Annotated in this window: 97 protein-coding genes, 3 tRNA genes and 1 pseudogene (2 of these 101 only partly in view); 54 read left to right on the forward strand and 47 right to left on the reverse strand. The window is 70.9% G+C overall.

What is annotated here, in order from left to right:
* Positions 1 to 1,164 carry the 5' portion of a replicative DNA helicase gene (gene dnaB / locus OG753_RS21750; protein WP_030713894.1) on the reverse strand. Its footprint begins 303 nt before the window's first position, so 1,164 of the gene's 1,467 nt are visible here — the first part of the coding sequence; the start codon lies at positions 1,162 to 1,164; its stop codon lies off the left edge, out of view.
* 452 nt (positions 1,165 to 1,616) lie between these two features.
* Between dnaB and OG753_RS21755 the strand changes: the two genes are divergently transcribed.
* Positions 1,617 to 2,954 carry an MATE family efflux transporter gene (locus tag OG753_RS21755; protein WP_405789738.1) on the forward strand — a complete coding sequence of 446 codons (1,338 nt, stop codon included), beginning with the start codon at positions 1,617 to 1,619 and terminating at the stop codon, positions 2,952 to 2,954.
* 153 nt (positions 2,955 to 3,107) lie between these two features.
* On the opposite strand, the gene rplI is transcribed toward OG753_RS21755, so the two are convergent.
* From rplI to rpsF, 4 genes are all read right to left on the reverse strand, one after another.
* A complete protein-coding gene (rplI, locus tag OG753_RS21760; RefSeq protein WP_327263362.1) occupies positions 3,108 to 3,554 on the reverse strand; it encodes a 50S ribosomal protein L9 in 447 nt (148 codons plus the stop codon).
* Positions 3,555 to 3,572: 18 nt separating this feature from the next.
* Positions 3,573 to 3,809 (reverse strand): 30S ribosomal protein S18, encoded by a 237-nt coding sequence (gene rpsR, locus OG753_RS21765; RefSeq protein ID WP_005315025.1) that lies wholly within the window; start codon positions 3,807 to 3,809, stop codon positions 3,573 to 3,575.
* A gap of 43 nt (positions 3,810 to 3,852) precedes the next feature.
* Positions 3,853 to 4,458: a single-stranded DNA-binding protein gene (locus tag OG753_RS21770; protein WP_327263363.1), complete on the reverse strand. Its 606-nt coding sequence runs from the start codon at positions 4,456 to 4,458 to the stop codon at positions 3,853 to 3,855.
* A gap of 72 nt (positions 4,459 to 4,530) precedes the next feature.
* The gene (gene rpsF, locus OG753_RS21775; protein WP_004950685.1) at positions 4,531 to 4,821 is read right to left on the reverse strand and encodes a 30S ribosomal protein S6; all 291 of its coding nucleotides are present in this window, start codon (positions 4,819 to 4,821) and stop codon (positions 4,531 to 4,533) included.
* Positions 4,822 to 5,071: 250 nt separating this feature from the next.
* Here rpsF and OG753_RS21780 point away from each other — a divergent pair, with 250 nt between their 5' ends.
* From OG753_RS21780 to OG753_RS21790, 3 genes are all read left to right on the forward strand, one after another.
* Complete coding sequence (locus OG753_RS21780) at positions 5,072 to 5,374, forward strand: hypothetical protein (protein ID WP_030008388.1); 303 nt, start codon at positions 5,072 to 5,074, stop codon at positions 5,372 to 5,374.
* 142 nt (positions 5,375 to 5,516) lie between these two features.
* Entirely contained in the window at positions 5,517 to 6,635 is a 1,119-nt protein-coding gene (locus OG753_RS21785) for a peptidoglycan bridge formation glycyltransferase FemA/FemB family protein (RefSeq protein WP_327263364.1), read from the forward strand.
* A gap of 76 nt (positions 6,636 to 6,711) precedes the next feature.
* A complete protein-coding gene (locus OG753_RS21790) occupies positions 6,712 to 7,743 on the forward strand; it encodes an alanine racemase (protein WP_327263365.1) in 1,032 nt (343 codons plus the stop codon).
* An 8-nt stretch (positions 7,744 to 7,751) separates the two neighbouring features.
* On the opposite strand, the gene OG753_RS21795 is transcribed toward OG753_RS21790, so the two are convergent.
* Positions 7,752 to 9,212 (reverse strand): glycosyltransferase family 87 protein, encoded by a 1,461-nt coding sequence (locus tag OG753_RS21795; protein WP_405789741.1) that lies wholly within the window; start codon positions 9,210 to 9,212, stop codon positions 7,752 to 7,754.
* A 93-nt stretch (positions 9,213 to 9,305) separates the two neighbouring features.
* The gene (locus tag OG753_RS21800) at positions 9,306 to 11,897 is read right to left on the reverse strand and encodes a transglycosylase domain-containing protein (protein ID WP_405789743.1); all 2,592 of its coding nucleotides are present in this window, start codon (positions 11,895 to 11,897) and stop codon (positions 9,306 to 9,308) included.
* A 276-nt stretch (positions 11,898 to 12,173) separates the two neighbouring features.
* On the opposite strand from OG753_RS21800, the gene OG753_RS21805 reads away from it, so the two are divergent.
* From OG753_RS21805 to OG753_RS21815, 3 genes are all read left to right on the forward strand, one after another.
* The gene (locus OG753_RS21805; RefSeq protein ID WP_030008393.1) at positions 12,174 to 12,776 is read left to right on the forward strand and encodes a PadR family transcriptional regulator; all 603 of its coding nucleotides are present in this window, start codon (positions 12,174 to 12,176) and stop codon (positions 12,774 to 12,776) included.
* Positions 12,777 to 12,825: 49 nt separating this feature from the next.
* The gene (locus OG753_RS21810) at positions 12,826 to 13,908 is read left to right on the forward strand and encodes an inositol-3-phosphate synthase (protein WP_327263368.1); all 1,083 of its coding nucleotides are present in this window, start codon (positions 12,826 to 12,828) and stop codon (positions 13,906 to 13,908) included.
* Between the two features lie 104 nt (positions 13,909 to 14,012).
* Positions 14,013 to 15,281, forward strand: a complete 1,269-nt coding sequence (locus OG753_RS21815) for an MFS transporter (protein ID WP_327263369.1) — start codon at positions 14,013 to 14,015, stop codon at positions 15,279 to 15,281.
* Positions 15,282 to 15,379: 98 nt separating this feature from the next.
* Here OG753_RS21815 and OG753_RS21820 read toward each other — a convergent pair whose 3' ends face one another.
* A complete protein-coding gene (locus tag OG753_RS21820) occupies positions 15,380 to 16,846 on the reverse strand; it encodes a CCA tRNA nucleotidyltransferase (protein ID WP_405789746.1) in 1,467 nt (488 codons plus the stop codon).
* 186 nt (positions 16,847 to 17,032) lie between these two features.
* Here OG753_RS21820 and OG753_RS21825 point away from each other — a divergent pair, with 186 nt between their 5' ends.
* The 7 genes from OG753_RS21825 to trxA all read left to right on the forward strand — a co-directional run bounded on the left by OG753_RS21825 (position 17,033) and on the right by trxA (position 26,580).
* Positions 17,033 to 19,291, forward strand: a complete 2,259-nt coding sequence (locus OG753_RS21825) for a DUF6049 family protein (RefSeq protein ID WP_327263371.1) — start codon at positions 17,033 to 17,035, stop codon at positions 19,289 to 19,291.
* Between the two features lie 46 nt (positions 19,292 to 19,337).
* Complete coding sequence (gene murJ / locus OG753_RS21830) at positions 19,338 to 21,512, forward strand: murein biosynthesis integral membrane protein MurJ (RefSeq protein ID WP_327263372.1); 2,175 nt, start codon at positions 19,338 to 19,340, stop codon at positions 21,510 to 21,512.
* Positions 21,513 to 21,629: 117 nt separating this feature from the next.
* Positions 21,630 to 23,366, forward strand: a complete 1,737-nt coding sequence (locus tag OG753_RS21835; protein ID WP_405789748.1) for a protein kinase family protein — start codon at positions 21,630 to 21,632, stop codon at positions 23,364 to 23,366.
* A gap of 105 nt (positions 23,367 to 23,471) precedes the next feature.
* On the forward strand, positions 23,472 to 24,167 hold the full coding sequence (gene sigM, locus OG753_RS21840; RefSeq protein ID WP_327263374.1) for an RNA polymerase sigma factor SigM: 696 nt from the start codon (positions 23,472 to 23,474) through the stop codon (positions 24,165 to 24,167).
* Entirely contained in the window at positions 24,164 to 25,090 is a 927-nt protein-coding gene (locus tag OG753_RS21845; RefSeq protein ID WP_405789749.1) for an anti-sigma factor family protein, read from the forward strand. The genes sigM and OG753_RS21845 overlap by 4 nt, the downstream gene beginning before the upstream one ends.
* Before the next feature lie 128 nt (positions 25,091 to 25,218).
* Complete coding sequence (gene trxB, locus OG753_RS21850; RefSeq protein ID WP_327263376.1) at positions 25,219 to 26,178, forward strand: thioredoxin-disulfide reductase; 960 nt, start codon at positions 25,219 to 25,221, stop codon at positions 26,176 to 26,178.
* A gap of 60 nt (positions 26,179 to 26,238) precedes the next feature.
* Positions 26,239 to 26,580 carry a thioredoxin gene (gene trxA / locus OG753_RS21855; RefSeq protein ID WP_327263377.1) on the forward strand — a complete coding sequence of 114 codons (342 nt, stop codon included), beginning with the start codon at positions 26,239 to 26,241 and terminating at the stop codon, positions 26,578 to 26,580.
* 69 nt (positions 26,581 to 26,649) lie between these two features.
* Here the strand turns inward: trxA and OG753_RS21860 are convergent, their stop codons facing one another.
* The 9 genes from OG753_RS21860 to rpmH form a co-directional block, all read right to left on the reverse strand.
* Positions 26,650 to 27,267 carry a GNAT family N-acetyltransferase gene (locus tag OG753_RS21860; protein ID WP_327263378.1) on the reverse strand — a complete coding sequence of 206 codons (618 nt, stop codon included), beginning with the start codon at positions 27,265 to 27,267 and terminating at the stop codon, positions 26,650 to 26,652.
* A gap of 102 nt (positions 27,268 to 27,369) precedes the next feature.
* A complete protein-coding gene (locus tag OG753_RS21865) occupies positions 27,370 to 28,458 on the reverse strand; it encodes a ParB/RepB/Spo0J family partition protein (protein WP_327263379.1) in 1,089 nt (362 codons plus the stop codon).
* A complete protein-coding gene (locus tag OG753_RS21870; protein ID WP_327266860.1) occupies positions 28,455 to 29,543 on the reverse strand; it encodes a ParA family protein in 1,089 nt (362 codons plus the stop codon). The genes OG753_RS21865 and OG753_RS21870 overlap by 4 nt, the downstream gene beginning before the upstream one ends.
* A gap of 276 nt (positions 29,544 to 29,819) precedes the next feature.
* On the reverse strand, positions 29,820 to 30,536 hold the full coding sequence (gene rsmG, locus OG753_RS21875) for a 16S rRNA (guanine(527)-N(7))-methyltransferase RsmG (RefSeq protein WP_327263380.1): 717 nt from the start codon (positions 30,534 to 30,536) through the stop codon (positions 29,820 to 29,822).
* Positions 30,537 to 30,671: 135 nt separating this feature from the next.
* Positions 30,672 to 31,184 carry a R3H domain-containing nucleic acid-binding protein gene (locus tag OG753_RS21880; RefSeq protein WP_327263381.1) on the reverse strand — a complete coding sequence of 171 codons (513 nt, stop codon included), beginning with the start codon at positions 31,182 to 31,184 and terminating at the stop codon, positions 30,672 to 30,674.
* 15 nt (positions 31,185 to 31,199) lie between these two features.
* Complete coding sequence (gene yidC, locus OG753_RS21885; protein WP_327263382.1) at positions 31,200 to 32,303, reverse strand: membrane protein insertase YidC; 1,104 nt, start codon at positions 32,301 to 32,303, stop codon at positions 31,200 to 31,202.
* Between the two features lie 3 nt (positions 32,304 to 32,306).
* Positions 32,307 to 32,588, reverse strand: a complete 282-nt coding sequence (gene yidD, locus OG753_RS21890; RefSeq protein ID WP_075970728.1) for a membrane protein insertion efficiency factor YidD — start codon at positions 32,586 to 32,588, stop codon at positions 32,307 to 32,309.
* Positions 32,585 to 32,959, reverse strand: a complete 375-nt coding sequence (gene rnpA, locus OG753_RS21895) for a ribonuclease P protein component (RefSeq protein WP_078848045.1) — start codon at positions 32,957 to 32,959, stop codon at positions 32,585 to 32,587. Before rnpA ends, yidD begins: the two co-directional genes overlap by 4 nt.
* A 20-nt stretch (positions 32,960 to 32,979) precedes the next feature.
* A complete protein-coding gene (gene rpmH, locus OG753_RS21900; protein ID WP_008741645.1) occupies positions 32,980 to 33,117 on the reverse strand; it encodes a 50S ribosomal protein L34 in 138 nt (45 codons plus the stop codon).
* Positions 33,118 to 33,217: 100 nt separating this feature from the next.
* On the opposite strand from rpmH, the gene dnaA reads away from it, so the two are divergent.
* From dnaA to OG753_RS21955, 11 genes are all read left to right on the forward strand, one after another.
* A complete protein-coding gene (dnaA, locus tag OG753_RS21905; RefSeq protein WP_405789752.1) occupies positions 33,218 to 35,263 on the forward strand; it encodes a chromosomal replication initiator protein DnaA in 2,046 nt (681 codons plus the stop codon).
* An 876-nt stretch (positions 35,264 to 36,139) separates the two neighbouring features.
* Positions 36,140 to 37,270, forward strand: a complete 1,131-nt coding sequence (gene dnaN, locus OG753_RS21910) for a DNA polymerase III subunit beta (RefSeq protein ID WP_327263384.1) — start codon at positions 36,140 to 36,142, stop codon at positions 37,268 to 37,270.
* A gap of 191 nt (positions 37,271 to 37,461) precedes the next feature.
* On the forward strand, positions 37,462 to 38,337 hold the full coding sequence (gnd, locus tag OG753_RS21915) for a phosphogluconate dehydrogenase (NAD(+)-dependent, decarboxylating) (protein ID WP_327263385.1): 876 nt from the start codon (positions 37,462 to 37,464) through the stop codon (positions 38,335 to 38,337).
* Positions 38,338 to 38,404: 67 nt separating this feature from the next.
* The gene (gene recF / locus OG753_RS21920) at positions 38,405 to 39,541 is read left to right on the forward strand and encodes a DNA replication/repair protein RecF (RefSeq protein ID WP_405789755.1); all 1,137 of its coding nucleotides are present in this window, start codon (positions 38,405 to 38,407) and stop codon (positions 39,539 to 39,541) included.
* A complete protein-coding gene (locus OG753_RS21925) occupies positions 39,538 to 40,071 on the forward strand; it encodes a DUF721 domain-containing protein (RefSeq protein WP_405789757.1) in 534 nt (177 codons plus the stop codon). The genes recF and OG753_RS21925 overlap by 4 nt, the downstream gene beginning before the upstream one ends.
* Before the next feature lie 417 nt (positions 40,072 to 40,488).
* On the forward strand, positions 40,489 to 42,510 hold the full coding sequence (gene gyrB, locus OG753_RS21930; protein WP_405792760.1) for a DNA topoisomerase (ATP-hydrolyzing) subunit B: 2,022 nt from the start codon (positions 40,489 to 40,491) through the stop codon (positions 42,508 to 42,510).
* Positions 42,511 to 42,553: 43 nt separating this feature from the next.
* A complete protein-coding gene (gene gyrA / locus OG753_RS21935) occupies positions 42,554 to 45,169 on the forward strand; it encodes a DNA gyrase subunit A (RefSeq protein ID WP_327263388.1) in 2,616 nt (871 codons plus the stop codon).
* 87 nt (positions 45,170 to 45,256) lie between these two features.
* Positions 45,257 to 45,805, forward strand: coding sequence for a DUF3566 domain-containing protein (locus tag OG753_RS21940; protein ID WP_327263389.1), 549 nt, complete (start codon positions 45,257 to 45,259; stop codon positions 45,803 to 45,805).
* 118 nt (positions 45,806 to 45,923) lie between these two features.
* Positions 45,924 to 45,997, forward strand: a tRNA-Ile gene (locus OG753_RS21945).
* A 144-nt stretch (positions 45,998 to 46,141) separates the two neighbouring features.
* Positions 46,142 to 46,276, forward strand: coding sequence for a DLW-39 family protein (locus OG753_RS21950; RefSeq protein ID WP_208809277.1), 135 nt, complete (start codon positions 46,142 to 46,144; stop codon positions 46,274 to 46,276).
* A gap of 122 nt (positions 46,277 to 46,398) precedes the next feature.
* Positions 46,399 to 47,709: a hypothetical protein gene (locus OG753_RS21955; RefSeq protein ID WP_405792762.1), complete on the forward strand. Its 1,311-nt coding sequence runs from the start codon at positions 46,399 to 46,401 to the stop codon at positions 47,707 to 47,709.
* On the opposite strand, the gene OG753_RS21960 is transcribed toward OG753_RS21955, so the two are convergent.
* Both OG753_RS21960 and OG753_RS21965 read right to left on the reverse strand, forming a co-directional pair.
* Positions 47,696 to 48,958, reverse strand: coding sequence for a protein kinase domain-containing protein (locus tag OG753_RS21960; RefSeq protein ID WP_405789760.1), 1,263 nt, complete (start codon positions 48,956 to 48,958; stop codon positions 47,696 to 47,698). The two genes, OG753_RS21955 and OG753_RS21960, sit on opposite strands and share 14 nt — an antisense overlap.
* Before the next feature lie 44 nt (positions 48,959 to 49,002).
* Entirely contained in the window at positions 49,003 to 49,551 is a 549-nt protein-coding gene (locus OG753_RS21965; protein ID WP_030383913.1) for a transcriptional regulator, read from the reverse strand.
* Positions 49,552 to 49,713: 162 nt separating this feature from the next.
* Here OG753_RS21965 and OG753_RS21970 point away from each other — a divergent pair.
* Positions 49,714 to 49,786, forward strand: a tRNA-Ala gene (locus OG753_RS21970).
* A gap of 113 nt (positions 49,787 to 49,899) precedes the next feature.
* On the opposite strand, the gene OG753_RS21975 is transcribed toward OG753_RS21970, so the two are convergent.
* Positions 49,900 to 51,504, reverse strand: coding sequence for an MFS transporter (locus OG753_RS21975; protein WP_405789762.1), 1,605 nt, complete (start codon positions 51,502 to 51,504; stop codon positions 49,900 to 49,902).
* Between the two features lie 119 nt (positions 51,505 to 51,623).
* Here OG753_RS21975 and OG753_RS21980 point away from each other — a divergent pair, with 119 nt between their 5' ends.
* On the forward strand, positions 51,624 to 51,935 hold the full coding sequence (locus OG753_RS21980; RefSeq protein ID WP_327263392.1) for a helix-turn-helix domain-containing protein: 312 nt from the start codon (positions 51,624 to 51,626) through the stop codon (positions 51,933 to 51,935).
* 130 nt (positions 51,936 to 52,065) lie between these two features.
* Here the strand turns inward: OG753_RS21980 and ddaH (OG753_RS21985) are convergent, their stop codons facing one another.
* Positions 52,066 to 52,932 carry a dimethylargininase gene (gene ddaH, locus OG753_RS21985; RefSeq protein ID WP_383198152.1) on the reverse strand — a complete coding sequence of 289 codons (867 nt, stop codon included), beginning with the start codon at positions 52,930 to 52,932 and terminating at the stop codon, positions 52,066 to 52,068.
* Positions 52,933 to 53,251: 319 nt separating this feature from the next.
* Here ddaH (OG753_RS21985) and OG753_RS21990 point away from each other — a divergent pair, with 319 nt between their 5' ends.
* From OG753_RS21990 to OG753_RS22045, 12 genes are read left to right on the forward strand one after another with little or no spacing between them, the layout of a single operon-like run.
* On the forward strand, positions 53,252 to 54,562 hold the full coding sequence (locus OG753_RS21990; RefSeq protein WP_327263393.1) for a SidA/IucD/PvdA family monooxygenase: 1,311 nt from the start codon (positions 53,252 to 53,254) through the stop codon (positions 54,560 to 54,562).
* 53 nt (positions 54,563 to 54,615) lie between these two features.
* Positions 54,616 to 54,984, forward strand: coding sequence for a cupin domain-containing protein (locus OG753_RS21995; protein ID WP_327263394.1), 369 nt, complete (start codon positions 54,616 to 54,618; stop codon positions 54,982 to 54,984).
* Entirely contained in the window at positions 54,981 to 56,600 is a 1,620-nt protein-coding gene (locus OG753_RS22000) for a class I tRNA ligase family protein (RefSeq protein WP_405789765.1), read from the forward strand. Before OG753_RS21995 ends, OG753_RS22000 begins: the two co-directional genes overlap by 4 nt.
* A gap of 15 nt (positions 56,601 to 56,615) precedes the next feature.
* Positions 56,616 to 57,938 (forward strand): MFS transporter, encoded by a 1,323-nt coding sequence (locus OG753_RS22005; protein ID WP_405789767.1) that lies wholly within the window; start codon positions 56,616 to 56,618, stop codon positions 57,936 to 57,938.
* Positions 57,939 to 57,953: 15 nt separating this feature from the next.
* The gene (locus OG753_RS22010) at positions 57,954 to 59,207 is read left to right on the forward strand and encodes an ATP-grasp domain-containing protein (RefSeq protein ID WP_327263397.1); all 1,254 of its coding nucleotides are present in this window, start codon (positions 57,954 to 57,956) and stop codon (positions 59,205 to 59,207) included.
* Positions 59,200 to 60,024 (forward strand): dimethylargininase, encoded by an 825-nt coding sequence (gene ddaH, locus OG753_RS22015; RefSeq protein WP_405789769.1) that lies wholly within the window; start codon positions 59,200 to 59,202, stop codon positions 60,022 to 60,024. The genes OG753_RS22010 and ddaH (OG753_RS22015) overlap by 8 nt, the downstream gene beginning before the upstream one ends.
* Positions 60,021 to 60,356: a hypothetical protein gene (locus OG753_RS22020; RefSeq protein WP_327263399.1), complete on the forward strand. Its 336-nt coding sequence runs from the start codon at positions 60,021 to 60,023 to the stop codon at positions 60,354 to 60,356. The genes ddaH (OG753_RS22015) and OG753_RS22020 overlap by 4 nt, the downstream gene beginning before the upstream one ends.
* Positions 60,353 to 62,131, forward strand: a complete 1,779-nt coding sequence (locus OG753_RS22025; protein WP_327263400.1) for an ABC transporter substrate-binding protein — start codon at positions 60,353 to 60,355, stop codon at positions 62,129 to 62,131. Before OG753_RS22020 ends, OG753_RS22025 begins: the two co-directional genes overlap by 4 nt.
* Positions 62,131 to 62,634 carry a YbaK/EbsC family protein gene (locus OG753_RS22030; protein WP_327263401.1) on the forward strand — a complete coding sequence of 168 codons (504 nt, stop codon included), beginning with the start codon at positions 62,131 to 62,133 and terminating at the stop codon, positions 62,632 to 62,634. The genes OG753_RS22025 and OG753_RS22030 overlap by 1 nt, the downstream gene beginning before the upstream one ends.
* 5 nt (positions 62,635 to 62,639) lie before the next feature.
* The gene (locus tag OG753_RS22035; RefSeq protein WP_327263402.1) at positions 62,640 to 63,902 is read left to right on the forward strand and encodes an ATP-grasp domain-containing protein; all 1,263 of its coding nucleotides are present in this window, start codon (positions 62,640 to 62,642) and stop codon (positions 63,900 to 63,902) included.
* A gap of 36 nt (positions 63,903 to 63,938) precedes the next feature.
* Positions 63,939 to 65,084, forward strand: coding sequence for an NAD(P)/FAD-dependent oxidoreductase (locus tag OG753_RS22040; protein WP_405789772.1), 1,146 nt, complete (start codon positions 63,939 to 63,941; stop codon positions 65,082 to 65,084).
* Between the two features lie 29 nt (positions 65,085 to 65,113).
* Positions 65,114 to 66,154 (forward strand): MmcQ/YjbR family DNA-binding protein, encoded by a 1,041-nt coding sequence (locus OG753_RS22045; protein WP_405789774.1) that lies wholly within the window; start codon positions 65,114 to 65,116, stop codon positions 66,152 to 66,154.
* Positions 66,155 to 66,182: 28 nt separating this feature from the next.
* On the opposite strand, the gene OG753_RS22050 is transcribed toward OG753_RS22045, so the two are convergent.
* Positions 66,183 to 67,664: an NB-ARC domain-containing protein gene (locus OG753_RS22050; RefSeq protein ID WP_405789776.1), complete on the reverse strand. Its 1,482-nt coding sequence runs from the start codon at positions 67,662 to 67,664 to the stop codon at positions 66,183 to 66,185.
* 323 nt (positions 67,665 to 67,987) lie between these two features.
* On the opposite strand from OG753_RS22050, the gene OG753_RS22055 reads away from it, so the two are divergent.
* Positions 67,988 to 71,041 (forward strand): AfsR/SARP family transcriptional regulator, encoded by a 3,054-nt coding sequence (locus OG753_RS22055; RefSeq protein WP_405789778.1) that lies wholly within the window; start codon positions 67,988 to 67,990, stop codon positions 71,039 to 71,041.
* Positions 71,042 to 71,116: 75 nt separating this feature from the next.
* Here OG753_RS22055 and OG753_RS22060 read toward each other — a convergent pair whose 3' ends face one another.
* Together OG753_RS22060 and OG753_RS22065 are read right to left on the reverse strand one after the other, a co-directional pair.
* On the reverse strand, positions 71,117 to 71,293 hold the full coding sequence (locus OG753_RS22060) for a hypothetical protein (RefSeq protein ID WP_327263407.1): 177 nt from the start codon (positions 71,291 to 71,293) through the stop codon (positions 71,117 to 71,119).
* A gap of 86 nt (positions 71,294 to 71,379) precedes the next feature.
* The gene (locus OG753_RS22065; protein ID WP_327263408.1) at positions 71,380 to 72,228 is read right to left on the reverse strand and encodes a hypothetical protein; all 849 of its coding nucleotides are present in this window, start codon (positions 72,226 to 72,228) and stop codon (positions 71,380 to 71,382) included.
* A 257-nt stretch (positions 72,229 to 72,485) separates the two neighbouring features.
* Here OG753_RS22065 and OG753_RS22070 point away from each other — a divergent pair, with 257 nt between their 5' ends.
* On the forward strand, positions 72,486 to 73,055 hold the full coding sequence (locus OG753_RS22070; protein ID WP_401277389.1) for a LysM peptidoglycan-binding domain-containing protein: 570 nt from the start codon (positions 72,486 to 72,488) through the stop codon (positions 73,053 to 73,055).
* 68 nt (positions 73,056 to 73,123) lie between these two features.
* Here OG753_RS22070 and OG753_RS22075 read toward each other — a convergent pair whose 3' ends face one another.
* On the reverse strand, positions 73,124 to 73,843 hold the full coding sequence (locus tag OG753_RS22075) for a DUF5324 family protein (RefSeq protein WP_327263410.1): 720 nt from the start codon (positions 73,841 to 73,843) through the stop codon (positions 73,124 to 73,126).
* Between the two features lie 147 nt (positions 73,844 to 73,990).
* Between OG753_RS22075 and OG753_RS22080 the strand changes: the two genes are divergently transcribed.
* Both OG753_RS22080 and OG753_RS22085 read left to right on the forward strand, forming a co-directional pair.
* Positions 73,991 to 74,518, forward strand: coding sequence for a peptidylprolyl isomerase (locus OG753_RS22080; RefSeq protein WP_327266864.1), 528 nt, complete (start codon positions 73,991 to 73,993; stop codon positions 74,516 to 74,518).
* A 115-nt stretch (positions 74,519 to 74,633) separates the two neighbouring features.
* On the forward strand, positions 74,634 to 75,509 hold the full coding sequence (locus tag OG753_RS22085; protein ID WP_405789781.1) for a rhomboid family intramembrane serine protease: 876 nt from the start codon (positions 74,634 to 74,636) through the stop codon (positions 75,507 to 75,509).
* 115 nt (positions 75,510 to 75,624) lie between these two features.
* On the opposite strand, the gene crgA is transcribed toward OG753_RS22085, so the two are convergent.
* Positions 75,625 to 75,879, reverse strand: coding sequence for a cell division protein CrgA (gene crgA / locus OG753_RS22090; protein WP_030383881.1), 255 nt, complete (start codon positions 75,877 to 75,879; stop codon positions 75,625 to 75,627).
* Positions 75,880 to 75,970: 91 nt separating this feature from the next.
* Here crgA and OG753_RS22095 point away from each other — a divergent pair, with 91 nt between their 5' ends.
* The 6 genes and pseudogenes from OG753_RS22095 to OG753_RS22120 all read left to right on the forward strand — a co-directional run bounded on the left by OG753_RS22095 (position 75,971) and on the right by OG753_RS22120 (position 79,947).
* Positions 75,971 to 76,744 (forward strand): DUF881 domain-containing protein, encoded by a 774-nt coding sequence (locus OG753_RS22095; protein ID WP_327263412.1) that lies wholly within the window; start codon positions 75,971 to 75,973, stop codon positions 76,742 to 76,744.
* Complete coding sequence (locus tag OG753_RS22100; RefSeq protein ID WP_327263413.1) at positions 76,716 to 77,480, forward strand: class E sortase; 765 nt, start codon at positions 76,716 to 76,718, stop codon at positions 77,478 to 77,480. The genes OG753_RS22095 and OG753_RS22100 overlap by 29 nt, the downstream gene beginning before the upstream one ends.
* 89 nt (positions 77,481 to 77,569) lie before the next feature.
* Positions 77,570 to 77,746 (forward strand): hypothetical protein, encoded by a 177-nt coding sequence (locus OG753_RS22105; protein ID WP_327263414.1) that lies wholly within the window; start codon positions 77,570 to 77,572, stop codon positions 77,744 to 77,746.
* Positions 77,743 to 78,381 carry an aminodeoxychorismate/anthranilate synthase component II gene (locus tag OG753_RS22110; RefSeq protein WP_327263415.1) on the forward strand — a complete coding sequence of 213 codons (639 nt, stop codon included), beginning with the start codon at positions 77,743 to 77,745 and terminating at the stop codon, positions 78,379 to 78,381. Before OG753_RS22105 ends, OG753_RS22110 begins: the two co-directional genes overlap by 4 nt.
* 140 nt (positions 78,382 to 78,521) lie before the next feature.
* Positions 78,522 to 79,208 (forward strand): annotated as a pseudogene (locus tag OG753_RS22115) (class E sortase); the annotation flags it as partial.
* A 13-nt stretch (positions 79,209 to 79,221) separates the two neighbouring features.
* Positions 79,222 to 79,947 (forward strand): class E sortase, encoded by a 726-nt coding sequence (locus OG753_RS22120; RefSeq protein ID WP_327263416.1) that lies wholly within the window; start codon positions 79,222 to 79,224, stop codon positions 79,945 to 79,947.
* Positions 79,948 to 80,122: 175 nt separating this feature from the next.
* On the opposite strand, the gene pknB is transcribed toward OG753_RS22120, so the two are convergent.
* The 6 genes from pknB to OG753_RS22150 all read right to left on the reverse strand — a co-directional run bounded on the left by pknB (position 80,123) and on the right by OG753_RS22150 (position 88,271).
* On the reverse strand, positions 80,123 to 82,153 hold the full coding sequence (gene pknB, locus OG753_RS22125; RefSeq protein ID WP_405789783.1) for a Stk1 family PASTA domain-containing Ser/Thr kinase: 2,031 nt from the start codon (positions 82,151 to 82,153) through the stop codon (positions 80,123 to 80,125).
* Between the two features lie 195 nt (positions 82,154 to 82,348).
* Entirely contained in the window at positions 82,349 to 83,812 is a 1,464-nt protein-coding gene (locus OG753_RS22130; protein ID WP_327263418.1) for a penicillin-binding protein 2, read from the reverse strand.
* Complete coding sequence (locus tag OG753_RS22135) at positions 83,809 to 85,245, reverse strand: FtsW/RodA/SpoVE family cell cycle protein (protein ID WP_327263419.1); 1,437 nt, start codon at positions 85,243 to 85,245, stop codon at positions 83,809 to 83,811. Before OG753_RS22135 ends, OG753_RS22130 begins: the two co-directional genes overlap by 4 nt.
* Positions 85,246 to 85,279: 34 nt before the next feature.
* Positions 85,280 to 86,794, reverse strand: coding sequence for a PP2C family serine/threonine-protein phosphatase (locus OG753_RS22140; RefSeq protein WP_327263420.1), 1,515 nt, complete (start codon positions 86,792 to 86,794; stop codon positions 85,280 to 85,282).
* Between the two features lie 93 nt (positions 86,795 to 86,887).
* Positions 86,888 to 87,391 (reverse strand): FHA domain-containing protein, encoded by a 504-nt coding sequence (locus tag OG753_RS22145; protein WP_327263421.1) that lies wholly within the window; start codon positions 87,389 to 87,391, stop codon positions 86,888 to 86,890.
* Between the two features lie 10 nt (positions 87,392 to 87,401).
* Positions 87,402 to 88,271: a DUF3662 and FHA domain-containing protein gene (locus OG753_RS22150; RefSeq protein ID WP_327263422.1), complete on the reverse strand. Its 870-nt coding sequence runs from the start codon at positions 88,269 to 88,271 to the stop codon at positions 87,402 to 87,404.
* Between the two features lie 293 nt (positions 88,272 to 88,564).
* Between OG753_RS22150 and OG753_RS22155 the strand changes: the two genes are divergently transcribed.
* A tRNA-Leu gene (locus OG753_RS22155) sits at positions 88,565 to 88,647 on the forward strand.
* Between the two features lie 103 nt (positions 88,648 to 88,750).
* On the opposite strand, the gene OG753_RS22160 is transcribed toward OG753_RS22155, so the two are convergent.
* The 8 genes from OG753_RS22160 to OG753_RS22195 form a co-directional block, all read right to left on the reverse strand.
* A complete protein-coding gene (locus OG753_RS22160; protein ID WP_327263423.1) occupies positions 88,751 to 89,419 on the reverse strand; it encodes a response regulator transcription factor in 669 nt (222 codons plus the stop codon).
* A gap of 1 nt (position 89,420) precedes the next feature.
* Positions 89,421 to 90,596 (reverse strand): sensor histidine kinase, encoded by a 1,176-nt coding sequence (locus OG753_RS22165; RefSeq protein WP_327263424.1) that lies wholly within the window; start codon positions 90,594 to 90,596, stop codon positions 89,421 to 89,423.
* A gap of 4 nt (positions 90,597 to 90,600) precedes the next feature.
* Positions 90,601 to 92,814, reverse strand: coding sequence for an MMPL family transporter (locus OG753_RS22170; RefSeq protein WP_405789785.1), 2,214 nt, complete (start codon positions 92,812 to 92,814; stop codon positions 90,601 to 90,603).
* A 257-nt stretch (positions 92,815 to 93,071) separates the two neighbouring features.
* Complete coding sequence (locus tag OG753_RS22175; RefSeq protein ID WP_327263426.1) at positions 93,072 to 94,007, reverse strand: kinase; 936 nt, start codon at positions 94,005 to 94,007, stop codon at positions 93,072 to 93,074.
* Positions 94,004 to 97,354: an amino acid adenylation domain-containing protein gene (locus tag OG753_RS22180; protein WP_405789787.1), complete on the reverse strand. Its 3,351-nt coding sequence runs from the start codon at positions 97,352 to 97,354 to the stop codon at positions 94,004 to 94,006. Before OG753_RS22180 ends, OG753_RS22175 begins: the two co-directional genes overlap by 4 nt.
* Complete coding sequence (locus OG753_RS22185) at positions 97,351 to 98,550, reverse strand: ATP-grasp domain-containing protein (protein WP_405789789.1); 1,200 nt, start codon at positions 98,548 to 98,550, stop codon at positions 97,351 to 97,353. Before OG753_RS22185 ends, OG753_RS22180 begins: the two co-directional genes overlap by 4 nt.
* Positions 98,547 to 100,031 carry an argininosuccinate lyase gene (gene argH / locus OG753_RS22190; RefSeq protein ID WP_327263429.1) on the reverse strand — a complete coding sequence of 495 codons (1,485 nt, stop codon included), beginning with the start codon at positions 100,029 to 100,031 and terminating at the stop codon, positions 98,547 to 98,549. Before argH ends, OG753_RS22185 begins: the two co-directional genes overlap by 4 nt.
* Positions 100,028 to 101,110: a cysteine synthase family protein gene (locus OG753_RS22195; protein WP_327263430.1), complete on the reverse strand. Its 1,083-nt coding sequence runs from the start codon at positions 101,108 to 101,110 to the stop codon at positions 100,028 to 100,030. The genes argH and OG753_RS22195 overlap by 4 nt, the downstream gene beginning before the upstream one ends.
* A 178-nt stretch (positions 101,111 to 101,288) precedes the next feature.
* On the opposite strand from OG753_RS22195, the gene OG753_RS22200 reads away from it, so the two are divergent.
* Positions 101,289 to 102,032: an alpha/beta fold hydrolase gene (locus OG753_RS22200; protein ID WP_327263431.1), complete on the forward strand. Its 744-nt coding sequence runs from the start codon at positions 101,289 to 101,291 to the stop codon at positions 102,030 to 102,032.
* Here OG753_RS22200 and OG753_RS22205 read toward each other — a convergent pair.
* Positions 101,998 to 103,374 (reverse strand): class II 3-deoxy-7-phosphoheptulonate synthase, encoded by a 1,377-nt coding sequence (locus OG753_RS22205; protein WP_327263432.1) that lies wholly within the window; start codon positions 103,372 to 103,374, stop codon positions 101,998 to 102,000. The two genes, OG753_RS22200 and OG753_RS22205, sit on opposite strands and share 35 nt — an antisense overlap.
* Positions 103,375 to 103,514: 140 nt before the next feature.
* On the opposite strand from OG753_RS22205, the gene OG753_RS22210 reads away from it, so the two are divergent.
* Complete coding sequence (locus OG753_RS22210) at positions 103,515 to 105,077, forward strand: anthranilate synthase component I family protein (RefSeq protein ID WP_327263433.1); 1,563 nt, start codon at positions 103,515 to 103,517, stop codon at positions 105,075 to 105,077.
* A complete protein-coding gene (locus OG753_RS22215) occupies positions 105,074 to 105,661 on the forward strand; it encodes an anthranilate synthase component II (RefSeq protein ID WP_401685395.1) in 588 nt (195 codons plus the stop codon). Before OG753_RS22210 ends, OG753_RS22215 begins: the two co-directional genes overlap by 4 nt.
* 14 nt (positions 105,662 to 105,675) lie before the next feature.
* Here OG753_RS22215 and OG753_RS22220 read toward each other — a convergent pair whose 3' ends face one another.
* Positions 105,676 to 107,094: a PLP-dependent aminotransferase family protein gene (locus OG753_RS22220; RefSeq protein WP_405789793.1), complete on the reverse strand. Its 1,419-nt coding sequence runs from the start codon at positions 107,092 to 107,094 to the stop codon at positions 105,676 to 105,678.
* Between the two features lie 143 nt (positions 107,095 to 107,237).
* Between OG753_RS22220 and trpD the strand changes: the two genes are divergently transcribed.
* Positions 107,238 to 108,338, forward strand: coding sequence for an anthranilate phosphoribosyltransferase (gene trpD / locus OG753_RS22225; RefSeq protein ID WP_405792764.1), 1,101 nt, complete (start codon positions 107,238 to 107,240; stop codon positions 108,336 to 108,338).
* Here the strand turns inward: trpD and trpC are convergent.
* The 5 genes from trpC to OG753_RS22250 all read right to left on the reverse strand — a co-directional run.
* Positions 108,268 to 109,125 carry an indole-3-glycerol phosphate synthase TrpC gene (trpC, locus tag OG753_RS22230; RefSeq protein WP_405789795.1) on the reverse strand — a complete coding sequence of 286 codons (858 nt, stop codon included), beginning with the start codon at positions 109,123 to 109,125 and terminating at the stop codon, positions 108,268 to 108,270. The two genes, trpD and trpC, sit on opposite strands and share 71 nt — an antisense overlap.
* A gap of 197 nt (positions 109,126 to 109,322) precedes the next feature.
* Positions 109,323 to 110,249 (reverse strand): TauD/TfdA family dioxygenase, encoded by a 927-nt coding sequence (locus tag OG753_RS22235; protein ID WP_327263438.1) that lies wholly within the window; start codon positions 110,247 to 110,249, stop codon positions 109,323 to 109,325.
* Between the two features lies 1 nt (position 110,250).
* Complete coding sequence (locus OG753_RS22240; protein ID WP_327263439.1) at positions 110,251 to 111,567, reverse strand: cytochrome P450; 1,317 nt, start codon at positions 111,565 to 111,567, stop codon at positions 110,251 to 110,253.
* A 27-nt stretch (positions 111,568 to 111,594) separates the two neighbouring features.
* Entirely contained in the window at positions 111,595 to 112,494 is a 900-nt protein-coding gene (locus OG753_RS22245; protein ID WP_405789797.1) for an ABC transporter permease, read from the reverse strand.
* A protein-coding gene (locus OG753_RS22250; protein ID WP_405789799.1) for an amino acid adenylation domain-containing protein crosses the window boundary here: on the reverse strand, positions 112,491 to 115,343 show its 3' end. It continues 8,226 nt past the right edge of the window; the window shows 2,853 of its 11,079 coding nt (coding positions 8,227-11,079); the start codon falls outside the window, past its right edge; the stop codon is at positions 112,491 to 112,493. The genes OG753_RS22245 and OG753_RS22250 overlap by 4 nt, the downstream gene beginning before the upstream one ends.

Consider the following 115,343-nt stretch of genomic DNA (forward strand, 5'->3'; position numbering starts at 1 on the left):
TCGGGACATGTCCGAGACTTCCTGCTGACGGCTCTCGGGACGGCGCGATCCGCCCGACTGCATCAGCTGGAGGTAGTCGATGACCACGAGCGAGAGGTCGTTGCGCTGCTTGAGCCGGCGGCACTTGGCCCGGATCTCCATCATCGACAGGTTGGGGGAGTCGTCGATGTAGAGCGGGGCGGCGGAGACGTCCGGCATCCGGCGGGCCAGCCGGGTCCAGTCGTCGTCCGTCATCGTGCCCGAGCGCATGTGGTGGAGCGCCACCCGGGCCTCCGCCGAGAGCAGGCGCATGGCGATCTCGTTGCGTCCCATTTCGAGGGAGAAGATCACGCTCGGCAGGTTGCTCTTGATGGAGCAGGCCCGGGCGAAGTCCAGTGCGAGGGTGGACTTACCCATGGCGGGTCGGGCGGCGATGACGATCATCTGGCCCGGGTGCAGGCCGTTGGTCAGCGAGTCGAGGTCGGTGAAACCGGTGGGAACGCCGGACATCTGGCCGCTGCGGGAGCCGATCGCCTCGATCTCGTCGAGGGCGCCTTCCATGATGTCGCCGAGCGGCAGGTAGTCCTCGGAGGTCCGCTGCTCGGTGACGGCGTAGATCTCGGCCTGGGCGCTGTTGACGATCTCGTCGACGTCGCCGTCGGCCGCGTAGCCCATCTGCGTGATCTTCGTACCGGCGGCGACGAGACGGCGCAGGACGGCCCGCTCGTGGACGATCTCCGCGTAGTACTCGGCGTTCGCCGCGGTGGGCACGGACTGGACCAGGGTGTGCAGGTACGAGGCCCCGCCCACCTTGCTGATCTCGCCGCGCCGGGTCAGCTCTGCGCCGACGGTGATCGGGTCGGCCGGCTCGCCCTTGGCGTACAGGTCGAGGATGGCCTGGTAGATCGTCTCGTGGGAGGGCCGGTAGAAGTCGTGGCCCTTGAGGACCTCGACGACGTCCGCGATGGCGTCCTTCGAGAGCAGCATGCCGCCGAGCACCGACTGCTCGGCGTCGAGGTCCTGCGGAGGAACGCGCTCGAAGCCGCCGCCACCGCCGGAGTCCCAGGAGCCGCCCTCGCGGCCCCGGTCGTGCTGTTCGTCCCCGCGGCCACGGCCTTCGCTGTTACGGCGCGGACGGGCGGGCAGACGGTCTCCCGGACCACTGTCGGCCCAGGGGTCGTCCATGGGCTCGGGCATGTTCACCGGGCCGCCTCCTCCCGTCCGCTGCGCGGACCTCGCCGTGTCACTCTTTCTACGACACGGCTCTGACATTTGGGGCACCCGAATCCGCCGTCGGCGAGTCGGGCAACGAACCACGGTAGGCCCGCGAGCGGCGTCAGCCAATCTTGTTATCCACAGGCTGTGTGGATGACATGTGGATGACGGCACCAATGCTGTGGGTAACTCCCCGGAAGCTGTGTACGGACCGGGGGACGACGCTGTGGACAAAATCACCCGCGCCACCCCGTTACCGCATCTGACCTGCACTTTTCTCCTCCGGGGCCAGCGGTGGAGAAAATTCTTGGCCACTGTCTCAAGATCGCCTCCAACGAGGTGCGGGGAACGCCCAAGTCAGCGCGCCAGTAAGGATCCAAAGGTAGTTGCATCCATTACCTGTGGAAGATTAGATTGAGCGCATGACACAGGCCATCACAGCACCCGAGGCGGGGCCGCGACGGCACGACCGGGAGATCTTCGCACTCGCCGTCCCCGCCTTCGGCGCACTCGTCGCGGAGCCCCTCTTCGTGATGGCCGACAGTGCCATCGTGGGGCACCTCGGCACCCCCCAGCTGGCCGGTCTCGGCATCGCCGCAGCGGTGCTCACCACCGCTGTGAGCGTGTTCGTCTTCCTCGCCTACGCCACCACCGCGGCCGTCGCGCGCCGCGTCGGCGCGGGAGACCTCCAGGCGGCCATCCGGCAGGGGATGGACGGCATCTGGCTCGCCCTCCTGCTGGGCGCGGCCGTCATCGCCGTCGTACTGCCCACGGCCCCCTCGCTGATCTCGCTCCTCGGGGCGTCCGACACCGTCGCCCCGTACGCGATCACCTACCTGCGGATCTCCGCCCTCGGCATCCCGGCCATGCTCATGGTCCTGGCGGCCACCGGGGTCATCCGCGGCCTCCAGGACACCCGTACACCGCTCTACGTCGCCATCGGAGGGTTCGCCCTCAACGGAGCCCTGAACGTCGCCCTCGTCTACGGTGCGGGCCTCGGCATCGCCGGCTCCGCCTGGGGCACGGTCATCGCCCAGTGCGCCATGGCCGCCGCGTACCTCTTCGTGGTCGTACGCGGAGCCCGGCGGCACGGCGCCTCCCTGCGCCCCGACACCGCGGGAATCCGGGCCTGCGCCCAGGCGGGCGCTCCCCTGCTGGTCCGCACCCTGTCACTGCGCGCCATCCTGATGATCGCGACCGCCGTGGCCGCCCGGCTGGGCGACGCCGATGTCGCCGCCCATCAGATCGTGCTCGCCCTGTGGAGCCTGCTCGCCTTCGCGCTGGACGCCATCGCGATCGCCGGGCAGGCGATCATCGGGCGCTACCTGGGCGCAGGAGACACCGAGGGCGCCAAGGCCGTCTGCCGCCGCATGGTGCAGTGGGGAATCGCCTCGGGCGTCGTCCTCGGCCTGCTGGTGGTCCTGGCCCGCCCGGTCTTCATTCCACTGTTCACCAGTGACCCGGCCGTCGAGGCGGCGTTGCTGCCGGCCCTGCTGGTCGTGGCCCTCTCCCAGCCCGTCTCCGGCATCGTCTTCGTGCTCGACGGGGTCCTGATGGGTGCCGGCGACGGCCCCTACCTGGCCCGGGCCATGCTGGTGACGCTCGCCGTGTTCACCCCGGCCGCGCTGCTCGTGCCGGTCGTGGGCGGCGGCCTGACGGCCCTCTGGTGGACCATGACACTGATGATGGTGGTCCGGATGGTCACCCTCCGGCTGCGCGCCCGCTCGGGCCGGTGGCTGATCGCGGGAGCCAGCCGCTAGGAGCGTCCCTTCCGAGCCCCGCCGGCTCCGGAAGCAGACGGTGTTTCACGTGAAACACCGTCTCCCCGCACCCGGATGTTTCACGTGAAACAGCGCCCGGCAACGACGAAGGGCCGCACCCCGATGGGGTGCGGCCCTTCGCGTACGCAGCCCTTAGGCGGCGACGACCTCGACGCCCACGTTCGCGGCCACGTCAGCGTGCAGACGCACGGAGACCTGGTACGAACCGAGGGTCTTGATCGGGGAGCCGAGCTCGACGCGGCGCTTGTCGACCTTCGGGCCGCCCGAGGACTCGATCGCCGTGGCGATGTCGGCCGGGGTCACGGAACCGAAGAGACGACCGGCGTCACCCGCGCGGGTGGCCAGACGGACCTTCACACCCTCGAGCTTGGCCTTGACCTCGTTGGCCTGCTCGATGGTCGCGATCTCGTGGATCTTGCGGGCGCGGCGGATCTGCGCCACGTCCTTCTCGCCGCCCTTGGTCCAGCGGATCGCGAAACCACGCGGGACCAGGTAGTTGCGAGCGTAGCCGTCCTTGACGTCGACGACATCGCCGGCGGCACCGAGGCCAGTAACCTCGTGGGTCAGGATGATCTTCATTAGTCGGTCACCCTTTCCTTATCGCGCGGTGGACGTGTAGGGCAGCAGCGCCATCTCACGGCTGTTCTTGACGGCCGTGGCGACGTCACGCTGGTGCTGCGTGCAGTTGCCGGTAACGCGGCGGGCACGGATCTTGCCGCGGTCGGAAATGAACTTCCGCAGCATGTTCGTGTCCTTGTAGTCCACGTACGCGGTCTTGTCCTTGCAGAATGCGCAGACCTTCTTCTTAGGCTTGCGCACAGGCGGCTTCGCCATTGTGTCTCTCCTGTGTGATCAAGAAGTGGGGATACGAGCTGCCCTAGAAGGGAGGCTCGTCCGAGTAGCCACCGCCGGAGCCGCCGGAGCCGCCGGAGCTTCCGCCCCAACCGCCCCCGCCGCCGCCCTGCTGCTGGCCACCGGCCGGCGCGCTGGACGCCCACGGGTCGTCGGAGGGAGCTCCGCCGCCCGGCTGCTGCTGGCCACCGGGGGCTCCGCCCCAGTTGCCACCGCCGCCGCCCTGCTGCTGACCGCCGCCGCCGTATCCACCCTGGCCACCGCGACCGGTGGTCTTGGCGACCTTGGCCGTGGCGTTCTTCAGGCTGGGGCCGACTTCCTCGACGTCCAGCTCGTAGACCGTGCGCTTGACACCCTCACGGTCCTCGTACGACCGCTGCCTCAGCCGGCCCTGCACGATGACGCGCATGCCCCGCTGGAGGGACTCGGCGACGTTCTCAGCCGCCTGCCGCCACACCGAGCAGGTCAGGAACAGGCTCTCGCCGTCCTTCCACTCATTGGTCTGACGGTCGAAGGTGCGGGGGGTGGACGCGACACGGAACTTCGCGACCGCCGCACCCGAGGGGGTGAAGCGCAGCTCGGGGTCGTCGACGAGATTGCCGACGACCGTGATGACGGTCTCGCCTGCCATGGATGAACCTCTCGGCGGGGATTGCTGCTGGGCTGCTGTGCTACTCGATCCCGATTACCGCTGAACCGAAGTTCAGTGGGTCTCGGGACGAAGGACCTTGGTCCGGAGAACCGACTCGTTCAGGTTCATCTGTCGGTCAAGCTCCTTGACGACCGCAGGCTCGGCCTGAAGGTCGATGACCGAGTAGATGCCCTCGGGCTTCTTCTTGATCTCGTAAGCGAGACGACGACGGCCCCAGGTGTCGACCTTCTCGACCTTTCCGTTGCCCTCACGGACGACAGAAAGGAAGTTCTCGATCAGCGGGGAGACAGCGCGCTCCTCGAGATCGGGGTCGAGGATGACCATCACTTCGTAGTGACGCATGTGGAACCCACCTCCTTTGGACTCAGCGGCCACGGTCGTTCCGTGGCAGGAGGGTCGTGATGCGTAAGCACGGCGTCCGCAGAGCAGACACCGCGCAGCTGTACAGACTACCTGCTCGACTCCTTCCGGTTGAAATCCGGCGGGAGAGGGCCACAATCTGTATCCATCGGGTGTGCTCGGTGCTAGGCCTGCGGCCCCATGCCGGAGGCAGCCCGCAGCACCGCCAGCTTCAGCCAGGAGGTGCCTTCCGATGGCACAGGCAATGCGGCCCCCTCAGATCTCCCTGCTCTCCACCGACGGCAAGCCCCATCCGCTGCAGGACACCCTGATGGCGGTCACCCTGACCCTCGGCGCCGTGGCGTTCGTCACGGCCTTCTTCCACAACCTGCACCTGATCAGCTCGTGGGCCGGGCTGATCGGAATCCTGACGGGTGCGTACGGACAGTTCGTCTCCGTCACGACACGCGAGCGCTTCGCGCTGATCATCGGCCTTGGCGCGTCTGCCATCGGCTTCTACCTCGGCATGTTCCACGGCGGCCTCTTCGGCGGCTGACCGGCCGCACCGGGACTCCTCGGCGGCAGGGCGCCGGCCAGGCACCGGCCCGGGCCCACGGCCCGTCCCCCAGAAGGGTGGCGCCCCTGTCGCAGTAGGCTTCGCGCCATAGCCAGCGAAGCCGCCGGAGGAGACGCCCCGCATGAGCCTGTCCCTGAGGACCATCAGCCGAGAGCAGCATCTGGGTTACCTCCAGAGCCTGCCCTCGGCTAGCCACTGCCAGGTCCCGGCGTGGGCCGACGTGAAGAACGAGTGGCGTTCCGAGAACCTCGGATGGTTCAACGAGTCCGATGAACTCGTCGGCGCGGCCCTCGTGTTGTACCGGCAGCTGCCCAAGGTGAAGCGGTACCTCGCGTACCTGCCCGAGGGCCCGGTCATCAACTGGTACGCCCCGAATCTGGAGGAGTGGCTCCAGCCGATGCTGGCCCACCTCAAGCAGCAGGGCGCCTTCACGGTGAAGATGGGTCCGCCCGTCGTCATCCGCCGCTGGAACTCGACCGCCATCAAGGCCGGCATCCAGGACCCGAACGTGAAGCGCCTGCGCGACGTGGAGGCCTCGGTCATCGAGCCCCGCGCGTTCGAGGTGTCGGACAAGCTGCGCCGCATGGGCTGGCAGCAGGCCGAGGACGGCGGCGCCGGCTTCGGTGACGTCCAGCCGCGCTACGTCTTCCAGGTACCGCTGGCCAACCGCTCGCTGGACGACGTCCTCAAGGGCTTCAACCAGCTGTGGCGCCGCAACATCAAGAAGGCCGAGAAGGCCGGCGTCGAGGTCGTCCAGGGCGGCTACGAGGACCTGCCGACCTGGCAGCACCTGTACGAGATCACGGCCGAGCGCGACAAGTTCCGCCCGCGCCCGCTCAGCTACTTCCAGCGCCAGTGGACGGCCCTCAACTCCGAGGACCCCAACCGGATGCGCCTCTACATCGCCACGCACGAGGGAGAGCCGCTGGCCGCCGCCACGATGCTCACCGTCGGCCAGCACGTCTGGTACTCGTACGGCGCCTCCGCCAACCACAAGCGCGAGGTCCGCCCCTCGAACGCGATGCAGTGGCGCATGCTGCGCGACTCCTACGCGCTCGGCGCCAGCGTCTACGACCTGCGCGGCATCTCTGACACGCTGGACGAGAACGACCACTTGTTCGGTCTGATCCAGTTCAAGGTCGGCACGGGCGGCGAGGCCGTGGAGTACGTCGGCGAGTGGGACTTCCCGCTCAACAAGGTGCTGCACAAGGCCCTCGACATCTACATGTCGCGCCGCTGACCCGGCACCCACCCCGCCCCACACACAGACAGCACCGCTGCACCACGCAGCTTCTCAGGAGAGGTTCCGGACGGGCATGGCGCTCACGCTCTACGTCGACACCGCGCGCTGGCGTGCGCACCAGAAGCAGATCCAGGACCAATTCCCCGGGCTGATCCCGGTCTGCAAGGGCAACGGCTACGGCTTCGGCCACGAGCGGCTCTGCGAGGAGGCGACCCGCATGGGCGCCGACATCCTGGCCGTGGGCACCACGTACGAGGCCGCCAGCATCAAGGACTGGTTCGGCGGCGACCTCCTCGTCCTCACCCCGTTCCGGCGGGGCGAGGACCCGGTGCCGCTGCCCGACCGGGTCATCCGCTCGGTCGCCTCGCTCGACGGCGTGCGCGGTCTGGTGGGGGCCCGGGTGGTCATCGAGTGCATGAGCTCGATGCGCCGCCACGGCATCTCCGAGCAGGACCTCGGACAGCTGCACTCCGCGATCGAGGACGTCCGCCTGGAGGGCTTCGCCCTGCACCTGCCCCTGGACCGCCCGGACGGCTCGGACGCCGTCGAGGAGGTCATCGGCTGGATGGACCGGCTGCGCGCGGCCCGGCTGCCGCTGCACACCATGTTCGTGAGCCATCTGCGGGCCACGGAGCTCGCGCGGCTGCAGCAGCAGTTCCCGCAGACCCGCTTCCGGGCGCGCATCGGCACCCGGCTGTGGCTGGGCGACCACGAGGCCACCGAGTACCGGGGCGCGGTCCTGGACGTCACGCGTGTGGCCAAGGGCGACCGGTTCGGCTACCGCCAGCAGAAGGCCGCTTCCGACGGCTGGCTGGTCGTGGTCGCCGGCGGTACCTCGCACGGGGTGGGCCTGGAGGCCCCCAAGGCGCTCCACGGTGTGATGCCGCGCGCCAAGGGAGTCGCCCGGGCGGGCCTCGCCACCGTCAACCGGAACCTTTCGCCCTTCGTGTGGGCGGGCAAGCAGCGCTGGTTCGCGGAGCCGCCGCACATGCAGGTGTCGATCCTGTTCGTGCCGTCGGACGCCGCCGAGCCGAAGGTCGGCGACGAGCTGGTGGCGCACCTGCGCCACACCACCACGCAGTTCGACCGGGTGCTCGACGCCTGAGTCCGCGGTCAGTCCTTGGGGCCCGCGCCCCAGTCGACCCGCTGTCCGTCCGAGGGCGCCGCGTACTGCGGCGCCCTCGCCGCGTTCGCCAGCACGAACACGTCCTCGGCCCCGTCCAGGACGCCGCCCGAGGGGTCGTCCGAGCCGTCCCGCCGTACGACGTCCCGCTCGGGCATCAGGATGTCCCGGACGATGACCGCGCACAGGTACAGGGTGGTCAGCAGGTGGGCGGCGATCGCCAGCTGGTAGCCCTCCACGGGCAGGCCCTGGTGCTTGTCACCGCTGCTCGTGTAGGCGAGGTAGAACCAGATGCCGAGGAAGTAGACGACCTCGCCGGCCTGCCAGATCAGGAAGTCCCGCCAGCGCGGCCGGGCCAGCGCGGCCAGCGGGATGAGCCACAGCACGTACTGCGGCGAGTAGACCTTGTTGCACAGGATGAAGGCGGCGACGACGAGGAAGGCCAGCTGCGCGAACCGCGGACGGCGCGGGGCGGTCAGGGTGAGCAGGGCGATGGCCCCGCACAGCAGGAGCGTCAGCCCGGTCGCGTACGTGTTGGCATCGACCAGGGGGTTGCCCGAGCGCTGGGAGATCAGCAGCCACACGGAGCCGAAGTCGATGGGCCTCTCCTGGCTGAAGGTGTAGAACTTCGTCCAGCCGTCCCAGGCGAAGAGCATGACGGGCAGGTTCACGGTGAACCAGGCCAGGGCCGCGCCGAAGGCGGCCAGGCCGAATTCTCGCCACTTCCCGGCCCGCCAGCAGAGCACGAACAGCACGCCGAGCAGCAGGACGGGATAGAGCTTGGCCGCGGTGGCCAGGCCGATGAAGACGCCGAAGAGGACCGTCCGCCCGCGGGACCACATGAGCATGCCGGCGGCGGTCAACGCGATGGCCAGCAGGTCCCAGTTGATCGTCGCCGTCAGGGCGAAGGCGGGCGCCAGGGCGAAGAGCAGGGCGTCCCAGGGGCGTCGGCGGTGGGTGCGGGCGACGCACACGGCGATGACGGCCGCGCAGGCCATCAGCATGCCCGCGTTGACCATCCAGTACATCTGCTCGCGGTGCTGCATGGAGCCGCCGGTCGGGGTCAGCCAGGAGGCGATCTCCATGAAGAGCCCGGTGAGCACCGGGTACTCCAGGTACTCCATGTCACCGGGGAGCCGGTCGAAGTAGGGCGTGAGGTTGTCCGCGAAGCCGCGTACCGCGTACAGGTGCGGGATGTCCGAGTAGCAGGCGTGGGTGTACTGGGAGCCCGCCCCCCGGAACCAGGCCCATTCGTAGCAGGGCAGCTTCTGGACCATGCCCAGCGCGAACATGCCGATGGCGATGAGGGCCACGACGCGGACCGGCCCCAGCCAGTGGCCGCCGAGCCTGGCGTAGCGGCCCAGGGGGCCGCCGATGAGCTCACTGCCGGCTGCGGCGACCTCGTCCTGCTGCGTGGGCAGTACGGGGCGGTCCTCGTGCACCTTCGTCATGCGCTCATCCTGCCGTACGGCACCGGACATGGGGGAAGGCCGTCGCACGGCGGGTGCGGCGGCCTTCCCGGGTTCACGGAGCGGCGGTACGGGTCACTCGGGGTTGAAGTCGTCGATCCCGCCGGTGGTGCCGCCCGGGCGGCCCGGTCTGCCGGACTGCGACGGAGACGGTGATCCGCTGGGACCGCCGATGACTCCGGAGGTGGTGCCGGAGTTGGTGCCGGTGTTCGTGCCTCCGTTGGTGGTGCCGCGCGTGGTCTCCGGGTCGCAGTACAGCTCCCACGGCCGGCACGGCCGGCCGCTCTTGGACGGGGAGGGCGACGGCGACGGGGAGGCCGGCGGGACGGTCGACGGGGACGGCGACGGCGGGGCGACGACCGAGGGCGAGGGGGAGGGGGCGCCGGCGGAGTCGGCGGTGACGCCGATGTCCTCGGCCTCCGGGAACTCCTTGACCGGGACGCCCTTGAGGGCATCGCGCATGTACTCGGTCCAGATCTCGGCCGGGATGTCACCACCGTGGAGGGAGGGGATGTCACCCACGCCCTTCATGGAGATCAGCTTCTTGTCCGCCGAGTTGGGGTCGGTGCGGAAGAGGGCCACCGAGGTGGACAGCTCCGGGGTGTAGCCGACGAACCACGCCGACTTGTTCTCGTCGGTGGTACCGGTCTTGCCGGCGGCCGGCCGGCCGAGCTTCTTGACCTTGGTCGCGGTGCCGTTCTGGACCACGTTCTCCAGGACCTTGGTGATGTTGTCGGCGATGTCGCTGTCCATGGCCCGCTGGTCCTTGGGCGGCTCGAAGCCGGACAGTTCCTCGCCGTTCTTGTCGACCTTGCTCACCGAGAACGGCTCGCGGTGCGTACCGGAGGCGGCGAAGGTCGCGTACGAGTCGGCCATCCGGATCGCGCTGGGGGTGGAGGTGCCGAGGGCGAAGGAGGCGTCGGTGTTCGGGTTCATCGACTCCTCCAGGATGCCCGTGGACTTGGCCACGGCCCTGACCTTGTCGTGACCGACATCGAAGACGAGCTGCGCGAACGGGACGTTGATGGACTTCTCCATCGCCTCGTTCAGGGTCACGTAACCGAAGGGGGTGGGGCTCTCGTTCTTCTGCTTGAACGGGTTGCCCGACGCGTCGCGCAGGGGCCTGCCCTCACGGTTGTTGATCACGGTGAGGTCGTTGGCCTGGTACTTGCTGTCGACCGAGATGCCCTTGCCCTTGGAGTTCTGGGTGCCGTACTCCATCGCGGCCGCCAGCACGTACGGCTTCCAGGTCGAGCCGACCGGGACACCGCTGGTGTTGGCGTTGTTGCTGAAGTACTTGTGGTCCCAGCCCGGGCCGCCGTACAGGGCGACGATGGCTCCGGTCTTCACGTCCACGGAGGCCGCGCCGAACTGCACGAAGGTGTCGGTCTCGGGGCGTTCCTTCTCGTTGATCAGCCCGTTGCGGGTGTCCTCGACCGCCTTGACCAGGGCGTCCACCCTGGGCTTCTCGAAGGTGGTCTTGATCCGGTAGCCGCCCAGAGCCATCTGCTCGGGGGTGATGCCCTTGACCTTCATCACGTAGGCCTTGGCCGTGTCGACCAGGTATCCGATCTGGCCGGTCATGCCGCGGGCCTGCTCGGAGTCGACGCGCGGGGGGAAGTCGGCGTCGGTGTACTTCGCCCGCTCGGCCTTGTCCATCCGGCCGACCTCGACCTCGCGGTCCAGCACCCAGGACCAGCGCTCCCGGGCCCGCTTCTCGTTGAGCTCGGGGGTTGCCGCGGCGCCGATGCCGCCGTCCGGGTTGTAGAGGTTGGGGCCCTTCAGCATGGCGGCCAGGAACGCGCATTCGGAGGGGTTGAGGTCCTGGCTGTCCTTGCCGAAGTAGGCACGGGCGGCTGCCTGGATCCCGTAGGCGTCCCGGCCGTAGTAGGCGGTGTTCAGGTAGCCCGCGAGGACCGTGTCCTTGCGCTCGGACACACCCAGCCTTATCGCGATGAAGAGCTCGGTGGCCTTGCGCTTGAGCGTCTGGTCGGAGTCCAGGTAGGTGTTCTTCACGTACTGCTGGGTGATGGTCGAGCCGCCCTGGGTGGAGCCGCCCGTGCCCATGTTCCACACGGCGCGGGCGATGCCCATCGGGTCCACGCCCTTGTCGGTCTCGAAGGACTCGTTCTCCGCCGCGATCACGGCGTCCCGCATCGACCGGGGGATGCTGGAGATGGGCACGATCTGCCGGTTCATCGAACCGCCCGTCGCGACCATCTGGCTGCCGTCGGCCCAGTAGAAGACGTTGTTCTGCGCCTGGGCGGCCTTGTTCGGGTCCGGCGTGCTCACCATGGCGATGCCGATGCCGGCACCCGCGATGATCACCGCGAAGACGCCCAGGGCGGTGCCGGAGACGAACTTCCAGGACGGAACGAAGCGCTTCCAGCCGTCCCGGTCGGACCGTGGGTAGTTGATGAGGCGCTTGTCCGGGCGCCCGGTACCGCGCGTGGTGGCCCTACCGCGGCCGGCGGTCCCTCTCTGGGAGGCCCTGCGGGCCTCTGCACGGCTGCCCTGGGCGGACTGCGGTGCGTACGGACCGCTGTGTGACGCCGTGGGGACGTCACGTCCGGCCCCGCCCCTTGCGGGGCGCTGCTGGGCGGCGCGGCGGGCCGAGGCTCGCCCACCACCCTCGGGCTGCGGCGTTTTGCGGCGGTGCTCGCTCATCGAACGACTACTCCTCGGGCAGGCGAGTGGCCTGGAAGCGGCAGATTAGTTCCGGTGTCCCCCCGGTGTCATCGCCCACAGACTACGCACGCTCAAAACGCGCCCAGTGCCGAAGTTCACCCCAAATCAGGCAACCTGCCTGGTGCGAATTGGTGATGTGACACCGGTCACCATGTCTCCCCTTGTCGATCAGGGCGCCCCGTTCTATCGTCTGGATGTATCGAGTCGATACATCAGCTCGGTATAAAGACTCAGGGGCGGAGGAGAGGAAGGCGGATGAGCAGACGCTCAGGCATCCTCGAGTTCGCCGTCCTCGGCCTGCTCCGCGAATCCCCCATGCACGGTTACGAGCTGCGCAAGCGGCTCAACACCTCGCTGGGGGTGTTCAGAGCCTTCAGCTACGGGACGCTCTACCCCTGCCTGAAGACGCTGGTCGCCAACGGCTGGTTGATCGAAGAACCGGGCAACGCTCCGGAGGACGCTCTCGCCGCTTCACTCGCAGGGCGCCGCGCCAAGATCGTCTACCGGTTGACGGCCGCGGGTAAGGAGCACTTCGAGGAGCTCCTCTCCCACACGGGCCCGGACACCTGGGAAGACGAGTCCTTCGCCGCCCGCTTCGCCTTCTTCGGCCAGACCGAACGAGACGTGCGCATGCGGGTACTGGAGGGCCGCCGCAGCCGGCTTGAGGAGCGTCTGGAGAAGATGCGCGCCTCGATCGCCCGGACGCGGGAGCGTCTCGACGACTACACGCTTGAGCTGCAGCGGCACGGCATGGAGTCCGTGGAGCGCGAAGTGCGCTGGCTGAACGAGCTCATCGAGAGTGAGCGGGCGGGACGGGATCGGAGACGATCCGGTCCGTCCGACGAAACTGAAAAATGAGGCCTGCACCTCGCAGACCTCGTCCGAGAACAAACAGGGAGCAACCGGAATGGGTTCGGTTCGCGTAGCCATCGTCGGCGTAGGCAACTGCGCCGCCTCGCTGGTGCAGGGCGTCGAGTACTACAAGGACGCCGACCCGGCGGCCAAGGTCCCCGGTCTGATGCACGTCCAGTTCGGCGACTACCACGTGCGTGACATCGAGTTCGTCGCCGCGTTCGACGTCGACGCGAAGAAGGTCGGCCTCGACCTTTCGGACGCCATCGGCGCCAGCGAGAACAACACCATCAAGATCTGCGACGTCCCGAACGCCGGTGTGACCGTTCAGCGCGGCCACACCTACGACGGTCTGGGCAAGTACTACCGCATGACGATCGAGGAGTCCGCCGAGGCTCCGGTCGACGTGGTCCAGATCCTCAAGGACCGCCAGGTCGACGTCCTGATCTGCTACCTGCCGGTCGGCTCCGAGGCCGCGGCGAAGTTCTACGCCCAGTGCGCCATCGACGCCAAGGTCGCCTTCGTCAACGCCCTCCCGGTCTTCATCGCCGGCACCAAGGAGTGGGCCGACAAGTTCACCGAGGCCGGTGTCCCGATCGTCGGCGACGACATCAAGTCGCAGGTCGGCGCCACCATCACGCACCGCGTGATGGCGAAGCTGTTCGAGGACCGCGGTGTCCGTCTTGAGCGCACCATGCAGCTCAACGTCGGCGGCAACATGGACTTCAAGAACATGCTCGAGCGCGACCGCCTCGAGTCGAAGAAGATCTCCAAGACGCAGGCCGTCACCTCGCAGATCCCCGACCGTGAGCTCGGCGAGAAGAACGTCCACATCGGCCCGTCCGACTACGTCGCGTGGCTCGACGACCGCAAGTGGGCCTACGTCCGCCTCGAAGGCCGCGCCTTCGGCGACGTCCCGCTGAACCTCGAGTACAAGCTCGAGGTGTGGGACTCCCCGAACTCCGCCGGTGTCATCATCGACGCCCTGCGCGCCGCGAAGATCGCCAAGGACCGCGGTATCGGTGGCCCGATCCTGTCGGCGTCCAGCTACTTCATGAAGTCCCCGCCGGTGCAGTACTTCGACGACGAGGCCCTGGCCAACGTCGAGAAGTTCATCAAGGGCGAGGTCGAGCGCTAACCGAACCCAAGGGTCGCACCGACACCTGGACTTCGGCTGTTCTTCCGCGGAGGGTCCCCGGGCAATGTGCCCGGGGACCCTCCGCGTATGTGACCCTTGCCCTCATGCCTGTCGTACGTGATCTGCGCGTACTCCTGCGCCTGAGGGATTTCCGCAACCTGCTCGCCGTACGGCTGCTCTCCCAGGCCGCGGACGGCGTCTACCAGGTCGCACTCGCCACCTACGTCGTCTTCTCCCCGGAGAAGCAGACCTCACCGGCAGCCATCGCCTCCGCCATGGCGGTCCTGCTGCTGCCTTATTCGGCGATCGGACCCTTCGCCGGGGTGCTCCTCGACCGCTGGCGCCGCCGCCAGGTCTTCCTCTACGGCAATCTCCTGCGGGCCTTCCTCGCCTGCGTCACCGGGATGCTGATCGTCGCGCAGGTGCCCGACTGGCTGTTCTACGCCTCGGCGCTGTCCGTGACCGCAGTCAACCGCTTCGTGCTGTCCGGGCTCGCCGCGTCACTGCCCCACGTCGTCGGACCCGGCCAGCTGGTCACCGCCAACGCGCTCTCCCCCACCGCAGGGACCCTCGCTGCGGTGGCCGGCGGAGGGCTGGCCTTCCTCGTCCGGCTGCTGGCATCGGACTCCAATGCCCTCGTCGTCCTCCTCGGAGCCGGGCTGTACCTCTGCGCGGCCCTCGTCTCCCTGCAGCTGGCCATCGGCCTCCTCGGGCCGGACCACCCCGTCGGCCGGGCCCACCCGTCGGTCACCGAAGGGGTGGCCCTCACGGTGCGAGGGATGGCCGAGGGCCTGCGGCATCTCGCCACACGGCCCCGGGCGGCCCGGGCGCTCACCGCGATGACCATGATGCGGTTCTGCTACGGGGCCCTGTTCGTCATGCTGCTGATGCTCTGCCGCTACTCCTGGTCCGACAACGAGGCCGACGGCCTGGCCCTGCTGGGAGTCGCCGTCGGCGCCTCCGGGGCCGGATTCTTCGCCGCCGCCGTCGTGACGCCCTGGATGGTGGGCAGGCTGGGCACCCTCGGCTGGATCACCGCCTGCTCCGCGGGGGCCGCGGTCCTCGTACCGGCACTCGGCCTGTCCTTCACCCCGGGACCGATGCTGGTCGCCGCGTTCGTACTCGGCCTCGCCACGCAGGGCGCCAAGATCGCCACGGACACGGAGATCCAGTCCCAGGTGAACGACGACTACCGCGGCCGCGTCTTCTCCGTCTACGACGTGCTCTTCAACGTCGCCTTCGTCGGCGCGGCGGCGGTGGCCTCCCTGATGCTCCCGACCGACGGGCGGTCCGTTCTCCTGGTGCTCATCGTGGCCGTGCTCTACGCCGCGACCGCGGTGCTGCTGGCCCGGCACGAGCGACGTTTCACGTGAAACATCTCCCGCGCCCGGCCGACCGGTGTCCACGACGACCATCCCTGAAGCACCCGGGGCGATGTTTCACGTGAAACATCGCCCCGGGTGCTTCAGGCTCAGGCCTGCGAGGCCCACCACTCCTTCAGCGCGACGACAGCGGCCTCACGCCCCATCGGGCCGTTTTCCAGCCGCAGCTCCAGGAGGAAGGCGTAGGCCTTGCCGATCACCGGGCCCGGGCCCACGTCGAGTACCTGCATGATCTCGTTGCCGTCCAGGTCGGGCCGGATCGCGTCCAGCTCCTCCTGCTCCTGCAGCTGCTCGATGCGCTCCTCCAGCCCGTCGTAGGTGCGGGAGAGGGCATTGGCCTTGCGCTTGTTGCGCGTGGTGCAGTCGGACCGGGTCAGCTTGTGCAGACGCTCCAGCAGCGGACCGGCGTCGCGGACGTAGCGCCGCACCGCGGAGTCGGTCCACTCCCCGTCGCCGTAGCCGTGGAAGCGAAGGTGCAGCTCCACCAGCCGGGACACGTCCTTGATCATGTCGTTGGAGTACTTCAGAGCGGTGAGCCGCTTCTTGGTCATCTTCGCGCCCACCACCTCATGGTGGTGGAAGGAGACCCGGCCGTCGCTCTCGAAGCGGCGGGTGCGGGGCTTGCCGATGTCGTGCAGCAGAGCCGCGAGCCGCAGGACGAGGTCCGGGCCGTCCTTCTCGAGTGCGATCGCCTGCTCCAGCACGATCAGCGAGTGGTCGTAGACGTCCTTGTGCCGGTGGTGTTCATCACGCTCCAGCCGCAGCGCGGGCAGCTCGGGAAGCACCCGGTCGGCCAGCCCCGTGTCCACCAGCAGTCCCAGACCCTTGCGCGGGTGGGCGGACAGGATGAGCTTGTTCAGCTCGCCCTGGACCCGCTCCGCGGACACGATCTCGATCCGCTCGGACATCGCCTTCATGGCCGCCACGACCTCCGGGGCGACCTCGAAGTCCAGCTGCGCGGCGAACCGCGCCGCCCGCAGCATCCGCAGCGGATCGTCGGAGAAGGAGTCCTCCGGGGTTCCGGGAGTGCGCAGCACCCCGGCCGCCAGATCCTCCAGGCCACCGTGCGGGTCGATGAACTCCTGCTCGGGCAGGGCCAGGGCCATCGCGTTGACCGTGAAGTCACGCCGGACCAGGTCCTCGTCGATCGAGTCGCCGTAGGAGACCTCGGGCTTGCGCGACGTACGGTCGTAGGCCTCCGAGCGGTACGTCGTGACCTCGATCTGGAAATTCCGTACGACGTCCCCGACGAGCGCGTTCTTCTGCGCCCCGACGGTGCCGAAGGCGATGCCGACGTCCCACACCGAGTCCGCCCACGGCCGGACGATCTTCAGAACGTCCTCGGGGCGGGCATCGGTGGTGAAGTCGAGATCGTTGCCGAGACGCCCCAGCAGCGCGTCGCGGACGGACCCACCGACCAGGGCGAGGCGGAAGCCCGCCTCCTGAAATCGGCGGCCGAGCTCGTCGGCGACAGGGGCGACCCGCAGCAGTTCACTGACCGCGCGGAGCTGCACCTGACTCAGGGCACTGGGGTTGTCTTCGTTGGCGTTCGGCACAACTGAAAAGGGTACGTGCCCGGCCCACCGGGGGCCGCCCCGTTTTGTGGCCACCCCGGTACGCTCCCGACCCGGCCCTGAGCCGATCATGTGGAGCAAGGCGCGGCACTCGCACACAGCGGGCCTCGTTACCATGCGTGGACGCAGAAAAGACGACCACTGACACTTCGAGGGACGGGCTAGCGCGTGGCCGAGGCGGCAGACATCCAGGGGGCGTCCCCCGCTCCTGCCCGGCGCCGGTGGCTGCGGCGCGCGATCGTTCTGCTCGCCGGGACGCCCGTGCTGGCCGCGCTGATCTACTCTCCCGCGCCCCGGGCCGAGGCGGCTCAGGCCTCGTCCGTGGACGTCCAGCTGGTCTCCATGGCCCCCGCGGCGCCGGTCAAGGGCGACACCTTGACCATCGAGGGGACCGTCCTGAACACCGGCTCCGAGACGATCACCGACGCACACGTCGGGCTGCGCGTCGGGTCCGCGCTCACGGACCGCTCGTCCATCGACGAGGCGGCGGAGCGCACCGGCTTCCGGGCCGGCGCCGACCCGGGCGAGATCGACCCGGCCCACGCGGTGAAGATCGCCTCGCTGCCGTCGAAGGTCAGCCAGTCCTTCACGCTCACCATCCCGGTGAACAAGCTCGAGCTCGACAAGGACGGCGTCTATCCGCTCGGTGTCTCCCTGTCCGGAGTGACCGACAGCCGGCCTTCCGAGCAGGTGCTGGGCATCAAGCGGACCTTCCTCCCCTGGCAGCCGGAAGCCGCCGCGAAGCGTTCCCAGCTGACCTACGCCTGGCCGCTGATCTCCACCACCCGCGTGACGGCGGAGACCGGCTCCGACGAGCTCCAGACCCCCGTCTTCCTCGACGACTCCCTCGTCGAGGAGCTCAAGCCGGGCGGCCGCCTGGAGCAGATGGTCACCCTCGGCAAGGACCTGCCGATCACCTGGGTCATCGACCCCGACCTGCTCTACACGGTCGACGCGATGACCAAGGGCTACCGGGTTCGCGGCCCCGGCGGCGGCAAGCCCGTCCAGGGCAAGAACCGGGCCGTCGCCGAGCAGTGGCTCAGCTCACTCGAGGCCGCCGTCCAGGGCAAGAAGGTCGTCGCCCTGCCGTTCGCCGACCCCGACCTCGCCTCCCTCGCCCACCGCGGCAAGGACGTCTCGGGCACCCTGGGCCAGCTGCGCCCCGCCACCGACAAGGCGAAGCAGGCCGTCGAGACGGTCCTGCACGTCCCCGCGTCCACCGACTTCTCCTGGCCCGTGAACGGCGCCATCGACCCCTCGATCGTGAATGTCGCCACCTCGGCAGGCGCCCACAACGTCCTCACCCGCAGCGACAGCCTCGTGGAGAGCGGAGCCCTCGGCTACACGCCCTCGGCCGCCCGCCCCATCGGCGCCGGCACGACCGCCGTGGTGGCCGACGCCGATCTGTCCACCGCCTTCGAGGGCGACATGCTGAACGCCGGGGCCTCCACGCTCGCCGTGCAGCGGTTCCTCGCCCACAGCCTCGCCCTGAACCTGCAGAAGACCGAGGAGCAGCGCAGCTTCGTCGTCGCCCCGCAGCGGATGCCCGGCGTCAGCCAGGTGCAGACGATGGCGGCCGCCCTGCGCGGCCTCCAGGCGGGCCGCTGGACCCAGCCCGGGGACCTCGAGGCCGCGGCCGCCGCCAAGCCCGATCCCGGCGCCACCACCCAGGTGCCCGGCGCCGGCCAGTACCCCGAGGACCTGCGCAAGCAGGAGCTCCCGGTTTCGGCCTTCGAGAAGATCCGCGCCACGCAGAACACCCTCGATCGCTTCAAGGTGATCCTCGCCGCGCCGGACCGCGTGGAGATCCCCTTCGGCAACACCACCAACCGGGAGATGTCCACCTCCTGGCGCGGACGGCCCGACGAGGCCCGCCTCTACCGGGACCAGGTGCAGGACTACCTGATCGGTCTCACCGAGAAGGTCAAGGTCGTCCCCAAGTCCGACGCCACCCTGTCCGGACACAGCGCCACCATCCCGGTCAGCGTGCAGAACAGCCTGGTCCAGGATGTCCACGGCCTCGTGCTGCGGGTGAAGTCCGCCAACCCGACCCGCCTGATGTTCAGCGACAGCGAGCAGCCGGTCACCGTCCAGGGCGACCACACCCAGACGGTCAAGTTCACCGCCAACGCCACGGCGAGCGGACCCGTCGAGGTCACGGCCCAGCTGTTCACCAAGGACGGCATCCCCTACGGCAAGGCACGCACGTTCACCGTGGAAGCCACCGAGATCACCCCCACCGTCATGCTCGTGATCGCCGGCGGTGTGCTCCTCCTGGTCCTGGCAGGCATCAAGATGTACGCCAGCCGCAAGCGCGTCGCGGCACGCGCGGCCGCCGAGGAGAGCACGCAGCCGAGTGACGAGTCCCCGGACACCGGAGCGCAAAGCACCGACGGGTCCGGCACGAGTGAGACAGTGGACCGTTGATTGACGCCGTGGCCGGTCGGCCTGGGGACGATGAGGTGGGGTTTCGATGAACGCGCCGTACGACGGTGACCGCGCGCAGGGCACTGGTGGGCCCGCGCCCGCCCAGGGCACTGCCCCGGGCACCCCGGTGCCCGGGCAGGTTCCCGTGCCTGCGCCCGCGCCGGACCGTGACCCGTATGTCCAGGACGCCTACGACCACGACCCGTACCGGTCCCAGGACCTGTCGGCCCAGGACCCCGTCGCCGAGGTGCTCTACGACCGGGCCTCGCACCCTCCGCCGCCCCCGGGTACCTACCAGGAGCCCGGGCCGCTCTACGCGGCTCCGGCCGCGCCCTCGTACGCTCCCGACCCGCACGTGTGGGCCCAGACCCCGGCGCCCGAGCCGGACGGCCCCTCGCGCCACCTGCCGTACGGCGACCACGCGACCACGACGCAGTTCGTCGGGGTGGACTCCCTCGTCACCAGCGCATCGGAGGAGCAGCCGGAGCCCGACGCCTTCGCGCACCTGTACCGGGACCAGGAGGCGGCGCCCCGTACCCCCGCCGAGGACGCTCCCGTGGCCGCGCCGGCACCGAGCAAGCCGGCCGGACGCGCCTCCAGCCTGCTGAAGTCCAGCGCCCTGATGGCCGCGGGCACGATCGTCTCCCGCATCACCGGCTTCCTGCGGACCCTGGTCATCGCAGGCGCCATCGGCGTCGGCACCTTCAACGACACGTACCAGATCGCCAACACGCTGCCCACGATGATCTACGTGCTGGTCGGCGGTGGCGCCCTGAACGCCGTCTTCATCCCGCAGCTGGTCCGGGCCATGAAGAACGACAGCGACGGGGGACAGGCGTACGCCAACCGGCTGCTGACCCTCGTCGTGGTGCTGTTGGCCGGCATCACCACCATCTGCGTCCTGGCCGCACCGGTGTTCATCACGATGATGTCGCCGAAGATCGCCTCGGACCCCCAGCAGATGGACGTCGCGGTCGCCTTCGCCCGCTACTGCCTGCCCACGATGTTCTTCATGGGCGTCCACGTGGTCCTGGGTCAGATCCTCAACGCCCGCGGCCGCTTCGGCGCGATGATGTGGACCCCGGTCCTCAACAACATCGTGGTCATCGCCACCTTCGGTGCCTTCATCTGGGCCTTCGGGGGCTTCACCACCTCCGGCGTCAACGCCACCACCGTCACCGCCGAAGGCGTGCGCCTGCTGGGTCTGGGCACCCTGCTCGGCCTCACCGTCCAGGCCCTCGCCATGCTTCCCTACCTGCGCGACGCGGGCTTCAAGCCGCGCCTGCGCTTCGACTGGCGGGGCCACGGCCTCGGCAAGGCCGCCCGCCTGGCCAAGTGGACGTTCTTCTTCGTCCTCGCCAACCAGGTCGGCCTCGTCGTCGTCACCCAGCTCGCCACCTGGGCCGGATCCGTCGCCGAGAAGCAGGGCCACCCCGGCACCGGCATCACCGCCTACAACTACGCGCTGCTGCTCTGGCAGATGCCGCAGGCGATCATCACCGTCTCCGTCATGACGGCCGTCCTGCCCCGCATCTCCCGCTCCGCCCACGACGGGGACGCCGCCGCCGTCCGCGACGACATCTCCTACGGGCTGCGCACCTCGGCCGTCGCGATCGTGCCCTGCGCCTTCGCGTTCCTCGCCCTCGGTGTCCCGATGGCCACCCTGCTCTACGCAGGCTCGGGTTCGGGCGCCCAGAACATCGGCTACATCCTGATGGCTTTCGGGCTCGGGCTGATCCCGTACTCCATCCAGTACGTCGTCCTGCGCGGCTTCTACGCCTACGAGGACACCCGCACGCCCTTCTACAACACCGTCATCGTCGCCGCCGTCAACGCGGCTGTCTCCGCGCTCTCCTTCTTCGTGCTCCCCGCCCGGTGGGCGGTCGTCGGCATGGCCGCCGCCTACGGCCTCGGCTACGCCGTCGGCGTGGGCGTCGCCTGGCGCCGGCTGCGCACCCGCCTCGGCGGCGACCTCGACGGCGCGCACGTGATGCGCACCTACACCCGCCTCACCGGCGCCTGCGTCCCGGCCGCCGCCGTGGCCGGCGCGGCCGCGTACGGGGTCACCCAGTGGCTGGGCAGCGGAGTGACCGGCTCCGCCGCCGCCCTCCTCGTCGGCGGGATCGCACTGGCCGCGGTGTTCCTCATCGCCGCCAAGCGCATGCGGATCGAAGAGCTCAACGCGATGGTCGGAATGGTCCGCGGACGTTTGGGGCGCTGATGCGCACAACCGTCGCCCCCTTTCGTGTGTCGTGCTTAGCGTCGGACTGTGGGCACAATTGGCTTGGCTTCGCAGACTGACCTACAGCGCGCAACGGATGGGGAGGCAGGAACGACGGTGGCGGAACGTAGCACGGCTGCCGTCGACGTGGCCGACAACAGCGGCAATGAGCCGCTGACCGCTCAGGCGGCACAGGCCACGTCCGACGGGGTGGACACCCAGAACGGACGAGCCGCGGACGGACCCATGCCCGACAAGGACGGCGAACGCACCAACCCGGCCCCTGCGGCCGCACCCGAACTCCACAGCGGGCACAAACTCGCCAGACGCTACCGGCTGGAAGAGTGCGTCACCCGTGTGGACGGATTCAGCAGTTGGCGCGCGATGGACGAGAAACTGCGCCGGGCCGTGGGTGTGCACCTGATGCCCGCAGACCACGCGCGGGCACGCTCCGTCCTGGCCGCCGCCCGGTCCTCCGCCCTGCTCGGTGACCCACGGTTCGTCCAGGTCCTCGATGCCGTGGAAGAGAACGACGTCGTCTACGTCGTCCACGAATGGCTGCCCGACGCCACCGAACTCACCGCGATCCTCGCCGCGGGCCCGCTGGAGGCCCACGACGCCTACCAGCTCGTGAGCCAGGTCTCCCAGGCGATGGCCGCCGCCCACCGTGAAGGTCTCGCCCACCTGCGGCTGACGCCCAGCGCGATACTGCGCACCTCCACGGGCCAGTACCGCATCCGCGGCCTCGCCGTGAACGCCGCCCTGCGCGGCATCACCAGCGAGACCCCGCAGCGCGCCGACACCGAAGCCATCGGCGCACTCCTGTACGCCGCCCTCACCCAGCGCTGGCCTTACGAGAGCGACGCGTACGGCCTCACCGGCCTGCCCAAGGGCGTGGGTCTGATCGCCCCCGACCAGGTACGCGCCGGTGTCCACCGGGGCCTGGGCGAGCTCGCCATGCGCGCGCTCGCCAACGACGGAGCCACCGCCTCCCGGCAGGAGCCCGCCTGCACCACCCCGGACGAACTGGCCAAGGCCGTGGCCGCGATGCCCCGTATCCGGCCGCCGGAGCCCGCCTTCACCGCCCCGCCCGAGTACCAGCACACCACCTACCAGCAGGGCAACTACGGCCGTCCCACGCCGCCCGGCGTGAACACGGTCCAGAGCCGCCCCGTCGCGCCCCCGCCGCCCCCGCTGCAGAGCCGCACCGGCCGGGCCCTCAAATGGGGCGTGGCCGCCCTGCTCATCGCCGCCCTCGGCCTGGGCAGCTGGCAACTGGCCGACCGCCTCCTGGGCCGCGGAAACCAGACGGGCAACAGCGGCACCACCAACAACAACCCCAACCCGGGCACCGACGACAACCCGAAGGATCCCGCACCCGGTACGCCGCTGCAGATCACGGAGGCGTCCGAGTTCTCGCCGAACGCGGACGCGACCAAGCCGAAGGACGCCGGCAAGGCCGCCGACGGCAATCCGGGAACCGCCTGGGTCACGCTCCAGTACAAGGGCTATGCCAATTTCGGCAACCTGGACGAACGCAAGGACGGCAGCGGCATCGTCGTCGACCTCGGCAAGGTCCAGAACGTGTCCGAACTCGACATCGACCTGTACGTGGCCGGCCAGCAGGTCGAAGTCCGCGCCGCGCAGCCGTCGGCCGGCCACCCCGGTTCGCTGGCCGACTTCAACCAGTCGATCAGCAAGCTGGAACGCACCGACAAAAAGCTCCACGTCACGCTCAAGGAGCCGGTCCAGACCCGCTACGTGCTGGTCCGCATCGCCGAACTGCCCGCCGACGGGGAAGGCGGCTACCGGGGCGGCATCAGCGAGATCAAGGTGCTCGGCCCGTCGTCCTGAGCGCAGCAGCCTCGATCACGCGGCCCGGCCACCGGGCGGGCCGCGTGATTCTTTACGTGCCCGGCCGACGCCCCTAGTCTCCGTCCGGGGAGGAAGCAGGGTGTGATGCAAGAAGGAACCACGGAAGGCCGCAGCGATCAGGAGCTCCTGGCGCTTCACGTCGCCGGTGATCCCGATGCCTTCGGCGAGATCGTGCGGCGGCACCGCGACCGGCTGTGGGCCGTGGCGCTACGGACCCTCGGCGACCGGGAGGAGGCCGCGGACGCCGTGCAGGACGCCCTGGTATCCGCCTACCGGGCCGCCCACACCTTCCGCGGGGATTCCGCCGTCACCACCTGGCTGCACCGCATCACCGTCAATGCCTGCCTGGACCGCGCCCGCAAGGCGGCTTCCCGCAGGACCGCGCCCCTCGACGACACGGACCGCCTGGAGCGCCTTCTGGAGCCCCACGAGTCCGCCGAGGCACCCGCGGAGCGCCAGGACCTCCATCGTCAGCTCCTGGCCGCTCTGAGCACCCTCCCGGCCGATCAGCGTGCCGCGCTGGTCCTCGTCGACATGCAGGGATACCCCGTCGCCGAGGCCGCCCGGCTCCTCGACGTCCCCACCGGCACGGTGAAGAGCCGGTGCGCGCGCGGCCGCGCGAAACTCGTCCCGCTCCTCACTCATCTGCGCACGAATGCCGGGGATAACACCGCCGCCGAGCGGGGAAGGAACCGGACGCCGGGCCCACCCGTCCCACCAGCGGCAGAACCCAGGCATCCAGACCCAGACGCTGTGAAGGGCGGAGGTGGACGACCGTGAGCCCCACAACCGGCACGACTGGCACGACCGGCGCGATCCGGCACCCGGACGTCGCGGAGATCTCCGACCTCACCGAAGGTCTGCTCTCCCCGTCCCGTACCGCCGAGATCCGCCGCCACCTCGACGGCTGCGCCCTGTGCGCCGACGTCCGCGCCTCCTTGGAGGAGATCCGCTCCCTCCTGGGCACCCTCCCCGGTCCGGCCCGGATGCCCTCAGACATCGCCGGGCGCATCGACGCGGCCCTCGCCGCCGAGGCCCTCCTCGACGCCACACAGCCCAAGGTCCAGGCCGTCCCGGGCGACCGGCCCCGCACACCGAGCCGCGATGTTTCACGTGAAACATCGCCCGGCGGTCACCCGACCGGCCCAACCGGCCCCGGGCGGCGGCGCGCCCGCCGCCGGGTCGCCGTCCTCGCGGGTCTGACCACAGCCGCCGCCTGTGCCCTCGGCATCTTCCTGTTCGGCGACTTCGCCGGTACGCCCAGCCACGACGCCGCCACCAGCGGCGAGGCATCGAGCTCGGCCCAGCGGCCGTCCGTCGCCTCCGGCGGCGCCTACACCGCGCAGGGCCTCCAGGAGAGCGTCCAGCAGCTCGTCGCATCCGGCCGGGGCGCCGCAACCGTTCCCGGGGAGCAGAACAAGACCCTCGGACTGGAGAACAACAGCCCCGCCTCCGAGGTCCCACCGGGCGACAAGCAGGCAACGCGGTCCGTCCCCGCCTGCGTGCAGGACGCGACCGGCCGCCCCGACAACCCGCTCGCCGCCGAACGCGGCACCTACGAGGGCAGCGCCGTCTTCCTCCTCGTCCTGCCGCACCCGGGCGACTCCGCACGCGTGGACGCCTACCTCGTCGACTCCTCGTGCGAGCAGACCGCACCGGAAGCCCCCGGAAAGGTCCTCCTGACGCGCACCTATCCCCGATAGACGGGGCGTTCAGGGCCGTAGTGGGGCGGGTGGGGAATGCATGCGCCGTAGGATCCGTTGGGTGGGGTGAGAGTCCGCACCGGCCCCCGGTAGGCAGTACGCAGTCCGCAGAAACGAGGAAGAAACCCGTGAGCGACGTCCGAAACGTGATCATCATCGGCTCCGGGCCGGCCGGTTACACCGCCGCCCTGTACACCGCACGCGCTTCGCTCAAGCCGCTGGTCTTCGAAGGTGCCGTCACCGCGGGTGGGGCCCTGATGAACACCACCGAGGTGGAGAACTTCCCGGGCTTCCAGGACGGCATCATGGGCCCGGACCTCATGGACAACATGCGTGGCCAGGCCGAGCGCTTCGGCGCCGAGCTGGTCCCGGACGATGTCGTGTCCGTGGACCTCAGCGGTGAGATCAAGACCGTCACCGACACCGCCGGCACCGTGCACCGCGCCAAGGCCGTCATCGTCACCACCGGTTCCCAGCACCGCAAGCTCGGCCTGCCCAACGAGGACGCCCTCTCCGGCCGCGGTGTCTCCTGGTGCGCCACCTGCGACGGGTTCTTCTTCAAGGAGCACGACATCGCCGTCGTCGGCGGCGGCGACACCGCGATCGAGGAAGCCACCTTCCTCTCCCGGTTCGCCAAGTCCGTCACGATCGTCCACCGCCGTGACAGCCTGCGTGCCTCGAAGGCCATGCAGGACCGCGCCTTCGCCGACCCGAAGATCAAGTTCGCCTGGGACAGCGAGGTCGCCGAGATCCACGGCGAGCAGAAGCTCTCCGGCCTCACCCTGCGCAACACCAAGACCGGCGAGACCTCGGAGCTCCCCGTGACCGGCCTGTTCATCGCCGTCGGCCACGACCCCCGCACCGAACTGTTCAAGGACCAGCTCGACCTCGACGACGAGGGCTACCTCAAGGTCGAAGCCCCCTCCACCCGGACCAGCGCCACCGGCGTGTTCGGCGCCGGCGACGTCGTGGACCACACGTACCGTCAGGCCATCACCGCTGCGGGCACCGGCTGCTCCGCCGCCCTCGACGCCGAGCGCTTCCTCGCCGCGCTCGCGGACGCCGAGAAGGCCCACGCCGCGGTCTGACCGGTCTGACCCAGCAACCGCCCCACCCCACACCCCGCAGGAAAGAAGAAGGAGGCCGCTGTGGCCGGCACCCTCAAGAATGTGACCGACGCTGACTTCGATGCCGAGGTCCTCAAGAGCGACAAGCCCGTACTGGTGGACTTCTGGGCCGCCTGGTGCGGACCGTGCCGCCAGATCGCGCCGTCCCTCGAGGCCATCGCCGCCGAGTACGGCGACCAGATCGAGATCGTCAAGCTCAACATCGACGAGAACCCGGCCACGGCTGCCAAGTACGGCGTCATGTCCATCCCGACGCTGAACGTCTACCAGGGCGGCGAGGTCGCCAAGACCATCGTCGGCGCGAAGCCGAAGGCCGCCATCCTGCGCGACCTCGCGGACTTCGTTGAGGTCAAGACCGCCTGACCCGATCGATGTTTCACGTGAAACGGGGCCGCCCCCTGCATGGGGGCGGCCCCGTTCCGCGTTTCGTGCTCACAGCGGCCGCAGCGCCGGCTCCTTGCGTGCCGCGCCGAGCAGCCGGTCCAGCGCCAGCTCCACGTCTTCCTTCCAGGACAGCGTCGACCTCAGCTCCAGGCGCAACCGCGGATGCACCGGATGCGGCCGTACGGTCTTGAAGCCCACCGCCAGGAGATGGTCCGCGGGCAGCAGACACGCCGGGCCCTCCCAGTGCGCATCCCCGAAGGCCTCGATCGCCCGGAACCCCCGTCGCAGCAGGTCTTTCGCGACCGTCTGGACCATGACCCGCCCCAGCCCCTGCCCCTGATACCCCGGCATGATCCACGCGGTGATCAGCTGGACGGCATCGGGCGAGACCGGGCTGGTCGGGAAGGCGGTGGCCCGCGGTACGTAGGCGGCCGGCGCGTACAGGACGAAGCCCACCGGAACGTCGTCCACATAGACCACTCGGCCGCAGGATCCCCACTCCAGCAGGACGGCGGAGATCCACGCCTCCTTCTCCTGCGCGGGATTACCGGCCTTCACGGCGGCCTCACCGCTGACCGGATCCAGCTCCCAGAACACACAGGACCGGCAACGACGTGGCAGGTCCTGGAGGTTGTCCAGCGTGAGCGGTACCAGCCGACGACCCATGAACGCATCGTATCCACTGGTCCATCGTTCTTCGACAGCAAAGCGAAGGGGCGGACCGCGCCGGTTCACACCCGCGCGATCCGCCCCTCGGCGGCCCAGGAATCACTCCCCGGGGAGACCCTGCTCCAGCACCCGGCCCTCGCCCGGTGCCAGCGTCCCCAGAATCCGTTCCAGATCCTCCATCGAGGCGAACTCAACGGTGATCTTGCCCTTCTTCTGGCCCAGATCCACCTTCACCCGCGTCTCGAACCGGTCCGACAGCCGCGTCGCCAGCTCACTGAGCGCCGGAGCCACCCGGGCACCCGCACGCGGACCCTTCGGCTTCACCGCACTCGAAGGCTCCGAGGCCATCAGCGTGACGATCTCCTCGACCGCCCGCACCGACAGACCCTCGGCCACGATCCGGTGGGCCAGCCGGTCCTGCTCCTCGGAGTCCTCCACCGAGAGCAGGGCCCGCGCATGGCCGGCCGACAGCACACCCGCGGCGACCCGGCGCTGCACCGACGGGGACAGCTTCAGCAGCCGCAGCGTGTTCGACACCTGAGGACGCGAACGCCCGATCCGGTCGGCCAGCTGATCGTGGGTGCAGTTGAAGTCCTTGAGCAGCTGGTCGTAGGCCGCGGCCTCTTCCAGCGGGTTCAGCTGGGCCCGGTGCAGGTTCTCCAGGAGCGCGTCCAGCAGCAGCTTCTCGTCGTCCGTCGCCCGGATGATCGCCGGAATGGCCTCCAGCCCGGCCTCCCGGCAGGCACGCCAGCGCCGCTCACCCATGATCAGCTCATAGCGACCGGGGGCCGACTGGCGCACCACCACCGGCTGGAGCAGACCCACCTCCTGGATGGAGGTCACCAGCTCGGCGAGCGCGTCCTCGTCGAACACATCGCGCGGCTGGCGCGGGTTCGGCGTGATCGCGTCCATCGGGAGCTCCGCGAACGTCGCTCCCGCCACCCCATTGGCCTCGGCCTCGGGCTCCGGCTCGGCCACCGGTACGACTGCGAGCGATGTTTCACGTGAAACATCGGCTTGTACGAGCGCAGCGAGCTTCGCCGCCGCAACACCCCGCTCCGAAGCCAGCGTCGGCACCGCCGACGGAGACGTCGAACCGGCACTGATCACCGGGGGCGTCTTCTCCTGCGGAGCCGCGGGGATCAGCGCACCGAGCCCCCGCCCAAGACCCCTACGTCGCTCACTCACTGGATCCCCTCCGCCACACTCTGCGTGCTGTTCATGCCCGGGCCCAGATGGGCGTGCCGAGCTTCGTACTGCATTCCGACCCCCCGATACGCGATCTCTCGCGCCGCCTCCAGGTAGGAGAGGGAACCGCTGGAACCCGGGTCGTACGTGAGCACCGTCTGCCCGTAGCTCGGCGCCTCGGAAATGCGCACCGATCGGGGGATGCTCGTCCGCAGCACCTCCTTGCCGAAGTGGCTGCGCACCTCCTCCGCCACCTGCGAGGCCAGCCTGGTCCTGCCGTCGTACATCGTCAGCAGGATGGTCGACACATGCAGCGTCGGGTTGAGGTGGGCCCGCACCAGATCGACATTGCGGAGCAGCTGGCCCAGACCCTCCAGTGCGTAGTACTCGCACTGGATCGGGATCAGCACCTCCGCGCCGGCCACCAGCGCGTTCACCGTCAGCAGCCCGAGCGAGGGCGGGCAGTCGATCAGGATGTAATCGAGAGGCTGGTCGTAGGCCTGGATCGCCCGCTGGAGGCGGCTCTCCCGCGCCACGAGCGACACCAGCTCGATCTCCGCACCCGCCAGGTCGATCGTGGCCGGAGCACAGAAGAGCCCCTCCACGTCCACCACCGGCTGGACGACCTCCAGCAGGGGCCGGCTGTCCACGAGCACGTCGTAGATGGACGGCACGTCGGCATGGTGGTCGATACCCAGCGCCGTGGACGCATTGCCCTGCGGGTCGAGGTCGACCACCAGGACCCGTGCACCGTGGAGGGCCAGCGAGGCCGCCAGGTTCACGGTCGTCGTGGTCTTGCCCACGCCGCCCTTCTGGTTGGCAACCACGATGATCCGGGTCTGATTCGGCCTGGGCAGCCGCTCTCCGGTACGCCCCAGTGCGTCGACCGCCTGCTGGGCGGCTCGGCCGATGGGGGTGTCGTTGTCTACAAGAGGCGGAGGCGATGTTTCACGTGAAACATCGTCTCCCCCCGATTCACAGCGGGGACCGGGGACCGGATCGGCCATCGGCCCCGCGAGGTTGGCGTCGGACCGCACGGTGTCACTCTCCTCGACATCAGGCTCGCGATGCACAGAGCCTGCCATGTCACCCGGGTCGCGAACCAGCGGGGCCTGTACTCCTGTGGATGAATCCACCGATGTGGACAACTCCGTCCCCCTTGCGTCCTTGCGGTGGAGGGGGGACGCGGCCGCACGGCCGCGGCTGATGATTCCGTGCAGCAGAGAGCGACGTTTCACGTGAAACACGATGCCCGGACGGAGTCTCCAGGCCTCTACGACACTCCGAAATCCATACCTATAGGGCCCAACACGGATGAAATCTCCGCGTGGGCCCTGGGCATCAGCGAAATCAGCTGAGCGTCACCGACGCCGACGGGTGCGTCCCACCCGGGCCGCCTTAGCCCGCTTGGCCGCGAACCTCACCCCACCGGGGCTCTCTCCGACCTCGACCCGCACCACCGTCGACAGCGGATCCACCAGACCCTCGCCCACGTGCAGCACCGAGGTCTTCACCACACCCAGCTTCGCCAGCGCCGTCTTCGCCGACACCAGTTCCTCGTCCGCGGTGTCGCCCTTCAGCGCCAGCATCTCGCCGTACGGACGCAGCAGGGGCACGCCCCAGCCGGCCAGCCGGTCCAGGGGAGCCACCGCCCGCGCCGTCACCACGTGCACCGGCTGGAGCTTGCCCAGGACCTCCTCGGCCCGCCCGCGCATTACCGTGACGTGGTCCAGGCCCAGCAGCTCCACGGCCTCCTGGAGGAAGGTCGTCCGCCGCAGCAGGGGCTCGAGCAGCGTGATCTTGAGATCGCGTCGCACCAGAGCGAGCGGGATACCGGGCAGACCTGCGCCCGAGCCCACGTCGCACACGGTGACGCCCTTGGGCACCACCTCCGACAGCACAGCGCAGTTCAGCAGGTGCCGCTCCCACAGGCGCGGCACCTCACGCGGCCCGATCAGGCCGCGCTTGACTCCCGCGTCGGCCAGCAGCTCCGCGTACCGCACAGCTTCCGGGAAAAACTCACCGAACACCGCGCGCGCCTCTTCAGGCGCCGGGGGAAGCTCAGCTGCCTCCGTCACGGGGACCGTCCTTCCGTACCGCATGGTTCTGAAAAACCACGTCTTCAAGGTGAAGCGTCATTCACTTGCCATGCCAGGCTGACAAACTTCGGCCCCGCCTGCGACACAGACGGGGCCGAACACTCGCTCTGGCGATCAGGCCGGGAGCACAACGACGAAGCGCTGCGGCTCCTCGCCCTCGGACTCGCTCTTCAGGCCGGCGGCCGCCACGGCGTCGTGGACGACCTTCCGCTCGAACGGGGTCATCGGGGCCAGCTTCATCGGCTCGCCGGACGCCTTCACGTCCGCCGCCGCCTGGGCGCCCAGCGCCGCCAGCTCCTCGCGCTTCTTCGCGCGGAACCCGGCGATGTCCAGCATCAGCCGGCTGCGGTCCCCGGTCTCCCGGTGCACGGCGAGGCGGGTCAGCTCCTGCAGAGCCTCCAGGACCTCGCCGTCGCGGCCCACGAGCTTCTGCAGGTCGCGGCTGGCGGAGTCACTGACGATCGACACCGCGGCCCGGTCGGCCTCGACGTCCATGTCGATGTCGCCGTCCAGGTCGGCGATGTCCAGCAGACCCTCGAGGTAGTCGGCCGCGATCTCACCCTCCTGCTCGAGGCGGGTCAGGGTGTCGCCACTCTCAGCGGCGGCGGTGGTGGTGCCTTCCGTCACGGGAGGGACTCCTTCTTACTTCTTGGGAGAGGGCTTGCTGGGGGTCTGACGCTGCGACTTCGACTGGCGCTTCGGCTGCTGCCGTTTCGCGGCACCGCCGCTCGCCGCGTCCGAGTCTGCCGTCGCCTCGACGCTCTTGATGACGGAGCCGTCGGGCTGGGCGGCCATGCCCTGCTTGGTGAGGGCCGCGATGAACTTGCGCTCGTTGTCGTTGCGGTCCGGGCCCTTGGCGACGATCGCCGCGACGACCCTCTTCCTGCCCCGGCCCTTGAGCTCGCCGTGCGAGGTGACCTGCTTCAGCAGACGGCCCAGGTACTGGTCCTGCGCCTTGCTGCCCGGCGTCGGGTTCTGGTTGATCACGTACATCTGCTGACCCATGGTCCACACGTTCGTGGTCAGCCAGTAGACGAGAACACCGACGGGGAAGTTGATGCCCATGACCGCGAAGATCACCGGGAAGATGTACATCAGCATCTTCTGCTGCTGCATGAACGGGGTCTTGACCGAGAGGTCCACGTTCTTCTGCATCAGCTGACGCTGGGTGTAGAACTGCGACAGCGACATCATGATGATCATGACCGCGGTGACGATCCGGACGTCCGTCAGGGTCGCGCCCAGGGCGGCGACCTTCTCCGGGCTGTCCATGAACTTCGCGGCGATCGGCGCACCGAAGATCTTGGCCGCTCGGGCGCTGTCGACCAGCTGCTGGTCCATCGCGCCGACGGCCTTGCCATCGGCGATGTTCGACAGCACGTGGTAGAGCGCGAAGAAGAACGGGGACTGCGCCAGGATGGGCAGGCACGAGGAGAGCGGGTTGGTACCCGTCTCCTTGTACAGCTTCATCATCTCTTCGGACTGACGCTGCTTGTCGTTCTTGTAGCGCTCCTGGATCGCCTTCATCTTCGGCTGGAGCGCCTGCATACCCCGCGTCGCCTTGATCTGCTTCACGAAGAGCGGGATCAGACAGATACGGATCAAGATCACTAGGGACACGATGGACAGGCCCCAGGCCCACCCACTCGACTCACCGAAGATCGCCCCGTACATCGAGTGGAACTGGACGATGATCCACGAGACGGGGTAAGTGATAAAGCTGAACAGACTGGCAATCGTGTCCACTAATCAGGCTCCTTGAGCATTGCGAGATCTACGCAACGCACTGCGCAGCTGCTCGTGCCAACGCGGGCGTTTACGGGGTGGGACGTGGTCCACGCCACCCGGGGACCACGGATTGCACCGCAGGATCCGCCAGGCGGTCAGGACCGTCCCCTTCACCGCACCATGCCGGTCGATGGCCGTGTACCCGTAGTGCGAACACGACGGGTAGTAGCGGCACACCGGCCCGAGCAGCGGACTGATCGTCCACTGGTACAGCTTGATCAAAGCGAGCAGCGGGTACTTCATCGAGCCACGCCTCCAAGGAGCCGCACCAGAGCGGCATCCAGGTCCCGGGCCAGCTCGTCGGGGCCGGCATCGCCCGCTCCGGGCAACGCTCGTACCACCACCAGGCTACCGGCGGGCAGCTGAGACAGCCGCTCGCGGACCAGATGGCGCAGACGGCGCTTCACCCGGTTACGTATGACGGCATTGCCGACAGCCTTGCTGACGACGAAACCCGCACGCGACGAGGGATCGATCTCCCCCGACTCGTGCGGGTCCGTTGCACCGCTTGTACGTAGATGGACGACGAGGAGCGGGCGACCAGCCCGACGACCTCGGCGTACCGCGCTCGCGAAGTCCTCGCGCCGCCTCAGCCGATTCTCGGGAGACAGCACGACGTCACGACCTGCGTGGGTTACGCGGAAAGGGCGGCGCGGCCCTTGCCACGACGGTTCGCGAGGATCGCGCGACCGGCACGGGTACGCATCCGCAGGCGGAAGCCGTGGGTCTTGGCACGACGGCGGTTGTTCGGCTGGAAGGTGCGCTTGCTCACTCGGGGGCTCCAGAGAATGAATCGTTGTGGCGGGACATCGCCTGGCTGTCACCGTGCGCCCACGAGGAAACTCGCGTGTTCGCCCGAGTGGCACCGCTAAATGATCACTAACAGTGACCTTCGCCCATCGGTAGGCAGGCGGCAGCAGCCATCGACAACTCGACCTCGTTACGGTACGCGCGGCTACGCCATCCGGTCAAACCGAGCCGACGTGGCCCCACACTGTGCACAGGCTGTGGACAACGACTTGAACCGTACCCGCTGGCCTGACTACCGTTGTCCGACCCCTGATTTTTTGTCCCGACCGTCCCAAAGAACCACACATTCGTGGGACCCCTGTGAGAGAGCGTGCTCTGTGGCTGACGTACCTGCCGATCTTGCCGCAGTGTGGCCAAAGGTGCTCGAGAAGCTCCTCGGGGAGGGACAGCCGGGGATCGAACCCAAGGACAAGCAGTGGGTCGAGCGGTGTCAGCCCCTGGCACTCGTCGCCGACACCGCACTGCTCGCCGTCCCCAATGAATGGGGCAAGCGCGTCCTCGAGGGCCGGCTCGCCCCACTGATCAGCGACGCGCTGAGCCGTGAGTGCGGCCGCCCCATCCGGATCGCCATCACCGTGGACGACTCCGCCGGCGAGCCCGCGCCCCCGGCCCCCGCGCAGCAGCAGGGCGGGTACGAGCCGTACGGCGGCCAGCGCTCCGGCGGCGGCCCCGGCGACGACCAGCTCCCCACGGCCCGCCCTGCCTACCCGGACTACCAGCAGCAGCGCCCCGAGCCCGGCGCCTGGCCCCGCGGCGGCCAGCAGGACGACTACGGCTGGCAGCAGCCGCGCCTCGGCGGCTTCCCCGAGCGCGACCCGTACGCCTCCCCGCAGCCGGGCTACCTCCAGCAGTCCGAGCCCTCCGGCTACGACCAGGGCTCCTACGAGCAGCAGAAGTACGAGCAGTCCCCGTACGAGTCCCAGCAGCAGCACCAGGGGCAGCACCAGGGCCATCAGTACGAGCAACAGAAGTACGAGCCCCAGCAGTACGAGCAGCCGGCGCCGCGCCAGGCGCCCGGCCGGCCCGCGGCGCCCCCGTCCCCCTCCGGCGGCTCCACGTCGGGCCCGCTGGAGCCGACCGCCCGGCTGAACCCCAAGTACCTCTTCGACACCTTCGTCATCGGCGCCTCCAACCGCTTCGCGCACGCCGCCGCGGTGGCCGTCGCCGAGGCGCCCGCGAAGGCCTACAACCCCCTCTTCGTCTACGGGGAGTCGGGCCTGGGCAAGACGCACCTGCTGCACGCCATCGGGCACTACGCGCGGAGCCTCTACCCCGGCACCCGGGTGCGGTATGTGAGCTCCGAGGAGTTCACCAACGAGTTCATCAACTCCATCCGCGACGGCAAGGGCGACGCGTTCCGCAAGCGCTACCGCGAGATGGACATCCTGCTCGTCGACGACATCCAGTTCCTCGCGAGCAAGGAGTCGACGCAGGAGGAGTTCTTCCACACCTTCAATACGCTCCACAACGCGAACAAGCAGATCGTCCTCTCCTCCGACCGGCCGCCCAAGCAGCTGGTCACCCTGGAGGACCGGCTCCGCAACCGCTTCGAGTGGGGCCTGATCACCGACGTCCAGCCGCCCGAGCTGGAGACGCGCATCGCGATCCTTCGCAAGAAGGCGGTCCAGGAGCAGCTCAACGCCCCGCCGGAGGTACTGGAGTTCATCGCCTCCCGCATCTCGCGCAACATCCGCGAGCTGGAGGGGGCGCTGATCCGGGTCACGGCCTTCGCGAGCCTCAACCGGCAGCCGGTGGACCTGGGTCTGACCGAGGACGTCCTGAAGAACCTGATCCCGGGCGGCGAGGACAGCGCGCCCGAGATCACCGCCTCGGACATCATGGCGGCCACCGCCGACTACTTCGGGCTGACCGTGGACGACCTGTGCGGCTCCTCGCGCAGCCGGGTCCTGGTCACTGCCCGCCAGATCGCCATGTACCTGTGCCGGGAGCTCACGGACCTGTCCCTGCCCAAGATCGGGGCGCAGTTCGGCGGACGTGACCACACGACCGTCATGCACGCGGACCGCAAGATCCGCGCTCTGATGGCCGAGCGCCGCTCCATCTACAACCAGGTCACCGAGCTCACCAACCGCATCAAGAACGCCTGAGCGCGGCGCCCCACCACCCGGTCCGGGGCCGCCTCAGGGCCCCTTCAAACGCTTTCAGAGGGCGCTCCCGGTCCACAACGGGGGCGCCCTTCTTCGTTCGCGCGCCCCTGACCTGTTCGAATACGCCCCCGGTGGAGCAACTCATCCACAGATTGGGAGACTTTCTTCCGTCCACACCCTGGGGACGGGTCGCGTCGCCCACAATCTGTCCACAGGCATGCGGGGTGAGTCTCCATCAGGGCAGGTCAGGACCCTGTGGAATTGTGCACAAACGTCATCCACAAGCTGTGGACAACTATTTCGTCCACAGCGCTGTCCACGGCGTTGTCCACCGTCGGCCCACAGGTTTCCACCTCCTGTGCACAGGATCCGCTGTCTTCTCCACACCCTTGTCCACTGTTCGGCAACACACCACCCCCTCTCACCGTCCGGAGTGAAAGCGGTCACACGGATGTAGACGTTTGGGTTGTGGAGTACCGGGGGAAAGCTGGGGACGCACCTGTGGACTAATCGGGGTCACCTGGGGACAGCCTGTGCAGAACTTTTCGTTCTCCACAGGGACACGGGGTTGTCCACCGGTGTCACCCACAGGGTCGGTGGATAAAAAACCGGGGTTGACCTGCGAGAACGGGCTTATCCACCGTTTCCACAGGCCCTACTACTACCCCCATAGAGAGTTAGGCCGGTTTCGGTTTTCAAGCGGGTCCTGTGCACAACTCGTCGAGAGCCCGCCCCGACGCCTCGCTCCCGACTTGACCGCCAGCCGCACCGAGTGTCGGCGCCGTACGTCAGACTGGTCCCCGGCATCGGTCGAGGCATCGACGAGCCGACGACGAAGGCCGGCAGACGAGCGAGCAACAGCAGGAGGCGGTTCCGGTGAAGATCCGGGTGGAGCGCGACGTACTGGCGGAGGCGGTGGCTTGGGCCGCCCGTAGCCTCCCGGCCCGGCCGCCGGTGCCCGTTCTCGCGGGACTGCTGCTGAAGGCCGAGGAGGGCACGCTGAGCCTCTCCGGCTTCGACTACGAGGTCTCGGCCCGGGTCTCCGTCGAGGCGGACGTCGAGGAGGACGGCACCGTCCTGGTCTCCGGCCGGCTGCTCGCCGACATCTGCCGCGCCCTCCCCAACCGCCCGGTGGAGATTTCCACAGACGGTGTACGGGCGACCGTGGTCTGCGGCTCCTCGCGATTCACACTCCACACCCTGCCTGTGGAGGAGTACCCGGCACTGCCGCAGATGCCGACCGCCACCGGCACCGTGGCCGGCGAGGTCTTCGCCTCCGCCGCCAAGCAGGTGGCCACCGCCGCCGGCCGCGACGACACGCTGCCCGTGCTGACCGGTGTCCGCATCGAGATCGAGGGCGACCGCGTCACCCTGGCCTCCACCGACCGCTACCGCTTCGCGGTCCGCGAGTTCCTGTGGAAGCCGGAGAACCCGGACGCGTCGGCCGTGGCCCTGGTGCCCGCCAAGACGCTCCAGGAGATCGCCAACTCGCTGACCAGCGGTGACACCGTGACCCTGGCGCTGTCCGGCTCCGGTGCGGGCGAGGGCCTGATCGGTTTCGAGGGCGCCGGCCGCCGCACCACCACCCGGCTGCTCGAGGGCGACCTGCCCAAGTACCGGACGCTCTTCCCGACGGAGTTCAACTCGATCGCCGTGATCGAGACCGCGCCCTTCGTCGAGGCCGTCAAGCGCGTGGCCCTGGTGGCCGAGCGCAACACCCCGGTCCGCCTCAGCTTCGAGCAGGGCGTGCTGATCCTGGAGGCAGGCTCCTCCGACGACGCACAGGCTGTGGAAAGGGTCGACGCCCAGCTCGACGGCGACGACATCTCGATCGCCTTCAACCCGACCTTCCTGCTGGACGGCCTGAGCGCGATCGCCTCCCCGGTGGCCCAGCTCAGCTTCACCACGTCCACCAAGCCCGCGCTGCTCAGCGGCCGTCCGGCGCTCGACGCTGAAGCCGACGAGACGTACAAGTACCTGATCATGCCGGTGCGCCTCTCCGGTTGATTCTTCCCAGGTCAGGCCCGGTTTCGCGGTCAGCGAGGCCGGGCCTGAGCACGTTGCGGGAACACCTGAACGGCCGCGCGCGCCCCATGAAGCCGGGTGGCGCGCCCCGGCGTAGGCTCGGGGCCCGGGGGTGTCCCCGGGATCCACGGGCACCCCGGCAAAGACGGCCACAACGCTTAAGGAACCACCTGATGGAGCTTGGTCTCGTCGGTCTCGGCAAGATGGGCGGCAACATGCGCGAGCGCATCCGCCGCGCAGGCCACACCGTCATCGGATACGACCGCAACCCGGACCTCGCGGATGTCCACAGCCTGCGGGAGCTTGTGGACAGCCTGCCGGCCCCCCGAGTCGTGTGGGTGATGGTCCCGGCCGGTGCCGCGACGCAGTCCACCGTCGACGAGCTCGCCGAACTGCTCTCGATCGGCGACATCGTCGTCGACGGCGGCAACTCGCGCTGGACCGACGACGAGAAGCACGCCGAGGAGCTGGCGGCCAAGGGCATCGGCTTCGTCGACTGCGGTGTCTCCGGCGGCGTGTGGGGCCTGGAGAACGGCTACGCACTGATGTACGGCGGCGAGAAGGACCACGTCGCCCGGGTCCAGCCGATCTTCGACGCCCTCAAGCCCGAGGGCGAGTTCGGCGCCGTGCACGCCGGCAAGGTCGGCGCGGGCCACTTCGCGAAGATGGTCCACAACGGCATCGAGTACGCCATGATGCAGGCCTACGCCGAGGGCTGGGAGCTCCTGGAGAAGGTGGACTCGGTCACCGACGTCCGCGAGGTCTTCCGCTCCTGGCAGGAGGGCACCGTCATCCGCTCCTGGCTGCTGGACCTGGCCGTGAACGCCCTCGACCAGGACGAGCACCTGGAGCAGCTGCGCGGCTTCGCACAGGACTCCGGCGAGGGACGCTGGACGGTGGAGGCGGCGATCGACAACGCCGTACCGCTGCCCGCGATCACCGCGTCGCTGTTCGCGCGCTTCGCCTCGCGGCAGGACGACTCCCCGCAGATGAAGATGATCGCCGCCCTGCGGAACCAGTTCGGCGGCCACGCGGTCGAGAAGGCCTAGCGGCTCAGAGCAGGCAGCAGCACAGCACCACAGCGAGCAGTTGGAAGCCGGGGGAGGTCGGCGCCGTATGCACGTTTCGCATCTCTCATTGGCCGACTTCCGCTCGTACGCCCGGGCCGAGGTTCCCCTCGACCCGGGCGTCACGGCTTTCGTGGGCCCCAACGGCCAGGGCAAGACCAACCTCGTCGAGGCGATCGGCTACCTCGCGACCCTCGGCAGTCACCGGGTCTCCTCGGACGCCCCGCTGGTGCGGATGGGCGCGGACCGGGCGATCATCCGGGCGGCCGTCACCCAGGGCGAGCGCCAGCAGCTGGTGGAGCTGGAGCTCAATCCCGGGCGGGCGAACCGGGCCCGGATCAACCGGTCCTCGCAGGTCAGGCCGCGGGACGTGCTGGGGATCATACGGACGGTGCTGTTCGCGCCGGAGGACCTGGCCCTGGTCAAGGGCGACCCGGGCGAGCGGCGCCGGTTCCTGGACGAGCTGGTCACGGCGCGCTCCCCGCGGATGGCCGCCGTCCGCTCCGACTACGAGCGGGTGCTCAAGCAGCGCAACACCCTGCTGAAGTCCGCGGCGATGGCCCGCCGGCACGGCGGGCGCTCCCTGGACCTGTCCACCCTCGACGTGTGGGACCAGCACCTCGCCCGCGCGGGCGCGGAGCTGCTGGCACAGCGGCTGGATCTGATCGCGACGATGCTGCCGCTGGCGGACAAGGCGTACGAGCAGCTCGCGCCCGGCGGCGGCCCGCTGGGTCTGGCGTACAAGTCCTCGGCAGGCGAGCCGGTGGACAGCGGCGCGGCGCGCACCCGGGAGGACCTCTACGAGGTCCTGCTGGCCGCGCTGGCCGAGGTGCGCAAGCAGGAGATCGAACGCGGGGTGACCCTGGTGGGCCCGCACCGCGACGACGTGCTGCTGCGGCTGGGGGAGCTGCCCGCGAAGGGGTACGCGAGCCACGGCGAGTCGTGGTCGTACGCGCTGGCCCTGCGGCTGGCCTCGTACGAGCTGCTGCGCTCGGAGGGCAGCGAGCCGGTGCTGATCCTGGACGACGTGTTCGCGGAGCTGGACACCCGGCGCCGGGAGCGGCTGGCCGAGCTGGTGGCGCCGGGCGAGCAGGTGCTGGTGACGGCGGCGGTGGACGACGACGTCCCGGGGGTGCTGGCGGGTACGCGGTTCGGGGTGTCCGGCGGTGAGGTGACCCGGCTGTGAACGACAACGGCAAGGACCCGCAGGAGGGTCGCAGGACCCCGGAGGCCTCCGGGGTGGACCTCGCGCGCCAGGCCCTCGCGGCCGCGCGCGAGCAGGCCCGGGCCCGGGGCAACGCGGCCGGCGGGAAGCGGCGCCAGCAGCCGGGCCTGCGCTCGGGAGCCCGCGCGGACGGCCGGGACCCGATGCCGCTGATGGCGGCGCTGGACCGGCTGCGCACCGAACGCGGCTGGGAGATGCCGATGGCGGTGGCGGGCGTGATGGAGCGCTGGCCGGAGATCGTCGGCCCGGAGATCGCGGCCCACTGTGAACCGGAGCGGTACGAGGACCGTGAACTGGTCGTGCGGTGCGATTCCTCGGCGTGGGCGGCCCAGCTGAAGCTGCTGGCTCCGCAGCTGGTCGCGCGGCTGAACACGGATCTGGGGCAGGGCACGGTCCGGATGATCAAGGTGCAGGGGCCCGGCGGGCGGCCCAAGGGGTACGGGCCGTGGCGGGCGCCGGGCAGCAAGGGTCCGGGCGACACCTACGGCTGAGACCGCGGCCCTGCGGGGCCTGAGCCCGGCTGCGCCGGGATCCCGGGGCGCCGACCCGGACCCTGCGCCTCACACGCCGGCGGGGCCGGGCAAGGCCGCCCTCGGGGCTGGAGCGATGCCGCCGACGGTGCCCTCGGGCGGTGGTTCGTGGTGGTGTCCCTCACGGTAGTCGGAGGTTGACAGCCCGAGGGGCTGGATGCCCGCGTGAGCCTCTTTGAGCCCCTTCCTGAATGTGGGGAGTCGGAGAGAGGAGGTTCAGGGCGGCACATGCGGACTCAGGTACCGGCAAACCCCCATTCATGTCAGTGGTACCGGTAGACTGAACGAGAATCCCGCCCGTTCGCGGGATCACGCAGACAACGCAGATCGACGCGGCCGCTCCCGCCGGTGCATTGCTGGTCCGGGGTACGGGCTGCGCTGTGCCAGAGAGGGCGCTTCGTGGCCGATTCCGGCGACTCCAACGAGAAGAATTACGACGCCAGTGCGATCCAGGTCCTCGAGGGCCTGGACGCGGTCCGCAAGCGGCCGGGAATGTACATCGGCTCGACGGGTGAGCGTGGTCTGCACCACCTCGTCTACGAGGTCGTCGACAACTCGGTCGACGAGGCGCTGGCAGGGCACGCGGACACCATTGACGTGACGATCCTCGCCGACGGCGGGGTGCGCGTGGTCGACAACGGCCGCGGCATCCCCGTCGGCATCGTGCCGTCCGAGGGCAAGCCCGCCCTCGAGGTCGTCCTCACGGTCCTGCACGCGGGCGGCAAGTTCGGCGGTGGCGGCTACGCCGTCTCCGGCGGTCTGCACGGTGTCGGCGTGTCCGTCGTGAACGCCCTGTCGACGAGGGTCGCGGTCGAGGTCAGGACGGACGGCCACCGCTGGACCCAGGACTACAAGCTGGGCGTCCCGACGGCCCCGCTGGCCAAGAACGAGGAGACCGCCGAGACCGGCACCTCCGTCACCTTCTGGGCCGACGGCGACATCTTCGAGACGACCGAGTACTCCTTCGAGACGCTGTCGCGGCGCTTCCAGGAGATGGCCTTCCTCAACAAGGGCCTCACCCTGACGCTGACCGACGAGCGCGATTCGGCGAAGGCGACCGTCGGCGCGGACGACCCGGACGCGGACACGGCGGAGCCCACGGCGCGCACGGTGAAGTACTACTACGAGGGCGGCATCGTCGACTTCGTGAAGTACCTCAACTCGCGCAAGGGTGAGCTCATCCACCCGACCGTCATCGACGTCGAGGCCGAGGACAAGGAGCGCATGCTCTCGGTCGAGATCGCGATGCAGTGGAACTCGCAGTACACGGAGGGGGTCTACTCCTTCGCGAACACGATCCACACGCACGAGGGCGGTACGCACGAGGAGGGCTTCCGTGCGGCCCTGACGGGTCTGGTGAACCGTTACGCGCGCGACAAGAAGCTGCTGCGCGAGAAGGACGACAACCTCGCCGGCGAGGACATCCGCGAGGGTCTGACCGCGATCATCTCGGTCAAGCTGGGCGAGCCCCAGTTCGAGGGCCAGACGAAGACCAAGCTGGGCAACACGGAGGCCAAGACCTTCGTGCAGAAGGTCGTCCACGAGCACCTCAACGACTGGTTCGACCGCAACCCGGTCGAGGCCGCGGACATCATCCGCAAGTCGATCCAGGCGGCCACGGCGCGCGTCGCGGCCCGCAAGGCCCGTGACCTCACCCGTCGCAAGGGTCTGCTGGAGAGCGCCTCGCTGCCGGGCAAGCTGTCCGACTGCCAGTCGAACGACCCGACCAAGTGCGAGATCTTCATCGTCGAGGGCGACTCGGCCGGTGGCTCCGCGAAGTCCGGCCGCAACCCGATGTACCAGGCCATCCTGCCGATCCGCGGCAAGATCCTGAACGTCGAGAAGGCCCGTATCGACAAGATCCTCCAGAACACCGAGGTCCAGGCGCTGATCAGTGCCTTCGGTACCGGTGTGCACGAGGACTTCGACATCGAGAAGCTCCGCTATCACAAGATCATCCTGATGGCGGACGCCGACGTCGACGGCCAGCACATCAACACCCTGCTGCTGACCTTCCTCTTCCGCTTCATGCGCCCGCTGGTCGAGGCCGGTCACGTGTACCTGTCGCGCCCGCCGCTCTACAAGATCAAGTGGGGCCGGGACGACTTCGAGTACGCGTACTCGGACCGCGAGCGCGACGCGCTGGTGGAGCTCGGCAAGCAGAACGGCAAGCGCATCAAGGAAGACTCGATCCAGCGCTTCAAGGGTCTGGGCGAGATGAACGCCGAGGAACTGCGCGTCACCACCATGGACGTGGACCACCGGGTCCTCGGCCAGGTCACGCTGGACGACGCGGCGCAGGCCGACGACCTGTTCTCGGTGCTGATGGGTGAGGACGTCGAGGCGCGGCGCTCCTTCATCCAGCGCAACGCCAAGGACGTCCGCTTCCTCGACATCTGAGTCGGCTCCGCTGACCGCCGCCTGAAAGGACTTCTGACCAGCAATGGCCGACGAAACCACCCCCACCGCAGAGAACGCCGAGAACGCTGCGGAGGAGCAGCCCGTGATGCGCATCGAGCCCGTCGGGCTCGAGACGGAGATGCAGCGCTCCTACCTCGACTACGCGATGTCCGTCATCGTCTCGCGCGCCCTGCCGGACGTGCGCGACGGCCTCAAGCCGGTGCACCGCCGCGTGCTGTACGCGATGTACGACGGCGGCTACCGGCCCGAGAAGGGCTTCTACAAGTGCGCCCGCGTCGTCGGCGACGTCATGGGTACCTACCACCCGCACGGTGACAGCTCGATCTACGACGCCCTGGTCCGCCTGGCCCAGCCGTGGTCGATGCGCATGCCGCTGGTCGACAGCAACGGCAACTTCGGCTCCCCGGGCAACGACCCGGCGGCCGCGATGCGCTACACCGAGTGCAAGCTCATGCCGCAGGCCATGGAGATGCTCCGGGACATCGACGAGGAGACCGTCGACTTCCAGGACAACTACGACGGCCGCAACCAGGAGCCCACCGTGCTCCCGGCGCGCTTCCCGAACCTGCTGGTCAACGGCAGCGCCGGCATCGCGGTCGGCATGGCGACCAACATCCCGCCGCACAACCTCCGCGAGGTCGCGGCCGGTGCGCAGTGGGCGCTGGAGCACCCGGAGGCCACCCACGAGGAGCTCCAGGACGCGCTGATCGAGCGGATCAAGGGACCGGACTTCCCCTCCGGCGCCCTGGTCGTGGGCCGCAAGGGCATCGAGGAGGCGTACCGGACCGGTCGCGGCTCCATCACGATGCGCGCGGTGGTGGAGGTCGAGGAGATCCAGAACCGCCAGTGCCTGGTGGTCACGGAGCTCCCGTACCAGACCAACCCCGACAACCTCGCGCAGAAGATCGCGGACCTGGTGAAGGACGGCAAGGTCGGCGGCATCGCCGACGTCCGTGACGAGACCTCGTCGCGGACCGGCCAGCGGCTGGTGATCGTCCTGAAGCGGGACGCCGTCGCGAAGGTCGTGCTGAACAACCTCTACAAGCACACCGACCTGCAGACGAACTTCGGTGCGAACATGCTGGCGCTGGTGGACGGCGTGCCGCGCACGCTGTCGATCGACGCCTTCATCCGCCACTGGGTGACGCACCAGATCGAGGTCATCGTCCGGCGCACGAAGTTCCGCCTGCGCAAGGCGGAGGAGCGCGCCCACATCCTGCGCGGTCTGCTCAAGGCGCTGGACGCGATCGACGAGGTCATCGCGCTGATCCGGCGCAGCAACACGGTCGAGATCGCGCGCGAGGGCCTGATGGGCCTCCTGGAGATCGACGAGATCCAGGCGAACGCGATCCTGGAGATGCAGCTCCGCCGCCTCGCGGCCCTGGAGCGCCAGAAGATCGTCGCCGAGCACGACGAGCTCCAGGCCAAGATCAACGAGTACAACGCCATCCTGGCCTCGGAGTCGCGCCAGCGCTCCATCGTCAGCGAGGAACTGGCGGCGATCGTCGAGAAGTTCGGCGACGACCGGCGCTCGAAGCTGGTGCCCTTCGACGGTGACATGTCCATCGAGGACCTGATCGCCGAAGAGGACATCGTCGTCACGATCACGCACGGCGGCTACGTCAAGCGCACCAAGACCGAGGACTACCGCTCGCAGAAGCGCGGCGGCAAGGGCGTGCGCGGCACGAAGCTGAAGCAGGACGACCTGGTCGACCACTTCTTCGTCTCCACCACGCACCACTGGCTGCTGTTCTTCACGAACAAGGGCCGGGTCTACCGCTCCAAGGCGTACGAGCTGCCGGACGCCGGCCGCGACGCCCGCGGGCAGCACGTGGCGAACCTGCTGGCCTTCCAGCCGGACGAGAAGATCGCCCAGATCCTCGCGATCCGCGACTACGAGGCGGCGCCGTACCTGATCCTGGCCACCAAGGGCGGCCTGGTGAAGAAGACGGCGCTCAAGGACTACGACTCGCCCCGTTCCGGCGGTGTCATTGCGATCAACCTCCGGGAGACCGAGGACGGCGGCGACGACGAGCTGATCGGAGCGGAGCTGGTGTCCGCCGAGGACGACCTGCTGCTGATCAGCAAGAAGGCGCAGTCGATCCGCTTCACGGCGACCGACGACGCGCTGCGTCCGATGGGCCGCGCCACCTCGGGCGTGAAGGGCATGAGTTTCCGTGAAGGTGACGAACTGCTCTCCATGAGCGTGGTGAGGCCGGGTACGTTCGTCTTCACCGCGACCGACGGCGGCTACGCCAAGCGGACGCCGGTGGACGAGTACCGCGTCCAGGGCCGTGGCGGTCTGGGCATCAAGGCCGCCAAGATCGTGGAGGACCGCGGGTCGCTCGTGGGGGCGCTCGTGGTCGACGAGAGCGACGAGATTCTCGCCATCACGCTCGGCGGTGGTGTGATTCGTACGCGCGTCAACGAAGTCAGGGAGACCGGCCGTGACACCATGGGCGTCCAGCTGATCAACCTGGGCAAGCGTGATGCCGTGGTCGGCATCGCCCGCAACGCCGAGGCCGGTCAGGAAGCTGACGAGGTCGAGGCCGACGAGAACGAGACCGAGGTGGCCGACGTACAGGCCATCGAGGGAGCCGAGGGCACGCAGCCTTCGGCCGGGGAGCACGAGGAGTAAGTCGTGAGTGGAGCCACGGGCGCCGGACCGGCCAAGACTGGAGCGAACGGTGCCCGTGGCCCCGCCGCGGACTCCCAGGGGGGAACCGTGACGGACACCCGAGGACCGCAGCCGGCGGTCGACGCCGACGCCGGCCAGGACAAGCCCGCACAGCCGTACCACCCGCCGCAGGCCTACGCGGCGCCCTCGGGCCCGGGGACGCCGCGGGGCGGTACGGGGGCGGGCGCACAGCGCAAGCCGCGTACGGGGGTCCGTACGGCTCCCCGTACGCGCAAGGCCCGGCTGCGGGTGGCCAAGGCCGACCCGTGGTCGGTGATGAAGGTCAGCTTCCTGCTGTCGATCGCGCTGGGCATCTGCACCATCGTGGCGGCGGCGGTGCTGTGGATGGTCATGGACGCCATGGGCGTCTTCTCGACCGTCGGCGGCACCATCAGCGAGGCGACCGGGTCCAACGAGGGCAACGGCTTCGACCTGCAGGCGTTCATGTCGCTGCCGCGCGTTCTGATCTTCACATCGGTCATCGCGGTGATCGACGTGGTGCTGGCGACAGCACTGGCGACGCTGGGCGCGTTCATCTACAACCTGTCGGCGGGCTTCGTCGGCGGTGTGGAGCTCACCCTCGCCGAGGACGAGTAGGTCCTGCGGCGAAGCGCCCGTGACGGGTCGGATGACCTGCGCAGACGCCTCCCGGCAACGGATTTTGGCCTGACCGGGTCTGTGCGCTAATCTTCAGGAGTCAGCGCGCAGCGCGGATGGGGCTATAGCTCAGTTGGTTAGAGCGCATCCCTGATAAGGATGAGGCCACAGGTTCAAATCCTGTTAGCCCCACAGTGTCGAAGACCCCCAGGCCAAGGCCTGGGGGTCTTCGTCGTTGGGCCAGTTGGCGCACCGCCAGGTCACCGATCGGTATCGGTCGGTGTGTATTGTTGGGCGCCAGAAGTCCCCTACGTCAACGAAAGACGAGGTCGCGCGGTGAAGAAGCTGCTCCTGGTCGCACTGGCCGCCATCGGCGGGCTCCTCGTGTACCGCCAGATCCAGGCGGACCGCGCCGAGCAGGACCTGTGGACGGAGGCAACTGACTCCGTGCCCTCTGGTTCCGGTGTGTGAGACCCAAGGCTGATCCCATGAAGCCCCGGCTGCCGCTGCGGCCGGGGCTTTGTGCTGTTCTGTGACGAAAAATTCCGTTATGAAAAGATTTGGCTTGCGCTAGCAAACTCGGGGTGGGCGTGATGGTTCGGGTACGGACGACGGTGTGGGCGGCGGCCCTGGGGCTGGTGGTGGGCCTGTCCGGGTCCGCCGCGTACGCGGAGGGGGCCGCGCCCGCGCCCCTCCCGACGTACCGGGCCGCGGACGGCGCCAAGGCGATCGAGGGCACGCTCTCCACGGCGGACGCACCGGAGATCGAGGCCGGGAGCGTCTACCGGGACAGGATGGGCCCGGGGGAGCGCGTGTACCGGCTCGTCCTCGACAAGGACGAGTCCAACGTCTACGTCTCCGCCGTGGTCCGTCCCCCGGCGGGCGCGAAGGTCTCCGGCGGCGACGGCATCGAGGTCGAGATCATGACCACCGCCGGGTCCTCCTGCGAGGACAGTGCGGGACGGGCCAACTTCGGCTACGACGCCTACCCGATCAGCGCCGCCGGCGTCCGGTGGGGCAAGGAGGACGGGGAGTGCGCGCCCGCGGGCGTGTACTACGCCAAGGTGACGCGTACGTCGGCCAAGGACTACGACCAGAGCCCGTGGCCGCTGGAGATCAAGGTCCAGCGGGAACCCGGCCGCGGAGCCGGCGTCCCCACCACCGCCCCCAGCACCTGGCCCTCGGGACCGCCCGTCCTGCCGGGGACCGAGGCGGTGGCCCGCACCGGCGGCACCGGCTTCAACGACGCCCGCGCCCTGGACGCCGGCGTGTGGCGCGACGAGATGCGGCCCGGCCAGACCCGCTTCTACCGGGTCCCGCTGGACTGGGGGCAGCAGCTGGGGCTGAGCGCCGAACTGTCCGCCGCGAAGATGACCAGGACCTACGGCTCCGCCTCGGGCGGGCTCACCGTCTCGCTCTACAGCCCGTACCGCGGCCCGATCTCCGACAAGGACATCTCGTACGACGGCAAGCAGGCCGCGGTCACCCTGGGGAAGACGCCTCCCGTGGCCTACGAGAACCGCTTCGCCAGTGACCGGAGCGTGCAGCCCGTGTCCCTCGCGGGCTGGTACTACGTCGTGGTCACCATGGGCGCCAAGGTCGCCGACTTCACCGAGGACGCGGCGCCGGTGCCGCTGACGCTGCGCCTGACCGTCACCGGTACGCCGGCCAAGGCGCCCGCGTACAAGGGCAGTCCGGCCGCGGACGGCTTCGGGGTGGGCGAGGCGGACCGGGCCGCCGCGAAGGAGGGGCTGACCGCCCCCGAGGCGGCCGAGGCCGCCGAGCGGCACTCGACCATGCGGGTCGTGGCGGGCGCCGGCTTCGGCACCGGGACGGCCCTGCTGCTCGTCCTGGGCGGCTGGATGCTGCTCGGGCGGCGGGGGCGCGGCGCTACAGCTGCGTGAGGGCCCAGACGCCCACCGCGAAGCAGAGCAGCGCCGCGGCGAGGAGCGAGGCCACCGCCTTCGCCGGGGGCGGGGCGATCCCGCCGCCCGTGCGGACCGGCGGCGCCGCGGGGTCCGGGGCCGGGGACAGCGGTGCGGTCGGCACGGACGGCGGCGGCAGGTGGAAGCTGCCCGTCTCCGAGGGCCCGTACGAGGGCACCTGCGCCGGTCCGGCCGGATACGGGACCGTGGCGGCGGCCGGAGCCTGGGGCGCGGTCTGCGCCGTACCTCGCGGGTCGGTACCGGCGGGCCCTGCGGGCACCGTCACGGAGGCGGGCGTCTGCGCGGGCACCGGGGCGGCGACCGGCGTGCCCTGTGTGCCGGTCGGGCCCAGCGGGCCCTCGGGGCCGAAGCCTGCGGGCAGCGGGCCGAGTTGGTCGAACACCTCGACCGCATCCGCGTCCGGGGCGGGCGGCGGCAGCAGCTCCACGGCCTCGGCAAGGGCCTTGCGCGCCCCTGTGGCCGTCCGGAAGCGGCGCTCGGGATCCGGCTGCAGGAGACCCGCGAGGACGTCCCACAGCGGCGCGGGAACCCCTTCGGGGGCGCCCGGGGTGCCGTGCGCGACGAAGTGTTCCACCAGGGCCCGGGAATCGGGCTTGCGGCCCTGGAGGAGGTACAGGGCGACCAGCCCGACGGCGAAGAGGTCGGCGGGGAAGTCGGGCTCGGCGCCCAGCAGTTGTTCGGGGGCGAAATAGCCCGGCGTCCCGACCACGTAGTCGGTCTCGGTCAGCCGGGGCTCCCCCTTGCGCATGGAGATGCCGAAGTCGGACAGCCGCAGGTGCGGCCGCCCGGTTCCGGTGGCCTCCATCAGGATGTTGGCCGGTTTGATGTCGCGGTGCACCACGCCCTCCGCGTGCACCGCGGCGAGCCCCGACAGGAGCTGGTCGAGCAGGGTGCACACGAAACGGGGAGGCAGGGGACCGTAGTCCCCGATGACATGGCCGAGCGAGCCGCCGCCGACCAGATCCATGGTGAAGAGGACCTTGTCGTCGTCGGCCGCCCAGCTGGCGGGAGCCAGTACGTGCGGATGGTCGATCCGCAGCGCCTGCTCCCGTACGAACCGCAGGAGCGTGTGGGCGTCGCTCTGCAGGAGGACCTTCGCCGCCACGTAGCGTCGACGGCGGTGGTCCCAGGCCCGCCATACGGCACCTGCGCCACCGCGTCCGATCGGATCGATCAGCTCGTACCGACCGGCGAAGACCTCACCCATCGCTGTGCCCGTCCCCCGTCACCCGTTGTCCGCCCTCGTGCGTGTCAGTTCTGGTGGGCCTCGTAGTGGGCGACCGCATCGGCGGTGCGGCCCGCGCCGTACACCCGGAGGAACTCTGCCAGTTCCGGGTGGCTGGGGGCGAGGGTGTTCGCCGCGTCGATGATGTCGCCGGCCGCGGAGACCGAGCGCAGCAGCGACTGGATCTCGCGGACGACCCGCTTGACCGTGGGCGCGCCGGAGCCGGTGGTGGTCTGGCCGCTGTTGCTGAGGACGGATCCTCCCTGGGTCTTCTTGATCTCGTCCATCCGGTCGGTGGCCTCTCCCGCGCTGACGCTCCCGTCGGCGACCTGGCCGGCGAGATCCTGGAGGGCCTGGACGCGCTGGACCACGGCCGGGTTCCCGATCTTGGCGCGCTGGCCGCTCATCAGCTGGGACAGCATGGGCGCCGACAGTCCGAGGACGGCAGCGAGGCGGGCCTGGTTCAAGCCGAGGTCATCTATGAGCCGGCGGAAGAGCGCTCCCAGGGGCTCCCCGTACCAACTGCGCTGAAGCTCTCTGGCTCTGGCCGTGGCCTCTTGTTGTACTGCGTCCACTCTTACTACTCCCCTTCGCTGGTGCGAACCTCGCGAGCATCTTACGGAGAGTGGTCGCACGGCGGGAGTCCCTATCATTTTGCGAGATGAGGGGGTACACCCGGTACTCTGTTCTGCGGAACGACCACACCTCCCACGCGGGAGAGGTGCGTCCACTTCCACGGGGCCTTAGCTCAGTTGGTAGAGCGCTGCCTTTGCAAGGCAGATGTCAGGAGTTCGAATCTCCTAGGCTCCACATGTAAATGCCCTCCGACCTGCGAAAACGCAGTGTCGGAGGGCATTTTTCATGTCCGCGGGAAGGGGCGGGTCACCGGGTTGCCGGGCCTCGGCCGGGCGCCGGACAACCTGTCAGACGCCGCGGTCCCCGGGTGAGTTTCCCGCGGGGGCAGGGCGGCTGTTGCGGCCGGATCCGCCGCGCAGCAGGACGGCGATCACGGCGCACAGCACGGCGCAGACCGCGGCGAGGCCCCACAGGACGGTGTGGAAGGCGCTGTCGTAGGACCGGGCGAGGAAGCGGACGAAGCCCTCGGTGTCCACCGCCCCGGACAGTTCGGCGGCCCGGGCGAGGTCGCCGCCCGCGGCCCGGGCGGCGACCAGGTCCGCGTGCGAGGCGCCGGCGTGGTCGCCGATGCCGTTGTCGACGCGGGTGCCGAGCGCCGTGGCGAGGGCCGAGCCGTACACCGCCACGGCGATGGCCTCGCTGCCCAGGCGCAGGGTGTTGAGGAAGCCCGCCGCCATGCCGGCCTTGGCCGGGTCGATCAGCTCCAGTGCCTGACCGTCGACGAGGCCGGCCGACAGGCCCATGCCGGCGCCGGTGACGAGCATCGGCAGGGCGACGGCGAGGATCTTCACGTCGGGGGAGAACAGTGTGAGCGCCAGGTCGCCGACGACCAGGCAGCCGAGGCTCACGTGGATCAGGGTGAGCGCGGGGATCCCGCGGGTGACCAGCTTCGCGGCCAGCATCGGGCAGATCAGCACGGGCGCGGTGAGCAGCAGCATGATCAGGCCGGCGGCGGCGGTGTCGCGGCCGGCGGCGGCGGTCAGGTAGCTCGGCAGGTGGCTGAGCAGGGTGACGAAGCCGAAGGACGCGGCGACCGGGACCAGGCACAGGCCGACGAAGCGCCGGTCGCGCAGCACGCTCAGGTCCAGCATGGGGTGTTCCCGGCGGTCCTCGACCACGGCGAAGACCGCGAGGACCGCGAGCGCGGCCGCGAACAGCCCCAGCACGCCCGGGCTGACCCAGCCCCACTGCGAGCCCTGCACGATGGCGGTGGTCAGCAGCACCATGGCGACGACGAACAGTGCGCTGCCCGGCAGGTCGAGGCGCGCACCGCTGCCGCCGTCCGCCGGCACGGCCCCGGCGACGGCGGGCACCGCGAGCAGGACGAGGAGCAGGGCGGCCGCGTGGACCGCGAACACCCAGCGCCAGCCGAGGCCCTGGACGAGTAAGCCGGCCAGCGAGGGTCCGAGCGCCACGCCGACGCCCGCGACGGTGCCGAACAGGGCGAAGGCCCTGGCGCGCGCAGGACCGTCGAACGCGGTCGCGATGATCGCCGCGCCGCAGGAGAAGATCGCCGCGCCGCCGATCCCGGCGAGCGCGCGGGCGCCGTCCAGCCACAGCACGTCGGTGGCGAGGGCGCTGGCCGCCGAGGCCACGGCGTAGACGGCGGCGCCGGCGGCGAAGGCCCTGACCCGGCCGACGATGTCGGCGACGGATCCCCAGACGAGGGTGAAGCAGGCGAAGGCGACGTTGAAGGCGTTCACCACCCACTGGAGGGGGGCGAGGCCTGCCTGGGTGTCGGCCCCGATGCCGGGGAGCGCGACGGCGGTGCCGGAGATCGACATCGGGACGACGAACACCGCGAGGAGTACGGCGGCCAGGGGCAGGGCGCGGCCCGGCCGTCCTGTTGCCCGCACGGGTGGCGCGGCGGGCGGGGTGGTCTGCGTACGCATGGGGGCACCGTTCCGGGTTCGGCCCGGCCGACGGGCGACCAGGTTCGGTTTTGATCGAACCTTAAGCTGGCACATGCGAGAGGTATGATGCAAGCCGTACCTCAGGAAGGAGGGCCGCCATGCCCGACGAGGACGGTCACCCCTCCCGCGAGGAGATGAGCCTTGCGGCCGTGCTGAACGCGCTGTCCGACCCCCTGCGCTACGGCGTCGTGGGCGCCCTGCTGAGGGAACCGGAGGGCACGGCGCGCACCTGCGCTTCCTTCAACCTGCCGGTCTCGAAGTCGACGACCACCCACCACTTCCGGATCCTGCGCGAGGCGGGTCTGGTGCGGCAGGTGGACCGGGGCAACAGCCGGGCGGCGACCCTGCGCCGCGCGGACCTGGACGCGCGCTTCCCGGGCCTGCTGAACCTGATCGCCGCCGATCTCTGACCGACGTCGAGGCCGAGGCCGAGGCGGAGGAAGAGCCCGAGGAAGAGGCCGAGCCCGGCCCGGGCCGGGACCGGACACGAAAAAACCCTCCTGACCGCGCTCGCGCAGGTCAGGAGGGTTTCTCGGGTGCTCAGCGGTCGCGCAGCTCCAGCGTGCAGCACTTCACGCTGCCGCCGGCCTTGAGCAGCTCGGAGAGCTCGACCCCGATCGGCTCGAAGCCGCGCGCCCGCAGCTTGGCGTGGAGGCCGGTGGCAGCGGCGGGCAGGAGCACGTGGCGGCCGTCGGAGAAGGCGTTGAGACCGAAGACGGCCGCGTCCTCGGCGGTGGCCAGGATCGCCGTGGGGAACATCGCGCGCAGGACGGCCTGGCTGCCCTGGGAGAAGGCGGCCGGGTAGTACATGACCTCGTCGTCCGACAGCACGGACAGCGCGGTGTCCAAGTGGTAGTACTCCGGGTTCACCAGCGTCAGCGAGGTGACCGGGAGGCCGAAGAACTCCTGCGCCTCCGCGTGCGAACGCGGGTCCGTACGGAAGCCGGTACCGGCCAGCAGGCGGCGGCCGACGGTGAGGATGTCACCCTCGCCCTCGTTGACGAACTCGGGCCACAGCGTGTCCGTGTAGCCGCGGCCCTCCAGCCACTTCAGGTACGCGGGACCCTCGGCGGTGCGCTCCGCGTGACGGAATCTGGCCCCGAAGACCTTGCCGTCGACGACGGTGGCGCCGTTGGCCGCGAACACCATGTCGGGCAGGCCCTCGATCGGATCTATCTCCTCGACCACGTGGCCGAGTTCGAGGTACAGGTCGCGCAGGCCCTCCCACTGGCTGACGGCGAGCGCGTTGTCCGTGGCGTGCTGCGGGTTCATCCACGGGTTGATCGAGTACGTGACGTCGTAGTGCCGGGGCCGGCACATCAGCAGACGGCGGCGCGTGGCCACCCGCGTGGGGCTCTCGGAGCGATAGAGGGCGCCGGCGGGGGTGATGGAGTCGGTGAGCGGCACGAGGGCTCCTTCTCATGGGGTGGCGATGGAAGCCCGGCTGCCCGAGGGATGGCCGGGCCGGCCGGATGTGTGTGACGCAGCTGATTACGTCGGGCCCATGGAAATGGCGTCCGGCATTGACCGGAAGCAGGGGAGAACACCGGCCAATCAAAGCGCCCGCCAGGCCCTCGTCCGAGTTGATTGTCCGTGCCGCGGGCGCCTTCCGGGCAATCGGACGCTGCCGTGGAATGTGGACATCACCCGGGAGGCAACGCAAGGACGAGAACCGTCCTGCCTGACCGTACGAACCTGTCCACCTGTTCCATCTGGAGGTACTTCCATGGCGCATCGCAATGTCGAACTGCTCGCAGTCGGTGCAGGCCCGGCGAACCTGGCGCTGGCGGTCGCCGTCGAGGAGCTCGCACCCGAGCTGGCCGGTGACACCCTGCTGATAGAGCGCGAGCAGGACATCGTGTGGCAGCGGGGAATGCTGCTGCCCGACGCGCTCAGCCAGGTCTCCTTCCTCAAGGACCTGGTCACCATGCGCAATCCGACCAGCCGATTCTCCTTCGTCAATTTCCTGCACTCCCAGGAGAGGCTCGACGCCTTCGTCAATCTGGCGAGTTTTGTTCCCTACCGCAGCGAGATATCCGAGTACCTGCAATGGGTCGCCAATGAACTGGAGACGGTGCAGGTCGAATACGGCCGCGAATGCGCCGGCGTCGAGGCCGTGACGGGCGACGACGGCGAGCTCTCCGGCTGGCTGGTCACCCTTGCCGACGGCGACACCATCGGCTGCCGCTACCTCGTGATCGGCGCGGGCCGTGACGCCCACGTCCCCGCCGTGTTCGACGGTCTGCCGGCCGAACGCGTCATCCACAGCACCCAGTACACGCAGCGCATCGCCGACGTGCGGGCCGACCTGCCGCACCGCGTCGCGGTGATCGGCGGGGCGCAGAGCGCGGCCGAGCTGTTCGGCGCCGCGCTGCGGGACCTGCCGGAGTGCAAGCCGACGATGATCATGCGCTCCATCGGCCTGAACGGCTACGAGAGCAGCAAGTTCACCAACGAGCTCTACTACACGTCCTTCATCGACGAGTTCTACGGATCCTCGCCCGAGGCCCGCCAGCAGCTGCTCGGAGAGATGTACCGCTCCAACTACGGCGGCCTCTCCCCCGCCACCCTCGACGGCCTGTACCGGCAGTTCTACCAGGACCGCCGCTCCGGCCAGGAGCGCCTGGCGATCCACCCCATGACGGACGTGACCGGCGCCCGCATGGACGGCGACGAGGTGGTCCTCACCCTCGTCGACCGCAAGTCCGGAGCCGAGCGGGAGATGCGTACGGACCTGGTGCTGCTGGGCACCGGCTTCGTCCGAGAGATGCCGTGGGCGGTCAAGGCCCTCGCGCAGTCGATCGGCCTGGAGGAGATCAACGTGAGCCGGCGCTACCGGCTCGACCTGGGCCGCCCCGCGACCGGCGCCTGCTACCTGCAGGGCGTCAACGAGGCCACCCACGGCATCGCCGACTCGCTCCTCAGCGTGCTCGCGGGCCGCTCCGCCGAGATCACCCAGGACATCCTCGCGCACCGCCGGACCCGGTCCGCGGAGGTCCCGGCCCCGCGCGAACTCGCCTTCGCCGGCGCGGTCTGAGGACCGCGCACCCCCACGAGCCGTACCCGCCCGACGAGGAGAGACCCACCCCCATGCTCACCAAGCAACTCGACCGCGCCGGACTGACGCACGAGAACGGCCTGGACGCCCAGCGGCTGCTGCCCTGGCCCGAGCTCAACGCCCCCTTCGAGGGGTCCTGGTGCGTGATCCGCCCCGGCACCGCCTCGACGGCCCACGCCCACCACGAGTACGAGATCTTCATCGCCGTCGCCGGCTCCGCCGTCCTGGAGTCGGAGGGCGTCCGCAAGCCCTTCGTGACCGGGGACATCGTCCACTTCACCCCGGGCTCCGAGCACCGGGTGATCAACGAGTCCGACGCGGACTTCGAGATGTACAGCGTCTGGTGGGACCTCGACATGACACAGCGGTTCGCAGCTCGCCACGAAGGAGCCCAGGCATGACACGCCGTACGGTCATCATCGCGCCGCCGCCGACCCCGAACGGGGACCTGCACACCGGGCACCTGGCGGGCCCGTACCTGGCGGGCGACGTGTACGCACGCTACCTGCGGGCCTCGGACCGGCCGGTGATCTTCACCAGCGGTACCGACGACAGCCAGACCTACGTGGTGGCCAGCGCCGCCCGCGCCGGTCTGACCCCGGAGGAGCTGGCCCTGCGCTCCGCGACGCAGATCCGCGCCACCCTGGAGGCGGCCGGCATATCCGTCGACGGCTTCGCCCCCTTCGACAAGGGCTACCGCCAGACCGTCATCGACTTCGTCACCGACCTCCACAGCGAGGGCGCGTTCCGTCTGAAGACGGTGCTGCTGCCGTACGTCGAGGCCACCGGCGAGTACCTGATGGAGGGCCTGGTCGCCGGCGACTGCCCGGTGTGCCTGGTGGAGAGCCGCGGCGGCCTCTGCGAGTCCTGCGGACACCCCAACAACTTCGACGAGCTGCTGCGTCCCCGCTCCACCGTCGACCCGGACGCCGTGGTCACGCACCGCGAGGCGCAGATCCTCGTCCTGCCGATGGAGGAGTACCGGGACCGCCTCGCCGACTACTACGTCAGGCACCGGGACGTGCTGCGGCCGCACACCGCGCAGCTGGTCCGTGAGGCGCTGGACCGGCCGCTGCCGGACTTCCCGATCACCTATCCGACCGCGTGGGGCATCCCGGCGCCGTTCACCGAGACCCCGGGCCAGGTCCTCAACGCCTGGGCCGAGGGCATGGCCGCCTCGATGTACTGCACCTGGTACGCGGCCGAGCAGCTCGGTGAGCACACCGACCGCTTCGACGAGCACTGGCTGTCCGAGCACGGCATCGACCTCGTGTACTTCCTCGGATTCGACAACGTCTACTTCTGGGGAATGACGCACCTGGCGCTGCTGATGGCGCACGGCGACCGGTACGTCGAGCCGCACGCCATCGTGTCGAACGAGTTCTACGAACTGGAGAACCAGAAGTTCTCCACGAGCAAGGGCCACGTGGTCTGGGCCGCCGATCTGGTGGCCGAGGTACCGCGCGACCTGGTGCGCTTCTACCTGGCGCTGACGGCGCCGGAGCACTCCCGCACGAACTTCAGCCACGAGGCGCTCGACACCCTGTCGAGCTCCCGGCTGGTCCAGCCGTGGAACCGGCTCGCGGGCCGGCTGGACGAGCTGCTCGCCGGACTTCCGGCGGACGCGCTGCTGCCGGTCTCCCCGACCGGCGCCGAGGAGGCGGGCATCGTCGTCGGACGGTTCCGCTCCCACTACGAGCTGGAGAGCTTCAGCCTCCACCGGGCGGCGGACCTGATCGTCGTGCACCTCGACCGGCTGCTGGGCCAGGCGGACCGCGCGTCGGCGGAGGTCCCGACCGACCTCGGAGACCTCGTCCTCGCCGTCCGGACGCTGACCGCGTGCGCCGCTCCGCTGCTCGTCGACCTCGCGGCCCGTGCCGAACGGTCCGGGGCCGACCTGACCCTCCCGGCCGGCGCCTTCCCGGCCGAGCCCGTCGCCGTGCTGCGACTCCCCCGCCTGTCCACCGCGGTCGGGGCCTTCGAGCCCGTGGCCGTGCCGGCCGACATCCGAGCCTGACCTCCGAGGAGCACTGTGTCCACGATCGCCCCGCCCCGTCCCAATCGGGCAGAACGCCTGCTCATCCCCGCGACCTTCATCACCAACCTGGGCAACGGCATCCAGCTCACCGCCGCCTCGTACCTGGTGTTCACCGAAGCCAACACCATGCTCGCGGTCAGCTGGCTGATGATCGCCGTCACCATCCCGCAGGTGGCGCTCTCGTTGTTCTTCGGCAAGCTCGCTGACCGCTTCGACCGCCGCACCCTGGCGATGATCTCCGACCTGGCCAGCGCGGCCGCGGCGATCGGCCTGCCGATCTGGCTGGCCCTCGGCGGTAACCCCTCGACCGTCAGCTACGTCGCCAGCTTCATCCTGTCGATCTCCGCGGCCCTCTTCTTCCCGGCCAGCAACGCCCTGATCAAGGAGCGCATCCCGGAGTCCCGGCTCGCCCAGTTCAACGGCAACGCCGAGATCGCCATCCAGGCCGGCACGCTCGCCTCGGCGGCCCTCGGCGGCTGGGTGATCGTCTGGGTCGGCACCACGTCGCTCTTCTACTTCAACGCGATCACGTTCCTGCTCTCCGCGGTCCTGCTGTTCTTCATCGGCCGCCGCCCGGCCGGCCAGGCCGTCACCGAGGCCGCGGCCAAGGCCGCTTCGGCCGCCGCCGCCCGCCTGTCCGCCGCCCGCCCGCCGCTGGCCCGTCTCGCGCTGCTGTACATCATCGGCAACATCGTGATCATCGTCGGCAACAGCATCATGCTGGTCCTGGTCATCGAGGGCTTCAAGTCCAACGCCGGCTACCTCGGCATCGTCGACGCCCTGTTCGGCATCGGCGCCCTGTTCGCGGCCTGGGCCTTCAAGAAGATCAGCTCCAAGGCCACCGTGCTGAAGACGGCCCTCATCGGCTACCTCGCCTTCGCGGTGCTCCTGTCCATGGAGTCCATCCACCTCTACGCCATGATGGCCGTCATCCCCTTCGCCGCCATCGCCTTCTGCGTGGCCCGCATCTCGGCCCGTACCGCCCTGATGAGCGCGGCGCCCGAGGAGAAGACGGGCTTCGTCTTCGGTGCCACCAACGCCTTCGGCCTCGCCGCCGGCACCATCGCCGTCGTCCTGATCTCGCTCCTGGTCGACTCCACCAACGTGAGGAACGGCTTCTACGCCCTCTCCGTCCTGGTCGTCGTCATCGCCTCGCTCACCGTCCTCTCGCTGCGCAAGCACGACCGTGAGGTCGCCGCCGCCGAGGCCGCCGCGCAGTCCGAGTCCGTCACCGGGGCCGCCGGGGCCGCGATCACCGAGCCCGCCGCCGCCGAGGCCGCCGCCGAGGTCCGCGAGCCCGTCCCGGCGAAGGTCTGAGGGGGGTCGGCACAGATGAAGCTGCTCGCCATCGAGGCCAGCCAGAACGCCACCTACTACATCTCGCGCTACCAGCAGGTCGAGGCCCTCGGGGCCGAGGTCCACGTCCTCAACGGCATAGGCACGGAGGACTTCTGGGACGCGGACCGCTACCGGATCGCCGGCTCCAAGCACATCGAGGACATCGTCACCGCCGCCAAGGTCTGGCACGCGGAGGAGGAGTTCGAAGGGGTCCTGACCTTCTCGGAGTCCGGGGTCGTCACGGTGGCGGTCGTTGCCGAGGCGCTCGGCCTCCCGAGCATCGGCTTCGAAGCCGCCCGGACCAGCCGCAACAAGTACCTGATGCGCCAGGCGCACGAGCGCGGCAGCGCGGCGCACCCCGGCTTCCGGTACGCCCCCGACGTGGAGGCGGCGCTGACCGCCGGTGAGGAGCTGGGCTACCCGCTGATCCTCAAGCCCACCCTGGGCGCCGCCAGCAACTTCGTGTTCAAGGTCGACGACCCCGAGGAGATGCGGGCCCGCTTCGCGGACGCCACCTCGGGCATCGAGACCATGACCTGGGCCCTGATGGAGGCCGACGGCCTGGACCTGGGCCCGAACGGGATCATCGTCGAGGGCTACCTCGACGGCCACGAGCACCTCATCGAGGCGCTGGCCTGGGACGACGAGGTCTACCTCGGTTCCATCGTGGACCGGATCACCGTCGAGAGCGGCACCTTCGACGACGACGTCCACCACGCGCCCAGCTCGCTGACCCCCGAGCAGGTCGCTGCCGTCCACGAGGTCGTCAGGGACGCCGCCCACGCCCAGGGCCTGCGCCGGTCCGTCCTGCACGCCGAGGTGCGCTTCCACCAGGGCAGGCCCTTCATCCTGGAGATAGCGATCCGTCCCGGCGGCGGCGGTCTCGACCACATGGCGCGGATCAGCGCCGGCCACGACCCCATCCGGTGCGTGTCGGACGTGGCGCGCGGCATCCAGCCGGACGTCTCCCACTACTCGCCGACGGACGTGCACACCGCCGCGATGTGCCTGATCAGCGGGGCGGGAACGGTCGAGTCCATCGAGGTGCCGACCGAGGTCGCCGAGGACCCCGCCCTGTTCTTCCTCAAGATCACGGCCACGGCGGGAACCGTCATCAAGCGCCCGCCGGCGGGCAACAACATCCTCGGCTTCATCGGCGCCACCGGTACCTCCCTGACGGAGGCGCTGACCGCCGCGCACATCGCGGCCGGCCGCATCACCACCGCGATGAGGCCGGAGCATGGCTGAGACCCCGCGGCGCACGGCCACCAGGCGGCACTACCTGATGTGCCGGCCGACCCACTTCGAGGTGACCTACGCGATCAACCCGTGGATGAACCCCGACAAGCCGATGGACGCCGGCCTGGCGCTGGCCCAGTGGGAGCGGATCCGCGACCTCTTCCTCGGCTTCGGACACGAGGTCTCCTTCATCGACCCGGCCCCGGGCCTGCCGGACATGGTGTTCTCCGCCAACGGAGCCACCGTGGTCGACGACAAGGTGCTGATCGCGAAGTTCCGCCACCAGGAGCGGGCGGCCGAGGCCGACGCCTACCGGGCCTGGTTCGAGGGCCACGGCTACACCGACATCCGCCTCCCGCAGTACGTCAACGAGGGCGAGGGCGACTTCGCCCCCGCCGGCCGGCGGATCCTGGCCGGCGCCGGATTCCGCAGCGACCCCGGCGCGCACGAGGAGCTCCGTGAGTTCTTCGGCCTGCCGGTGGTCGGCCTGACCCTGACCGACCCCCGCTTCTACCACCTGGACACCGCACTGTTCGTCCTCGACGACGACCTGGTGGCGTACTACCCCGCCGCCTTCTCCGAGGAGAGCCGGGAGGTGCTGCGGGAGCTGTACCCGGACGCGGTCATCGCCACCCGCGAGGACGCCGACGCCTTCGGCCTGAACGCGGTGAGCGACGGCCTGAACGTGGTCCTGACGGAGACCGCCACCCACCTGATCGACGAGCTGCGCGAGCGCGGATTCCGCCCGCACGGCGTGGACATGTCCGAACTGCTGAAGGCCGGAGGCGCGGTGAAGTGCTGCACCCAGGAGATACGACACCAGTGATCGACTACGACGGCAGAAGTTTCCGCAACACCGGCTACCCGTCGGACCAGGACGCCCCCGTCGGCCACTACCGCCAGGAAGGCGACCTGCTCTGGGCCGACTTCGACGGAGGCGACGTCCGCAGGGGCTCCCTGAACGGGCGCGTCGAGCCCGACGGAAACCTCGAATTCGCTTACACGATGGTCCTCGCGGACGGACAGGTGGTCGCCGGCAGGTGCTGGAGCACCCCCGAGTTCCTCGACGACGGACGGATCCGGCTCAACGAGCGCTGGGAGCGCTACGGAGCCCACTCGGACAGCGGTGAATCCGCACTGGAGGAGGTACCGAGATGACCCCGCCCACCACCCCGCTCCGCGGGGGCAGCGTGACCTGGGCCTGCACCAGCGGCTTCAGCCCGGTCTTCATCTTCCCCTTCACCCCGGGCGAGTACTACGGGGTGGCCAACCTGCACGAGTTCCAGACCCTGATGTACCGCCCGCTGTACTGGTACGGAACCGGCGGCCAGCCGACGGTCGACTACGGGCGCAGCCTCGCCGAGCCCCCGCAGTGGAGCGAGGACGGCCGCACGGCGACGATCACCATCAAGCCCTACACGTGGTCGAACGGCGAGAGCGTCAACGCCGACAACGTGATGCTGTGGATGCACCTCCTGGAGGCCGAGAAGGACAGCTTCGGCGGATACACGCCGGGCTTCTTCCCGGACAACCTCTCCGGCTACGAGAAGGTCGCCGAGGACAAGGTCAGCTTCACCTTCGACCGCGCCTACTCGCACAACTGGGTGCTGATGAACCAGTTCAGCACCATCACCCCGCTGCCGAAGGCCTGGGACCGCACCGGCGACGACCGGCCGGCCGACGCCACCCACGACCCGGCGCAGGCCTCCGCGGTCTACGCCTACCTGCGGGCCTGCAACGACGAACGCAAGGGCTGGGACACCAGCCCCGTCTGGAGCGTTGTCAACGGACCCTGGAAGCTGAGCAGTTACACGATCGACGGCGTCTCGGGCGAGGCCGTCCTGGTGCCGAACGAGACGTACTCCGGTACCGACAAGCCCTACCTGGACGAGTTCCGGCTGGTGCCCACCGGCTCGGACACCGAGCAGTACGAGATGCTCCGCCGCGGCCCCGAAGCCCCGGACGGCGTGCAGATCGGCTTCCTCCCCTTCGACGAGGTCACCGAGCCGGCCGAGGACCCGATGCTCGGCGGACCCAACCCGCTCGGCGAGCACTACGACCTGGTCCCCCAGCTCACTTACAAAATCCATTACTTCCCGATCAACTTCAACAACCCGACGGTCGCCGGAAAGATCTTCAAGCAGCTCTACTTCCGCCAGGCCCTCCAGTCCTGCCTCGACTCCCGGGGCGCCATCCGCGACGTCTACAAGGGCTACGGCTACCCGACCACCGGGCCGATCCCGGCCCTGCCGGACAGCCCGCTGCTCTCACCCGCCGCGCACGAGGACCCGTACCCCTTCGATGTCGAGGCGGCCCGTGCCTTCCTGACGGAGAACGGCTGGGACACCGGCACCACCCCTGCGCTCTGCGTCCGCGAGGGCACCGGGCCCGGAGAGGCGGGCGAAGGCATCCCGGCCGGCACCCCGCTGCGGTTCTCGATGCGGTACGCCCAGGGGCACGAGACGCTGACCGCGGTCATGCGCAAGTTCGCCGCCGACGCCGCGAAGGCGGGCATCGAGATCGTGCTCACCGAGGTCGAGGCGAGCGTCCTGGTCCTGGAGGACACCACCTGCACCCCGGGTCCCGACAGCCCCTGCCTGTGGGAGTTCAGCGACTGGAACGGCGGCTGGGGATACGGTCCCGGCTTCTACCCCACCGGCGAGGCCCTGTACTCGACCGGATCCTCGGTGAACTTCGGCAGTTACAGCGACCCGAAGGCGGACGAGCTGATCGCCCGCACCGTCGTCAGCGACGACCTCGAGGACCTGTACGCCTACCAGGACTACATCGCGCAGCAGGTCCCGGTCATCTGGATGCCCAACTTCCCCTTCCGTCTGCTGGAAGTGGCCAACAACCTGAAGGGCGTGGCTCCGATCAACCCCTTCGGACTGATCAACCCCGAGGACTGGCACTACGTCGGCGAGGTGCTCTGATGTACCAACGGCTGATCGACCTCCTCGACACCCGTCAGGCCCGCTACCGGCTGATCGACCACGCGGCCGAGGGCCGCACCGATCTGGCGAGCGTCCTGCGCGGCCATCCCCTGGACCAGGCCGCCAAATGCATCGTCGTCCGCGTGAGCATCACCAAGCGGGTCGGCAAGTACGTGCTCGCCGTGGTTCCCGGCGACCGGCAGGTCGACCTGGAGGCGGTCGGCGCGCTGTTCGGCGGCGGGCGGACGGCCTTCGCGACGCCCGAGATCGCCGAGCGCCTGGCCGGCAGCGTCTGCGGCACGGTGATGCCGCTCAGCTTCCACCCCGATCTGCACCTCGTCGTCGACGAGAGCCTGATCCTCACCGAAGAGATCTATTTCAACGCGGCCCGCCTGGACCGCTCCGTGGCCCTGTCCACCCCCGACTACCTGGCCATCGCCCAGCCGCAGCTCGCGGCGATCGCGACGGCCGGCGCCCGGGTCCTGACCCACTCCGCGAGGTGACGAAGATGACTGATGACGCCAGCAGGACCGACGACGGCGTGGTGATCCTGGTCGGCAGCGGACAGCGCGCCTACCGCGAGTACCTGCTCGCCGGCGCCTCCCGGCGCCGCCCGATCTGGATCCTGGACGCCGCCGACCCGACCTGGCAGCAGGAGTACGTGCTCGGCTCCACCACGGTGGAACTGCTCGACCGCGAACGCCTGGTGCCCGACACCGAAGGGCTGATCAGGGCCGCCGAGGCGGTGGCCGCCGAGCACCGCGTGGTGGGCGTGTTCAGCTACGACGAGACGCTCGTGGTGACCACTGCCCTGATAGCCGAGCGGCTCGGACTGCCCGGCCTGACCTCCAGGGGCGCGGACAACTGCCGCAACAAGCACAACACCCGGCAGCTGCTGACCGCCGCCGGACTGCCCCAGCCGCACTTCGCCTACGTGACCGGCGCCGACGAAGCCCTCGCCACCGCCGACTCCTTCGGCTACCCGGTCGTCCTCAAGCCCCGCGGCATGGGCGCCAGCATCGGTGTCATCCGGGTCGACGACGCGGCCGGGGTCCGGGCGGCCTTCGAGGTCGCGGACTCCGCCAGCCGCGGCGGCAACAGCGACTACGAGGGCGGGGTGCTGGTCGAGGAGTGCGTCATGGGCCCCGAGATCAGCATCGACGGACTGGTCTTCGACGGTGACTGGACCCCGCTCTTCCTCGCGCACAAGGAAGTGGGCCTGGCGCCCTACTTCGAGGAGACCGGACACGTGGTCAGCGCCACCGACCCGTTGCTCTTCGACGAGGAACTGCTGGGCGTCCTGCGGGACGCCCACCGGGAACTGGGCATCGGCTACGGGATCACCCACACGGAGGTGAAGCTCACCACCCGCGGCCCGGTGATCATCGAGGTGAACGCCCGCCTCGGCGGCGACCTCATCCCCTACCTCGGCAGCCTCGCCACCGGCGTGGAGCCCGGGGAGCTGGCCGCGGACGTGGCCGCGGGCGTCCGCCCCGAGTGGACACCGACGCAGTCCCGCACCGTCGGCATCCGCTTCCTGTACCCGCCGCAGAGCGGCACGGTCGGCTCGGTCGACGTACCCACCGCCCCGGATGTGCCGGGGCTGCTGGAGACGAACGTGATGGTGGCGCCGGGGGTGACGCTCCTGCTGCCGCCCGAGGGCTACCTCAGCCGCTACGCCAACCTCATCTGCGCCGGCGACACCGTCCTGAGCTGCGAGGAGTCCCTCGCCAAGGCCGCCGCGCTGACCACGATCGTCCTCGACAGCTGACCCGTAGGCACAACGAAAACGGAAGGGAGGTGTGTGATGTCGACGAGGGTGACGGTGGTGGGCGGCGGTGTGATCGCCCTGCTCACGGCGGTCGAGTGCGTGCTCGACGGACACAGGGTCACGGTGGTGGACCAGGGCCCCATCCCGCACAGCAGAGCCACCTCTTTCGACCAGCACAGGATCCTGCGGGCCCTGCACCCAACGGACCCGCTGACCACGGCGGCCGCACTGCGTGCGCACCGCCGCTGGGTCGAACTGGAGGAGCTGTTCCTGACGCGGTTCTACGAGCAGGTCGGATCGCTCACCGTGCTGCCGCCGGCAGCGGCGGCGGACGCGGTGGCCATGCTCGCGGACGCCGGAGGGCGCGTCAGGGAACTCACCGCGGCCGGCCTGGCCGACCGCTATCCGCACCTGCACGTGGGCGGCGGCCTCGGCGCGGTACTGGAGGACGAGGCGGGCGTACTGCTCGCCGAGCGGGTCCTCGCCGCCTGCGTCGGCTGGCTGAAGTGGCAACGGGGCATCGACCTGATCGAGCACCGGGCCGTGACCGCCGTCGACGGCGAGAGCGGCAGCGTACGGCTGGTCGACGGACGGGTGCTGCGCAGCGACGCGGTGCTCATGGCCGTGGGCCCCTGGTCCCGGGACCTGCTGCCGCAGAGCATCTCCGAGCGGCTGACCCTGTACCGGCAGTCCCTCCTCTACTGCCGGGTTCCCCGGCACCAGGCGCAGGCCTGGGCGGCCACACCCGCCATACCGGCCCTCGGCACCGAGGGCGGAGCCTGGCTGATCCCGCCGGTGGCGGGCACGGCCCTGAAACTCACCTCGGCCACCGCCTGCCGGACGGTGGACTCGATCACCGACTACGCCACCGACCCGTACTGGCAGCGCAGGCTGGAGAAGGAGTTCGGGGACCTGCTGCCCGGCTTCGGCCCGGCCTGGGTCACCGCGGCGAAGGACGCGTACTACTCCTCCTTCGCCGAGACCGGCGGCCCGCTGCTGGTCGGCCTCGGCGGCGCGGGATTCGCGTACGCGGCCTGCGGTGGCACATCCTTCAAGTTCGCGCCGCTCATCGCGCGGTCGCTCGCCGACCGGCTGACCGGCAGGAGTCCGTCGCCGACCGGCCTCGGTGCGCTCGACGGGCCACCGCTGGACGTCCACACCCCGCAGCTCGCGGGGCTGTGAACCGGCGGCCCGGGGTGAAGGAGCAGGCAGTGGCAACGGTGGACGACGTACGGCGGCTCGCGCTGAGCCTGCCGAGGACGCAGGAGCACCTGATCCGGGACCGGGTGAAGTTCCGGATCGGCTCGATCGTCTACCTCGCCCTGTCCCGGGACGAGAGCGAACTGGGCTTCGCCTTCCCCAAGGAGGAGCGTGCGGCGCTCGTCGCCGCCGAACCGGCGAAGTTCTTCCTGCCGCGCGAGTCCGATCTGCGCTTCAACTGGGTGGAGTCCCGCCTCGGGGCCCTGGACCCGGACGAGCTGACGGAACTGGTCACCGAGGCCTGGCGGATGGTGGTGCCCGCCAAGGTCGCCCGCGCGCACCTGGACCCGCCCGCCGCCACGCCGCTGCCGCCCGCGCCGTCCCTGGACGAACTACGGGCCGCCGCCGAGGTGTTCAACGGCTTCGCGGGTGTGGACCGGAGCTGGCACGCGCTGCGCGAGGAGACCGGCCGGGCCCTGGACCTCTCGCTCGGCGCGCACCGCACCGCCCTGCACCGCTGGCTGAACTCATGGGGCTGCCGCATCCGTTACCCGCGCGAGGGCGAGCCCGACACGTTCGGCGCGGGGCTCGCCGCATGGGGGGAGCGGCACACTCTGGCGCACACGCCGCTCGCCCGGCTCACCGCGCGGGAGATCTCCCGGTTCGCCGCGGCGTACGAGGAGCTGGCGGCGCTGCCGATCGGCCGCCGCAGCCTCGGCCCGACCGCCGCGTCCAAGGCGCTGTACGCGCTGCGGCCCGACTCGGTCATGCCGTGGGACGCGGCCATCGCGCAGCGGCTGCACGGGGCCCGCGACGGGGCCGCCTTCGCCCGGCACCTGGAGCTCGGCCGGGCCTGGGCGCGTGCGGCGCTGGAGGAGAGCGGCGGGCTGCGGGAGGCGGACCTGTGCGCCGGGATCGGCCGGCCCGAGGTGTCCCTCGCCAAGATCCTCGACGAGTACCTCTACATCACGATCACCCACGCGGCGGCGGCGGCGGACGCCCGAAGGGCCGCCGACCCGGCGCAGCGGGCAACGACACCACCCGCGCCCTGATCGGCGGCCTCCCGGGGAAGGGCCGGTCCTACCTCGACTGGCGTACGTGCGCCCCGGCCCGCGCCGCCGCGGGCACCGGGTCCTCCTCGGTCGGGTCCGGCTGCGTCAGCGCGTACGCCCGGGCCATCGGCGTCAGCCCGTACTGCCCCGGCAGGTCGGAGTGGTCCAGCAGCCCCGCGTCGAGGAGCCGTTCGAGGAGGTCCTCCACCGGCTGCGCGGACCGCTCGACCAGCATGGCGAGCGCGTCCGCGGACTCGTACACCACGTTGTCGACGGAGGGCGGGTTGTCGGAGCCGGCGAACTGGCGCAGCATCAGCCGGGCCCACGGGGTCAGCAGCCGGTAGGCGCTGTCCAGGCGGGTGCTCAGCGCGTCGTCCCCCACCTGCAGCCGGGCCAGGAAGCGGCCGGACGCCCGCTGTCCGCCGGGGCCGTCCTGTCCGTCCTGCCCGCCCTGCCCGTCGCCGAGCAGCTCGGACACGGAGTCCTGGAGCATCCACTCGGGCCGGGCCGCGATGCGCCGGCCCGCCAGGTTGAGCGCCAGCGGCAGGTCCCCGCAGGCGTCGGCGAGGCGCAGGCAGGCGCGCGGCTCGGTGCCGACGCGGTCCGAGCCCAGCAGCCGGGCCAGGAGCTCCATCGACTCGTCACGGTCCAGTGCGGTGAGCCGGATCCGGCCAATTCCGTCGAGGCCCAGTAGCCGCGACCGGCTGGTGATGATGATGCGGCTCTCGGGCGCCGCGATGAGAAGTTCCCGGATCTGACGCTCGTGCTGGACGCCGTCCAGCACCACCAGCAGCCGCCGTCGGTTGAGCAGCGAACGGTACAGGCCGATTCTCTGGCCGGGATCGCTCGGGATCCGGTCGGTGGGGATGCCGAGCGCCTCCAGGAAGCCGCCGGCGATCCCGGCGGCGTCCTTGCGTCCGTCCGCGGCCGGGTCCAGGTTCGCGTACAGCTGCCCGTCGGGCAGGTTCACGGCCAGTTCGTGGGCGAGCCGCAGGGCGAAGGCGGTCTTGCCCACCCCCACCTGCCCGCTGATCACCAGGGGCGCCGCGGGGCTCTGTCCGTCGTACGAGGGGGCGGTCAGCGCCCGGGCCCGCTGGAGCAGTTCACGCCGTCCGACCAGGGGCTGGGCCTCCATCGGCAGCTGTGAGGGCGGCGGCAGCACGGCGCGTACGTCGGCGGCGCGCAGCTCGTTCTCCTGGTGCTGCTGCACGGCCTTGACGGCCGGCCGGGCCGTTCCGTCGTCCCCCTCGGCGCGGGCCGCCTCGTGCCAGCGGCGCTCCCAGGTGGCGCGGTCGCCACCGCACGCCTCGGCGAAGGCGAGGGCCACCTGAAGGGTCGGGAGGCGGTATCCGGCGGCCGCGTCGGAGAGCACGGACGCGGAGAACATGGCGCGTGTGGCCATGTCACGGTAGCCGGGACTGCCCGCCGCGGTCCGCAGCCTGCGCAATTCCCGGGCGAACGCGGTGACTGGTCCGGCATCGGGGGCCAGTGGTCTCTCCAGTCTTCCCACACTCTGCTCCTTCGGTACTCGCTGTGTGTGCTGCCTGCTCTGGGCCGCCCGTGAACTGTCCGTGTCGCCCTTCCTGATCTGCTACCGGATGCTTACCGCGTGCGAGGGGTAACCCCTATGATCCGGTTGGCATGACCTGGCCAGGGGTCTTGTTCTTTGGGGGTGGATGTCCGATGCCGGGGGCGGATGCGGAATCCGGGGAGAGACGGAATGGGGCACCTGTGGGGGACAGGCTGCGCTTCAACGTCCTCGGATCTCTTGAGGGTTGGAACGACGAGGTACGGCTGAGGCTGGGGGGAGCGATACAGGAACGGGTCCTGTGCATGTTGCTGCTCGAAGCCGGCCGGGTGGTGCCCGTAGCACGGCTGGTCGAGGCGACCTGGGAGAAGGACCCGCCGGTGACCGCGGCGCACCAGGTCCGCAAGGCCGTCGCCGACCTGCGGCGGCGGATACCCACCGGCACCGAGGTGATCGCCACCGACGGGCCGGGATACCGCGTGGTGGTGGCGGACGACCAGGTGGACCTCCTGGAGTTCGGCGCGCTGACCAGGGCGGCGGCCCAGGCCCTGCGGGAAGGCGCGCAGTCCGCGGCCGCCGAGGCGCTGCGGGCCGCCCTCGCACTGTGGCGGGGCTCGGTCCTGTCCGGGACGGGCGGACCGGTGATCGAGGCCGCCGCGACCGCGCTGGAAGAGCGCCGGCTCGCCGCCGCCGAGCAGTTCTTCGACCTGTGCCTCGCCCTCGGCGAGAGCGGCGAACTCATCTCGGGCCTGCGCGCCCTGATCACCCAGCACCCGTTGCGGGAGACGCTGCGCGGCCAGCTGATGCTCGCCCTGTACCGCTCCGGGCGGCAGGCCGAGGCGCTCAAGGAGTACGGGGAGGTCCGCGGGCTGCTCGTGGACGAGCTCGGGATCGACCCGGGACCCCGGCTGGCCAGGCTGTACGAGGCGATCCTGCGGGACAGCCCCGAGCTGGCCGCGCCCGAACGGCCGGCGCCGGTGGCCGCGGTGCCCGTACGTCCGGCTCCCGAGCCGGTCGTTCCCGTGACTCCGGCTCCCGAGCCGGTCCTTCCCGTACCGGCGGTGTCCGAAGGCGCCGTTCCCGAAGCCCCGTCCCCGGCGGAACCGGCACGGGAGGCACCGGGGACGCGGGCCGCGCCGGCCGACGCCCCGTGCACCCTGCCGCACGACCTGCCCGACTTCACCGGCCGCGCCAAGGAACTGGCCGAGCTCTTCGACTACGTGCAGGACGAGGGCCGGGGCAGCGACCGGTACGCCCGGATCGTGGCCATCGACGGCATGGGCGGCATGGGCAAGACGACCCTGGCGGTGCGCGCCGCGCACCGGCTGGCCGACCGGTATCCCGACGGGCAGCTCCACATCGACCTGCACGGATTCACCCCGGGCCGGGCTCCGGTGACGCCGGCCGCCGCGCTCGACAGCCTGCTGCGGACCTTCGGGACCCCCGGCGACCGGATTCCCGAGGACCTGGAGGGGCGCACAGCCCTGTGGCGGTCGCTGCTGGACGGCCGGCGGATGCTGCTGCTGTTCGACAACGCGGTCGACGCGGCGCAGATCAGGCCCCTGCTGCCGGCCTCGCCGGGCTCCCTGGCCCTGATCACGAGCCGGGGGCGGCTGCTGGACCTGGACGGCGTCGAGTGGGTGTCGATCGGGATGATGGAGCCCGAGGACAGCACCAGCCTGATGGCGGAGACCCTGGGCACGACCCGGGTGGCCGCCGAGCCGGCGGCCTCCGCCGAACTGGCCGAGCTGTGCGGCCATCTGCCGCTGGCACTGCGGATCGCGACCGCGCGGCTGCGCAACAGGCCGCGCTGGACGGTGCGTTATCTCGTCGAGCGGCTGCGCGACGAGAAGCGCCGGATGGACGAGCTCAGTTCGGGCGAGCGCAGCGTCGCGGCGACCCTTCGCCTGTCGTACCTCGCGATGGACGAGGAGTACCGCACCGCGTTCCGCATCCTCAGCCTGTACCCGTGCGCAGGCACCGACGTCTACTCGGCGGCCGCGCTCCTCGGTACGACCGTCCGTGACGCGGAGGACGCTCTGGAGTTCCTGCTCGACGTGCATCTGGTCCAGCAGCCCGACATCGGTCTCTACACCTTCCACGACCTGGTGCGCAGTTTCGCCCAGAGCCTGCGGGGCTCGGCGACGGCGGACGACGACGCGGAGGCCGTCGAGCGGCTGCTCGGCTACTACCTGACGACCTCGGACGCGGCCTGCGAGGTGCTGTTCCCGGGCCGCGAGCGCCGGCCCACCGGTCTCCCGCCCTACCAGGGCGAACGGCCGGCCTTCCGGCTGGCCGATCAGGCGGTGCGGTGGTTCGACCGGGAGCAGGCGGGACTCCTGGCGGCCGCGTCCCTCGCCGAGCGGTCCGGCCACGACAGGTACGCGGCCTGTCTGAGCCGCAACGTCGGCTTCCACCTGCACACGCACGGACAGCTGGACGAGTTCTGGAGCGTCGGCCATCTCGCGGTGGCCGCCGCCCGGCGGCTCGACGACCCGGCGCTCCTCGGCATCAGCCTGGCCAATCTGGGCGCGGCCTGCTGGAAACTCGGCCGCTTCGAGGAGGGGCTGGAGGTGGCCACGGAGGCGCGCGACACGGCGGTCCGCGTCGGGGACCGGCACACCGAGGCGCACAGCGAGGCGACCATCGGGCTGCTGATGTCGATGCTCGGGAGGTACGAGGAGGCCCTGCCCCTGCTGGAGCGGTCGCTCACGATGGCCGGGGAACTGGGCAACCCGCGCGAGGAGGCCGAGAGTCTCACCATGCTCAGTACGTTGTACGAGCGGTGGGGCCGGTTCCAGGACGCGGCCGCCTGCGCCCGCAGGGCGATCGAGATCGACCGGGACCTCGGCTACCGCAGCAACGAGATCATGGCCCTGGCCGATCTGGCCTTCGCGCAGGTGGGCCTCGGCGAGTACACGGACGCGCACGAGACCCTCAAGCGCGCCCGCGACCTGTGCGACGAGACGAGGTCGCCGGGGGACGTCGCCCTCGTGTTCGCGGTGTCCGCGCAGGTGGCGCAGGAGCGGGGGGACGGCACACAGGCCCGTGCGTTCGCCGAGCGGGCCCTGCTCCTCGGCCGTACGAGCGGCGCCCCCATCCGGCTCGCCAAGGTCGAGAACGTGCTCGGCCGGCTCCACATGACGTGGGGGGAGTACGAGGAGGCGCTGGCCCTGCACGCACACGCCCACAAGATCGCGGCGCCGATGAGCTTCCGCGCCGAGGAGGCGTCCGCGCTGGTGGGTCTGGCCCGTGCGGCCGACGCCCTCGGGGATTCCCCGACGGCGGCCGTGCACCGCGCTGCCGCCGAGGAATTATTCGAGTTCATGGACCTGCCGGACCACCGCAGGACGTACTGAGCCCGCACATGAACGTGCCCCGCACCGGATCCCGGGTGCGGGGCACGTTCATGTCGTACGCGGCAAGCGGCCGGCCTAGCGGGGGGACGGGACCGGGGTCGGGGCGGGGGAGGCGATGCCCGGGCCGCGGTCGTCCGCCAGGACCTGGTAGCCGGAGGGCTGACCGGCGTCCGCCGGGCTGACCGTCACACCGACTCCGATCGCCAGAGCCGCCGCGATGATCCCGATCAGTCCAGCCAGCTTGCTGCGCATGTGAGGAACCCCCTGGTGTGTACCCGGTGCGGCTCCCCCCGTGGTGCGGCGGCCGCTCTCGACAGGACAAAGACTGGAGGAGGCCCTTACCGGTCCGTTCCCCTCTCGATACCGCTCGCGGGAACGGGCAGGGAACGGCCGTTACCGGTCCGTTCCCGCTCCGGTTCCGTGGCCGCCGCGATCCGGGATCCCCGTGCGCCGACCAGCACGTCCGTCCGTGTGGTGCCCGATTCGTACCCGGCCAGATCCAGCAGGGCCCGTACCGTCGAGCGGATTCCGGCCTGCTCCGCGTCGCGGAGCGGCGGGGCGCTTCCCTCGGGGGCGATGTCGGCCACCAGGTGCATGCCGTCGACGGTCAGGGTGTCCACCCGGAACTTGGCGCCGGTCAGGAACTCTTCGACGAGATAGGGGGCCGAGTGCCGGGCGGTGACCGCCTGTTCGGCCCAGCGGGTGAGCCCGGCCCGGTCGTGTACCGCAACGGTCCACCAACATCCCGCTTTGTCGGCCGACTTGATGACCACGGGCAGGGGGAATTCCTCCGCCAGCGAGCACGCCTCGGTGACGGTCTGCGCCTCCTCGGCCCGTACGGCCGAGGTCCGGCTCTCGTTGAGGATGCGCCGGATCGTCACCGCGTCCGGCAGCCGGCCCGGCGGCCTGCCGCGGCTCGCGGTGAGCTCCCGCAGGACCTCCTCGGCGGCGGCCGCGGCCGAGCGGCCGAGACCCTTCTCCAGATCGCTCGCGAGGTAAAGGATCTGCCCGATCCCGTGCTCGAGGACCGTGTCCGTCAGCAGGGCGCGCAGGGCGGCCGCGTCGTCGAAGTCCACCCGCAGGAGTCTCTGCGGGGGCACCCCCGGGAGCGGCAGCGCGTCCGCCGGCCGGGGTGCGGCGTCCGTCACCACCCAGATGTCCAGGCCCGCCACGGTCGCAGCGTTCACGAGCCCGGGTCCGGGCCTGACCAGAACTACCCGCTCCGCGGCCTGTCTGATGATCACAGAAATCTCCTCCATCGTGTCTCACGAGGGTGGTGTCGGGCTTTACCGGTCCGTTCCCGGCACGTTCCCGGGCCCGGTGACGGCGTACGGGCCACGTGTCCCCCGGACGGCCCGGTCGCGGGGCCGTCGGACGCCCGGTGCAGGACAGTGGAAGGAGGTACTGATACCAGGGGGCAGCATCACGCCGGAGGCGTACAGACATGGGACTCTTCGACTTCCTGAAATCCGACAAGAAGAAGGCGCACGACGCCGACGAGAAGGCGAAGGAGCAGGCGCAGCAGCAGGCCGGGGAGGCACGGAGGCCTCCCGCGGGTTCGGCGGCCGACGCCGCCTCGGCCACCCGGGCCGCTGCCGAGCGCATGGCGGCCGCCGCACCGCCCAGGCCCGCCCCCGCGACCCCGACCCCCACGTCCGCCGCGCACAAGGCGGTGCCCGCCGCGCCCAGGCCGGCCGTGATGCCGAAGCCGGGGGCCGCGTCCTCCGCCGCGCCGGGTGCCATGCACACGCCCACGCCCCATTCGGCCGCGCACAAGGCGGTACCGGCGGCCCCGATGCCCAAGCGGGTGCCCGGGGCGATGCCCGGACCGGCGCCCACCGCCGGGAAGCGCAGGTACACCGTCCAGCCCGGTGACTCGCTTCCCGCGATCGCCCGTCGCGAGCTGGGCAACGAGGCCCGCTGGCGCGAGCTCTACGCCATGAACCAGGGCGTCGTCGGCTCCAGTCCGGACCTCATCCGCCCGGGCATGGTCATCGACCTCCCCGGCGGCTGACGCCCCGCGCACACCGAAGGGGCCCCGATCCGGTGCGGGATCGGGGCCCCTTCGGTGTGCGCGGGGCGTCAGAGCTGCTTGTCCTCCGGGCCCGACTCCGCCTCACGCTCCTTCTCCGCCAGCTCGTCGTCGAAGCTCGCCGCCGCCGCGTCGCGGGCCGGAACCTCGGTGGCCGCCGACGGTTCGACGAGCCAGTCCGGATTCGACTGCTGGTCCCACCACTTCCACGCCGCGACGGCGACGCACGCCAGTACGCCGACCAGTGCGGCACCGCGCAGGATCTTGCCGTTGCGCTCGCGCCGCCGGTGACGCCGCACCAGCTTCTGCACTTCCTTGGCCGTCACCTGGCCGCGCAGCGCCGCGATGGCCGCCGTCGACCGTGACGCGGCCTCCTCGGCCATGGGAGTGGCCGCCGCGATCGCGCTCTCGATCTTCGGCTGCGTGTAGTCGGCCGCCTGCCGCGCCGCCCGGCGCGTCTGGTGCACCGCCTGCGTCGCCGCCCGGTCGACGGGGGGCGGGACATGGGCCCGCGCCGCCTTGAGACGGGGATGCAGATGGCAGTCGTAGGTCGTCCGGGCGTGCTGGGCGGCACTGGTCGCCGCGTACGACATCTTGGGCGCCAGCCGCTCGTTCGCTTCATGGGCGTAGTGCACCGCGGCATCCCTGGCGGATTCCGCGTACGGTGCCACCACTTCCGTCGCATGCCGCACACTCTCCCTGGCGCTCTCGGCTGCCAGGCGCATGCTGTCCTTGCCGGTCACGGGATCCTCCTCCTCGGTGGCGGACACAGTTCACCTTTCCACCCTTTGTCGGATCATGCCTGCCATATCGCGGACAGGCATGCGTGACAGGGCATACGGGTGGAGGATTTCAGTGCCGCGGAGCGCTCCGTGCGACCATCTGGACCGACAGTGATGACTATGGAAGGCAGATCCGTGGCCGAGAAGCTCTACGCCACCCTGAAGACGACCCACGGCGACATCGAGATCGAGCTGCTGGAGAACTTCGCTCCGAAGACCGTCCGGAACTTCGTCGAGCTCGCCACGGGCACCCGCGAGTGGACCCGCCCCACCGACGGACAGAAGACCACGGACCCGCTGTACGACGGCACCGTCTTCCACCGTGTCATCAGCGGCTTCATGATCCAGGGCGGCGACCCGCTGGGCAACGGCACCGGCGGTCCCGGCTACCGGTTCGCCGACGAGTTCCACCCCGACCTGGCCTTCACCAAGCCCTACCTGCTCGCCATGGCCAACGCCGGCCCGGGCACCAACGGCTCGCAGTTCTTCATCACCGTCGCGCCCACCGCCTGGCTGACGCGCAAGCACACCATCTTCGGCGAGGTCACCGACCCGGCCAGCCGGAAGGTCGTGGACGCCATCGCCGGCAGCGCCACCAACCCGCGCACCGAGCGCCCCCTGGACGACGTGATCATCAAGTCCGTGGTCGTCGAGAAGCGCTGACCACCACCCGGTCCCCGGCCCGCGCCCGGGAACCTTTCCGCCCCGCTCGTCCGTAGTGGATACGTACCGGACCTGCGGGGCGCACCCCCTGCCTCGCCGCTGATCGAGGGGACCGATGGACACCGACCGTCTGCCGGGCTGCTACCGCCACCCGGACCGCGACACGGGAATCACCTGCACCCGATGTGAACGCCCCATCTGCCCCGAGTGCATGATCAGCGCCTCGGTCGGCTTCCAGTGCCCCGAGTGCGTCCGTGCCGGTTCCGGTACCGGGCACCACCCGACCGCGAACGCGCCGCGCACCATCGCGGGCGGAGTGGTCGCCGCCGACCCGCACCTGGTCACCAAGATCCTCATCGGGATCAACGTCCTGATGTTCTTCGTGGCGCTCTCCGACCCGGTGCTCGCCCGTGAGCTCGCGCTGTACGGCCTCTACCGGGACTACTTCGGCGGAACCCTCCACGGGGTTTCCACAGGTGAGTACTACCGGCTGCTGACCTCGGCGTTCCTGCACACCGAGTGGTGGCACATCGCCGGCAACATGCTCGCCCTGTGGGTGATCGGCGGTCCGCTGGAAGCGGCGCTCGGCCGGGTCCGCTATCTCGCGGTGTTCCTGCTCTCGGGCCTGGGCGGCAGCGCCCTCGTCTATCTGCTGACCGAGCCGAACGTCGCGACGCTCGGGGCCTCGGGCGCGGTCTTCGGCCTGCTCGGCGCGACCGTCGTGCTGGCGAAGCGGCTGCGGTACGAGATGCGGCCCGTGATCACCATGGTCGTGCTGATGCTGGTGCTGACCTTCGTACCGCTCGGCGGCTCGCTCTCCGTGTCCTGGCAGGCTCACGTGGGCGGCCTGATCACCGGCGCACTGGTGGGTCTGGGCATGCTCATGCCCGCCGCCGGCAGGAATCGCGCACTCGTCCAGTGGGGCACCTGCGGGGTGGCGTTCCTGCTGGCCGCGATGGTGATTGCGCTCCGCACCGCGGAACTCACCTGATCACACCGGCGTCAACTCTCCACAGAGTTATCCACAGATCTTCTGTCTTTTCCTCAGCTGTGGATGACGCTGTGGATAACTCATGGGGAGAGCTTCCATCAGGGGCTGTCGGGTGCTACTTCCACTGGGTGGATACGCCGAATCCGGCGGCGATAAATCCGAAACCGACTACAATGTTCCAATTGCCCAGAGCCTCGATCGGCAGCTGGGTCTCGGTCACGTAGAAAACGACGATCCACGCGAGTCCGATCAGGAAGAACGCCAGCATGACCGGGGCGACCCAGCTGCGATTCGTGAGCCGGATGCTCTGCGGCTGCCGGGTGGGCGGCGGCGTGTAGTCGTCCTTCTTGCGGATACGTGACTTCGGCACGAGGGGCTCTCCTGTCGATGCGCTGGGGACCTTGCCTGCCCCGGGCGTCCGTTAGCGTAGTGGACCTGTGGCGTTGAAGGAGAAGGGTACGTTGAGCAATTCCGACGACTCCTCCGTGGGTCCCCGTCGCCGGGCCAGGCCGGTCCGGCTGCTGACAGCCGCCGTCTTCGCCCTGGCCGGGCTGCTCTTCGTCACCAGTTTCAACACCTCCAAGGGTACGAACATCCGCACGGATGCATCGCTCCTGAAGCTGTCGGACCTGATCAAGGAGCGCAGCCAGGACAACGCGGCGCTGGAACAGAGCACCGCGGGCGTGCGCAGCCGGGTCGACACGCTCGCCGAGCGTGACGACGGCAGCACCAAGGCCGAGGACGCGAAGCTGGCCGCCCTGCGCGCGGCCTCCGGCACCGAGGAGCTGACCGGCAAGGGCCTGACCGTCACCCTCAATGACGCCCCGCCCAACGCCACCGCCCGCATCCCCAACGTGCCCGAGCCGCAGCCCAACGACCTGGTGATCCACCAGCAGGACCTGCAGGCCGTGGTCAACGCGCTCTGGCAGGGTGGCGCCCAGGGCATCCAGGTCATGGACCAGCGGCTCATCTCCACCAGCGCGGTGCGCTGCGTGGGCAACACCCTGATCCTCCAGGGCCGGGTCTACTCGCCGCCCTACAAGATCTCGGCGGTCGGCGATCCGGGCGCGTTGAAGAAGGCCCTGGCCGCCTCGCCGGCCCTGCAGAACTACCAGCTGTACGTGAACGCGTACGGGCTCGGCTGGAAAGTGGACGAGCACAAGGCGCTGACACTTCCCGGCTACTCCGGCACAGTGGACCTCCACTATGCGAAGCCGGTGGCGCCCACCCCGTGATCGGGTCCGTCCTGACGTCGTACTGCGCCTGGTGGTACGGACGTTCAGTGAGGTGTGCCTGACGGCGGGCACCCTGATCGTGCTCTTCGTCGCCTACGTCCTGCTGTGGACCGGGGTCAAGGCCGACCGGGCCATGGACGGCGAGATGGACCGGATGCGCGACCGCTGGGCGGCGGCCGCCCCGGCCGCCGCACCACGGCCGGACCCCCGGGCGACCCCCGTGACCCCGGTGCCATCGCCGACCCCGGCGCAGCCGGAGCGCTACCCCGCCGGCCGGGCCTTCGCCGAGATGTACGTCCCCCGCTTCGGCCCCGACTGGGTCAAGCCCGTACTGGAGGGCACCGACCCCGAACTGCTGAAGAAGGGCCTGGGGCACTACGCCGCCACCGCCCGCCTCGGCGCCGTCGGGAACTTCTCGGTCGCCGGCCACCGGCGCACCTACGGGGACCCCTTCAAGGACTTCCCGCAACTGCGCCGCGGCGACGAGGTGATCCTCAAGGACGCGGGCACCTGGTACACGTACACGGTCCGGGGCGGCCCCCTGCGCACGCTGCCCACCGATGTCGCGGTGGTCGACCCCGTCCCGGAGAAGTCGCCCTTCCGGGCGCCCGGCCGCTACCTGACGCTCACGACCTGCGACCCGGAATGGGGCCACAGCCACCGGCTGGTCGTCTGGGCCGAGCTGACCGGCACGCGCACCGCGGCCGAGGGGCCGCCGGAGGGTTTGTCCGGGTGACCCACCCTTTCGGGCCGCTGCCTTTAGTCTGTTCGCGTACCGCCCCCGCGGTGCGTTGAACGAACGTGGACGAAAAGGAATCAGGCGGCATGTACGGCTGGATCTGGCGGCACCTGCCGGGAAACGCGTGGGTACGCGCGCTGATCTCGCTCGTACTGGTCCTCGCGGCGGTCTTCGTGCTGTTCCAGTACGTCTTCCCCTGGGCCGAGCCGCTTCTTCCGTTCAACGATGTGACGGTGGACGAGGGATCGGGAGCCACTCCGTGAGCGCGCGCATTCTGGTTGTGGACAACTACGACAGCTTTGTCTTCAACCTGGTCCAGTACCTCTACCAGCTCGGCGCCGAATGCGAGGTGCTGCGCAACGACGAGGTGGAGCTCTCGCACGCGCAGGACGGCTTCGACGGCGTGCTGCTGTCCCCCGGGCCCGGCACCCCGGAGGAGGCGGGCGTCTGCGTCGACATGGTCCGCCACTGCGCGCAGACGGGCGTTCCCGTCTTCGGCGTGTGCCTGGGCATGCAGTCGATGGCGGTCGCCTACGGCGGGGTCGTGGGCCGGGCGCCGGAGCTGCTGCACGGCAAGACCTCGCCCGTGACGCACGAGGGGCTCGGGGTGTTCGAGGGACTGCCGTCGCCGTTCACCGCGACCCGCTACCACTCCCTCGCGGCCGAGCCCGAGACCCTGCCCGACGTGCTGGAGGTCACGGCGCGGACCGAGGACGGGATCATCATGGGCCTGCGCCACCGGGAGCACGACGTCGAGGGCGTGCAGTTCCACCCCGAGTCGGTGCTCACCGAGTGGGGGCACCGGATGCTCGCCAACTGGCTGGTGCGGTGCGGTGACGCGGGTGCCGTGGAGCGCTCGGTGGGGCTGGCCCCGGTGGTGGGCAAGGCCGTCGCGTGACCGCGGTCGCGCCGTCCGCGCCCACGGAGGGCCGGGCCGCGCGGCGCAGGGCAGCTCAGGAGGCCGCGAAGCAGGCCGCCCGGCGTACCCGCAGGCGGGGCGGGCGGCGGCGCAGGCCGCCGGCCTCGGGCGGCCCGGTGGTCATCGCGAGCCGGCTGGGCGGGGAGCTGTTCATCACGCTGGGCCTGGTGATGCTGCTGTTCGTCGCCTACCAGCTCTGGTACACCAACCTCTTGGCGGAGCGCGTGGCGAACGGCGCCGCCGGCTCGCTGCGCGAGACCTGGGAGCAGCAACCCGGCCCGGGCCCCGGGGCGGCCGCCGCGCCGCCCGTGACGGCCTTCGAGCCCGGGCAGGGCTTCGCGATCCTGCACATCCCCAAGCTGGACGTGAAGGTCCCGGTGGCGGAGGGCGTCAGCAAGCCGAAGGTGCTGGACCGGGGCATGGTCGGGCACTACGGCGAGGGCGCGCTGAAGACGGCGATGCCGGCCGACAAGCAGGGCAACTTCGCGGTGGCCGGACACCGCAACACCCACGGCGAGCCGTTCCGCTACATCAACCGGCTGGTGCCCGGGGACCCCGTCGTGGTCGAGACCCGGGACGCCTACTTCACGTACGAGACGACCTCGTCGCTCGCGCAGACCCCGCCGACGAACGTGGCGGTGATCAAGCCCGTGCCGGAGGGGTCGGGATTCACATCTCCGGGCCGGTACATCACGCTGACCACCTGCACCCCGGAGTTCACCAGCACCTACCGGCTGATCGTATGGGGCAGGATGACCGAGGAACGCCCCCGCAGCCAGGGCCCGCCGCCCGCGCTGACCAGCTAAGGACGAATCAGCAGTGTCTCGTGCCCGCCGCCGCGCCGCGGCCCCGCCCGCCGGCAGCCGCAGTGTGCTCGCCGGATTCCTGAGCCTGTTGGGCGAGGTGCTGATCACGGTCGGCCTGGTGCTGGGCCTGTTCGTGGCCTACTCGCTGTGGTGGACGAACGTGCTCGCGGACCGGCACGCGTCGGCGCGCGGTGACCAGATCCGCCAGCAGTGGCAGGCCCCGTCCCCGCAGTCCGCCGCACCCGGTGCGCTGGACACCAGGGACGGCGTCGGCTTCCTGCACGTTCCGGCGATGAAGAACGGCGAGGTGCTCGTCAAGCCGGGGACCGACCCGGACACCCTCGACGACGGCGTGGCCGGGTACTACACGCAGCCGGTGAAGTCGGCGCTGCCGTGGGACGAGAAGGGCAACTTCTCGCTCGCCGCGCACCGGGACGGCCACGGTGCGAAGTTCCACAACATCGACAAGGTGCGCAGCGGCGACGCGATCGTCTTCGAGACCCGTGACACCTGGTACGTCTACAAGGTCTTCGCGGAGCTGCGCCAGACCTCGAAGTACAACACCGACGTGATCAGCCCGGTTCCCAAGGACTCGGGGCGGACCGCTCCCGGCCGGTACATCACGCTCACCACGTGCACTCCGGTCTACACGTCGAAGTACCGCTACATCGTGTGGGGCGAGCTGGTCCGGACGGAGAAGGTGGACGCGAAGCGGACCCTTCCGGCCGAGCTGCGCTGAACGGCGCCACCAGGACTCCAGAAGGCCCCTGTGGGCCGCGCCGGCACCTCGGTGGCCCCATGAGGCCCACCCGCCCCGGCGGGGCCGCAGGCGGCCGCACAGGGGCGGGGTGCACAAAGGTCCGGCCTCCTCCTCCCCGGGAACGGGAGGAGGAGGCCGGACCTCTGTGGTCGCGCTAGTTGTTGCGGCCCAGGCCGCCGATGAAGCCGCCGCCGCCGTTGTTGTTGCCGCCCTGCTGCTGGCCGCCCGTGGTGATCACGTTGACGGCCTGGCCCGAGTTGACCGGGGTGCCGGGCTGCGGGTCGGTGGCCACCACGAACGCGTTGTCGTCGGACGGGCCGGCGACGATGCCCACCTTCAGGTTGGCGCGCCGCAGGTCGTCCTTGTACTGGCCGAGGGTCCGGCCGGCGAAGTTCGGGACGACCGATGCCTGCGAGGCCTTGGCGATGGTGATGTTCACCGTCTTGCCCACCTCGAGCTGCTGGCCCGGCGGCCACTGCTGGTCGACGACCGTGCCCGGTACGGCTCCGGGCGAGTCGGACTCCGTCACGCTGCCGAGCCTGAGCTTGGCGTCCGTGAGGGCCTTGACCGCCTCGTCCTTCTTCTTGCCCCGCAGGTCGGGGACCTCGGCCTTGGTGATCTCCTTGGCGACGGTCAGCATGACGACGGTGTTCCGCTCCGCCTCGCCGCCGCCCTTGGGGTTCTGCTCCAGGACGGTGCCGGCGGTGCGCTCGGACTCCTGGGGCTTGCGGTCGACCTGGAAGCCCTTCGCCTTGAGCGCCTTCTCCGCCTCTTCGAACTTGAGGTTCACGACGTCGGGGACCGACTCCTTGGGCGCGCCCGTGGAGATCGTCACCGTGACCGTGGTGCCCTCCGCGACATTGATGCCGGCCGCGGGGTCCTGCTTGCAGACATTGCCCTTGGGCTGGTCCTCGCAGGGCGCGTCCGGGCCCTTGGCCACGACGAGTCCGACGTTGACGGCGCTCTTCGTCGCCTGCTCCAGGGTCTGGCCGACGAGCTTGGGCACGGCGGGCCGGTTGTCGGCGCCCTCGCCGCCGAACAGGGAGCGGCCGATGAGGATGGCGCCGACGAGGACGAGGATGCCCGCCGCCACGAGCAGGACGGTGGATGCCTTGCTCTTCTTCTGGCGGCGGTTGGATCCCTGGTCGTAGCCGCCCTGGCCCTGGTCGCCGTAGCCGTATCCGCCGTCGCCCGGGGGCATGGGCGGCATCATCGACGTCTGGCCGCCGGGGTCGGTGGTGCGCAGGGCGGCCGTGGGCTGGTCGTAGCCCTGGTGCCCGTAGCCGTGGCCCTGGTCGGGGTAGCCGTAACCGGCCGCGCCCATGGAGGCGGTGGCGGCGACGGGCTGGCCGTCGAGGCAGGCCTCGATGTCGGCGCGCATCTCGTCGGCCGACTGGTAGCGGTAATCGGGGTCCTTGACCAGTGCCTTGAGGACGATGGCGTCCATCTCGGGCGTGATCTCGGGGTCGAAGTTCGACGGCGGCTGCGGCTCTTCCCGTACGTGCTGGTAGGCGACGGCCACGGGGGAGTCGCCGACGAACGGGGGCCGGACGCTGAGGAGCTCGTAGAGCAGGCAGCCCGCGGAGTAGAGGTCGGAGCGCGCGTCGACCTGCTCGCCCTTGGCCTGCTCCGGCGAGAGGTACTGGGCGGTGCCGATGACGGCCGCCGTCTGCGTCATGGTCATGCCGGAGTCGCCCATGGCGCGGGCGATGCCGAAGTCCATGACCTTGACCTGGCCGGTCCGCGTGAGCATCACGTTCGCGGGCTTGATGTCGCGGTGCACGATGCCTGCACGGTGCGAGTACTCGAGGGCCTGGAGGATGCCGATGCACATCTCCAGCGTGCGCTCGGGCAGCAGCTTGCGGCCCGAGTGCAGCAGCTCGCGCAGTGTGGAACCGTCGACGTACTCCATCACGATGTACGGGATGGAGATGTTGTCGACGTAGTCCTCGCCGGTGTCGTAGACCGCGACGATCGCCGGATGGTTCAGGGACGCGGCCGACTGGGCCTCGCGCCGGAACCGGGCCTGGAAGGACGGGTCACGGGCGAGATCGGCACGCAGGGTCTTGACGGCGACGGTACGGCCGAGCCGGGTGTCGTGGGCGAGGTAGACCTCGGCCATGCCACCACGGCCGAGCACGTGGCTCAGCTCGTACCGGCCGCCGAGGCGACGCGGCTCTTCCATAACGTTGCAGCCCTCTCCGTCAGTCCCGACCGCACCTGTGTGTGGTCCGGCGGTGTGCTGTTCGCGCAAAGGCTACCGGCCGATCGTCCGTGATCGGTTCGGGGCCACAGGCTGATACTGGACAGGTACCGTACGCTCGGATCCGGGCGGGATTCAGTGATGTGCGTCACTCCGCTCCGGACCGTCGCGGCCCGGTTACCCCTGGCTCTTCAGGACCGCTTCCATGACCGCCTTGGCGACGGGGGCGGCGAGACCGCCACCGCTGATGTCCTCGCGGTCGGCCTCGCTGTCCTCGATCACGACGGCGACGGCGACGGGCGAGCTCTTGTCCGGGGTCTCGGCGTAGGAGATGAACCAGGCGTACGGGCGCTTCTTGTTGCCCTCGCCGTGCTGCGCGGTACCGGTCTTCCCGCCGACCGTCACGCCCTTCATCTTCGCCTTGCCACCGGTGCCGTTCTCGACGACGTTGACCATCATCTGCTGCACCTTCTCCGCGTTGGCGGCGGAGAGCGGGCGGCTCATCTCCTGGGGATCGTGCTTCTCGATCATGTCCAGGTTGGGAGCCGTGAGGTGGTCGACCATGTACGGCTTCATCAGCTTGCCGTCGTTGGCGATCGCCGCGGTGACCATGGCCATCTGGAGCGGGGTGGCGGCGGTGTTGAACTGCCCGATCGAGCTCTGGGCGTTGCCGTCCTTGCCCATCTTCTTGTCGTAGATGCTGGCGAACGCGCGGACCGGAATATCGATCTTGTCGTTGTTGAAGCCGAACTTCTCCGACGTCTCCACCATCTTGTCGCGGGTGACCTTGTCGCCCATGTTCGCGAAGACGGAGTTGCAGGACACCTCGAGGGCCTTGTTCAGGCTCGCCTTCTCGCAGCCCTGGGCGTGGTTGACCATCACGGTCTTGGTGCCGGGCAGGAAGTACGGCTCGGGGGTGTCCGTCGGGGCGTTGATGTCCGAGACGACGCCGTGCTCCAGCGCGGCGGCCGCCGTGACCACCTTGAAGGTGGAGCCCGGCGGGTAGGTCTCGCGCAGGGCGCGGTTGACGAGGTTCTTGTCCTCGCTGTCCTTCAGCTCGACCCAGGCCTTCTCGTCGTCCTTGGAGTTGCCCGCGAAGCGCCCGGGGTCGTACGAGGGGGTGGAGACCAGGGCCAGGATGGCGCCGGTGCGCGGGTCGATGGCCGCGACGGCGCCCTTCTTCTTGCCCAGCGCCTCGAACGCCGCCTTCTGGGCCTCGGGGTTGAGCGTGGTGACGACGTTGCCGCCCTGCTTCTTCTCCCCGGTGAACATGCCGATGGTGCGGTCGAAGAACAGCCGGTCGTCGTTGCCGGTGAGGATGCCGTCCTCGAGCGATTCCAGCTGGGTGGAGCCGAAGGCCTGCGAGGCGTACCCGGTGACGGGGGCCCACAGCTCGCCGTTGGTGTAGGTCCGCTTGTACTTGTAGTCGCTGCCGTTGGTGACCGTGGAGCCGGTGATCGGATCGCCCCCGACGATGATGTTGCCCCGCTCGGTCGCGTACTGGGCGATCTGGACCCGTCGGTTCTCCTTGCGGGTGCTGAGCTCCTCGGCCTGCACGTACTGCAGCCAGTTGGTGCGGATCAGCAGCGCGAGGACGAGCAGCCCGCAGAACAGCGAGATGCGGCGCAGGGGCTTGTTCATGACGGACGGACCACCTGGGTCATCTCGGAGTCGGGGGACGGGGCGGGGGCCGGTGCGGGGCGGCGTGCGGTGTCGCTGATCCGGATGAGGACGGCGATGAGGATCCAGTTCGCGAGGACGGAGGAACCGCCCGACGCGAGGAAGGGCATCGTCATGCCGGTGAGGGGGATGAGGCCCATGACTCCGCCGGCGACCACGAAGATCTGGAGCGCGAAGGCACCGGAGAGGCCGATGGCGAAGAGCTTGCCGAAGGGGTCGCGGGCGGCGAGGGCGGTGCGCACGCCCCGCTCGATGATGAGCCCGTAGATCAGCAGGCAGGCCATGACCCCGGCGAGGCCGAGTTCCTCGCCGACGGTGGAGAAGATGAAGTCGGAGTTGGCGGCGAAGCCGATGAGGTCGGAATTGCCCTGCCCCCAGCCGGTGCCGAGGACACCGCCGGAGCCGAAGCTCATGATCGACTGGGCGATCTGCTCGCAGGCCCCGGCGTCGGTGCCTCTGCGCTGCCAGCAGCCGAAGGGGTCCATCCAGGCGCTGACGCGGGCTCCGACGTGGCTGGAGAACCCGGCGACGACGACGGCGCCGCCGACCGACATCAGCAGGCCGATGACGATCCAGCTGGTCCGCTCGGTGGCCACGTACAGCATGATCACGAACATGCCGAAGTACAGCAGGGAGGAGCCGAGGTCGTTCTCGAAGATCAGGATGAGCAGGCTCATCGCCCAGATCACCAGGATCGGGCCGAGGTCGCGGCCGCGCGGCAGGTAGAGGCCCATGAACCGGCGGGAGGCCAGGGCCAGGGCGTCGCGCTTGACCATCAGGTAGCCGGCGAAGAACACCGCGAGGACGATCTTCGCGAACTCACCGGGCTGGATGGAGAATCCGGCGACGCGGATCCAGATCTTGGCGCCGAAGACGTCGGCGCCGAGGCCGGGGACGAGCGGCAGGAGCAGCAGCACCAGGGCCGCGACCATCGAGATGTAGGTGAACCTCTGCAGGACGCGGTGGTCCTTGAGGACCAGCAGGACTCCCGCGAACAGTGCGATGGCCAGCGCCGTGTAGAGCAGCTGGTTGGGCGCGGAGGGGGAGAAGGCGCCGTAGGAGCGCTTGGCGAGGTTCTGCAGGCGCTCGGACTGGTCCAGGCGCCAGATCAGGACGAGGCCCAGCCCGTTGAGGAGCGTGGCCAGCGGCAGCAGCAGCGGGTCGGCGTACTTGGCGTACCGGCGCACGACGAGGTGCGCGGCCCCGGCGAGGGCGCCGAGGCCGAGACCGTAGAGAACCATGCCGGGCGGCAGGGTGCCGTTGATCGCGAGGCCCACGTTGGCGTAGGCGAACATCGGGATGAGCACGGCGAAACCGAGCAGCATCAGCTCGGTGTTCCGCCTGCTCGGCAGCTCGATGGCGCCGATGGTGGTCGTATTGGTGACAACGCTCATGGTGTGGCAGGCCCCCTGCGCCCGCGTATGTCTACTACTTCCCGCACAGCCCGACCATTTGCTGCTCCTCGGGAGTCAGGCTGGGGGCGGGCGTCTGGCTGTTCTGCGCCTCGGCGTTGCGGCGCTCCTCGTCCTTCTTGCAGGCGGACACCTGGACGCCGAGATCGTCGAGCTTCTTGCGGGCGGCGTCGAGGCTGCCTTCGCTGATGGTGGCCTCGACGAGCTTCCGCTTGAAGGGCGGCAGGTACTTCAGTTCGATGTCGGGGCGGTCGGTCTCCACCTTGGAGAGCTCCAGCGGCCCCAGCTTCGGGCTGATGCCGCGGAAGAGCGCGATGTGCTCGCCCTTCACGCCGACGTAGAACTGCGTCTGGGTCCAGCGCCAGCCCGCGTAGAGGCCGCCGCCGATGACGCCGGCCACGATGAGCAGGGTCAGCGTACGGGTGGTCCACTTGCGCCCTTTGCTGCGGCGCCTGCGGGGGTGGTTGTACGTGTCCTCGTAGCCGGAGTCGGCGTCGTAGGCGTCGGCCTCGCCGAAGCTGCCGTAGCCGTTGCCGCCGCCCTGGCCCTGGTCCGCGTACCCGTAGCCGGGGGCCTCGCCGCTGCCGGGCGGACCGAAGGCGCCGGGAGGCGGGGACTGGCGGCCGAGGCCCGAGGCCCGGCCGGCCGGGGTCTGCATGGCGTTGCCGCCGTCGAAGAGCTGGTGCTGGTTCTCGGCGACCGCGCCGACGACCACCGGGGTGTCGCTGACCTGGGCGGCGAGCGTGTCGCCGCTGTCGGTGTCGAGGACATCGGCGACGATGCAGGTGATGTTGTCGGGTCCGCCGCCGCGCAGCGCGAGCTGGATCAGGGACTGCACGGTCTCGCGGGGGCCGTGGTAGTCGGCGAGGGTCTCCTCCAGGGTCTGGTGGGAGACGACGCCGGAGAGCCCGTCGGAGCAGATCAGGTAGCGGTCACCGGCCCGGACCTCACGGATGGAGAGGTCGGGCTCGACGATGTCGCCACTGCCCAGCGCGCGCATCAGCAGGGAGCGCTGCGGGTGGGTGGTGGCCTCCTCCTCCGTGATCCGCCCCTCGTCGACGAGGCGCTGCACCCAGGTGTGGTCCTGGGTGATCTGGGTGAGGACGCCGTCGCGGAGCAGATAGGCGCGGGAGTCGCCGACGTGGACGAGTCCGAGGCGCTGACCGGTCCACAGCAGGGCGGTCAGGGTGGTCCCCATGCCCTCGAGCTGGGGGTCTTCCTCGACCATCACGCGCAGCTGGTCGTTGGCGCGCTGCACGGCCGTGGCGAGCGAGGTGAGGATGTCGGAGCCCGGGACGTCGTCGTCGAGCTGCACGAGGGTGGAGATCACCTCGGAGCTCGCGACCTCGCCGGCGGCCTGGCCTCCCATGCCGTCCGCGATCGCGAGGAGACGGGGCCCGGCGTAGCCGGAGTCCTCGTTCCCCTCACGGATCATGCCCTTGTGTGATCCGGCGGCGAACCGCAAGGACAGACTCATGCGCACCTGCCCTGTCGACGAAGCTGCCTCCGGGTACAACCGGTCTCGAGCCACACTGCCCACCCTCCGGTCGGGAGCGCGCTCGGGTCCGTGTCCTCGGTGGGACGGATCGCCGCGCCGCGCTCGCTCCGCTCGCTCATTCTCGTACTACTTCCGCAGCTCGATGACGGTCTTGCCGATGCGGATCGGTGCGCCCGGCGGAATGGGCGTCGGGGTGGTCAGCCGGGTCCGGTCGAGATACGTGCCGTTGGTGGACCCGAGATCCTCGACGATCCACTGGCCGTCACGGTCGGGATAGATCCTGGCATGACGGCTGGACGCGTAGTCGTCGTCCAGCACGATCGTGGAGTCGTGCGCGCGGCCCAGCGTGATCGTCTGGCCGGCGAGGGCCACCGTGGTTCCGGTGAGGATGCCCTCGGAGACGACGAGCTTGGTGGGTGCGCCGCGCCGCTGGCGCTGCTGTGGAGGCGCGGCCTGGCGGCCCGCCTGCTGCGGGGCGCCGGCGGCGCCCGCGGCGCCACGACGGGAGCCGCGTTGGGTCACGCGCGTCCCGAAGAGATCGCTGCGAATGACCTGTACGGCCACGATGACGAACAGCCACAGAACGGCCAGGAAACCCAACCGCATGACCGTCAGGGTCAGCTCTGACATTGCCCCCGCTTCACCCTTCGGCTTGCCGGTAAATGATGGTGGTGCTGCCCACGACGATCCGCGAGCCGTCGCGGAGCGTAGCGCGGGTGGTGTGCTGCCCGTCCACCACGATGCCGTTGGTGGACCCGAGATCCTGGATCGTCGAGGGCGTTCCGGTCCGGATCTCACAGTGCCGGCGGGATACGCCGGGGTCGTCGATCCGCACGTCGGCTTCCGTGCTTCGGCCGAGTACGAGCGTGGGGCGCGAGATCTGGTGGCGGGTGCCGTTGATCTCGATCCAGTGGCGCCGGGCGCCGCCCGGGCCCGCCACGGGAGGGACTCCGACGGGTCCGCCGGGAGCGGGCCGTCGCGCGCCGGGTCCGCCCGGGGGCGGGGCGCTGGGCATGGGCGGGGCCGCGACCGGGGGGTACCCGTAGCCGCCCTGCTCCGCCGGGGGGTACCCGTAACCGCCCTGGCCGGCCTGACCGCCCTGCTGCCCGCCCTGGGGGGCCTGCGGCTGGGAGGTGCTGGAGGCGAGGGTGCGGCTGCGGACCCGGTAGAGCCCGGTGTCGAGGTCTTCGGCCTTCTCCAGGTTGACCTTGATGGGGCCCATGAAGCTGTAGCGCTGCTGCTTGGCGTAGTCGCGCACGAGGCCCGCGAGCTCGTCGCCGAGCTGCCCGGAGTAGGGGCTCAGGCGGTCGTAGTCCCCGGCACTGAGCTCGACGATGAAGTCGTTGGGGACGACGGTCCGCTCGCGGTTCCAGATGGTGGCGTTGTTGTCGCACTCCCGCTGGAGGGCTCCGGCGATCTCCACCGGCTGGACCTCGGACTTGAACACCTTGGCGAAGGTGCCGTTCACCAGACCTTCGAGTCGCTGCTCGAACCGCTTCAGGACTCCCATGGGGCACCTCCTCCGTAGCTGTCGCCCTGTACTGCTTACTGATCGTATCCACGCGTGGCGGATTCAGGTGGTTCCCCAGCGCACCTGTGAGGACGAGTGTTGGTCCTCACAAGCGATCGTAGGGGCGCCCAAGGGACAGTGTCCCGCACCGGGAGCGGAGTGCGGGAGGGGCAGTCCGTACCGGGGTGCGGGGGTGCCCGGAAAGCGATGTGAATCCACCCCGTTCTCCGTGCTAATCTTTCGACGTCGCCAGGGGAAAGGCCCGAAAGGGAAGATCCACTGGGGTGCTGCTCGGGCGAGTGGCGGAACGGCAGACGCGCTGGCTTCAGGTGCCAGTGTCCTTCGGGACGTGGGGGTTCAAATCCCCCCTCGCCCACAGACAGAACCCCCGCTCCGGAGAGATCCGGAGCGGGGGTTCTTCGTTGTGCCCGTCCGTTTCACCCGTTTCCGCCCGCGCCCGCCGGCAGGGGTGGCCAGGGTCACAGTGCGCCGCCGGGACGGTCGCGGTCGGGGCGGGTCAGCAGGCCCCGTTCCATGGCGGTCACCACCGCGTGGGTGCGGTCGCTGACGTCCAGCTTGGCGAAGACCCGCAGCAGGTGGGTCTTGACCGTGGCCTCGGCGATGACCAGACGGCGGCCGATGTCGGAGTTCGACAGGCCGTCCGCCACCGCGCTCAGTACGTCCAGTTCGCGGGCGGTCAGGGCCACCGGGGCGGGCTGCCGCATCCGGGCCACCAGCCGCTCCGCCACCCGCGGGGCCAGCACGGTCTCGCCCCGGGCCGCCGAGTGGATGGCGCTCACGAGCTGTTCGCGGGTGGTGTCCTTCAGCAGGTAGCCGATCGCGCCGGCCTCGACGGCCCGCTCGATCTCCACGTCCGTGTCGTACGTGGTGAGGATGAGCACGCGGGTCGTGACCGGGGCGGCCACGATCGCGGCGGTGGCCGCGACCCCGTCCATGACCGGCATCCGCAGGTCGATCAGGGCCACGTCGGGCCGCAGGTCGCCGACGAGGGCGACGGCCTCCTGCCCGTTGTCGGCCTCGCCGACGATGGCGATGGAGGGCTCGGGGGCGAGGAGGGCGACGACGCCGGCCCGCATCACCGTGTGGTCGTCCACGACGATGACCCGGATGCGTCCGCTCGTCTCCATGTCAGGCTCCGTTCGTGTGGATCGTGGCGAGGATGCGGGTGCCGTCCCCGGGGGAACTGGTCACGGTGAGGTCGCCGTCCAGCTCGGCGAGGCGCTTGCGCATGCCGTCGAGACCGAAGCCGCGGGAGTCCTCGACGACGAAGCCGTTCCCGTCGTCGGTGATCTCCAGCTCGATGGCGTGCGGGTGCTGGGTGAGGACCACACCGACCGTGGTGGCACGGGCGTGCTTGCGCACGTTGGCCAGCGACTCCTGGGTGCAGCGCAGCAGGGCGATCCGGGTCTGCTGGTCGCAGGTGACGTCCGGCGGCAGTTCCGCCTCGACGGTCAGGCCGGTGTCCTGAGTGAACCGGTCCAGGGTGCGGCGCAGGGTGACCGCGACCGAGCCGGGGGCCAGACCGCTCTGCGGGGCGGAGCCGACCAGTACCCGGGCCTCGGCGAAGTTCTCGCGGGCGGTCTGCTCGATGGAGACCAGCTGCTGCCCGGTGCGCTCCGGGTCCGACGCGACGGTCGAGCGGGCCGCCTCCGCCAGCACGATGATGGAGGCGAAGCCCTGGGCGAGGGTGTCGTGGATCTCCCGGGCCATCCGTTCCCGCTCGTCCGCCGCGCCCTGCCGCCGGTGGGCCTCGGCCAGCCGGGCCTGGGTGCTCTCCAGCTCGGCGCCCAGCAGTCCGGCCCGGGCGTCGCCGTCGGCCACGAGACGGTGGATCAGGAGGCCGGTCAGCACCGAGGCGGCGTACCCGATGAAGACGAAGACCACGTTCCCGGTCAGGGACTCGTCGCTGCGCAGGGTGCTGCCGACGACGGTGGCCGCGGCGGCCGCGCCGCTGAGGACGATCGCGGCGCGGGTGGAGGTGGCGAAGAGCCAGAACTGCGGGAGGGAGACGATGAACAGGGCCGCCCCGCCGCCCGGGAGGCCGCCCATGGCCCCCAGGCCGAGGGCCAGGAGGGCCAGGTACGCCTGGGGACGCAGCACCGGATTGTCCGGGAACCGTCGTACCGCGGTGTAGCAGGAGGCGAGTACCGCCAGGAGGGCCAGGGCCCCCCACTTGGGTGCTCCCGAGTCGTTCTCCACCCCGACGACGGAGGGGATGAGTCCGAGGAGCGCCCAGGCCGCCGTGTACCAGCCGATGAACTTCTGGACGGTCAACCGGTCGATGGGCTGCGGCCGTTCGCTCATGACGTCAGCCTACGGTCGCCGGCTGAGGTTCCGCTGAAGCCTGCGCGCGGACCTTGCGCATCCCGCGCGACGGCCACCAGTTCCACTCACCGAGGAGCAGCATGAGCGAGGGGAGGATCAGGATGCGGATCACGAAGGCGTCGAGCAGGACCGCCGCCGCGAGGCTGAAGCCGATCTGCTTCATCTCGATCAGGTGCAGGGCGGCGAAGCTGGCGAAGACGGTGACCATGACCACGGCGGCGCTGGTGACCACGCCGGCGGAGCTGCCGATGCCCTCCAGGACGGCCTGGCGCGTCGGGGTGCCGTTCATGGCGGCCTCCCGGATCCGGCTGATCACGAAGACCTGGTAGTCCATCGAGAGCCCGAAGAGGATCACGAAGAGGAAGAGCGGTACCCGGGCCCCGATGGAGCCGGTGGATTCGAAGACGAGGATGCCCTCGGCCCATTCGTTCTGGAAGACGAGGACCAGCAGGCCGAGCGAGGCGAGCGCCGAGAGCAGGTTGAGGACGATGCCGATCAGGCCGAGGACGAGGGAGCGGAAGGCCCAGACGGTCATGGCGAAGGTGACGAGCAGCAGCGCGCCGATGATCAGCGGGAGCTTCTCCTTCTGGTGTGCGGGGTAGTCGGCGTTGCGGGCCACGTCTCCGGTGACGGCGGTGTCGGTGCCGGTGAGCCGGCCGGTGGTGGCGGGGATGAGCTCGGCGCGCAGGTTCCGCAGGGAGGTGTGGGCCTCGGCGCTGCCGACGGGGTGGGCGACCGCCATCTCCAGCATGGTGATCCGGCCGTCGGGGGAGGTGCGCAGGACGGGCCTGCCGCTGATGGCGGGGTCCTCGGCGGTGGCGCGGTCGGCGAGTTCGGTGAGGGCCGCGGTCACCTCGCCGCGGCGGTCGGCGTCGGCCTTGACGAGGACCTGGTGCGTGGAGTGGAGCTCGGGGTAGGCGGCCATCGCCCGGTCGTAGATCTGCATGGCGGGGATGGCACGGGAGTGGGTGTCGCGGCCCATCTCGGTGAGGTTCAGGTTCAGTACCGGCAGGGCGAGGGCGACCATGGCGAGGGTGGCCACGGCCAGGGTGGCGACGGGGTGCCTGGTGGTGGGCCGCAGGACGGCCGCGGTGATCCGGCCGCCGCCGGTCTTCGCCTTCTTGACGCGCAGGGTACGGCCCTTGGCGGCGGCGCGGGCCTCCTTGCGGGCCCGGCGGCGGTCGGCGCGCTCGCCGAGCTTGGCCAGCAGTGCGGGCAGGACGGTCAGCGAGCTCAGGACGGCGACCAGGGTGACGACGATGGCCCCGGTGGCGATGGAGGAGAAGATCACGTCGTCGGCGAGGAACAGGGTGGCGCTGGAGATGGCGACGGCGAGCCCGGAGACGACGACGGCCCGGCCGGAGGTGGCGGCGGCCAGTTCGACGACGGCCTGCGGGGAGAGGCGGCCGCCGGCCCTGGCCCGCTCCTCGCGCTCCCGCTTGAGGTAGAAGAGCGTGTAGTCCACGCCGACGGCCAGGCCGATCAGCAGGATCACGTTGGTGCCGACGCCGGCGTCCGGGAAGAGGTGCGAGGCGAGCATCGACAGCCCGACGGCGGAGATGATCGAGGAGAGCGCCAGCAGCAGCGGGACGAGGGCCATGGCGATGGAGCTGAAGACGATCAACAGGGTGATCAGGGTGACGGGGAGGGCGATGATCTCCGTACGGGCCAGGTCGTCGTCGCGCAGGCCGTCGACGCCCTTGCTGATCGAGGGCGAGCCGACCTCCTCCACCCAGAGCCCGGGGTAGGCCTCCTGGACGGCGGCGGTCTGCGCGAGGAGGGCGTCCACGTGCTTCTTGGCGTCGAACTCGGCGCCCTTCATGGTGACGTCCACGCGGAGGGCGGAGCCGTCGGCGGCGGGCACCGGGTCGCCGACCGCCGCCACCTCGGGAAGCGCGGCCATCCGGGCGCCGATGTCGCGGGCGGCGGCCTCGGCCAGGGCCGGGTCCAGGGCGCCGGCGCCGGGCTTGGCGTGGATCAGTACCCGCTCCGTGGGCTTCAGCTGGAGGCCGCCCTCGGCGGCGATGGCCTCGGCCCGGCCGGCCTCGCCGATGCGGAAGTCCTCGCTGGCCGCGGGGTTGGACCCGATCGCGATGCCCGCCCCCAGGCAGAGGACCACGAAGAGGAGCCAGCCGGTGATGGCCCGCCAGGGGTTGCGGGCACTCCATCGAGCGATGCGTACGGTGGGGTTCGTCATGACATACATGCTGGTCGGAGCAGGTATGTCGGCGACAGGCTCGACCGGTTGAACCTTGGGTCCACCGACTGGTGGACACCGGGGATGGCCCGAAGCGGAAGCGGGGCGGTTTTCTCGTCGGATGCGCAACGGCCCCCGGGACGAGCGTAGTCGCTCGTCCCGGGGGCCGGAAACGTATCGGGGCGCAAGGGCCCGCGGGGCGCCTGCGGGGCGTCCGCGGGGCGCCGGTGCGGCGTCAGTGGGTCAACCGCCCGGGGTCAGTGGAAGGTCAGGGTCCGGTAGACCGTCACATTGCCGACGAGCTCCTGGCACAACTGGGCCGCCACGGCCAGCCGGGCGGGGCAGTCGGGGGCGTCGGTGTCCATCAGGATGCCGAGCGTGGTGCCGCTGTGCCCGACGACCACGCCCAGGCCGCCGACCTCCTCGCAGATGCCGATCATCGGCTCCAGGGACCACTTGTGGCGCAGGACCTGGTTCATCCGGGCACTGGCGGTGGCGACCCGGCCGACCTCCGCCAGGTCGCGCGCGGCCACCGCGCCGGTGATCCGGTCCAGCAGCCGCGCGTACTCGTGCTTGTCGGCGTCCGTGAACGGCTTGGGGATGTTGTTGAAGGCGACGGTGTCCACCGCGCCGCCCTCGTCGGCGCCGACCACCGCCATCGAGGGCAGGGAGCCCAGCCGGGCGCGGAGTCTGACGCTGCGGTGGTGAAAGGCCACCACCGAGGGGTAGAGCACCCCGTCGGTCGGTTCGATCCTGGCCAGGTACCGCTCGATGCGGCGCGGCGGCATCGGGACGCCGAGCGCGTTGGCCACGGCCCGGGCGGTCGCCACCAGGTCGGCCGAGGAGCTGGCCAGCCCCTTGCCCTCGGGCAGGGTGCTGTCGATCCGCAACAGGCCCGCGGGTTCCAGCCCCTCGTCCTGAAGGATCATGGCGGTGAGCCGGAGCGCCTTCTTCTTGTGCGGTGGCCACACCTGGAGCCCCGGCTCGTCCGGCCGTATCTCGAACCGGACCATGGACCAGCGGGCCACCGGCAGGGTCACCAGGAAGTTGCCGTCCTCCTCGGGCAGGACGCCCTGGAGCAGCTCGCCGAAGGTGCCGAAGGCCGTGCTGACGCCGCTGGCGGCCACCTTCCGGTAGCCGGTGGCGGGTACGGCCGCCGGGCTGACCGGCGCTGCCGTCTGGGTCGTGATCATCCGGTGGTCCTCCTCACCACGTCGGCGGTCTCCGCCGGCCTGGTACCGGGGAAGTAGTGTCCGCCCTCTTCGAGTTCGTGCAGCGTGACGCGGTCGGAGACCGTACGCCACGCCCGGTACGCGTCCGGGCCGGCGGGGGCGGTCCACCTGTCGTCGCGGGCCACCACCACCTCCACGGGGGCGTCGATCCGGTGCGCCCGCGGGTCGTCCAGGACGCCCAGCAGGTGCCGGTTGGCGGTGATCACGTCGTGCCGGTAGGCCCGGTCCACGGCCGCCGCCCGCTCGGGGCTGAAGGCGTCCAGTTCCACGTACGCGTTGTCGGAGCGCAGCCGGCCCAGCAGCACGTCCCGGTCCGCCGCCGCCACCTCGGCCAGCTCCGCCCGCAGCGTCTGCGCCCCCGGCAGCAACCGGCCCCCGATGAAGACGCGTTCGACGGGCCGGCCGGCCTCCTGGAGCAGGCGTGCGGTCTCCAGGGCCGCGGCGGCGCCCGAGCTGTGGCCCCAGAGGAGTACGGGCGTGGTGACCTGCGCGAGGATCTCGTCGCGGGCCCGTGCGGCGAGGGCGCCCACGTCCTCCAGCGGCTCGTCCTCGGCCGCGAAGTCGTGGCCGGGCAGTTCCGCGCCCAGGACCGCGATGCCCTCGCCCTCCAGCTCGGCCGCCAGGGCGCGGAAGTTCAGGGCGCTGCCGCCCGCGTAGGGCAGGCACACGAGGGTGTGGTGCGGGTTGCGGACCGCGAGCAGCGGGTGCAGCAGCGGCGGCGCCGTGTCCCGGGGCTCGCCGCGGCCGCGTCCGTCGAGCAGGGCGGCCAGATCGGACAGGACCGGGTGGGCGACCAGTTCCTTCATGGACAGCGCCCGGTCGAGCCGTACGGTCACACGGACCGCGGCGAGGGAACTGGCGCCCAGCGAGAAGAAGTTGTCGTGGCGCCCGATGCGTTCCAGCGGTACGCCGAGGACCTCCGCCCACAGCATGGCCAGCCGGCGCTCCGTGGCGGTGGCCGGGCCGGCGTGGCCGTCGCCGCCGTGGCCGAGGGTGCTCGCCAGCTCGGCGAGGGCCTTCTTGTCGGCCTTGCCGTTGGCGGTGCGGGGCAGGCGGCGCAGCGGATGGAGGTAGCTGGGCACCATGTAGTCGGGGAGGGCGGCCGCCAGGCGGGTACGGGCCTGCTCGACGGTGGGGCCGCTGCCGCTGCCGCTGCCGCTGCCGTCGGTGGCGTTGTCGGCATCGGTGGTGAAGAAGGCCACGAGGTGACGGTGGATGCCCGCGTCGCCGACGACGACCACCGCCGCCTCGCGCACGCCGCTCACGGCGAGGAGCTTGCTCTCGATCTCGCCGAGTTCGATGCGGAAGCCGCGGATCTTGACCTGCTCGTCGTGCCGGCCGAGGTACTCCATCCGGCCGTCCGGGAGCCAGCGGCCGAAGTCGCCGGTCCGGTACATCCGGGTGCCGGCCCGGAACGGGTCGGGTACGAAGACCTGCTGGGTGCGTTCCGGGTCGCCCGCGTAGCCGCGGCCGACACAGACGCCGGAGAAGGCGATCTCGCCCGCCGAACCGAGCGGGACCAGGGCGAGGTTCTCGTCCAGGACGTAGGTGTTGACGTTGGGCAGGGAGCGGCCGAGGGGGACGGGGCGGCCGGGCTCGGGGGCGCGGTTGAGGAGCTCGTGCATGGTGTCGTCGCAGACCTCCGTCGCGCCGTAGGCGTTGACCAGGGGGATGTCCGGGCAGAGCGCGAACCAGCGGCGGACCAGGGCCGGAGCGAGGACCTCGCCGGTCACGGAGACGGCGCGCAGGGCTCCGAGGGGGCGGGGGCTGCGCTCCAGGTGCCGGACGAGCACTTCCAGGTACGCGGGCACGGTCTGGGCGACGGTGACGCGGCCCGCGGTGATCTCGTCGAGGAATCCGTCCACGTCGAGGAGGACGTCGGTCGACACGATGCGGGTGGCGCCGCCGGTCAGCAGGGGGGCGGCGAACTGCCAGAGGGAGATGTCGAAGCTCTGCGGTGCGGTCTGGGCGACGATCTCGGCGCCGGCGGCGTCGGTCAGCCCCATGTCCGCGGCCTTCGCGAGGAGGTGGTTCAGGAGACCGGCGTGCTCGCACACGGCGCCCTTGGGCTCGCCCGTGGAGCCCGAGGTGAAGTAGATGTACGCCGCGTGCCAGGGGCGGACGCGGGTGGGGCTGCGGGTGCCCGCGTCCGCCCCGGGCCGGCCGTCGGGGAGCGGCGCGGAGAGGGACTCGTGTGCGCAGAGCACGGCCGGGGGGTGCGCGGTGGCGGCCGCGGCCCGGCGGGCGAGGGCGTCGGTGGCGGGTTCGGCGAGCACGAAGGAGGCCGCGGCGGCGGACAGCTGGGCGGCGATCCGCTCCACGGGCAGGTCGGGGCCCATGGGGAGGTAGACGGCGCCGGCTTTGAGGACGCCGAGGGCGGTGGCGATCCATTCGAGCGAGCGGTCCATGAGGACGGCGACGACGTCCTGCGGGGCGCAGCCGGCGGTGAGCAGCGCGTGCGCCGTGCGGTCCGCGCGGGCGGCGAGCTCGCGGTAGGTCCAGGTGCGGGCGCCGTGCTGGGCGGCGACGGCGCCGGGGTGGCGGCGGACCCGCTCCTCGAAGAGGTCGGTGAGGACGGCGTCGGGGAGCTCGGTGCGGGGTCCGGCGAGGCCGTAGAGCTGGGTCTCGATCTCCTGCGGGGCAAGCAGGCTCTGCCGGTCGTGGCGGGCGGACGGATCTTCGGTGAGCAGGCGCAGGGCGGTCAGGTGGTAGCCGGCGAGGCGGTCGGCGTACGCGGCGTCCAGGGTGCGGGGGTCGTGGCGCAGCTCCAGCCGGGGGTCGGGCCCGGCCGTGTGCCAGTGGACCCGCAGCCTCTCGCCGGGGGCGGGCGGCGCGCCGGCGCCCTCGGTCAGGTCGAGGACCACCTCGGGGCGGGGCCCGTCGGGCGCCGCGGCCGAGGCCAGGGCCGCCTCGGTCGCGGCGGCGAGCCCGGCCCAGCTGGACGGGGCCAGGGTGAGGCGCAGTTCCCGCACGCCGGAGCCGTCGGCGAGGCCGGTGCGCAGGTCGCGCTCGGCGGCGACGGTGGCGAGCACGCGGGCGTGGGCGGCCGCGAGCAGCACGGCCGGCCGGACCCCGAGCGCGGTGGCCGTCCGCGCGAGCGCGGTCACCAGTTCCCCCGGCACGGCCACCACCCGTGAGCCGGCGCCGGGGCCCGCGCCCGCGCCCTCGTCCGCGCCCGCCGTGACCCAGTGGGGAACCCGGGTGGGTGTCGTGGCCGGGGCGGCCGGTGCCGGTGCGGCCGGGGCGGTGGCCGCAGGTGCGGTGCCCCGCGGGATCTCGGTGGCGGGGGTGGACAGGGCGCCTTTCATCGGGGGAGTTCCTCCACTGTGATGTCGATCAGGGCCGTCGCCGCCGTGGCGCGGCGGGACGCGGTCGCGTGGTCCGGGCCGGCGGCGACCACGCAGGCCAGGCGGTCCTGGAAGGAGTGCGTCACCCGGACGTCGCGGCCCACCGCGGTGGTGGCGGCCGCGGCGGCCACGCCCGGGGCGGCCGCGGCGTCGGCCAGGCCGTCGATGGCGGTGACCCGGCCCTCCGTGGCCACCTGGACGAAGCGGACGGAGGCGTGTCCGGCTGCGGGGCCGGGCAGGGCGGCCGGCCGTCCGGCGGCCCGGGCGATGACGGCGTCGACCAGGTCGACGCCGGTCGCGGCGCGGACGGCGACCGGGATCATGCCGCCCGCCAGGCGCGGGTTGACCTCGATGACCACGGGTCCGTCGGGGCCGAGCCGCAGTTCGGTGTGGGCCGCTCCGTAGCCGAGGCCGAGCGCGGCGACGGCCCGTACGGCGGTGGCTCCGAGCAACTCTGCGGTGGCGGCGGGGACGGGGGCGGGAACGTCGTGCCCGGTCTCCACGAAGTACGGCTCGGGTCCGACGTGCTTGGCGACCACTGCCACCACCGCGCCGTCGAAGGTCTCGACCGAGTACTCGGGGCCGCGGACCGCCGCTTCGACCAGTACGGTGGCGGACCCGTCGGCCAGCAGCCGGTCCGCCCATGTGCGGGCCTGCCTGCGGTCCCCGCACAGCCGGACGCCGGCCGAGCCGGAGCCGCTGACGGGCTTGAGGACCACGGGGAAGCCGATCCGGGCGGCGGCGTCGGCGGCCTCGCCGGCCGAGGTGACCGCCGCGAAGGCCGGTACCGGGACACCGGCGGCCGCGTGCACGGCCCGCTGGGTGTCCTTGGAGCGGCAGCGCGCGACGGCGTCGCCGTCCGGTCCCGGCAGGCCCAGCTTGGCCGCCATCCGGGCCGCCATGTCGACGAAGTACTCGGAGCTGGAGGCGATGGCGGCCGGTGCGATACGGGTGCAGGCGTCCAGGACGGCCTGCGGATCGGCGGTGTCCAGCACCACCGTGTCCACCCCGTCCGCCGCGGCGTACGGATACCGGCCGGGGTCGCGGCTCAGCAGGACGGGCCGCATCCCGCGGGCCCGGGCGGCGGCGCAGAACTCCCTTCCGGTGCCGGTGGTGTTGCTCTCAAGAAAGGCGAAAGCGGCGCCGTTCTCGGTCATCTCGTCCCTCCCTCGGTGTGACGTGCCACGACGGCGGCCACATCGGCGTCCAGGCGGCGCTCGGCATCGCGCAGCCCCTTGCGGTGAGCCGTGATCCACTCCCCGTGTCCGGCGAGCCGGTCCCTCAGGGTGGTGACGACGGCGGCGCACTCGCCGGGGCCGCCGCCCCGGTTCAGGTCGGCGACGACCTCGGCGAGCGAGGGCAGTGCGCCGCCGAAGTCGGTCACCCCCTCCGGCGTCTCGATCTTGGTGAGTTCGTGCTCGCCGGAGGCGATCGCGTCCCGCACGGCCCGGCCCACCACATGGTGCGCGGTCCGGAACGGCACCCCCTCGCCCACCAGCCGGTTGGCGATCACGGTGGCGGTGGTGAAGCCCTCCCGGGCCCGCTGTTCCATGCGGGCGGTGACCGGGCGGGCGCCGGAGACCAGCACCTGGCCGAGCAGGACGGACTCCCGTACGGCGGCCAGTGCGGGCCAGGCCACGGCCACGGCCTCGGTCCCGACCTCGATGGAGTTGGTGAAGGGGGTGGACTTGGCCGCGGAGGCCGACGCGGTCCAGGCGCCCACCGCCCAGGCCGCCTTGGCCTTGACGTGCTCGAGCAGGAAGGCGTTGCGCTTCTGCGGCATCGCGGAGCTGCCGCCGACCAGCCGCTCGGGGAACTCCACGAACCCGAACTCCTGGGTGCTCCACAGCTGGAGGTCGGTGGCCAGCCGGCTCAGCGTGACCGCCGCCGACGCCACGACGCCCAGGGCGCGCAGCAGGGTGTCGCGGGCCGCCACCGCGTCGGTGGCGTGCAGGGTGGGGCCGCGGAAGCCCAGCAGGCCGGCCGTGCGGGCGGGGTCGATCGGCAGGTCCGTGCCGGCGACTGCGCCGGCGCCCAGCGGGCAGCGGTCGAGTTCGCCGATGGTGTGGCGCAGCGCGGTGATGTCGCGGTCCAGGGCGGTGGCGATCCCGGCCAGGTAGTAGCCGTAGCTGATGGGCATCGCGGGCTGGAAGTGGGTGTAGACGGGCATCACGGCGTCGTCGTGCCGGCGGGCCCGGGAGAGCAGACCCGCCTGCAGGCGCAGTGTCTCGCCGAGCAGATCGGTGAGTTCGGCGCGCAGGCGCATCGCGGTCATGGTGGCCTTGATGTCGTTGCGGGAGCGCGCGGTGTGCACCTTCCCGCCGATGTCGGCGCCGAGCTCCTCCACGAGGTAGCCCTCGTACATGAGGTAGAGGCCGCGAGGGGCCCGGCGGCCGGTCAGCTCGGCGAAGCCGCTCTCGCGCAGCCGCCGGATCCGGTCCAGCAGGGCCGCCGCGGCGGGTCCGGGGAGCAGCCCGCTCTCGCCGAGCATGACCACGTGGGCCAGGTCGACGGTGCTGGTGGCCTCCAGCTCGCGCCGTACGGCCTCGGGGCCGGGCTCGCCGTAGACGACGCGGCGGGTACGGGCGCCCAGGCCCTGCTCCAGCCGGCCCGTACCGGTGATCGAGGGCGCGCTCACGCTCCCACCTCCACGGGCTGCGGGGCGGCCGAGGGGGCGTGCCGGGGAACGGCGCCGGGGATCTCCTCGTAGGCCCTGCGGTCCCAGGCGAACCGGGTCCACCGGTCGGCCCCCGCCGCGTCGGGGCCGGTCGCGGCGACGGGCGTCGCCGGGCGTTCGCGCAGCGGGAAGCCATTGGCCTCGAGCCAGCTGTCGTCGTAGACGGTGGCCTGGTAGCGGTAGCCCTCGTCGGGGAGCATCACGACCCCGGTGCGGTCGGGGTTGCGCTCGGCCCACCAGCGGGCGACGAGGTAGGCGGCGCCGCTGGTCGGCCCCTGGAAGAGGGCGTGGCGGGCGTGCAGGGCCCGGGTGGAGGCGAACGCCTCGCCGGCGGTGAGCCAGTGGACCTCGTCGAAGACCCGGTGGTCGAGGTTGGCGGGCCACAGGCTGTTGCCGAGCCCGCGCAGCTCCCGGGGGCCGTCGGGCTGTCCGAAGAGCACGCTGTGGTGGCTGTCCACGCCGATGGCCTCGGTGTTCGGGGTGCGCTCGCGCAGCGCCCGTACGGTGCCGCACATCGAGCCGCCGGAGCCGACCGGGCCGATCACCGCGTCCACGGCGCCGAGGGTCCCCTCGAGCTGCTGCGCGACCAGCCGGTACGCGCCCGGGTTGCCCGGATTGGTGTACTGCTCGGGGCAGAAGGAGTCCGGCAGTCCCGCGCGGATCTCGGCGAGCCGGCGCAGTCTGGCCTCCTGGAACCCGCCGACCTCCGCCGGTTCGTGGCAGATCTCCACGCGGGCCCCGAGGTCCGTCAGCCGCCGGTAGAGGTTGGCGTCGATCGCGGGGTCGCTGACCAGGATCAGCTTGCGGCGCATCAGGGCGGCCTGCATGGCCAGGGCGAGACCGAAGGTGCCCGAGGTGGTCTCGACGATCACGGTGTCGGGGCCCAGTTCCCCTCGTTTCTCCGCCTCTTGGAGAATGTGATGGGCCGGGAGCAGCTTCATCAGCGTGAAGGCCGCGCCGTAGAGATTCGGGCCGAGCCGGATGACGCGCGGCATCATCGTCGCTTCGGATATCGAAGGGAAGGCGGAAGTCGCCGTCATGGAATCTCCCGGTGCAGTCGTCGGCGAGGGGGACGGCTCCCACTGTGCTGAAGGGCCCTGACGGGGCACTGACAGCCGCGCCCGCCGGACGTCAGCGGGGCGTCAGCGCGGGAGTGGACCATCGCGCCGTCGAAGACGTGCGGACGCCGGGTGCGGCGGGTGGGCAGGGGTGGCAGCGATGGCAGCGATGGTGTGGACACAGGTGGTCGAGGCACGGCCGTTCGCGGCGGAGCGGGTGGTGTGCTTCCCGCACGCGGGCGGGTCCCCGTACTTCTTCCGGTCCTGGGGCAAGGGGCTCGGCGCGTACGAGGTCCAGGCGATCTGCTATCCGGGCCGCGCGGAGCGGTTCTCGGAGGACTGCGCGGAGCAACTGGTGCCGATGGCACGGGAGATAGCCGCCGAGATGCTGGCCTCGGGGGACGAGCGGCCGACCGCCTTCTTCGGGCACAGCATGGGCGCGATCGTCGCGTACGAGGTGGTCCGCGCGCTCGAGGAGGCCGGCTCCGGGGTGGGGCACCTCTTCGCCTCGGGGGCGCGGGCACCGCATCTGATGGCGGGGGACCCGGTGGCCGCGGCGGCGTGGGACGAGGCGTCGATCGCCCGGACTCTGGTCGAACTGGGCGGTACAGAGCCGGAGTTGCTGAACAACCGGGCCTTCGTGGAGCTGGTGATGCCCTACATCGGGGCGGACTTCCGGCTGCTCGCCGCCTACGAGGGGCAGCCCCGGCCGCCGCTGGACTGCCCGGTCACCGCGATCGTGGGCGCGTCCGACCCCCGGGTGACCACCGCGCAGAGTGGTGCCTGGCGGGAGTCGACCCGGGGGCCGTTCGGGGCGCTGACCGTGCCCGGCGAGCACTTCTACCTCGCCGAGGAGCCGCCGTTCGCCCTCATCGAGGAGACGTTGCGCGCGTCCCGGGGGTGAGCGGTCCGCGCTCCCGGTACATCTCGGCGAGCCGGAAGGCCAGGTCGAGGGACTGGGTGTGGTTGAGACGGGGGTCGCAGGCCGTCTCGTAGCGGTGCGGCAGGTCCTCGGGCCGGACAGTGTTGCCGCCTCCTGTGCATTCGGTCACGTCGTCGCCGGTCAACTCGACGTGGATGCCGCCGGGATGGGTGCCCAGCGACCGGTGGACCTCCACGAAGCCCCGTACCTCGTCGAGCACGGTGTCGAAGGAGCGGGTCTTGTGGCCGCTGGGCGCCGTGACGGTGTTGCCGTGCATCGGGTCGGACACCCAGCACGGCAGCGCGCCCTCCGCGGCGACCTTCTCGACCAGCGTGGGCAGCACGTCGCGGATCCGCTCGGCGCCGGCCCGTACGACGAAGGTCAGCCGGCCGGGCTCGCGGTCCGGGTCGAGGCGGTCGAGGAGGGCCAGGACGTCGTCGGCGGCGGTGGTGGGGCCGAGCTTCACGGCGATCGGGTTGTCGATCCGTGAGAAGAACTCCACGTGGGCGCCGTCGAGGTCGCGGGTCCGCTCGCCGATCCACAGCAGGTGCCCGCTGGCGGCATAGGTGCGGCCGGTCTCCGGTTCGGTGCGGGTGAGCGCGGCCTCGTAGTCGAGGAGCAGCCCCTCGTGGCCGACGAAGAACTCGGCGGTGCCCAGTTCGCGGGTGTCCACCCCGCAGGCGTGCATGAAGGCGAGCGTGCGGTCGATCTCGTCGGCGAGGGCCTCGTAGCGCTCGCCGGTGCCCGAGCCGGCGACGAAGCCCTGGTTCCAGGCGTGCACCTGGTGCAGGTCGGCGAAGCCGCCGGTGGTCAGGGCGCGGATCAGGTTCAGGGTGCGGGCCGAGGCCTCGTACATGTCGCGCAGGCGCCGCGGGTCGGGGATGCGGGAGGCGGCGGTGAACTCCAGGCCGTTGACGGCGTCGCCGCGGTAGGACGGCAGGCTCACGCCCCCGCGCTCCTCGTACGGGCTGGAACGGGGTTTGGCGTACTGGCCGGCCATCCGGCCGACCTTGACCACCGGCAGTGCGGTGGCGTGCGAGAGGACGACGGCCATCTGGAGCAGGGTCTTCAGCTTGCCGCGGATGGAGTCGGTGGTGACCTGCTCGAAGGTCTCGGCGCAGTCGCCGCCCTGGAGCAGGATGGCCTCGCCGCGGGCGACCGCAGCCATCTTCAGGCGCAGTTGTTCGCACTCGGCGCCGAAGACCAGCGGGGGCGCCCCGGCCAGCCGGCCGGTGACGGAGCGCAGCGCGGCGGGGTCGGGCCAGTCGGGTTGCTGAGCGGCCGGGAAATTCCGCCATGAGGAACTGTTCTCGGTTTGTCTCATGGCCTCAGTTACCCATTGCTGCCACGGAATGGTCAAGCATTTTGGAAATGGACCGTATCGCCGCTGTGGAATTGGTCTGGCGATGCCCGGCGGATCATTGATTCACTCATTTCGACGGAAAGAAGAAGGGGGAGATCGCATTGTGGGATTCACGTGTTTCGCCGGACGCGGGCAGCGGTCGGGTGGAGGTGCGGGTCGAGGTCGAGGAACTGGCCGGGCACGCCCCGCCCGACCTGTACGCGGCGCTGCGCGCGGTGCTCCCGGCCGAGGAGGTCTTTCTCCTCGAGAGCCTGGAGGGAGCGCCCGCGGACCGCCGGTCGGCGGTCGTCGGCTTCGGGCGGCTGGCCGAGATCCGGGTCCACGCGGACCGGGTCGAGGTCGACGGGGCCGCGCCGGAGCTCAAGCGGGCGCTGGCGGGCGCGGTCGAGGCGGCCGGACTGGTCACGGACGGGCCCGCCGCGGGCTGCCCGGTGGCCCACCACCCGCTCCCGGAGGGTCCGTACGTCTTCCGGTCGGAGCGGCCGGCGCAGGTCTGGGACGCGCTCGGGCGCGCCCAGGGGCTCTTCTCGGTGACCACCGAGCTGCCCGGGACCGGCTACGCCTTCGGGTTCCTGACCTCGCTGGCGTACGAGTCGGCCTGGCACATGGAGGAGCTGCCGGAGCGGGCCGACGGGGACGGCGGGCGCCCGGACATCGTGCTGACGCTGTTCCGGAACACCGTCTGGTACGACGTCGAGGGCGGCCGGGTACGGCGGCTGCGGGCCGACAGCCCGGCCTTCGCCGGCCTCGCGGAACAGCCCGGACTGCCCGATGTCGCGGGGGTGTCCGGGACGTTCGCGACGTCGGGGGTCCCCGAGGCGCCCGTACCGCACTCGGTGCGCGACAGCGTCGACCGCGAGACGTTCCTCGGCTGGGCCGCCCGCTGCCTGGAGCACATCGGCGTCGGCGACGTCTACCAGATCCAGATCGGCCACCGCGTCGACGTGGAGACCGGTCTGACCCCGCTGGAGGTCTACCGGCGGCTGCGCGCCCGCAATCCCTCCCCCTACATGTACCTGGCGGCGCAGGCCGGGCGGACCCTGATCGGGGCCAGCCCGGAGCTGTTCTTCCGCATCGAGGACGGCGGGATCGTGATGCGCCCGATCGCCGGGACGGCCCGCCGGGGCCCCGACGAGGAGACCAACCGGCGGCGTGTCAAGGAGATGCGGGAGAGCGTCAAGGAGCAGGCCGAGCACATCATGCTGGTCGACCTGTGCCGCAACGACATCGGGCGGGTCGCCCTGCCCAGCACCCAGCCGGTGGACCGGCTGATGGAGGTGGAGACGTACTCCCACGTGTTCCACCTGGTCTCGACCGTCTCGGGCCGGCTGGCTCCGGAGGTCGGCGTCTGGGACGCGGTCCGGGCCACCTTCCCGGCCGGGACGATGTCGGGCGCGCCCAAGGTGCGCGCCATGGAGATCATCGACGGCCTGGAGCGGGAGCGGCGCGGTGCCTACGCGGGCGCGGTCGGGCTGGTCGACGTACGGGGCTGGAGCGAACTCGCGCTGTGCATCCGCACGATCGAGTACGACGGCCGCACGTACTCCACGCAGAGCTCGGCGGGCATGGTGGCCCAGTCCGAGCCGGAGTCCGAGTGGCAGGAGACGCTGGCGAAGATGGGGGCCGCCTACTGGGCGCTCACCGGTGAGGAGCTGCTGCCGTGAAGGTGCTGCTGATCGACGCGTACGACAGTTTCGTCCACATCATCGACCAGTACCTGCAGGTGCTGGGGGCGGACACCGAGGTGGTCCGCTCGCGCACCCGGACCCCGGAGCAGCTGGTCGGGCTCGAGCCCGACGCGGTGGTGCTCGGGCCGGGCCCCGGGCACCCGGCCGAGTCCGGGCACGTGGAGCTGGTGCACGCCTTCGCGGGCCGGGTCCCGCTGCTCGGGGTGTGCCTCGGGCACCAGGCGATCGGGCTGGCGTACGGGGGCCGGATCGAGGTGGCCGGGCAGGTGATGCACGGGCGGACCAGCATCGTCCGGCACGACGGCGAGGGTCTCTTCCAGGGGCTGGGCCACAGTCTGGAGGCCACCCGCTACCACTCGCTGCTGGTCGCCGACCCGCTGCCGGAGCCGCTGGTCACCACGGCGGTGGCCGCCGACCACGGCTACGTGATGGGGCTGCGGCACCGCACGCTGCCGGTGGAGGGGGTGCAGTTCCACCCGGAATCGGTCATGACCACGGGCGGGCTGACCATGATGGAGAACTTCCTGGCGATGCGGGCCGGCGCGCTCACCTCCCGCTGACCGGGAGGCGGCGCTCACCGCCCGGTCGGCACGCCCGTCAGTTCCCGCAGCGCCTGGTCCGCGCCCCACCGCGGCAGGTGCGCGTGCCCCACCACGAGGGCGGGCGCCCCCTCGCCGGCGCGGGCGTGGTGGGAGGCGGCACCGGTGAGGAGCACCGAGCGGCGCAGCGCCCCGGCCACCAGCGCCGCCTCGTCGGTGTGCCGGGGCAGCCTCACGTACGCGTGCAGTCCGGCGGCCGGGCCGGTCACGGCCGCTCCCGGCAGGTGCCGGCGCACGGCCTCGCGCAGGGCGTCGTGGCGGGCCCGGCACAGGGCGTTCAGCCGGCGCAGGTGCCGGTCGTAGGCGCCCCCGCGCAGGAACCCCGCGAACGCCAGCTGGGTCAGCACGTCGGTGCCCAGGTCGTGGCGGGCGCGGGCGTGCTGCAGCAGGTCCAGGAGCGGGGCGGGGGCGGCGAGCCAGCCCAGGCGCAGCCCGGGGGCGAGGGACTTGCTGACGGTGCCCGCGTAGACCACGTGGTCGGGGGCGAGCCGCTGGAGAGCCAGCGGCCGGCCCGCGCCCCGTTCGTACCACAGGCCCCGGTCGTAGTCGTCCTCGATGATCAGGCCGTCCACCTCCTGAGCCCATCGCACGAGCTCCTCGCGGCGCCGGGGGGACAGCGGCGCCCCGGTGGGGAACTGGTGCGCCGGAGTCACGAGGACGGCCCGCGCCCCGGAGGCGGCGAGCGCGGCGACGTCGAGGCCCTCACCGTCCACCGGCAGTGCGACGGGCCGCAGGCCGCTCTCGTGGACGAAGCGGCGCTGGCCGGGGTGGCCCGGGTTCTCGATGCCGAGGGAAGTGATCCCCAGCTGCGGGAGGACGGCGGCCAGCAGGCCCAGGGCCTGCGCGAATCCGGCGGTCACCATGACCTGGCCGGGCGCGGCGCGCACCCCGCACATCCGGCCCAGGTAGCGGGCCAGTTCGAGGCGGAGCCGCAGGTCACCGGCGAGCGGCGGGTAGTCGAGGGCGGCCGGGTCGGCGGCGTTCAGGGCCCGCTGGTAGGCGGCGAGCCATTCGCGGCGGGGGAAGTCGGGGACGTTGCCGCCTCCCGGGCGCAGGTCCCAGCGGACGGACGGGTCCCGGCGGCCGGTGTGCCCGTCGTCGAGCAGGGAGGGCACGGGCGCGAGCCCGCGGGCCCCGCGGTCGAGGTGGGACACCACCCGGGTACCGGCGCCCTGCGCCGCCTCCAGGTAGCCCTCGGCGACGAGTTGTCCGTACGCCTCCACCACGACGCTGCGGGAGACGCCGAGGTCGTGGGCCAGGCGCCGGCTGGAGGGCAGCCGGGTACCCGGATGCAGAGTTCCCTCGGTCACCTCCTTCTTGATGAATCGCTGGATCTGCGACGTCAGCGGAATTTCGGATTCCCTGACGAGCGTGACCGCGGCGTGCAGGGCCACTGGCTTTCTCCTTCGGTGATTTCCGAATTGGACTGGACGGAATTCCGGGCAGTGGTCTGGAAAGGCTGGACGCTCTTTCGCAGACTGGGGTGTCGGATCTTTTCCCTCCCTTTTCCTAGCCGCTCCAGGAGACCGCCGTGGCTGTGATCGAGACTGCGCACGAGACCGATTGGCCAGGATTGCTGAACGCACTGCTGGACCGCCGGGACCTGACCGCCCGGGAGACCGAGTGGGCGATGGACCGGGTGATGTCCGGCGAGGCCGGCCCGGTCCGGCTCGCCGGGCTGCTGACGGCCCTGCGGGCCAAGGGGGAGACCGCGGCGGAGCTGGAAGGGCTGGTGTCGGGGATGCGCGGCCACGCGGTGCCGCTGTCGGTGCCCGGACGCGCGCTCGACATCGTCGGCACCGGCGGTGACGGCTCGCACAGCGTGAACGTGTCCACCATGTCCGCTGTGGTGGCCGCCGGGGCCGGCGCCCTGGTGGTCAAGCACGGGAACCGCTCCGCCTCGTCCGCCTGCGGTTCGGCCGACGTGCTGGAGGAGCTGGGGGTCCGGCTCGACCTGCCCGCGGCGGAGGTGGGGGAGGTCGCGGAGGAGACCGGCATCACCTTCTGCTTCGCCCAGCTGTTCCACCCGGCGATGCGGTTCGCCGCGGGCACCCGCCGCGAACTGGGCATCCGTACGGTCTTCAACGCGCTGGGCCCGCTGACCAATCCGGCTGATCCCGCGGCCCAGGCGGTCGGGGTCGCCGACGCGCGGCTGGCTCCGCTGATCGCGGAGGTGCTGTTCCGGCGGGGGGTGTCCGCGCTGGTCTTCCGGGGCGACGACGGGATGGACGAGCTGACGGTCACCACTACCTCCACCGTGTGGTCGGTCACCGGATCCGGGGTGCGGAAGGAGACCTTCGACCCGCGGGACATCAAGATCCCCTACGCGCCGGCCGACGCCCTGCGGGGCGGCGACCGCGTCCACAACGCGCGGGTGGCCCGCGAGGTTCTCGCCGGGGCCCGCGGACCGGTCCGGGACGCGGTCCTGCTGTCGGCCGCGGCCGGGCTGGCGGCCCTGTCCCCCGACGGGCGGCCGGTCGCCGCCCGGCTGGCCGACGGGGTGGCCCGGGCCGCCGAGGCGATCGACTCCGGTGCGGCGGCCGCCGTACTGGAGCGCTGGGCGGCCGTCACGGAAAAACGGGACCGGGAGAACCGGGCAGCCGCCGGGGCCTCCCCGCGCCCGGCCGCCCTCCGTTGAACCGGCGGCCCGCGGCCACCAGAGCGGCCACCGCCTCCCGGCGGTGGCCGCTGGTGACGAGGGCCTCGCCCACCAGGATCGCGTCGGCGCCGAGCTCCGCGTACTCCACGGCGCACCGCGGGCCGCGCACCCCGGACGCGGCGATCCGCACGATGTTCTCCGGGATGTCCGGCGCGATGGCGGCGAAGGCCCCCTTGTTCATCTCGAGCGTCTTCAGGTTGCGCGCGTTGACCCCGATCACCCAGGCCCCGGCGTCGAGCGCCCGGCGCGCCTCGCCCGGGTCGTGCACCTCCACCAGCGGGGTCAGGCCGAGCTCCGCCGCCTGCGCCACCAGATCGACCAGCAGCGGCTGTTCGAGCGCCGCGACGATCAGCAGCACCAGGCTCGCGCCGTGGGCCCGCGCCTCCCACACCTGGTAGGGGTCGACCACGAAGTCCTTGCGCAGGAGCGGCACCGTCACCCGGGCCCGTACGGCGTCCAGATCCGCCAGCGACCCGCCGAAGCGCAGCTCCTCGGTCAGTACGCTGACCGCGGCCGCGCCGCCGGCCTCGTACGCGGCGGCCAGCGCCGCCGGGTCCTCGATCGCCGCGAGCCGGCCGCGCGCCGGGCTGGCCCGCTTGACCTCCGCGATCACCTTCAGTCCGTCCGTACCGCGCAGCAGCTCGGCGCAGTCGGCGACGGGCCGGACCTCCGAGGCCCGGTCGCGCAGCTCGCACTCCGGAACCCGGAGCCGCCGCGACGCCAGGCCGTCCCGCACGCCTGCGATGATCTCGTCGAGCGCGTTCATGCTTTCCGTCCATTCTCGCCGGGCTCCGCGGGGCGCCACGGCGCCATCGGTCCAGACCCTAGGAAGACGGCCTCCGGACGGCTACGTCCTTAAGGCTGCGGTGAATCGGGCGGGCCGGGCCCCGCAGGGCTGCGCCCCGCCGGGTCGAAACCCGACGGGGCGCGAGCGCCGGGGGCCAGGCCGGCCGGGGTGGGGGGTCAGGTCATCGAGACGACGATCTTGCGGGCGCCGGTGTACGCCTCACGGCCGTGCAGGACCGACATGTTGTCCACGATCATGATGTCGCCGACCTGCCACGGCTCCGACAGCCGGTTCTCCCGCTGGGCCTTGCGGACATGCGCCAGGTCGTCGTCCGACAGCGGGGTCCCGTCGCCGTAGGTGACCCAGTGCGGCAGGTCGGCCACGTCGTCGATCAGCGACAGCAGGTCCTCGGCCTCGTCGTCCGGCAGGTTGGAGGGGTGCCACTGGTCGGCCTGGTTGAACCAGGTGTCGGCGCCCGTACGCGGGTTGTGCCGCAGGCCCGGGCGGTGCTGGCTGACCCGCAGGCCCCCGTCGGCGGTCCAGGCGTACTCCGCGGCCGACTCCTCCAGGAACCGTTCGACCACCGCCCTGTCCTGCGTCTCGAAGGTGTCCTGCCAGGACTTGCCGAGCCCGAACCCGCCGTGCAGGTGCTGCCGGTAGACCACGCCCGAGGCGAAGCGCTCGCGGACCTCCGGCGGCAGCGAGGCGAGCAGCGCCCCGCCGTCGCAGACCGGGGTGGCGCCGCCGGTCTCGGGCGCGATCAGGCAGCCGAAGAACAGCCGGGTGGGCCAGGACTGTGCGTACGACATCTCGTTGTGGAGGGAGATGTCGAAGCGGGCCGGGTACTCGGTGGAGGTGAAGACCCCGTCGGTGACGGCCGCCCGGGGGGTGTTCCCGCCCCGGTAGCTGTCGATGAGGGAGTCGCCGAAGAGGGCCACCGCGGAGTGGAAGGCGTCCGCGTCGGTGAGGCCCAGCCCCCGTACGAGGACCGCGCCGTGCTCGGCGAGGAGTTCCTCGGCCCGGCGGCGTACCTCCTCGGACCGGGTGTCGGCGTACAGGACGGCGAGGGTGGTGCCGCCGGCCGTGCGTGTCTCGTGGCGCATGTCAGTGGGTCTCCTTGCCGGTCTGCCGCGGGGGGACCGCTCCCGGCGCCGCCGCCTGCGCGGTGAGGGCGACGGGCAGGGCGCTGTACGCGCGGACGAAGTTGGAGTAGAGGCGCTGGGGCGGGCCGAGCAGCGTGATGTCCGAGACCATCGAACTCAGGGCCTCCACCATCGCCTTCACGTGCACCCGGCCGAGGAAGGCACCGAGGCAGAAGTGCGGTCCGTGGCCGAACACCACGTGCTTGTTGGGGCTGCGGCCGACGTCGAAGCTCTCCGGGTCGGTGAAGGCCCGCTCGTCGAAGTTGGCCGAGGTGTTCCACAGGGTCACGATGTCGCCGGCCCTGATGACCCGGTCGCCCAGCGGTACGTCGACCAGGGCGCGCCGTCCGAAGTGCATGGCCGGGGTCGTCCAGCGCAGGATCTCCTCGGTCGCCGCGTCCGCGGACACCTCGCCGGCCTTCAGCCGGCGCCACTGCTCGGGGTGCTCGGCGAGGGCGATCAGGCCGCCGATGAGGGAGGTCCGGGTGGACTCGTCGCCGCCGAGGATCAGGCTGTAGGCGTTGAGGACGATCTCGTCCTCGGTGAGCGGGCTGCCGTCGACGGTCGCGGCGGCCAGGGTGCTGAGGACGTCCTCGCCCGGGTTGCGGCGCCGCTCGGCCGCGAGCTCCCCCATGTACATGATGATCTCGTTGCGGGCCATGACGGATTCGAACTCGTCGTCCCCGGAGCCGTGCTGCGCCAGAGTCCTGGTGTTCCACTCCACCAGCCGCGGGCGGTCCGCGTGCGGGATGTCGAGCAGGTCGCCCATGGTCTGGATCGGGATGTGGTCGACGACGTCGGCGACGAAGTCCAGCCGGCCGGCCGCGACGGCCCGGCCGAGCAGTTCACGGGTGTGCGTGTGGACCCCGGCGACGACCGGCTCCAGGACGCGGGGCGCGAACGACTTGAGCATCACGTTGCGGATCGCGCGGTGCCGGACGCCGTCGGTGACGGCGAGCATCTTGCGGGAGGCGGAGTCCTCGCCCTGGAGCAGGGTGGTGAGGACGTTGCCCTTCTCGGAGGTGAACCGCTTGTTGTCGCGGTAGACGGCGACGGCGTCGGCGTACCGGGAGATCACCCAGAAGCCGGGCGTGTGCGGCCCGGCCGGGTGCCAGTGCACCGGGCTCTCGGACCGGAACCGGCGCCACATGGCGTGCGGGTCGACGTCCAGGAAGGTCTGCGGGTCGGTGAGGTCGAGGTCGGCGGGGGCGGGTACGTGGGCGGGCGGCTGGGCGGTGGCGTCGGCGTCGGCCGGGGCCACCTCCTGCGTGATGGTCATGGTGTGGGTCCTCGGGTCCTCGGGGCTTCAGCTGGACGTCGAACGGAAACGGCGCAGGCTCACGACGATGCAGGTCACGAAGGTGACGGTCAGGGTGACCGCGACGACCAGCAGCGGATGGGTGCCCGAGAAGCCGGCGCTCGGCGTGTCCGGGTTCCCCCACAGGTCGCGGCAGGATGCGATGACGGCCGTCACCGGATTCCACTCGGCGAGCGGCCTCAGCGCCGCCGGCATGGTCTGCGGCGAGAGGAAGGCACTGGACAGGAAGGGAAGTACGACCACGATGAACGGCGCCACCACGCTGATCGTCTCCACGCTGCGCAGGGTCAGGGCCAGCAGCACCCCGAGCCAGAGCATCGCGTAGATGAAGACGGCGATCAGTGCGAAGCCCGCCAGGGTGGGCAGCAGACCGGTGTGCGAACGCCAGCCCAGCGCCAGGCCGATCACCACGGTGGTGCCCAGTCCGCCCATGCCCACCAGCCAGTCGGCGGCGGTGTGCCCGATCGGGATCGAGGCCGGGTTGATGGGCAGGGAGCGGAACCGGTCGACCAGCCCGCCCTGGAGGTCCAGGGCGAGCGAGACCGCCGTCGGTCCCACGCAGGCCAGTCCGACCTGGACGGCGCCGCCGGCGAAGACGTACTCGACGTAGTCACCGCCCTGCGGGAGGTGGATCGAGTCGCGGAAGAGGTAGCCGAGCATGATCAGCGAGAGCATCGGGTTGAGGACGATGCCGATCGAGCGGCCGGGGGCGCGCCGCATCCGGCGCAGCCGGCGGCCGATGACGGCGCCGATCTCGGTGAGCAGGGTGCCCAGGCCCGCGGGCCGGGCCGCCGCGGGCTGCCCAGGCCCGGCCGCGGCGGCGGCCGCGGCGGCGGCCGCGGCGGTCTCGTCCGGTTCGGCCGCGGGGCGCGGCAGGGTCGTCGTCATGACCGGTCACCCGCCGTCCACGCGTCGAGCGAGTCGCGCAGGGCGGGGCCGATGGCCCTCAGCGGCTCCGGGTTCAGCATGTCGTCGTGGGCGCAGTCGATGCGGTGCACCCGAACGGAGCCGGTCATGTGCTCCTTCCACAGGACGTCCTTGTCGGTCACCTCGCCCCAGGGCGAGCGCTCGGCCAGGAAGAGGTCGACGGTGCCGGCGTACTCCCCCGGCCGGTAACGGGTGTTGAGGATCTGGTGGCGGCCCATCAGGTCCACCACGCGGTGGATCCGCTCCCGGCCCATGCGGGCCAGTGGGTTGCCGTCCCGGAGCAACGTCTCGTAGAGGTCGTCCGGTTCGAGCCGGCGTCCGGCGAACTCGTCGCGGTGGTGGCCGATGCCCTCCATCAGCCAGCCCAGCCGGACCTGTTCGCTCCGCTCGTCGACCGCGTCGGTGCGGGGGAAGGAGTCCATGACGGTCAGGATTCCGACCTCGTCGCCGGCGGCCCGGAGCTGGACGGCCATCTCGTAGGCGAGCAGTCCGCCGAAGGACCAGCCGAGCAGGTGGTACGGGCCCTCGGGCCGGACCTCCTTGATCAGCCGGATGTACGTCGCGGCGATCTCCTCCATGCTCTCCGGGAGGGGGGCGCCGTCCACGACCGTGGGCGACTGGAGGGCGTACAGGGGCTGGTCGGGGTGCAGGTACGGCACCAGCGTCAGGTAGGAGAGGGACAGTCCCACGCCGCTGTGCACGCAGAACAGCGGAGTGCGGTCGCCCTCGGGCTGGATGGTCAGCATCGGGGTGAAGTGCTCGATGTGGCCGATCCCGTCGGCCTCCGCGATGGCCTCGGCCATGCCCCGGGCGCTGCTGCGCAGCGTTTCGGGAGCGGGCGCGGGAGCCTTGGCGGGAGCGGGCGGCTCGGGAGCCGGTGGGGCGGTCCGCGGGCGCAGGCTCGCGGCGAGTGCGGCCACGCTCTGGTGGACGAAGACGTCCGCGATGCTCAGCTTCAGGCCCGCCTTGCGGGCCAGGCTGACCAGCCGCAGCGACTTCATGCTGTCCATGCCGGCCTCGAAGAAGTTCTCCCCGGCGACGACCGCGTCGGTGGCGAGTACGTCGTGGACGATCCGCAGCAGCTGCGCCGTGACCGGATCGTCCTCGCACTCGCCTTCGGCGGCGGCCGGGGCGGCCTGAGCATCCACCGGGTCCACCGGGTCCACCGGGTCCGCCGGGGCCGGCGCGGCCCAGTCGCGGCCCGGCCGGTCGGGGGCGTCCGCAGCGCCGCCCGAGAGCAGCGCCGCCCACAGGCCGGCACCCGTCCCGGTGGTGGCCAGGGCGGCCGCCTCCGCGTGGCTGACGGGGACGACGGCAGCGCCCGGACCGTCCGGCCCGCGCCGCACCAGGTACGCGGGCCACTCCGGGTCCGGCTCCGGCAGCGGGGCCGGGGCCGGGCCGCCCGGGGCCGCGAGGACATCGGCGGAGTCCAGCACCACGACCGGCACGCCGCAGCTGCGCAGCCTCCCGGCCAGGCCCTCGGTGGTGAGGACGGCCACCGCGGCGGTCGCCTCCACCAGCTCCCGGACCCGCTCGCTCGGCTCCTCGGCGCCGACCGGCACGTAGGCCGCGCCGGACCGGAGCACCGCGAGCGCGGCGGCCGCCTGGTCGGCGGCGCGCGGCACCGCGAGGGCGACGACCCGGCCGGGGCCCGCCCCCCGCTGCGCGAGGTGCCGGGCCAGCAGCCCGGCGCGCTCGTCCAGCGCCCCGTACGACAGGGCCCGGGATCCGGAGCCGGCCGCGGTGTCCTCGGGGGAGGCGGCGATCCGCCCGGCGACCAGTGAGGTCAGGGTGGCGGCGCCGGCGGGGGTCTGCGGCCGCTGCGCCTCCAGCTCGCTGACCCGCACGCCGGGGTCGGCGGCCGCGGCCCGCAGGACCTGCCCGAACTGCTCGACGAGCCGCTCGGCGGTGTCCCGGGTGAACAGGTCGGTGCTGTAGGTCAGCAGACCGCGCATGCCGTCCCGGCCGGGCCAGTTGAACAGCTCCACCACCAGGTCCAGCTTGGCCTGGTCGGAGCCGACGTACGCGGGCTCCGCGCGCAGCCCCACCAGGTCCGGGACGCGCACCCCGTCGTGCTGCACGGTGAGTGAGACCTGGAACAGCGGGTGCCTGCCCAGCACGCGGTCGGGCCTGATCGCGTCCACGACCTGGTCGAAGGGGACGTCCTGGTGCGAGTAGGCGGCCAGGTCGGTCTCCCGCAGCCGTTCCAGCAGTTCCCGGAAGGTGGGGTCGCCGCTGGTGTCGCCGCGCAGGACCAGGGTGTTGAGGAACATGCCGACGAGGCCGGAGAGGGCGTCGTCGGCGCGGCCGGCGACGGACACTCCGAGGGGGATGTCGGTTCCGGCGCCCCACCGCGTCAGCAGGGCCGACAGGGCGGCCTGGTAGACGATGAACTCGGTGGTCCCGGTGGTCCGGGCGATCTCCGCGAGCGTGGCGTGGAGTTCCGCGTCGATGTCGAACATCACCGTGTCACCGGCGCTCCCGCCGTTCTCCGGGCGGGGGAAGTCGGTCGCCAGCGCCAGCTCCTGGGGCAGCCCGGCCAGCGCGTCGCGCCAGAAGTCGAGCTGTCGCGCGCCCAGGCCGTCCTCGTCCGCCGGATCGCCGAGCAGCTCGCGCTGCCATACGGCGAAGTCGGAGTACTGGACCGGCAGCGGCTCCCGGTCGGGGGCCCGCCCGCCGGTCCGTGCCCGGTAGGCGTCGGCGAGGTCGTCGAGCAGCGGCCCCATCGACCAGCCGTCGAAGGCGATGTGGTGCAGCACGATCAGCATCACGAAGGAGTCGCCGCCGGTGGGGAAGATCCGTACCCGAAG

Source organism: Streptomyces sp. NBC_00029 (genome assembly GCF_045160505.1).
GTDB lineage: Bacteria > Actinomycetota > Actinomycetes > Streptomycetales > Streptomycetaceae > Streptomyces.

Coding starts and splice junctions, on each gene's coding strand:
- OG753_RS21755 (WP_405789738.1), top strand. CDS start 1,617: ATGACACAGGCCATCACAGCACCCGAGGCGGGGCCGCGACGGCACGAC.
- rplI (WP_327263362.1), bottom strand. CDS start 3,554: ATGAAGATCATCCTGACCCACGAGGTTACTGGCCTCGGTGCCGCCGGC.
- rpsR (WP_005315025.1), bottom strand. CDS start 3,809: ATGGCGAAGCCGCCTGTGCGCAAGCCTAAGAAGAAGGTCTGCGCATTC.
- OG753_RS21770 (WP_327263363.1), bottom strand. CDS start 4,458: ATGGCAGGCGAGACCGTCATCACGGTCGTCGGCAATCTCGTCGACGAC.
- rpsF (WP_004950685.1), bottom strand. CDS start 4,821: ATGCGTCACTACGAAGTGATGGTCATCCTCGACCCCGATCTCGAGGAG.
- OG753_RS21780 (WP_030008388.1), top strand. CDS start 5,072: ATGGCACAGGCAATGCGGCCCCCTCAGATCTCCCTGCTCTCCACCGAC.
- OG753_RS21785 (WP_327263364.1), top strand. CDS start 5,517: ATGAGCCTGTCCCTGAGGACCATCAGCCGAGAGCAGCATCTGGGTTAC.
- OG753_RS21790 (WP_327263365.1), top strand. CDS start 6,712: ATGGCGCTCACGCTCTACGTCGACACCGCGCGCTGGCGTGCGCACCAG.
- OG753_RS21795 (WP_405789741.1), bottom strand. CDS start 9,212: ATGACGAAGGTGCACGAGGACCGCCCCGTACTGCCCACGCAGCAGGAC.
- OG753_RS21800 (WP_405789743.1), bottom strand. CDS start 11,897: ATGAGCGAGCACCGCCGCAAAACGCCGCAGCCCGAGGGTGGTGGGCGA.
- OG753_RS21805 (WP_030008393.1), top strand. CDS start 12,174: ATGAGCAGACGCTCAGGCATCCTCGAGTTCGCCGTCCTCGGCCTGCTC.
- OG753_RS21810 (WP_327263368.1), top strand. CDS start 12,826: ATGGGTTCGGTTCGCGTAGCCATCGTCGGCGTAGGCAACTGCGCCGCC.
- OG753_RS21815 (WP_327263369.1), top strand. CDS start 14,013: ATGCCTGTCGTACGTGATCTGCGCGTACTCCTGCGCCTGAGGGATTTC.
- murJ (WP_327263372.1), top strand. CDS start 19,338: ATGAACGCGCCGTACGACGGTGACCGCGCGCAGGGCACTGGTGGGCCC.
- sigM (WP_327263374.1), top strand. CDS start 23,472: ATGCAAGAAGGAACCACGGAAGGCCGCAGCGATCAGGAGCTCCTGGCG.
- OG753_RS21860 (WP_327263378.1), bottom strand. CDS start 27,267: ATGGGTCGTCGGCTGGTACCGCTCACGCTGGACAACCTCCAGGACCTG.
- OG753_RS21870 (WP_327266860.1), bottom strand. CDS start 29,543: ATGGCAGGCTCTGTGCATCGCGAGCCTGATGTCGAGGAGAGTGACACC.
- yidD (WP_075970728.1), bottom strand. CDS start 32,588: ATGAAGTACCCGCTGCTCGCTTTGATCAAGCTGTACCAGTGGACGATC.
- dnaA (WP_405789752.1), top strand. CDS start 33,218: ATGATCACTAACAGTGACCTTCGCCCATCGGTAGGCAGGCGGCAGCAG.
- gnd (WP_327263385.1), top strand. CDS start 37,462: ATGGAGCTTGGTCTCGTCGGTCTCGGCAAGATGGGCGGCAACATGCGC.
- recF (WP_405789755.1), top strand. CDS start 38,405: ATGCACGTTTCGCATCTCTCATTGGCCGACTTCCGCTCGTACGCCCGG.
- gyrA (WP_327263388.1), top strand. CDS start 42,554: ATGGCCGACGAAACCACCCCCACCGCAGAGAACGCCGAGAACGCTGCG.
- OG753_RS21955 (WP_405792762.1), top strand. CDS start 46,399: ATGGTTCGGGTACGGACGACGGTGTGGGCGGCGGCCCTGGGGCTGGTG.
- OG753_RS21960 (WP_405789760.1), bottom strand. CDS start 48,958: ATGGGTGAGGTCTTCGCCGGTCGGTACGAGCTGATCGATCCGATCGGA.
- OG753_RS21975 (WP_405789762.1), bottom strand. CDS start 51,504: ATGCGTACGCAGACCACCCCGCCCGCCGCGCCACCCGTGCGGGCAACA.
- OG753_RS21980 (WP_327263392.1), top strand. CDS start 51,624: ATGCCCGACGAGGACGGTCACCCCTCCCGCGAGGAGATGAGCCTTGCG.
- OG753_RS21990 (WP_327263393.1), top strand. CDS start 53,252: ATGGCGCATCGCAATGTCGAACTGCTCGCAGTCGGTGCAGGCCCGGCG.
- OG753_RS21995 (WP_327263394.1), top strand. CDS start 54,616: ATGCTCACCAAGCAACTCGACCGCGCCGGACTGACGCACGAGAACGGC.
- OG753_RS22000 (WP_405789765.1), top strand. CDS start 54,981: ATGACACGCCGTACGGTCATCATCGCGCCGCCGCCGACCCCGAACGGG.
- OG753_RS22010 (WP_327263397.1), top strand. CDS start 57,954: ATGAAGCTGCTCGCCATCGAGGCCAGCCAGAACGCCACCTACTACATC.
- ddaH (WP_405789769.1), top strand. CDS start 59,200: ATGGCTGAGACCCCGCGGCGCACGGCCACCAGGCGGCACTACCTGATG.
- OG753_RS22025 (WP_327263400.1), top strand. CDS start 60,353: ATGACCCCGCCCACCACCCCGCTCCGCGGGGGCAGCGTGACCTGGGCC.
- OG753_RS22030 (WP_327263401.1), top strand. CDS start 62,131: ATGTACCAACGGCTGATCGACCTCCTCGACACCCGTCAGGCCCGCTAC.
- OG753_RS22035 (WP_327263402.1), top strand. CDS start 62,640: ATGACTGATGACGCCAGCAGGACCGACGACGGCGTGGTGATCCTGGTC.
- OG753_RS22040 (WP_405789772.1), top strand. CDS start 63,939: ATGTCGACGAGGGTGACGGTGGTGGGCGGCGGTGTGATCGCCCTGCTC.
- OG753_RS22055 (WP_405789778.1), top strand. CDS start 67,988: ATGTTGCTGCTCGAAGCCGGCCGGGTGGTGCCCGTAGCACGGCTGGTC.
- OG753_RS22060 (WP_327263407.1), bottom strand. CDS start 71,293: ATGCGCAGCAAGCTGGCTGGACTGATCGGGATCATCGCGGCGGCTCTG.
- OG753_RS22070 (WP_401277389.1), top strand. CDS start 72,486: ATGGGACTCTTCGACTTCCTGAAATCCGACAAGAAGAAGGCGCACGAC.
- OG753_RS22085 (WP_405789781.1), top strand. CDS start 74,634: ATGGACACCGACCGTCTGCCGGGCTGCTACCGCCACCCGGACCGCGAC.
- OG753_RS22100 (WP_327263413.1), top strand. CDS start 76,716: ATGCGAAGCCGGTGGCGCCCACCCCGTGATCGGGTCCGTCCTGACGTC.
- OG753_RS22105 (WP_327263414.1), top strand. CDS start 77,570: ATGTACGGCTGGATCTGGCGGCACCTGCCGGGAAACGCGTGGGTACGC.
- pknB (WP_405789783.1), bottom strand. CDS start 82,153: ATGGAAGAGCCGCGTCGCCTCGGCGGCCGGTACGAGCTGAGCCACGTG.
- OG753_RS22130 (WP_327263418.1), bottom strand. CDS start 83,812: ATGAACAAGCCCCTGCGCCGCATCTCGCTGTTCTGCGGGCTGCTCGTC.
- OG753_RS22135 (WP_327263419.1), bottom strand. CDS start 85,245: ATGAGCGTTGTCACCAATACGACCACCATCGGCGCCATCGAGCTGCCG.
- OG753_RS22145 (WP_327263421.1), bottom strand. CDS start 87,391: ATGTCAGAGCTGACCCTGACGGTCATGCGGTTGGGTTTCCTGGCCGTT.
- OG753_RS22150 (WP_327263422.1), bottom strand. CDS start 88,271: ATGGGAGTCCTGAAGCGGTTCGAGCAGCGACTCGAAGGTCTGGTGAAC.
- OG753_RS22160 (WP_327263423.1), bottom strand. CDS start 89,419: ATGGAGACGAGCGGACGCATCCGGGTCATCGTCGTGGACGACCACACG.
- OG753_RS22165 (WP_327263424.1), bottom strand. CDS start 90,596: ATGAGCGAACGGCCGCAGCCCATCGACCGGTTGACCGTCCAGAAGTTC.
- OG753_RS22170 (WP_405789785.1), bottom strand. CDS start 92,814: ATGACGAACCCCACCGTACGCATCGCTCGATGGAGTGCCCGCAACCCC.
- OG753_RS22175 (WP_327263426.1), bottom strand. CDS start 94,007: ATGATCACGACCCAGACGGCAGCGCCGGTCAGCCCGGCGGCCGTACCC.
- OG753_RS22180 (WP_405789787.1), bottom strand. CDS start 97,354: ATGAAAGGCGCCCTGTCCACCCCCGCCACCGAGATCCCGCGGGGCACC.
- OG753_RS22185 (WP_405789789.1), bottom strand. CDS start 98,550: ATGACCGAGAACGGCGCCGCTTTCGCCTTTCTTGAGAGCAACACCACC.
- OG753_RS22195 (WP_327263430.1), bottom strand. CDS start 101,110: ATGACGGCGACTTCCGCCTTCCCTTCGATATCCGAAGCGACGATGATG.
- OG753_RS22200 (WP_327263431.1), top strand. CDS start 101,289: ATGGCAGCGATGGTGTGGACACAGGTGGTCGAGGCACGGCCGTTCGCG.
- OG753_RS22205 (WP_327263432.1), bottom strand. CDS start 103,374: ATGAGACAAACCGAGAACAGTTCCTCATGGCGGAATTTCCCGGCCGCT.
- trpC (WP_405789795.1), bottom strand. CDS start 109,125: ATGAACGCGCTCGACGAGATCATCGCAGGCGTGCGGGACGGCCTGGCG.
- OG753_RS22235 (WP_327263438.1), bottom strand. CDS start 110,249: ATGCGCCACGAGACACGCACGGCCGGCGGCACCACCCTCGCCGTCCTG.
- OG753_RS22240 (WP_327263439.1), bottom strand. CDS start 111,567: ATGACCATCACGCAGGAGGTGGCCCCGGCCGACGCCGACGCCACCGCC.
- OG753_RS22245 (WP_405789797.1), bottom strand. CDS start 112,494: ATGACGACGACCCTGCCGCGCCCCGCGGCCGAACCGGACGAGACCGCC.